This is a genomic window from Balneola vulgaris DSM 17893, from assembly GCF_000375465.1.
Classification (GTDB): Bacteria; Bacteroidota; Rhodothermia; order Balneolales; family Balneolaceae; genus Balneola; species Balneola vulgaris.
The window spans coordinates 1,499,457-1,614,799 of the sequence record NZ_AQXH01000001.1 but is presented as its reverse complement, the minus strand read 5'-3'; the positions used below and the strand labels follow the sequence as shown (position 1 = coordinate 1,614,799).

The following is a 115,343-nucleotide window of genomic DNA, read 5'->3' as shown; positions in this document are numbered from 1 at the left end:
TAGTCATCACAAAACACCAACAAAAGGTGGTATTCGATATAGCCACAAAGTGGACGAAGATGAAACTATGGCATTGGCTGCATTGATGACTTATAAGTGCGCTATTGTAGATGTGCCATTTGGTGGTGCAAAAGGTGGTGTTAAAATCAGTACTCGTGATTATTCAGTAAGTGAGCTTGAGCGAATTACTCGTCGTTATACGTATGAGTTAATCAAAAAAGGATTTATTGGTGCAGGGGTAGATGTTCCTGCTCCAGATTACGGTACAGGAGCTCGTGAGATGGGCTGGATTTTAGATACCTACCGTCAGATGAATGAAGACTTAAATGCAGAAGGTTGTGTAACCGGAAAGCCAATTCAGCAAGGAGGTATCAGGGGTAGAACCGAGGCCACGGGTCGTGGTGTATTCTTTGGTATCCGCGAAGCTTGTAATGTGAAGAAAGACATGGACAAGCTTGGACTAAGCGTAGGCGTAGACGGGAAGACATTTGTAGTTCAGGGTTTAGGAAATGTAGGATACCACGCTTCATTATATATGACCCAAGCGGGCGCAAAGCTTGTAGGTGTTGCTGAAATGGAAGGCGCAATCTACGATCCAAACGGCCTAGATTTAGAGAAACTAGTTGAGTTCAGAAAAGAAACAGGAAGCATCATCGGTTTTGGTAACAGTAAAGAGTTATCAACGAACAAGGATGCTTTAGAACTGGAATGTGATATCATGATTCCAGCGGCGCTTGAAAGCCAAATTACTGGCGATAATGCCATGAAGGTAAAGGCTAAGATTATTGCCGAAGCGGCCAACGGACCAACTACAGCTGATGCACATGAAATGCTGAAAGAACGTGGTGCTTTGATTCTGCCTGATGCTTACTTAAATGCCGGTGGTGTAGTAGTATCTTACTTCGAGTGGTTGAAAAACATTCAGCACGTTCGTTATGGTAGAATGAATAAGCGTTTCGACGAAGAAAGCTTAACACGCATCGTTCGAGAAATTGAAAAAATTTCGGGTAAGAAATTTTCAGAGAATGAAATGGAAAACTTAGCTCATGGAGCGTCAGAATACGACTTAGTGGATTCTGGACTTGAAGAAACCATGATCACAGCCTACCATCAGCTATCAGAGATTCGAGAGGAGCATAACCTCACTGATCTCAGAACAGCATCGTTTATTAATGCCATCAATAAGATTGGTATTATGTACGAGCAAATGGGCATCTTCCCATAATTTCGCTGTTACATCTTTTGGAGCCTCCTTGTTGAGGCTCTTTTTTTATCTATACTTTTTGGGGAATACTATGGACGAATCACAAATCATTAGCCTTTCAGTTGATCAATACACCCTATACGCTTTTATAGGATATCTGCTATTGATGGTAGGAATTGGCTTATACTCGGCACGATTTTCATCTTCAGGCATCAGTGAGTTTTTTATTGGTGGTCGGAAAATGAATAAACTCGTGATTGCCCTATCGGCCGTGGTTTCGGGTAGAAGTGCTTGGTTGTTACTGGGAGTTACGGGTTTAGTATATGCGCAAGGGGCATCCGCTCTATGGGCTGTTGTTGGATATACAGCGGTAGAATTAGTACTGTTTTTGACTTACGCCAAACGATTACGAGAATTCACTGAAGTGCATGATTGTATAACGGTACCAGATTTTTTTGCAACTCGGTTTAACGATAAAAATGGAATGCTACGCATTATACTGGTTATCACCTTTTTAATATTTATGGTGAGTTATGTGTCGGCGCAGTTTGTGGCTGGTGGTAAAGCATTTTCATCAAGTTTTGGGATCACACAAAACAGTGGGGTATTACTTTCAGCGGGTATCATTCTATTGTATACCGTATTAGGTGGATTCTTGGCAGTTAGTTTAACTGATACCATACAAGCATTCTTTATGATATTAGCATTGGTGTTCTTGCCAACAATAGCCATCATTGATTTTGGTGGTTGGGCAGCCATGATGGAGGCTTTACAATTGCAAGATGCAGCGCTAATCGATCCAACAGCCCTTACATTTGGAGCCTTTGTCGGTTTTGTAGGAATAGGACTGGGCTCTCCTGGAAATCCACATATCTTAGCTAGGTACATGGCTATTGATGACCCTAAGCAACTGCGATTTGCGGCAGCAATTGGAACATTCTGGAATATAGTAATGGCAGCGGGGGCCGTACTCATTGGGTTAATTGGTAGAGCCTACTTCCCTGAGGTTGGAATGCTTCCTGGCGCAGATACTGAAAACCTATATCCATTTTTAGCTCAAAATCATTTACACCCAATTCTGTTTGGAGTAGTAATCGCCTCTATTTTTGCGGCTATCATGTCTACGGCCGATTCGCAACTACTGGTAGCGGCATCTAGTGTAGTTCGAGACTTGTATGATAGGATCATTAAAAAAGACGAAGAGATTCCGCAAAAAACCTTAGTGTTATATAGCCGTTTAGTGGTTTTAGGCTTGGTAGTATTTGCCCTCCTTTTTGGATTGATAGCCCAAGACCTTGTGTATTGGTTGGTGCTATTTGCATGGGCAGGTTTGGGAGCAGCCTTAGGTCCTACATCTATACTGGCACTTTATTGGAAAGGCACAACCAAAGAAGGCGTAATTGCTGGGGTAATTTCAGGAACTGTGATTACTATAGTTTGGTATTTGATTCCTGTTCTAAAAGACAATTTATACGAGTTGATTCCGGCGTTTTTTGGAAGCCTTTTCATAACCATACTTGTGAGTAAGTGGACGAAGAAATAAGAGCCACTTTATCAAATCGAAGTCAAAAATTGTGTAAAATTTACGCACAGTAAAATTTTCAAAAACGGTTTAGAAACACCCTTTAAATCACTTTTAATGGGTGTGCTCTATTTTAGCACTCTTCTATAAACCTCTGAAAAACTGTTAGTTATTTTAACAAGGTTAACACTTCCATAATAGTGTGTTAATTTTTTGGCTTTAATAACTATTTACAACATCAAAAATTTTTAAAGGCTTACTTGGGTTGATGCACATTTCAGGGGTTATATAAAACAGCATTTTTTAAATATCCATTTGTTTATTAAGGGACTACGATATTTGGCTGTTGGGATGTATAAGACCCGAAGTGTATTCTACTATCATTAACTAACTAAAGGAATGCTAAAATGAAGGATAAATTGTTATCTATATTGGGATTACGGCATGGAATTCCTAGTAAGTGCATAAAGGGGGGCTTGGTATTAGGGCTCACTTTTATTGTGACAATGCTTCCGGTTTCGGAATTGTTTGCACAGTTCACAGTTCGAGGTACTATTACCTCCGCAACTGATGGAAGTACACTTACAGGAGCGAATGTCCAAGAAAAAGGAACAACTACAGGAACTACTACGGGAATAGATGGTTCGTATGAATTAGAAATTTCAGGGCCAAATGCGGTTTTAATTTTTTCTTACCTAGGTTTTATTAGGCAAGAAATTCCAGTTTCGGGACGAAACACAATCAATGTACAACTAGAAGAAGACACCATGATGCTTGGTGACCTAGTAGTTATTGGTTATGGTAAGCAAAGTAAAAAGACGATTACAGGTTCTGTAACATCTGTAAGCGCTGAAGAAATTCAAAATGTGGCGGCAGCCGGTACCGATCAGCTTCTACAAGGTAGAGCAGCCGGTGTTCAAATTAGCTCCAACTCTGGTACTCCAGGTGGCGGTGTATTCGTAAAGATTCGTGGTACTACCTCTATTTCAGGTGGAAGTGACCCTCTTTATGTTGTTGATGGTGTGCCGATCGAAACAGGAAGTTTCGGTTTAGGAACTGGTGGTGGTACTACAAGTGCTATTGCTGATTTAGATCCTACCGATATTGAGTCTGTTGAGATACTTAAAGATGCCTCAGCTACAGCTATTTATGGTGCTCGTGCAGCAAATGGTGTTGTCCTTATCACAACAAAGCGTGGTAACAACTCAGAGCCAACAGTAAAATTCAGCACCTACTACGGTTTTGATGAACCTGTTAAAATGCCAGATCTAGTTTCAGGTCCTGAGTTTGAAATGTTAATGAATGAGGCAGCTCGTAATAACGGAAAGACTGAACCATATGCAAACCCAGCAAATGCTATTGATACAGATTGGGCGGATACGGTATTCAGAACGGGTACTATCAGAAACTACGATGTAGACTTCATTGGTGGTAACGAAAACGTTCGTTATGCGATTTCAGGTTCTAACTTCAGCCAAGAAGGTGTTGTGAAGCCAACGAAATTTGAGAGAAGTTCAGCTCGTGTAAACTTGGATTTAGATATCAACGAAAAGCTTTCGTTCGGTACTAGTATGATTTACTCATACTCATCAAGAAACCGTGCTCGTAACAATGATAACATTACTGGTATTCTTGGTGGTGTGTACTTCTTACCTCCAAACATTCCAGTGTACCAGAACGACGGTTCATACACGAAGTTCAGTATCTTTGAGAACCCAGTGGCAGCAGCTACTGAAATCGATTTTGATATGAATGTAAGCCGTTTCATCGGAAACGCTTTCGTACAGTACGACTTCCAACCAGGCTTAACTTTTAAAAGTAGCTGGAGTTTTGATAACAACATTATCAAAGAAGATCGTTACGACAACACCTTTACTAACAACGGTGCTGCTGTAAACGGTAACGCACTTTCTAGTGTGGCTGTAAACAGAACATTCACTGGTGAAAATACTCTTAACTACTCAACAAGCTTTGACCTACACAACTTCAGTACGGTAGTAGGTACATCGGTACAAGAGTCAGAATTTGAGCGCACTACAGCAACAGGTCAGCAGTTCCCAAGTAACGACTTCCGTCGTATTACTGATGCGGCTGTACAAACTTCATCTTCAACGGGTACAAGCTGGGGTATTCTTTCATTCTTCGGTCGTGTTCAGTACGATTACGATCAGAAGTACTTAGCTACGGTAACTGTTCGTCGTGATGGTTCATCTCGTTTCGGTAAGAACAACCGTTGGGGTACATTCCCATCGATGGCACTAGGTTGGGTTATCTCAGAAGAAGATTTCTTTGACTTTGAAAGCATCAACAGCTTAAAACTTCGTGTTAGTTACGGTGTAACCGGTAACCAAGGTGGTATCGGAAACTTCCAAGCACAAGGCCTATGGGGCGGTGCAAGTTATACCGACTCGCCAGGAACAACTCCTGTTCAGTTATCTAACCCTGATCTTAAGTGGGAAACAACCAACCAGCTTGATGTTGGATTCGATTTAACAATCTTAGATGAAAAAGTGACGGTTCACTTCGATTACTACGAGAAGTTAACGAAGGATCTACTACTTGCGGTACCAGTACCAATGAGTACAGGATTTAACGAATTAGTACAGAACTTCGGTGAGCTAGAAAACAAAGGTATGGAATTAGGTATTACAGCCGACATCATCCAAGACCAAGACTTTAGCTGGGATGTTAACTTCAACATTGCAGGTAACAGAAATAAGATTCTAAAGCTTGCTGCTCCGTTTAACGTATACAACCGTGATATCTACCGTTACCAGGAAGGTTTCCCAATGTATTCGTTCTATTTCCATGAGCAAATTGGTGTAGACCCTCAAACGGGTGCTCCTATCTTTACGGATGTGGATGGCGATGGTACTTTCAACCCGAATGTTGACCGTAAGATTGTTGGTGATGCAAACCCTGATTTCTTCGGTGGATTCACAAACAACTTCAACTATAAGAACTTCGATTTATCTGTGTTCTTCCAGTATAGCTACGGTAACAAGCAGCTTCACTGGAGTCGATTCTTCCAAGAGCATGGTGGGGCAAGAAACACAAGTTTCTTAAGAACACAGCTTGATAGATGGCAGCAACCAGGTGATGTAACGATGGTTCCAAAAATGGAAAGCGCTAACTACGCTGGTAACTTACGTCCATCGCGATTTGTGGAAGACGGTTCTTACCTACGTTTGAAGAATGTAACTCTTGGCTACAATGTGCCAGCTGAATTCTTAACCGATATGGGTGTTGGGATTTCAAGAGTTCGTTTATACGTAACGGGTCAGAACTTGCTAACCTTTACTAAGTACTCTGGGCTAGATCCAGAAGTAACAGCTACAGCTTCTACAGCGCTAACTAGAGGTATTGAATTCTATACAATTCCTCAGTCGCGTTCTGTTATGGGCGGTATTAACATCACATTTTAATTGAAAACCATTTAAGATTATGAAACTTTCAAAATTATATATAGTTCTTGTCGTATTGATAGCGACTGGGTGTGATGTTCTGGATCAATCTCCACAAACAGCTATCTCAGAAGACATCGCTATTCGAGACCAGAAAAGTGCAGAAGCCGCATTAAACGGCCTGTACGATCAACTTCAAAGTGGTAACTACTACGGCGATAACATTCAAATTATGAGTGATGTCACTTCCGACATTTCTCAGAGTGTTGGTACATGGGATTTCTATCGTGAGATGGATACTTTTGTAACCTCGGCGGGTAACTTGGAAAACAGAAACCTATGGTTTCAGTTATACCAAACGGTTAATCACGCAAATAACTTAATCGCAGATGTGCCTTCATTGAGTGATGCATCGGATGCAGTAAAAGATGAGATCCTAGGGCAAGCATACTTTATTCGTGCTTTAGCGTACTTTGATCTTACTCGTACCTTTGGTGGCGTTCCAGGCGTTGCAGGTACTTTAGGTGTGCCTTTAGTACTAGAGCCATCTCGTCAAATTGATGAGAATAGCTTCCCAAGTAGAGCTACGATTGCAGATTCCTATGCTCAAGTTGATGCTGATTTAACTCAAGCGGCTTCACTACTTTCTGGATTTTCAACTCCAGGTAGAGTATCAGAGCCAGCAGTTATAGCACTTCAAGCACGTTTAGCACTTTACTTAGAAGATTTCACTACAGCTGAAGATTTAGCTACCGATGTAATCGATAACTACAGTTTCGAACTAGTAGAAAACTTCGCTGATATTTTCACAAACGAAAATACCTCAGAAGCGATCTTTGAATTGCAGTACAACACTACAGATGGCAACGGTATTAGAGGATGGTACTTCCCATCTAGCCGTGGTGGTCGTGGTGATATCGCTCTTCATACTGATTATGCTAACATGGTATTAGCTCGTGGCGCTGATGAGCGCGGTGAGTTAATCGGTTTTGATTCAAATGTTGGTGTTTACTACCCAACTAAGTATTCAAAGTCAGGTGGAGATGATAACATCCAGATTATTCGTTTAGCTGAAATGTACCTAAACAGAGCGGAAGCGAGAGCTCGTAAAACTCCTATGGATTTAGTAGGGGCTTTAGACGATCTCAATGAAATCAGAAACCGTGCTGGTTTAGCTGATACAACTGGAACAGGTGTTGATACTCAGCAAGAAGTACTAAACGCAATTGAACTCGAAAGAGGCATTGAGTTTATGATGGAAGGCCACAGATGGTATGATCTAGTAAGAACAGGGCGTGCAATTACTGTACTTACTAATGTAGAGCGTGAGAACAGTAACCCTGTTTCGCTTGCTGATCCAGATCGCATGGTATTCCCAATTCCTTCTAGAGACATTGACGCTAACCCGAATCTAGAACAAAATGATGCCTGGAAGGCAAATTAAAGATTATCTCTAATTGATAGTTAGATAGATAGGATAACATAAAGCCGGGGAGTGATTTTTACTCTCCGGCTTTTTTTATGCCTTCATTTTTGGAAGGGCTAGTTTGTACCGAATGGCAGCAACTCTAATTCCAACTATACAAGCTGTAGTGATGATGTAGTTTACGTTTTCAGGGACTTCAAAATAGATGCCCAAGTAGAAGGTTAAAGCTCCCATCAAACATGCCGTGGCATAGATTTCTTCTCTGAATATTAGTGGTACTTCACGGCAGAGCACATCACGAATAACCCCACCAACCACCGCAGAGGTCATGCCCATAACTCCAGCCATAAAGGGGTTTAAGCCAAAACTCAAAGCTTTCTCCATACCACTGATAGTGAATAGCGCGATCCCTATAGTATCAAAAATAAAGAGTGGCTTGGTGATACTATTGAATCGGTTTCGAATCAAGAAAGTAAAAGGGATTGCTGAAAGTATTACAATGGGGTAGGTGATGTCGGCTATCCAAGTAATGGGGTGGCTGTCTAATAAAATATCACGCATTGTACCCCCACCAATTGCCGTGGCGAAGCCAACCACTGCAGCTCCGAAAATGTCCATGTCTTTACGAGCGGCCATGCGAATTCCAGAAATTGCAAACACGAAGGTACCGATTATATCGAGTGCAGAAATTAAAGTCATGGTTTTAGATTAGAGTAAATGGTGATTTAAGGATATAAAAAAAGTGCCACTATCAAATAGACAGTGGCACTTCTATTTGAACAAGGTTGAATTATGGACGGAATTTAATGTCCACCTTCTTCGTAGAATTAACTTCAGTAGCTCTACGTGTAAGTTCATTCTGCATGTTTTCAGTAGCTTTAATTAAAGCTTGAGCTGATGCTGCTTCTTCATCTGCAATAACAATAGGTGTACCATTATCGCCCGCTTCACGAATAGGCTGATCTAATGGGATTTCACCAAGTACAGGTACATTAAGCTCTTCAGCTAAGCGTTTAGCACCACCTTCTCCAAATATATGGTATTTCTTTTCAGGCATATCTGGTGGTACGAAGTACGACATGTTCTCAATAACGCCAAGTACAGGTACATTTACTTTCTTGAACATAGCCACTCCTTTGCGAACGTCATCAAGGGCCACCACTTGAGGGGTAGATACAATAACGGCCCCACTCAAAGGTACAGTTTGAACGATGGTTAACTGGATGTCTCCTGTTCCAGGAGGAAGATCCAATACCATATAATCGAGTTCGCCCCATTCCACTTCTGTCATAAACTGTTTAATAGCGCTGGTAGCCATTGGCCCTCTCCAAACTATAGCTTGGTTCACATCTACTAAAAAGCCCATTGAAACCATTTTAATGCCATGTTTTTCAACAGGGATTAATTTCTTTTGGGTAGTGATGTTAGGGCGTTCAAAAGTATTGAACATGGTAGGAATACTAGGTCCATAGATATCGGTATCCATGAGTCCTACTTTAGCTCCTGTTTTAGCAAGGGCTGAAGCGATATTAACCGCCATTGTAGACTTACCTACTCCGCCTTTACCAGAGGCTACAGCAATGATGTTTTTTACGCCAGGAAGTATCTGCTGAGGCTCAGCTTGTTGTTGAGGGGTATCTTCAACTTTCTTGCGTTTCGACACATTGATACCAACTTGTATATCTACAATAGCTTCTGCGTCAATAAATTTTTTGATGGCCCCTTCGCACTTAGCCTTTAGGTCGTTGGCGAGTACATCATTTTTCTCAGGCATCTCTAAAGTAAAGGTGATGTACTTGTCCTGAATGATGATATCTTGGATCATATCAAGGGAGATAAGATCCTGTTTTTCTGTGGGGTGTAAAACGTGAGCAAGAGCGGTCTTGATTTGCTCTTTGTTGATAGACATAAATTAAAAGTGTGTCGTCAATTTCATTGTTCAATTCGAGGCCAAAGATACAAATAAATAAACTTCAATATTGAATCATACAGATAGATTCGGTGGATTTATTGACCAAGGCTTTTGCATGATGTTTGCGAATAAATGTTTAACTTTGCGAACTAAATGAAATCAATACGTAAAAAGTAACATTGCTGATGACACTAAAGACTACTCCATTTCACGCCATTCACGAAAAAGTAGGCGGGAAGCTTGTTGATTTTGCCGGATTTGAAATGCCGGTTCAGTATAAAGGGATTAAAATTGAGCATGCAGCAGTACGTAATGATGTTGGTGTATTTGATGTGTCTCACATGGGGGAGTTCTTTGTAAAAGGAGAGCACGCTATGGATCTTATTCAAAAGGTAACAGTGAATGATGCATCTAAACTAGTTCCTGGAAAAGCGCAATATTCATGCATGTGCTATGAAGATGGTGGTATTGTTGATGACCTCATCGTATATATGTTAGCTGAAAACGAATACATGTTGGTGGTAAATGGCGCCAACGTAGACAAAGACTTTGATTGGATTTCGTCTCAAAACACAATGAATGCCGAGCTCATTAATGAGTCGGATGAGTATGCACTTCTGGCGGTTCAAGGCCCAAAAGCGGCACAAGCACTTCAGTCGCTTACAGATGTAGAAATGGATAAAGTAGGTTTTTATGCCTTCACTACAGGAAAGCTAGCCGGAGTAGATATGATTATCTCTGGAACGGGCTATACGGGTGAAAAAGGCTTTGAACTATACTTCAAAACTGAAGGGGTGGATGTTCAACAAGTATGGGATGATATCTTTGAAGCTGGAAAAGACTTTGGCATCGAGCCTTGTGGACTTGGAGCAAGAGATACCCTTCGCCTAGAAATGGGTTTTGCACTCTATGGAAATGATATCACAAAAGACACTCATCCATTGGAAGCTCGGTTAGGCTGGATTACCAAATTTGATAAAGGGGATTTTGTTGGAAAGGAAGCGCTTCAAAAGATTAAAGAAGAGGGTAACACACGCCAATTAGTTGGTTTTGTGATGAACGACGAGCGCAATATCCCACGTCATGGGTATGCTATTGTAAACGATAGCGGCGAAGAAATTGGAGTAGTAACAAGTGGAACAATGTCAATTACTTTAGGTAAGGGATTAGGTATGGCTTATGTTCCAAAAGAAATGGCAAAAGAAGGCAACACGATTAAAATAGCCATTCGTAAGAAAGTTGGAGAAGCTACGATTACAAGGCCTCCATTTATTAAGAAGTAGACGGTTTATAAAACAACAATGGCAAGACTAGAATACATGGACGTGTACTTTTCCGTGCAAGCCTTTCAAGAGGAAGATTTGCGAGGGAAGTCGGCGGTTATTATCGACGTACTGAGAGCAGCATCGTCTATGGTTACTGCACTGAATAATGGTGCGCGAAAGATTATCCCTGTGGGTGCAATGGAAGATGCAGTACGCATTGCCCAAACCATGGATGCTAAAGACTATCTACTTTGCGGGGAACAAAATGGGAACACCATCGAAGGATTTCACTTAGGAAATTCACCCTTAGAGTACACCAAAGAAGTGGTGGCTGATAAGACCTTAATTATCAATACCACCAATGGTACTAAAGCCATAAAAAAGGCTTCATTAGCCAACAAAATTTATGTAGGTTGTTTCTTAAACCAACAAAGTATCCTAGAAGGATTAAAAGAACACGACGATGATGTGGTTCTAATCTGCTCTGGGTGGCAGGGAAAAATGTCGTTAGAAGATACCTTATTTGCAGGTTCTGTAATCTACGAAATGTGTGAGGGTAAGCTTCCTGAGAATACAAAGGATGGCGTAAAGATTGCCTTTAGTTTATATGAAAAGTATAAAGAGAATTTAGAGCAATCGATTGGAACAAGTGATCACGCTATTCGTTTGAAGGAACTTGTACCTGATGGAGATATTCCTTTTGTTTGCCAAAAGAATAAATTTGATGTGCTGCCCACGATGAAAGATGGGATTCTAATAAATTTTAATGGCTAAGAAAAAGCTAAATACATCTACTACTTCAAATGCCGGTATTGATGACCACCGTAAAGTGGAAATCATCGGTATTATCATCATTTCTATAGCCATCCTACTTGGGCTTAGTATAGTATCTTACTCTCCTGAAGACTACCAATATGCTCGGTCTATTTCTTTTCTCGATTTATTCGATACCGATACCACTTCCCGATTGGTTAAAAACTGGTTAGGTCCCGTTGGAGCATATCTTTCGCACTTTATGGTGCATCAGCTGTTTGGGTATACCAGTATAATCTTATCGGTTCTTATGTTATTCCAAGGGTGGCACATCTTTCGTCGCCGCCCTTATAAAGAGTTAGGGTGGATTACCATTTTAGGTGTTTGGAGCACCATTCTACTATCTGCTATTTTGGCTTGGTTTAATATCAACTTGGTTATGCCTGCCGACTCGGTTTGGAGTGGTGCTGCTGGATTAGCTATCTCAACCATACTTCAAAATTTCACAAGTAGCATTGGGTCTATCATTATTCTATTCGTGATGGCCGTAATTACTATGCTTTTATTAATTGATCGCGACTTACAGAAGTCGATTGATAACCTGAAGCTTTGGATCGAAAACATTCAGCATAAGTTAGAAGACGCACGTATTGCTCGTGCCGAGAAGAAAGAGATTAAGGCTCAAGAACGTGAAGAACGGTTAGCCGCACGTAGGGCCGAGCGAGAAGCTAAAAAGGCCGATAAAGAAGAAGCTAAAGTTGAGAAGAAAGCCAAAAAGGCTACGCCCAAAAAGGAGGAGGAAGAAGTAACGCCTCCACCAACGATAGATGATATCGTAGCTCGTTCTCATGAAGAAGACTTGGAACGCATTGAAAATGAAAAGAAGCGTTCAGATGAAATTGATAACCGTCCAAGAGCTGCTTTAGATAAGAAGCTAGAAGAAAAAGAAGTGATTGATGAAGACGGCGATGATTTAGAAGTGGCCGTTTATAAAGGAGAAGGCGACGAAGAAGCTGGCGAAAGAGATCTAGATAAGATCAATAGAGATAAAGCTAAGGAAGTACCGGTAATTCGTTACAAGTTCCCAACTATAGATTTGTTAGATACGCCTCCTGGGAATAGAACAGAAGTTGATTTAGAAGAAATTCGAGAGAATAAGCGCATAATTTTAGACAAACTTAAGCGCCACAGAATTGAAATTGTAGGCATCAACGCCATTGTTGGTCCAACCGTTACTTTGTATGAATTAGAGCCAGCTCCAGATGTAAAGATTAGCAAGATCGAAAGCTATTCCAACGACCTTAAAATGGCGATGGCGTCTAAAGGTTTGCGTATGCTTACTCCAATTCCGGGGAAATCGGCTGTGGGTATTGAAGTGCCGAATAGCTCACGCGAGATGGTGTACATCAAGCAGGTTATCAATACCAAAAAATTCGTTGAAACGGATATGACCTTACCGGTGGCTTTTGGTAAGACGATCGAGAATGAAGTGTTTATGATTGACCTAGCCAAAATGCCTCACCTGTTGATGGCAGGGGCTACAGGTTCAGGTAAATCGGTTGGTGTGAATACCATCATCACCTGTTTGTTATATAAGTGCGATCCAGAGAATTTGAAGTTTGTGATGATTGATCCTAAAAAGATCGAGCTTGCTCTGTATCGTAATATTCAGAATCACTTTTTGGCAATGCTCCCCAATGCCGACGAACCTATTGTAACGGATACTTCTAAAGCGCTAGAAACCTTGAACAGCGTTTGTAAGGAAATGGATGATCGCTACGATTTACTAAAGATGGCTTTAGTTCGTGACATCAAAGCATACAACGCTAAGTTTAAATCAGGTGAATTGGACGAAGACCTCGGCCATCGTCATCTGCCATATATTGTAGTTATTATTGATGAGCTTGCTGATTTAATGATGACGGCGGGTAAACAAATTGAGGAGCCGATTGCGAGACTTGCACAGCTTGCAAGGGCCATTGGTATTCACTTGGTAGTTGCTACCCAGCGTCCATCAGTAAACGTTATTACGGGTACCATCAAAGCAAACTTCCCTGCTCGTATTGCTTATCAAGTGGCATCGAAAGTGGATTCTAGAACCATTTTAGATATGGGTGGAGCCGATCAACTTGTAGGCGCAGGAGACATGCTCTTTACCAATGGCGCAGGTATGACTCGTCTCCAGAATGCATTCGTATCCACCGAAGAGGTAGAGCGTATTAATGCATTTATTGGGCAACAAGCTGGGTATAAGGAACCTTTTCATCTGCCAATCATTCAAGAAGACAATGCAGGCATCCCTGATCCGTTAGATGACATAGACGAAATGTTTGAGTCGGCAGCGAAAGTGGTAATCTTGCATCAGCAAGGATCAGTATCGTTGCTTCAAAGAAAGTTGAAAATCGGTTATAACAGAGCCGGAAGAATCATAGATCAATTATTTAATGCAGGAATTGTTGGACCATATCAAGGCAGTACCGCTCGCGATGTACTCATCGACACCGAAGAAGAACTTCAAGAAATCTTGGATGGTCTTAAGGATTTGTAGCCTATGTAGCCTTTGGCTATTAGTAGGTGCTATAAGTGCTCACGCACAAGTATTCCCACAAGTGCGTGCCAATTTTGAACAAGGCCGCGTATTTGAAGCTAATTTTGAGCACGTCTACATCGATTCTTACACCAAAGAGTCATTAAGTAGTACAGGTAAAATTTGGGTATCTGCCGATAAGTACCGCTTAGAAAGTGAAGGACAGCTGCTTATAGTAGATGGTGAGACTTCAAAAGTATATGATCAGGCAAAAAATCGTGTAATCATTAGTGATTATTCGGAAGATGAGGATGATTTTGCACCATCTAGAATGTTAAAAGGCGTAGATTCAACTTATGTTATAGATGAAGAACGTCAGGAAAATGGGCATATGAAAATCATCATGGAAACAGAAGATGATTTTGCACTCTACGTGAAAGTTGAGATTTTAGTAGATGCTAATGCACATCCGATAAGCATAACGGCGTACGATTTTTCGGAGAACGTAATTGTAACGACGTTCAAAAACGGAAAATTTATAGATAAAAAAGAGGATCTCTTTGTACTAAGGTACCCAAAGGATGCTGAAATCGTAGATACGAGGTATTAATTGAAGACCACATTAAAAGTTTTAGCGGGTATAGCGGTAGCCGCTTTTTTCCTTTGGATTGCATTTAAAGAAGTAGAGTTTGAGCAAATTATTGAAGCCTCAAAATCTATGAGTTATGGTTGGATACTCCCATTTGTGGGCTGTATTCTTTTTGCACATCTCATGCGAGCCCTTCGCTGGAAACTACTATTCACAGATAAAGAGAAAACACCTCATTCCATCACATTGTTTACAGGGGTGATGGTAGGATATCTGTCAAATATCCCCTTTGCTCGATTAGGGGAAGTAACGCGTCCGGTATACGTAGCCCAACAAGTAGGCGAAAGCAACAGTAAGCTAATAGGAACCATTGTTCTGGAGCGCATCATCGATGTGGTGAGTATGTTGCTATTGATGACATTTGTAGTCGTATTCATGATATCGAGCCCGGATATTCTAAGCAACCTCTTTGGAATGGATATAACCGATTCAAGTGTGTTGATGTCTTTCGGGTGGTCGGCTTTGAAGTTTTTAGGAATAGTGGCCCTTGTGATTGCCGTATTGTACATGGCATTAAAAGCGTTAAGCAAGCAAGGTGGAGTCGTTGAAAAAGGATTTCAGAAGTTTAAAGAGATTGTTAAAACCTTTGTGGATGGGGTGCTTGCAGTTAGAGAACTGAAAAATTGGCCACTCTTTATACTGTATACCATTTTGATTTGGGTGGCTTACATTTGCATGACCTACATCCCTTTTTATATGTTCGATATGGTGGAAACCTTCGATCTTTCCTTCGCTGACGCTTTAGTAATTACGATGGTATCAGCAGTGGGTATCATAATACCAACACCAGGTGGGGTAGGTACTTATCACTTATTTGTGACAAAGAGTTTATTCTTACTATTTGCTGTACCAGAAACCATTGGTTTAGCCTACGGTACCATTACGCATGCATCTACTTTAGCAGTAGTGATTATTAGTACTCCTATTTTATTGGCCATTGATAAGTACGTGGTATTAAAAAAAGGCGCTACTAACGGGAACTGATGCAGATTTGAAAGGGTACACCTTTTAACCTGATTAGCTTAAACCTTGGTTTAAATTTTAGTACATTCCTAAAACTTTTTCTGATGATGAAACGACTCCTATTTGCAACCCTTATCATATTTTTTGTGGCTCCTGGAGCAGTAGCCCAAACAGGAGGCTCTCCTCAAAACTCACTATTACCAGAAATTGACCCTCAGGATATTGAGATTCGAAGTGAGTTTAAAGCTCGTTTCCCAGGTATCCGCCGCCAACCTATTTTAGGTTTTAACCCGAAGCCAAGAGTATTCCGAATTGACCCGAATAGGGTGCCTTTTATGGAATCGGATCGTGAAGCGGTAGCAAACATTGCACTTACAGAGCTAGACCGCCCCGTACCGCCTCAGCGTTCAATACTCACGAATCCTAAACGAGGTAGTATTTATTTAAAATCTGGGATTGGTAGTTTCTTAACTCCAGAGCTGGAAGCTTATGCCTTTAGAAGATTAAATGAGCAGAGTATCATTTCAGGAAATATGGACTTCACCAGTTCGAATGGGCATTTAAACAATCAAGATTCTGGATTTAGATTTTTCAACCTGAATGGCTTTTACGGTATAGACCTGAAAAATGGAGTAAAGGCATCGGTAAAAACGGGTGCTTTCAACGACTTCAATCACTTATTCGATTTATCACCAAATGTGCCGAATGATAATTCAGGCACCCCACAAAAGGATTATATAGGATTTAACGCAGGGGTGATTATCGAAGACAACCAGAATTCACTAGAAGGCTGGCAGGTGTATCTAAATGGAGCAGTCCTTGATGTGGACTTAATGGCTCCGAATGCTGCATTACGTGGTGGTCAAGGCGAGCAACATATTCAAGCAGGCTATGAGCGCACGTGGGCAGGTAAGAAATTATACGATGTGTTCACGGGCAACATTGATCTTAGAATGGGGAATTACTCATCGGAAGAAAATGGCAATACGCAGTGGATGAACACACAAGCTACTTTTGAGTACTCTACCTTATATAATTATTCCACAACTATAAGCTTAGAAGGTGGATTGGCTTACCTCTCGGATGGTAATCGCAACGGTGTAGCTTTTATTTCAAATGCTTCGATGCATCATACTATCAAGCAGGGTTTATCCCTTTCGGGAGCGCTGTTTACTCGTCCAGAAATGAAGACCCTTTGGGAGCATCATCAAACCAACCGCTTTATTGGTGCTAATGCCATGCTCGAATACCAATACGAGATGGGTGTGAATGGTGGACTTGAGTATGCCCCTATAGAAGCGACGAAATTATATAGCACAGTTACATACAAGTTTGTTGATAACTACGGCTATTATATGCGAAATGAAGAGTTATTCGGTGCAAATGAAGAGCAGTTATTTTACGAAGTCAATTATGCCGATATAAATAGCTTTAAATTGGAAGTTGGAATAGCACAACAAATTACGAGCGACCGGTTCTGGTTTGATGGGCGGGTGTATGCACAGCGCATGGAGCTAAAATCAGGAGGCGATGTACCTTTTGAAGAGCGATTAGGTGCAGAAGGCATGCTTTCCTTTAAACCATTGTCAGATGTATCGATAAGTACTTGGTTGCAGTATGTAGGAAAGCGTGAAGACCCAGCCAATGATGAGGATTTAAGTGCTTACAGCTTATTAAATGCGGAAGCAGAATATAGCTTAAATGAAAAATTTGGGGTTTATTTCAAAGTATTGAATATTCTAGGACAAAAATATGAGATCTGGCAAGGTTACGAAGAACGCCCATTCCAGATATTCGGAGGCATTAAAATTAATCTCTAAGCTATGACCAAAGCATTTTTAGAAGCATTTGTTATTACAGTGCGTGATCAGATCATAATGAAAAACACCGTGGAAGTGAAAGGCTTAGGTGTGTTTAAGGCTGAACATATGAGCCAACAACAAGAAAAAAGAGCGGACGGTACCACGGTTATGATGCCTCCAAAAGATTATATGGAATTCAAAGCCGATTTGGAGGACTAAGCCATGTTAATAGATAATGAGAAATTAGTTGGCTTATTGATGGAAAACTCTGGCTTGGAGCAAGAAAAAGTTGAAAAACAGCTTGCTGAGTTAGTATCTGATATCAAAAAAGCATTAGAAGAGAACGAAGCGTATGAAGTTGAAGGCTTTGGTATTTTTAGCAAGCTTGGAAATAACATTCATTTTATACCCTCTGAAGACCTAGAAACAGAAATTAATTATAAATATGTAGGCATGGAGCCTATTGAACTTCCTGGCAGTGGTGATTCAAGTTCTGAGGATAGCTCTGGCATTGAAGACAAAATCGAAGACGAGCCAACATCAGAGGAAGAGGAGGAGAATCCAATTGAAGGATTGCTCGATGAAAGTGCAAGTAAAGAGTATGAGGATCCTTTCGCAGAGATCTTTAGTGAATTAGATGAGGAAGAATCTGAGGAAGAAACGGAAGAAGATACTACTGAGCCTGAAGAGGAATTAGAAGAGGACGATATTGACTTTTCTGCACTAGAAGGAGATGGCACCGCAGAAGATGAGCTAGATGATGATCCGTTTGGTGGTTTAGAAGAAGATACAGACGAAAGTATCGAAGACATGGATACTACGGATGAATCATTAGAAGAAGAGCCTGAAACAGAAGAAATAGCGCCAAGTGGTGAATTCTTAGACGATTCAGTTTTTGACACAGAAGCTGAATCCGAAGAGGAAGAAGAAGCTCCAGGTCCAGATAAATGGGGAATTGATGCCCATAAAGAAGAAGATACTGAAAACGCTTTTGCTGGTTTACTAGGGGCAAATGCGGCTGAAGGAGACTCTGATGACAGTGATGAATCGGATGAAGAAGAAGATTTAGATTTCTCTGAATTAGACGGTACTTCTAGCGACGATTTTGATGATCCTTTTGATGAGTTTGATGAGGAAACGCAAGAAGAAGAACAAGATGACACTCTTGATGACTTCGTACCTGTTGTAACCAATGTATCATCAGGTAAAAAAGCTAAATCGAACAAAAAAGAAGCAGCTAAAGAAGAAGAGAAAGGAGAAGCGGATAAAGAGGCCGGAAAACTAGAAAGCAAAACTCCGAAATCACCAAGAGACCGTAAACAAGGATCTCCTGTATTCTTATATATGATATTGGCCTTAGTGGTACTTGGAGGTGCAGGTTATGGACTTGCGTACTTTGGAATTATAAACATACAAGGTATTACCCCTGCTTCGAATACCACTCAACAACCTGCTGTAGCACAAAATAATGTGCAACAAACTCCACCTCCACCAGTTGAAACCCCACCAGCTACACAGCAACCAACTGCTACGGAGCAAGAAGTTAGCCAGCCCGTTGAAGAACCAGCGGCTACAACAACAAGTGAGGAAGTAACAAATCAGCCTGAAGAAAATACTTTCACGCCTGAAAACAGGGTAGTGGATACCGAAAATGAAGCTCCAGTTGAAGCCCCTGCCACTAATGAGGCTGTAGAAGTAAATGCAGATACTTATGGGTTAATGGGTAGCGTTACAGATGCTGGGAACAACGGCTACACGATAGTGTTATACACCTTAAGTAGACAAGACGGTGCTGAAACACAATATCAGAGATTAACAGATCTAGGGTATAGAGCCATGATTATTGAACGCCCTTCAGATACTTATGGCGTTTTATATAGAGTGGCTATTGGACAATTCGCATCACTCGCTGATGCCGCTATTGCCGCTGAAAAACTAGACGCAGATTTTCTTGGAAACTATTTAATTGCTAAAATTTAAAATCACATCATCTACATGAAATACCTTCTTTTCCTACAGCAAGATTCATCTGCCGTAGCCGACTCATTAGCTATGGCCTTGGAAGGAGAAACCATAACGTTATTTGACTTATTTGTGGAAGGCGGAATCTTAATGATTCCAATATTTTTGCTCTTTATGCTTTCTATGTATGTAATTGTAGAACGATGGATGGCATTAAATCGATCTCACACCGACACCGATCGTTTTCTGCATTCTGTTGAAGGAATGTTGAAGTCGGGCCGCCAAACAGATGCACTTGCGTACTGCGATGATTTTGACAAGCCATTAGCACGTATCATTAAGGCAGGTATCAAGCGCTTAGGCCGACCAATTCGTGATATTGAAGACGCTATAGACAATGCGGGTAAAAAAGAGATTTTCTTCCTTGAAAAACGCATGAACTGGTTAGCAACTATTGCAGGAGTGGCTCCATTGTTAGGTTTCACAGGTACTGTAACGGGGATGATTGAAGCCTTTATGGATATTCAGTCGTTACAAGGAAATGTAAACCCAAGTGAGTTAGCGGGTGGTATCTGGGAAGCTTTGATTACCACAGCAGCAGGCTTAATGGTAGGTTTGATAGCATTCGGTTTTTATAACTTCCTGTTAGGCAAAATTAACCGTTCGATTTTTGAACTTGAAAATGCATCGGCCGACTTTATAGACTTATTGCAATCTCCAGCACCTAAAAAGCAGGCATAATTATGGCGCGCGATTTTAGAAGAGGCGATAAAAGACTTACACCACTTTCGTTATTCTCGCAATCCTCTTTGACGGATATCGTACTCCTTTTGCTGATTTTCTTTCTGCTTACATCCTCATTTGTAACCAATTTCGGTATCAAAGTGGATATCCCAAAGGCAGAATCAGGTTCTTCTGCAAATAACGATGTTGTATCGGTGGCGATTACTAAAGACGGTGAGTTCTATGTAGATGGAGACCTCACTGCCAAAGGATCATTAGCCGTGGAAATTAGAGCTGCACGCAATAATAAGACAAGTGAAACGCTTATACTACGTGCCGATAAAGACTCTAAACTCGATGATGTAGTGCGTGTAATTAACATCGGTAAGGCACTAAACATGAAATTCTTTATAGCTACGGAACAAGGCTCCATATAGCATGGGTAAAAGTAAATTCACAAAAGACGACAGCATAGCACTTACGGTAACGTTAAGTGTAAGCATCGTTATGCTTTTATTTTCGCTTTGGTATACTCTTGATATGAACCAGACCTTCCGCCCTTCGTTTGTGGAAGTAGAATTTGGTGAATTTCAAACAGGTACATTAGCCGAGTATTCAGAAGTAAAAGAAGAAGAAGTTGCTACCCGCCCAAACCCTTCAGAAGTAAAGACGGAAGAGCCCGTTGAAGAAGTGCCCAAGCCCGAAGAGCAACCCGTTAATCCAACCGAAGAAGTAACCAAGCCGGTTGATTTGCCAGATGAAGTGGAAGAGGTAATTGAAGAGCCCGTTAAAACTCCTGAAACAGAAGTGGTAGACCCTACCAAGAAAACTGCGGAAGAAGTACAGGAAAAAGTGGAAGTGCCTCCCGTTGCCAAAGAAGATTTGAGTACGAATGAAGGAGCCGAAGAGAGTGGAGATATAAAAGGCAATAGAGGAGAGACCAACGCTGATGCAGGTACAGGTAGCGATGATGAGAAGTCTGCGCCTTACGAGCTGAAGTGGGAAGGAAATCTTGAACGAGAGCCCATGGTTCAACCCCTTCCAAATAATACCGCAAATGCTGAAGGGGTAATATCTGTTCGCTTCCAAGTAAAGCCCGATGGCTCGGTGGGTTTAATTATCCCATTAAAGAAAATGAATCCTGAACTCGAAAAAGAAGTTCAAAGAACACTGAAAAGTTGGAAATTCTCACGCCTACCAAGCGGTGTTCCACAAAAAGCACAGTGGGGTACCATTACCTTCCGCTTTGTGTTTGGCTAATCACTTAATTCAATACGTATGAAAAAGTTACTACACCTACCTATAGGATTACTAGCTCTTTTATTTTTAGTAATCGGTTGTTCGTCTTCTACTGGAAATGATGGTAAGAATGATGAATTCATAGATGAAAATACATGGATCAGAGAAACCATGAGCTTGTATTACTTCTGGAATGACCTCGTTCCAGACCAAACAGATGGAAGTATTAATCCCGTGCCTTACTTCCAAAGCATGCTTGATTCTACAGATACTTTTTCATACATCGTTGAAGACGCTGAAGAACTGAATAGTAGTTTAGAAGGCTCAGCCTTTACAACTGGTATTTCACCCGGATTTGGGATTTTTGCGGGCACCAATGAAGTGTTTTTTGTAATCGAGTTTGTATATCCAAATACCCCCGCTGCTGAAGCTGGTTTGAATAGGGGTGATATTGTGCTTGAAGTAGATGGTCAAACGATGACTACTAGTAACTATCTAGAACTCTACTATAGCGGAAATTCAACTATAGATTATACTCTAGGGGAGTATTTACCCGATCAAAATGCTATAGCAAATACAGATTCTGTAGTAACGGTGAATCAGTTGGAATTGGATCTAGATCCTATCGCATATACCAATGTATATGAATACGGCGACAGAAAAATTGGATACTTATTCTATGCTCGTTTCTTAAATGGAAAAGATGACGTTTTCATCGAAAGCATGGATAACGCCCTTCAAGAGTTTAGCAATCAAGGGATAAACGAATTAGTAGTAGATCTTAGATATAACCCTGGTGGTAGAATTAGTGCTGCAGAAAATATAGCTAACTCTATAGTCCCTCTTTCGGTGGCTCAAAGTGAAGAAGTGTTTGTGAGTTTTCAGTACAACGAAGGACTGCAAAATTTCTATGAAGAACAGCAAGGTCCTAATTCACCTAACTTATTCGTTCGTTTCGATGAAGATCCTATAAACCTAGGCTTGGAAAGAGTGTTTTTCTTAACCACTTCAGGGTCGGCTTCGGCAAGTGAGCTTATCATCAATGGTTTAGACCCGCATATGGAAGTGATTCACATTGGTGAGAATACCTTCGGAAAATTTTATGGCTCCTTCGTATTTACAGGTGATGAGGCCACTCCGCCCAATAACTATGGTATTGTTCCAGTTACATTGAAGTACGCAAACTCATTAGGAGTAACAGATTTCAGAGACGGACTTACCCCAGATTATGTTGTTCCAGATAGTTTAGTAACCAACCCGTATGATATTGGTGATGTAAACGATGCAATGTTTAAAACAGCTATTGATATCATAACTGGGAATAATACTGGGCCTGCTAAGATTGGTCCTCGTAGATATGAAATGCTACCCGATTGGTATAAGCTTAAGCGAGGTAACATCTTAGGAGAGAAGTCGATAATTAAGTAGAAATTCTCTCAACGATTTTAGCGGGTCTCATTAATTTGAGTGCCCGCTTTTTTTATGTGAATGATTTGCCGTATATACCTTTGTCTAACTGTTTGTTATTTATTTGGGGAGTCAAAATTTGGGATTAAAGAAGAAGGACAAAGCGTGATTTTTCGCTTCACAAATTTTTACCTATTGCTTGCTTCTCTTACTATACATTCAGTGGATAAGAATCCACAGTAACTAACTAAAGTATTTATGGGTGTTATGATAAAGGAATGGAAAAAACTAACTACTGCGATGTTCGCACTACTATTGGTAGTATTTACAGCGAATGTTGCACAAGCACAGATCTTTGGACATGGGGAGGAAAACCCAAATCCAAAATTTGAGCAAAAAATGTTTAAGGATCTTCAATACAGAAGTATTGGGCCTTACAGGGGAGGACGTTCAGTAGCCGTATCTGGACACGACTCACAGCCTTACACATTTTATACCGGATTTACCGGTGGCGGCGTTTTCAAAACCACAAACGGTGGTAACAGCTGGTTCAACGTATCAGACGATTACTTTAAAACAGGTTCGGTAGGCGCAATTACTGTTGCCCCATCTGACCCAAATGTAATCTATGTTGGTATGGGTGAGACCGATATTCGTGGTAACATGAGTGCGGGTGACGGTATGTATAAATCTACGGATGCTGGTAAAACTTGGACCTATTTAGGTTTAGGTGATACGCAGTTTATTGGTGATATCGAAGTGCATCCAACTAATGATGATATCGCTTGGGTAGCTGCAATGGGACCGTTATTCGGTGACGTTGATAGCGAATCTAGAGGTGTTTATAAAACAACCGATGGTGGTAAAACTTGGAATAAGGTATTGTACAGAGATACCAAGACGGGTGCCGTAGATATCTCGGTTGACCCTAACAACCCTAGAATTTTATTCGCAGCCCTTTGGGAAGCTTACCGTAATCCTTGGGAAATGAGTAGTGGTGGCGATGGCGGCGGACTATTCAAGAGTACCGATGGTGGTGAAACTTGGGTTGAAATTTCTCAATACCCAGGATTACCAAAAGGTATGCTCGGTAAAATTGGTGTTGCGATTTCACCGGCGAACTCAAACCGAGTTTGGGCGATCATCGAAAATGACAATGGTGGTTTATTCCGCTCTGAAGATGGTGGAGACACTTGGAGACGTATCAGCAAAGATAGAAACCTACGCCAGCGTGCATGGTACTATACCAAAGTTGTAGCCGATCCGAAGAATGAAGATGGTGTTTATGTATTGAATGTAAGTTTCTTGAAGTCTACGGATGGCGGAAGCACATTTAGCAGAATTAGTACTCCACACGGTGACCACCATGATTTATGGATTTCACCAAGCGACCCGCAGCGTTTTATTATTGCAGATGATGGTGGTGGACAGGTTACTTATAACGGAGGTGAAGGATTCTCTTCATACATGACTTCGGCAACGGCTCAGTTCTATCAAGTAACTACAGACAACCAATTCCCATACATGATTTATGGAGCTCAGCAGGATAACAGTACAGTTGGTATTCGTAGCCGAACAAGTGGCTCAGGAATTACTGAAAGAGATTGGTGGCCAGTAGCAGGTGGAGAAAGTGGTTATATTGCTCCAGATCCAGAGAATCCAAATATCACTTATGGTGGTAGCTATGGTGGTTACTTAAACAAGTATGACGCTGAAATCGGCTTAAGCGATCGCGTTGATGTATGGCCAGATAACCCAATGGGTGCTGGAGCCGCTGAGCTGAAGTACCGCTTCCAGTGGACTTTCCCAATCATCATTTCTCCACACGACCCAGATGTACTTTATACTACATCACAAATGGTTCACCGTTCTACCGACGAAGGTATGAGCTGGGAAGTAATTAGTGGCGACTTAACAAGAAATGACAAGTCGAAGCAGCAAGAGTCTGGTGGTCCAATCACAAAAGATGATACTTCAGTAGAGTACTACAACACAATTTTCACTTTTGTTGAGTCTCCTATCGAAAAAGGTGTATTCTGGGCTGGATCAGATGATGGTTTGATTCATATCAGCCGCGATAACGGAAAAACTTGGGATAATGTAACTCCTAAAGGTTTACCAGAAACGATGATTAGCATTATTGATGCTTCACATCATGATGCAGGTACTGCTTATTTTGCAGCTACTCGTTATAAATTTGGTGATTTCCAGCCACAACTTTATAAGACTACGAACTATGGTAAGTCTTGGAAGAAAATTACCAATGGTATTCCAGAGATGGACTTTACTAGAGCGATTCGTGAGGATCCAAACAAGAAGGGCCTACTTTACGCAGGTACCGAAACAGGTATGTATGTAAGTTTTGATGCTGGTGAGAACTGGCAAGACCTACAATTGAATTTACCGCCTACTCCGGTTACAGATATAGCTGTTCATAAGCGCGACAAAGATTTAATTGTGGCTACTCAAGGTCGTTCTTTCTGGGTACTTGATGATCTTCCTGTACTTCATCAAGTGAGCGATCAAATCGCTAAGAAAGAGAATCATTTATTTGCTCCTGAAAAGACTTACCTATTTGGTGGTCGTAGTTGGGGTAGTGATGAAATGGCTATCGGTCAAAATCCAGAGCGTGGCGTAGTTGTTTACTATACACTAAAGGATGAAGTTGATGAAGAAATCAAAATGGAATTCATCGATCCTAAGGGTCAAACTATCCGCACATACTCAAGTATGAAAGATGGTAGCGGAAGACCTGTGAGAAGCTCTTCTGAGTTCTATGACGACGGTGGTGTACCTTCATCAGTTGTTAAGAACGAAAGCGGATTGAACAAATTCGTATGGGATCTTCAGTATCCAGAAGTTACAGGCCTAAATGGTGTGCAAATTCTTTGGGCAGGTAACACAGCTGGACCTACGGCTATTCCTGGCGACTATAAAGTTAAAATGTACATTGGTGATAAGATGGTAGGCGAAAGAGATTTCACTATCGTGAAAGATCCACGTTTAACAAATGTTAGTCAGAAAGATTTCGAAGACCAGTTCCAGTTAGTTAAAACAATTAAGGCGAAGTTGGATACTACTCATAAAACGATTAACCGTATTCGCGAAATACGAGCTGAAATCAATGAGTTAACAGCAGAAGCTAAAGACAACAAGCAGATTCAAGAAAGAGCAAAGAAAATGCTCGCTGCTATGTCTGAAATTGAAAATGAATTGGTTCAAACTAAAGCTGAATCTGGTCAGGATGTGCTAAACTTCCAGATTAAACTGAACAACAAACTAGCGTCGCTAGCAAGTACTGTGGCAACAGGGTACGGACGTCCTACCAAGCAACAGTATGAGGTGTACGATGACCTAGCAGCTAAAGTAGATGTACAGTTCAAGCGATTGGAGCAAGTACTTGAAGGCGAATATGATTCTATCATCATGGAATTAGAAAGCAAGAGTATTCCAATTAAGAACTAATTAGTTCTATCAAATTAAAAAGCCCTGGTCGATTTCGATCAGGGCTTTTTTTATGCTTAATAAATAATGTAAAGTAAAACGTTAGCCTTCAGACTTTTCTTGAGTGCCCTCAGTAGTAGAACTTGGCATGGCATTGCGAAAGTTAAGATCTCTTTGAGGGAAAGGAATCTCGATATCATACTCTCTAAACTTTCTTACAATGGCTTGGTTTAATTCATTAAGAATGGAGTAGTGGTCTTTTACATTAGCTACCCATACCAAAAGCTTCATATCCCAAGCTGAATCGCCAAAAGAACGTAAATGGACGTCATGCTTTGGTGTTTTTAAAATCCTATCACATTCTTCCGCTACTTCATTTAGGGCTTTAATAACCAAATCAAGATCGGAGCTGTATGAAACTCCCACATCGAGCACCAATCGATAAGTAGGGTCGCCATAGGAGTAGTTCACTACATCTTTTGAGATAAACTCTGAATTCGGCACAATGATGGAAATATTATTCAATGATCGAACCGTGGTAGATCGAATATTGATTTCTTGTACATCACCTTCAATACCATTCACCAACACTCGATCGCCAATACTAATAGGGCGTTCAAACAAGACAATAAGACCTGAGATAAAATTGGACGTCACATTCTGTAAGCCAAAACCAATACCCACAGAAAGGAAACCAAAGATGACCGCCAACCCAGTTAAGTCAACCCCAATGAATTGAAAAGAAACTAACACACCGGCAATTAGGACGATGTATTGGGTAATCCGTGAAAGGGTGAAACGTAATCCGGGATCGCTAATAAAGCGTGGAAGTACTTTTTTGTTGAGAAGCTTTTTCAGCGAGGAAGCCAAAAAAGAAAATCCTACAATGAATAGGATAAAGATGAAGATAGAGAAAAGGGTTACAGGAGTGTCTTTTACTTCAAATAACGTAGTTTCAAAAATCTGTGCTAAATAATCATATACATCTGATAATGAATATGATTCTGTTGAAGAAGTGGCAGTTGAGTCAGCTTGCATAAAATAGTTACACTAGGGTTTAACGAGTGACTCTAAAGTACGCCAAATTCACAAAAAACGAATACTATCAGATGGGCTTAAAGTAGAATTACTTTCGCCCTTTTTGTGGAGTGCTAGGTGAAGACCGACTTTTCATCATGCGGCGCATCAGTTGATCTAGCTTATCAAGTTGTTCTGGACTACATAAAGCACGAACATTCATGAAATAATCGAAATTGATTTGTTCTATTTGCCCAGCCAAAAACCCAATTTCACCCGTAAGTTCCTCAATGGATACTGAGTCATCTTGAGGTTCGCGTAACTTTGCATACAGCTCAGAACGTTTTGCGTTCATTTCCTTTTTTACGGCATTTAATTCTGTTCTATGCCCACTCATAACCTCACGCAATTCAGCCGTTTGTGCCTCAGTGAATTCTAGCTTCTTGGCTAAATAAGCGGCGTGATCGTAAGTGCGGTATCGATCTTTAGAGCGGTTATTTTTTAGCTCTGGGATGGTCAAGAATGAAATCAGTACAAGGTTGAGAACAACAAGTATGCTGATGGTCGCGATCGTAAATTTTTTCTTTTCAAAAAAGCTCATAGTTACTCCAAAGACGTAAGAGTGATACTGTAATCAGGGAAATACTCATCAGCAAATTCAACGATTTCATCTGAAGTATCTACTGAAGATTGTGAATTAACAAACCAAAGTACGGCTACATTTAGCATCAAAATGATGAATACAGCAGCGTATTTTTTAAACTCAGTAAGTGTAAAAATGCGAGCTGTTTGTGGAGCACTTTGAGAATCTATAGCATCTAAACGAGTGTTTAAATGATCCAGAAATTGATCGGATACATGAACTTTTTGAGGGTTCGAAGCCTCGTTCATCATCTCATCAAGGTGTGCAGATATGTTGTTCTTTGATTTCATAATAGAGCAATTATACCATTAGGCGAAGTTCCTTGTAAAAACTTGTGCATGATTAGAAATATTTTTCATAGTTGGCTTCCATGATGTTTCGAAGGTTTTTCTTACTTCGGTGTACTAAACTTTCAATACTCGACAAACTACGATCCATGATTTCAGCAATTTCTTTGTAGCTCACTCCATCACTTTGGCTAAGAGTAAATGCAATCCGTTGCGTTTCAGGCAGTTCTTCTAAACAATCATGGATAAACTGTTGTTGCTGTTTTTGGAGAAGAGCTTCTTCAGGGGAAGCATCTGGACTTTCTTTCATGCTCATTTCAAGATCAGCTGCTTCCGAGCGAACGCGCTTTTCGAAGAAAGCGGCACGTTTTAGACTTCTTCTTTTTTTGAGTTCGTCTAATGATTTGCTAACGGCAATACGATACATCCACGTATATAATGTAGACTCTTCTTTGAACTTTGAAATCGTACGATATACTTCTACAAATACTTCTTGAGTGAGGTCTTCTGCGTCATTTTCATCTTTTAAGAACCCATAGCATACACTCATAATCTGATCTTTGTACTCTTCAACCAATTGATTGAATGCACTTCGATCACGACTTCTAAGTTTATGTATGAATGACGATTCCTCCACTGCAAATAATTTAGCGTATTAGGCGCTAACAGGTCCGAAAACTTGTAACACGATTCTATTTAATAGGTGTCGATCTGTTTTTTATAAATACCTAGATCAGGGGAGAACTTAGGTCGTGTTAAGTTTGCTTCAAAACCTAACTTTCTAAAAGAATCATAAGCATGAATAGCTACGAAGTCCTGCTCGTAAATACCAAAAACACTAGAGCCACTTCCACTCATGGACGCATAGCTAGCCCCAAATTCGTAAAACTGATCTTTTATGTTACCCACTAATTCAATGCGCGGGAAGACGGCGGCCTCTAGATCATTAATCACAAGATATTGCCATTCTTCCACGTCTTCTTCAAGCAGAACCGTTTTTAAAGAGAATTCAGGCTCTGCATTTGGTTCACAATACTGATACGCCTCGGGGGTACTGCTAGGTATCCCTGGAAACACGGTAACTACCCAAGCGTCGGTTTGCAAATCGAGCGGCTCAATTTCGGTGCCTAAGCCTGTTGCGAAACCTGCCTGTCCTTCGATAAAGAAAGGGACATCAGCACCTAGTTTTTTCCCGAATTCAATTAGCTGTGAGGTCTCTAAACCTAAGTTGGCAATCTTGTTAATCATGCGAAGCGTTGTAGCAGCATTGCTACTTCCACCCCCTAAGCCTGCGCCCGCGGGGATGTTCTTTTCTACTTTAATGTGAAACTGATCTTTAAGCCCAGCTTCGGCCTCCAGTAATTTGATTGCCTTTACTATGAGGTTGGTGTCATCAATAGGAATTTTTTCATCACTCATGGTTAGGCTATTTCGGCTTGAAGGTGTTACTTCAAATCGGTCGGCCCATTCGATGAAACAGAACCCTGTTTCAATAGTGTGATAGCCGTTTTCTAGACGTTCTAATACATTCAATCCTAAATTTATTTTAGCATATGAATTTGAAATCCAAAGGTCTTTCATAATTGCTATCCTACTTCTGCTTTTCTTTTTCTGATTCTAAAATTTTGCTTTTGTTCTCCATCATATACTCATAAGCCGCTTCTTTATTATTGGGTATCTCTCCATTCAGAATCGCTTCTTTAACGAGATCTTTAATGTCTCCAATAATTTTACCGGGCTTTATCTCTAAGGCTTCCATAATTTCTTCGCCAGATAGAGGATTCTTCCAATTTCGGATGCGGTCTTTTTTCTCTACTTCCTTAATCTTCTTTTCAACAATGTTGAAGTTTTCTTGAAAGCGCTCCACTTTATTCTCATTCTTGCTCGTAATATCTGCGCGGCATAAGGTCATGAGGTCATCGATGTCATCTCCAGCTTCATAAATCAAACGACGTACTGCACTATCACTTACAATTTCACTCACTAAGGCGATAGGGCGCAGGTGTAGTCGAACTAGCTTTCGAACATAGCGCATACGCTCATCTAGTGGTAACCCAAGCTGGCGAAATATGCCTTTGGTCCATTTTGCACCTAAGGCATCATGTCCATGGAAAGTCCAGCCAACTCCTTCTTGGTAGCGCTGGGTTGGAGGTTTGGCGATATCATGCAGTATGGCTGCCCAACGGAGCCATAAATCTCCTCCGTATTCTACAACATTATCCAGAACCTGAAGTGTGTGCCAGAAGTTGTCTTTATGTAAATGTCCGTTTACTTCCTTTACACCTTGTAGCTTATGCATCTGCGGGAAGAACTGCTTAAGCAACCCTGTATGGAATAAATGGGTAAAACCGATGGATGGCTTATCGGTCATGATGATTTTATTCAGCTCGGTGATGATTCGCTCTTTGGAGATGATATCGAGCCGAGGTGCCATCTCTTTAATGGCTTCATAGGTGACAGGGTCAATCTCAAACTTCAACTGATTCGCAAAGCGAATGGCACGTAGCATTCTCAACGGATCGTCACTAAAGGTCTGCTCAGGATCAACAGGCGTGCGAATTATCTTGTTTTTAAGATCCTGAATACCTCCAAATGGGTCGATGAGCGTGCCATAATCTTCAGCGTTTAACGACCATGATAGCGCGTTAATGGTTAGGTCTCTTCGGAGTTGGTCGTCTTCTAAAGTTCCATCTTCAACAATAGGCTTGCGAGAATCACGACGGTAGCTTTCCTTTCGTGCTCCAACAAATTCGAGTTCGAGATCGCCAGCCTTAACTAAAGCTGTACCAAACTGTTTAAATACGGATAAGTGCGAACCTTCGAGTGCTTGATGAACTTTTTCGGCTAAAGATATTCCCGACCCAATCGTAACAAAATCAAGGTCAGGGTCTGTTTCTTTAAGTCTGTCTAGATAGTAATCTCGTACATAACCCCCTACAACGTATACAGGCTGGTTAAGATCCTTGGCAGATTTACTAATAACCTCAAAAACTCTTTGGTGAGACTCAGGAATGTGATGCTCAAATTTCATGAGGAAAAGATAACATTATTAAGTGTTGCTTTCAGACCTTAGTTTTTGAAAATTATCCGAACTCTATTTCAGAGCTTTTAACAAAATAATTTGAATATGGAATTTCCTACAAATTGGCTTATTGCCACCAACGGTTCAAAATATGCAAGCGAAGCTGTAAAACATGCAGGGATGTTAAGCGCAATGCTTAAGGAACGCCCAAGGGTTACGATATTAGTTGTGGCCGACTCAAAAGAAAGTGAAGATACAGCTAAAGGCATCGTAGAAATGGCTAAGTTTCTATTTGAAGAGCATAGTGGACCTGAATTTGACCCAGATTTAACAGTAAAAGTGGGCGAGCCTGGCGCAACCATAGTTGAAACAGCCAAAGAATTGGAGTGTGATCATATTCTAATTGGTGGTGCAGATTTCAAATGGGATGTAAACTCGAAAGATCCTGGAGGCATTAGTAACTACATCATTGATAAATTTCATGGTGTGATTACTGTTGTAAAGTAACATTACGCAATATGTTGAAGCGTTCAACGTAAAGTTACTTTAACAACACATTGATCTATTTATGCATACTAAAATAGCTGCTATTCTATTAGGCACGCTACTCTTTGCGTGTTCCGTTTCAAATACAAACCTTAGTGATGTTGAAGGCGAACTCAGGGTGTCTGAATCTCCTCGTGAGGTAATATTTTCTGTAACTAATACAGGAAGTGAATCCGTTGAATTTAATTTTACCTCAGGGTGTCAAGTGAAGTTTGTTCTGCTAGATGATGAAGGAAATACAGCTTATGATTCAGAATCTAATACTGGGTGTACGGCCGCTCTAACTTCATTTACCCTACAACCCGAGGAAGTAAAAGTCTTTGAAATAAAAGAAGAATGGATTCCTGATTCTATTTCTGGTTCTTATATACTAAGGTCAGAATTGATTGGATACTCAGATGTTTCGGATACGACAGTTATTGTAGTTCAATAACCTTTAGATCCACCGCCTTACCGAGTTACAATAGTCTTTAAATTCGCTTCCAAATTTCTCTAAGAGTATTTCCTCTTCAGGCCTTATTTGGAAGCGAGTCATATATTCAATGAAGAAAGGGATGAGTATAAAAGAAAGCACATTAGATAGCGCAAAAGCCCAAGCAACTAATGCCAAAAGCATACCAACATACATAGGATTGCGTGTATAAGCATATATACCCGTTCGAACAAGAGTGCTTGCCTTATCAGGTTTGGAAGGGTCTACAGTAGTAGAATTACGCTGAAAGTTAATGCCAGCTATCGCTATGAAAATAAATCCAGTGGCTAAAATTAGATAAGCGATTGCCTTTGAGTATGGAATTTCGAGAGTTGCGGCGGGAACAAATCGATCTAAGCTATACATACAAGCGCCCCAAAATACCACAACAGTGACGGGTAGGAATTTGAGTTTTAGACTCGAAAGATTCATATCAACTCCCATGAAATTAAAAACTAGGCTCTCTTTTATAGGAGCCTAGTTAGTATAAAGCATTTACTTGATTTCAAGCGTGCTGTGGTCACCAATATCTACCTTACCATTTACATTTTGAAGCTTGGTGTGTGCTCCAATGGTAGAACCGCTTGTATGTACGTCCTCTAAGTGGGCGTTTTCACGAATAATAGTATTACTCACTTTAGAGTTTTTAATAACAGTACCCGCTTCGATGCTTACATGTGGGCCAACTTCACTGCCTTCAATGGTAACACCATCGGCGATGAATACAGGCGGGTGTATGGTTGAGTTCGGGAACTTAGAAGCATCGTAAGAGTGGTTTTCTTTAGCTACAATTTCACCGGTTGTTTCAAGCCAAGCGGGTAGAGTACCACAATCGAGCCACTCATCTACGGTAGCAATTTTAAAAACTTTGCCCTCATTGATCATGTTGTCGAGTGCTTCAGTAAGGAAATACTCACCACCAGGACCTTTGATGTCTTCTTCCATTACACGGTTAACTTGACGCTTCAATTCTTGACCATCTTTGAAATAATACACCCCAATGATGGCTAAGTCTGAGATAAACTCTTTAGGCTTTTCAACGAATCCAGTGATTTTTTCGCCTTCATGTACGGCAACCCCAAATCTTGATGGGTCTTCAACACGCTTTAACCAAATTACACTATCAGCCCCTTCAATATTGAACTTCTCTTTGCTATCAAAGAGGGTGTCGGCAAAAGCGACGATCACTTCGCCATCCAAATCTTCGTTCGCACAAGCAACAGCGTGGGCTGTTCCTAACGCAGGAAACTGAACTCTGAATGTTGCCTTAGCATTATGCCGGCTACTCATTTCAGTAAGTTGGTCTTTGATGTCTTGCCCAAAGTCTGGACCTAAGATGTAAACAATTTCTTCTATCTTACGATCTAAGGTGCGAATAAAAGTTTCCACTAACCTCTCAATGATCATCGTTCCTGCAACAGGAAGTAGTGGTTTGGGTACAGTGTGGGAATGTGGGCGAACGCGTGTCCCGCGACCCGCCATTGGGATAATTAATTTCATATATTCGACTCCAATTCGAAACTTTTGCTGTTAAATCGTGGTGAATATACGGGCGATAGCTGTTAAATTCGACAGCATGCCTATATCCATAGAATTATTCACAATTAAATAATAAGAGCTTGTTCTGGTATCATAGCGTACTCAATATCTGTTCCGTACTATTTTGTCTCATTCTACTAAGGTATCATTGGTACCGCACAAAGTTTTTCTTGCACACATTTCAGCAGGTAGGGTATAAACAGAATGAGTTTTGGGCGTGGTTAAAAGACCATTGGGATGAAAAAACTATTCCTCTTGAGCTAGGCATTATCAACCTTTTGTTATTCTTGGTAATTGCAATGGATGCATGGTTCGAACTTGAACTCACGAAGTCTTCTATCGCCGTTTCCTTTTTTATCTTTGGGTTGTTCTGGTTGGGTTCTGTAAAACGCTATCGTCAAGAAAAAGTGAAAAAGCCTTTAGTGCTCACTTCACGGGTAAAAAGATTGCTTATACCCATTGCCATCTTAACCCTAATCTTTCCTCTATTTTTTACCTATAGTGCATTCACTGGAAGGGTGTTGTTCACAAATCTTGCGGTGCAAAATTTTGATACCGCCTTACTCAACTTTGATGTAGTTCTATTAGCATTTGGGTGGGTTTTTGGAGCCATTTTAATTCCATTCATAGTTTGGATATCAGGACAAATTACACGTCCCGTAGAGGCAAGAATACAAGAAGGATTCAAAGAGCAGGCTCGTAAAAAATTAGCTTCTATGCCTCACCTAAAGGTGATTGCAATTACGGGGAGTTATGGTAAAACGAGTACTAAATTTATGGTACGTGATCTTCTGAAAGAACGATTTAGTGTATGCTCCACTCCCGGTAGCTTTAATACGCCAATGGGTATTTGCAAGGTGATTAATAATGATTTGCAATCGCACCACCAGATTCTAATCCTAGAAATGGGAGCTCGTTATGCAGGGAATATTCAGGAGCTATGCGATATTGCCACGCCGGATATTGGCATTGTTACTAATGTAGGGGTGGCTCACCTCGAAACCTTCGGAGGTCAGGAAGTAATAGCCAAAGAGAAAGGCACCTTGATTGATAATGTGAAATCAGGAGGTGTTGCCGTATTAAATGCAGATGATCGTTATGTAAGTAGAATGGGGGAGTCAAGATCAGATTTAAACCGCATAATGGTTGGCTTAGATACCGGTGTCATCCAAGCACGAGATATTTCATATGATACAGAAGGAACTCGGTTCGTAATTCAATTTGAGGAAAAAGTAGAGGAGTTTAGAACTAAGCTACTTGGGGCACATAATGTGCAAAACATGCTCTTGGCAATAGGGGTGGCTCATCATTTAGGCATTAGACCTAAAACGATGACTTTAGGCGCTGCAAATATAGAACCGGTTGAACACAGGTTGGAATTAAAAAAAGCAGGTCAGTTCTTTGTAATAGATGACGCCTTCAATTCGAACCCTGTTGGAGCAAAAAATGCAGTTGAAATCTTATCACAATTCAATTCAGGTAGGCGAATTATCATCACCCCTGGAATGGTAGAGTTGGGTGAGTTAGAATATGAAGAGAATAAAAACTTTGGTAAAGCAATAGGGCAGGCTAATCTAGATTTAGTGGTGTTGGTAGGTGAAGATCGTTCAGTTCCAATACAGGAAGGTATTTCAGAAATTGATGGGCAGTCAGATAAAGTGAGAGTTGTTACTTCCCTATTTGAAGCCAATGAATTGGTGCATCAGTACGTGCAAGCAGGCGATGTGGTGCTTTACGAGAATGACTTACCAGACGTTTATAACGAAGGCTAATTATTCGTAACGAATAGCGTTGGCGGGTTCTACTTCAGAGGCACGATTAGCAGGATACCAACTTGCTGCTACACATAAGAATAAACTACCTGCTAAAATGATGATCACATCAGTAGGTTGTACAAGTACAGGATACGCATCAATGAGAAAGGCTGAGGATAGCTTTACTAAGCTAAATTCGGCTTGTAGCCAACAAAGTAAGAGCCCTAAACTGCCCCCAATGGTGCAACCAATAAGCCCAATATAAAATCCCTGCTTTCTGAATATGGAGCGTATGGCTTCTTTAGAATATCCCATGGTAATCAGAATGCCAATATCCCTTTTTTTCTGAATTACAATCATTGTGAGTGAGCCTACTATGTTTAGCACGGCCACTATTATGATTATCATAAGGATGATATAAGCTCCCCACTTTTCAAGATACATCACATCATATAGTGGCTTTTGCAAATCATACCAAGATGACACTTTAAAGCCGGGGCCAATAGCTTGAGTGATCTCAGGTTTTAGAGACTCTGCATTTTTAAAATTATCCAGTTTAACATCAAAGCCAGATATGTTATTTCGAGCACGAAAGAGCCTTTGAGCTGCGGTTAAATCAATAAATACCTCGGCGCCCCCACCAATTTGCTCTAAACTGTAACTGCCGCGAACTTCAAATCTATATACACGTGGAGCAGTAACTTGAGTAAGTGTTTTTCTCATACCTGAAGCGCTTAGAAGTGCAACTTCATCCCCTAATGATAAGCCAAGTTCGTTACGCAAACTTTCATGGATAACTAGCCCTGGTTTGCGATTTCGCACGCTCACATCAAACACACCAGACACAATGCTATTGTCGATATCAATTAGTTTGAGAAAGCTATCTTTCTCTACACCTTTTAATTCTATTACTTTGTTTTGGTCTTCATTATTGGCCAGTAACGCTTTCCCATTTACATAAGGAGATATGAGTTCAATCTCTGGGATAGTGGAAAGGGATGCTCGCTTATCTTCGAAGTTAGAAAACACTGTGCCTTCCATCGATTCAATGCGGATATCTGGATCATAGGAAAGTAAATAGCCTTGAACAACATCAAAGAAACCATTAAAAACCGACAGTATGAGTATCAATAAGGCGGTTCCAATAGTAACACCAATGATGCTAATAAAGGTAAGAGTTGAAATGAGGGAGATATGTTTTCTTGAGAATAAATACCTCCGAGCTATGAGTCCCGTGTTTTCCATTGCTTAAAAATAGAGAATGCTTAGTTCTGAAACAGCATTTATTCAGATAGATTGTATGAGTTCTTAATGGGAGGAAAAAAGATAGATATGGGCATGATATTAAGGTGAGATTATGATTGTAAAAAATCATTTCACTTAATAAAAGCTGTTCTTTAATACGATATTCAGATTCTGTATATTGAGGGCTTTGATTTTTAGGATAAAATGCCACATAGTATTAATCATTTACCGAATCGTACACAAAAGCCTCGCTCAAACGGGATGACTTTTGTATTAGATAAAGGGTTGAGCATAAGGGAAAGTGAAGACTTCTGTCAAGTTTGCTCCAACTCTGTTGATGTAGTTAAATTAGGGTGGGGAACTGCTCTAGTAACTCAAAATCTAGAAGCCAAATTAGAAGTTTATGCCAATGCGGGTATCTCTGTGTATTTAGGAGGTACCTTATTTGAAGCGTATTTGGTGCGTGGGCAGCTCGATGCATACGTTCAGCTACTTAAAAAATATAACATCGATACGCTTGAGGTTTCCAATGGAACCATTTGGTTAAGCGATGAGAAGAAGCAGGCGATTATTCGAGACCTAAGTCAAGAATTTAAAGTATATTCTGAGGTTGGGAGTAAAAACCCTAACGAAGTTATTCCTCCGTATAAATGGGTTAAAGTAGTAGTTGAGGAGTTAGAAGCCGGTGCTGAAAAAGTGATACTAGAAGCTAGAGAAAGTGGAACTGTAGGGATGTTTCGTCCTAGTGGGGAAATTCGCTCTGGCTTAATTGAAGAAATCACTGATCAGATTCCAGTGGATAAGCTCATCTTTGAAGCTCCTAAGAAGGAACAACAAGTTTGGTTCGTTAAAAAATATGGATCAAATGTAAACCTTGGAAATATACCACCAAACGAAGTGATCTCGTTAGAGACTATTCGCTTGGGTTTAAGAAGTGATACTTTAATGGACTTTTGTTCCATTGAAGATCCTGATTTTCAGCAAATGACGAGAGATCGTTCAATTTCAAACGACGAGTAATAAAGTATACATGAAAATATTATACGCAGCAGCAGAGATATCACCATTCGCTAGAATGACATACACCGCAGATTTGCTCCGCTTTTTGCCAGCATCTTTGCAAGACAAGGGATTTGAAATAAGAATATTACTGCCTAAATACGGTTCAATTAACGATCGTAGAAATAGGCTCCACGAAGTGATTCGATTGTCGGGAATTGAAGTTGAAGTTGGCGACAATATCGAAAGCATGAAAATTAAAGTAGCGAGTATCCCAAATGCGAAGCTGCAGGTATACTTCTTAGATAACGATACCTATTTCAAGAGAAAAGGATTGTTTAAAAAACCGAATACCGACGAGTTTTTCCCAGACAATGACGAAAGACTAGCCTTCTACAATAAAGGCGTGCTAGAAACAGTTATGAAACTCGGCTGGGAACCCGATATCATTCACTGTCATGACTGGCCTGCTGGACTTATTCCATTACTGGTTAAAACGAAGTATAAAAATGAAGAAATCTTCAAGAACACGAAGATCATTTACAATCTTCATCACCCAGAGAATGAAGGCCAAGCAGATACAGCAAAGATCTTGGAGCTGTTAGGTTTACCAGACGATATAAATATCAACGAGCTTACTGATAACGGCAAAGTAGACTTACTACGTTTAGGTCTTAAATACAGCGATCATGTTGTAACCGGAAATTATCTCAGAGATGAATTCGATGATGCATTCAAAGAATTTGGTATCACACCAGATCAGATTCAAGGATCGCCAGAAGACGTTTCAGAAAAGTTTGCTGAATATTATAACAAGATTGTTAAATAATTTAATCGAGTAGAATACATTGAAGGAACGCATTTCTAGAGCTGCACTCACGGGGCGGCTCATTTTATCTGTAATGGTTTTGGCTGGAATTATAGCTTGTGAAAACCCAAGTTCGGTGGGGAGTACTATTGTACCAGGAACCGATATCAGATTCGATACACTTTTAGTTAATAGCATAACCCCACAAACCTCAGAGATATATTCAGGACAGTTAGCCAGCATTCAAATGGGCTATTTCGAAGATCCTGTATATGGTAATTTTGAATCTACATTTTATGTGCGTCCAAGCCTCATCAATTTATCTGATGATGATTCCTTGGATGTGAACAGTAGAGTTCAGCTTCAAATTACTTTCGATAGTACAGATGTTTACGGTGATCCTGAATCACAAACTAACTTCACCATTTATGAAGTAACTGAGTCTTGGAGAAGTTCATCATTGAAAGCTACGGACGTAATTGCTTACGATAGCGCTACACCATTAACTACTTTTTCAGTGACTTCTGAAGATTCGGTAATTGTAGAGTTGCCAAGTTCATGGGTGCAAGCATATGCGGCCTACGCCAATAGTGATGATGAAAACATCGACTCGGTGTACGTTCGTGAATTTCATGGCCTTGCAATTGTGCCTGAACAAGTGAGTTCAAAAATCATTCATGCTATACCTTCTGGTAGTTTCTTTACTCATATCGATACTGTAGCAAGTGATACCTCTAATTTCACCTACAGAGATGTAGGTTTCACATTAGATACTAGCAATGCGGCTGCAACACCGAATCGCATCAAGTTTACTTCCTTTTTAGATAATTACGCATCTGTAGACCTAAATGGACTTGTAGATGGATACAGCAATGAGAATGTAATTAAAGCAGAGTTGGTTGTTTACGAGGACAATGAGTTTTTAGAAAACAATGGAACTCCCGGAGCCGAGCGTATTAATCCTGTATCAATGAACTTAAGTGGTGAACTTAACATCGACTTGGTTTATGGTTTACAATTTGGAGGGTCAACTTCTGGAGTTATAAGAGACTTTTCTGTTCAAGACACTCTCTCTGATGCGCAAAGGTTTAATGTAAGTCGGTTTATAAATGAATTGATTTATGGAGACAAAGATGTAAACACGAAGTATATATACCTCACACCAGGAGGCGTGTTGTCTACAAAGCTTATACATGATCATACCAGTAGTGCGGATAAGCGACCAAAACTAATTCTAACTATAGCGGAGTAAAGATCATGAAGATTAGAAATTTAGTTATCGCCGTTTCGATTTTTTCTTTCCTTTCAGTAGATGCATTTGCTCAAGCTGATGAAGCAAATAGTGGAAGCCCTTACTCTTATTACGGTATTGGTTCTCCTACACAAACAAACACTGCCCAAGAAAAAGGAATGGGAATTATCGGTGTTTCTTTCAACGACCTTCAATCTCCAGGATTAGGGAATCCTGCTTTTTGGGGAATAGGTGCCTTTACTAGAGGTTCGGCTAATTTTGGACTCACGAATTACTCCATTACTGATGGACAAGATTCAGGTGCAAATAGCTTATTAAATGTTGGAAGCTTCCAAGCTGTATTTCCGGTTATATCGAATAAATTAGGTTTATCGGTAGCCTTATTTCCAGAAACTCGATCAAATTATAGTGCGAATGCAGAATCGTCGCGCACATTAGAAGATGGATCATTATTAGATTTTGGCTATACAAAAGAAGGTACAGGTGGACTTACCAAGTTTGAAGTTGGTTTAGGCTACAGAATTAATAAAAACCTATCTATAGGTTATGCACCTTCGTATTCTTTTCTAACGCAGAATAACAAGGAGTCGGTAACCACTTTAAATAATAAATCACTTACTGACTTAACAACGAGTTCAGTAAATGCCAAAATCAATGGAACTAATTTGTCTCATCGATTTGGTGTGCTAGCCACTGCTAGAAAAGTATTTGGCGCACGTGATATCATCCAAGTTGGTGCCGCATACACACTAAAAAATGAGTTTGAAGCGGAGAAAAAGCGTGAGACTGTTAAGACTTTAGGTGATACTTTTGGTTCTGAGATTCAGATTGGAGCCACCGAGCAAGAAACTATTTCATTACCATCGAGATTAAGTGGTGGAATTTCCTATTTTGCAGGTCCAAGTTTTAGTTTATCTGTGGAAGGGATGTTTGAAGATTGGAGTAATGCGGAATATGGGTTTGACGCAACTCAAGAAGCTAGTTTCAGTGATAGGTTTATGATTGGGGTAGGGACTCAATTTAACGCCTATAACAGTAACAGCAGAGGGTTTTTATCAAACTTTGAATACACTGCAGGTGTATCTTACGATTCTGGTTACTTAAACATTGAAGGCCAAGACATTGAAACACTATGGTTCTCGGCTGGTTTAGGTATGATTTCACCAATTGTTCGTTCACAGTCATCATTCGACTTTAGCGTTCAATATGGTATTCGTGGAACCACTGATAATAATCTTGTAAAAGAAAACATTTGGGCTTTCAATTTATCTGTGAATTTAGCAGAATTGATGTTTTTCAAACGAAAGCTTAATTAATTTTAAAGTAATAATATAGACAACTACCGTGTTAACATGATAACACGCTAACAACAATAGAAGAAAGATGAAAAATCTAGTATTAGTTTTAGGGTTCTTGTTTACAAGTTCGGCAATGGTAACTGCTCAGGCCGAATGTAATCCTACCCCTCCAGATGAGATGGCACCACTAGCTGCGTACTCAATTTTTAACTCAAACTACAAAGGGAAAGACTATCAGTTTGCTCTTAAGTTTGGCCGTTGGATGCTATGTTCTAAACCTGCTGATATTGAAGGACATCCAAGCTTCAACTTATCTATACAGCTTTCGAAGTTTGTAACTATTTATAAAGAATTAGCTAAGAGCGAAACAGATCCTGGTATTAAAGCGGCTTATTTAGATTCAGCGGTTATGGTATTAGATGATCGTATTGAACTCGCTGAAGGCACTCCTGCTGATAAGTACAGAGCGTTACAGGATAAAGGACGTTTTTATTTAGAGAATTATTCGTACATCACGGATGGACTTAACAAGGCTTATACTCAGTTCCAAATGATGTTTGATTTAGACCCTAAGCGTGCTACAACTTCTGCTCAAGGTTATTATGTAGATGCTCTATTGAGAAACTATATCAATAAAAGAGAGCGTGAAAAAGCGCAAGCGGTTATAGATGAAGCAATGAAACATGCTTCACCTGAATTCCAAGAAAAGCTTAAGGACTTCCAGAAAGATCTATTCGGTAGCCCAGAAGATGTTATTAGTTACTACGCTCCTATTCTTGAAGCAGAGCCAAATAATACAGAAGCGCTAAAAGCGTTGGCTGATGCTTATGAAGATGTAGACAATCGCGAAGAGCTAGTTAAAGTTAGAAGAAAGCTTCACGAAGTAGAGCCTACGTTTGAAAGTGCTATGGCACTTGCTGAAACGGAAAGAAGTAATGCTCGTTATGCTGAAGCAATTGCTCTTTATAAAGAAGCATTAAACATGGCTTCTAACGATGATGACAAAAAGAGAATCAACGTGAGCATCTCTGATGCATATATCAACATGAATCAGATTAAAACAGCTGATCGATATGTTGAAGAAGCACTAAAAATTGATTCAAACTATGGTCAGGCTTACATCAATAAAGCTCGTATTTATGCTCAAGCAATTTCGACTTGTATTGAGGAAGAAGGCCGAAAAATGGAAGCTCAAGACCGTGTAGTATATTGGTTAGTAATCGATTACTTAAACATGGCAAAGGCTAAAGATCCTTCGGTAGCAAGTAATGTAAATTCACAGTTGCCAAATTATGAAGCCGTTACTCCAACTGCGGAAGACAAATTCCTAAAATTGGATAACCTTCAGAATGGACAAAAGGTAAAAATTGATGGCTCATTAATGCCATGCTATAGCTGGATTAACAAGACTACTACAGTTCGTTAATTTGCTATAAAGCAAAACATTTGTATCTTTTCCTATCTTCAATTTTGACGGTGTAGCACTCGGCTACACCGTCCTTTTTTTCTCGCTCTCCTTCGTATTTCCTACATATTTAATGATTTACGCTTCTATCACTGGAGAAGAGATAACAAAACTATTTTATAATGCCACGGAACAGAAAAAACTATAAGAACCGGAACAAAGGTCGCAACAATAACAACAACAACAAGAACCGCAGTAAAAAGAGCGGAAATGTTTTCATTCCAAAGTTCTTTTGGAAAGAGAATCTTGGGGTATCCGGTAGATATGCAGGCGTATTAGAAATTAATGCAAAGGGTTGGGGCTTAATTAGAAAGCTGGACTATGAGTTCAGTTATAGTCCTCAAGACCCATTCCTGAAGCCAGAAGAAGTTAAAGCTTTAGATTTACGTCCTGGTCTTATTTTAGAAGGCGAATTTGAAGAAGATAAGCGTGGCAACAAGCATGTATGTTCTGTAGATAAAATCAACAGAAAGCCAATTGAGGCTTGGACTAAGTCGAGTAGATTTGAGCGCCAGATTCCTATTATGCCTGTAGATTGGATTAAGCTAGGGATGCAGTCTGACAATGTGGAAATGCGAGTGATAGATCTGGTAGCTCCCATTGGAAAAGGGCAGCGTGCATTAATTGTTGCGCCGCCAAGAACAGGTAAAACAGTAATGCTTAAGCAAATCGCTAAGAGCATCTCTGAGAACCACCCTGATATTCATTTAAGTGTATTGCTTGTAGATGAGCGCCCTGAAGAGGTTACCGATTTTATTCGTTCAACCAATGCAGAAGTGTTTGCATCCTCAAACGATAATAAAACCCATAGCCATATTCGCATCACTGAAATGGCTTTAGGTTATGCAAAACGTAAGGCAGAGATGGGTGAAGATGCCGTACTCCTTATCGATTCATTAACTCGATTAGGCCGTGCTTACAATGCTGTGCAAAGTAATAGTGGTAGAACACTTTCAGGTGGTTTAGATATTCGCGCTCTTGAGATACCAAAGAAGATATTTGGCTCAGCTCGTAAAATCGAAGGTGGTGGTTCATTAACTATTATCGCTACCTGTTTAATCGAAACGAATTCAAGAATGGATGACCTGATCTTTGAAGAGTTCAAAGGAACAGGTAACATGGAATTAGTGCTCGACCGTGAGTTAGCCAATGATAGAATTTATCCTTCTATCAATATCACTGCTTCAGGCACGAGAAATGAGGATAAGTTTATAACCGATTCGTTAGAGGAAAGAAATATGGTTCGCCGTTACCTCCTTAAGAAGTCACCAAAAGAATCGATGATGGGATTATTAAAAGTATTACGTAATACGGAAAGCAATCAAGAGCTTCTAAACCAGATTGCAGCTACGGCATAGTTTCAACGTATTATTAATTCATTGAAAGAAAAAAGGCTTTCCAGATGTATATCTAGAAAGCCTTTTTAGTAATGGGTAGGTAATATATAATTAAGCCACGGGCATTGAAGGATCTATCTCCTTGCTCCAAGCTGTGATTCCACCTTTTAGGTTATGGATATTCGAAAACCCTTGAGATTCTAAATATTCAACCGCCTTACCACTTCGTCCACCAGAACGGCACATAATAACTACTTCTTCATCTTTGTGCTTTTCAATTTCATCAGTTCGGCTAGGAAGGTCTCCTAATGGGATATGCTTTCCGTCGAGGTTAGATACGAGGTACTCATGATCTTCACGTACATCAATAAGTACAAAATCGTCTCCTGCTTCTTTTTTTTCTTTTAAGTCTTGAACCGTTATTTCTTTCATGGCTATAGTGTTTCGTTTTTGTATCGATCTAATTTAAACTGTTCTCCTAAATAGAGCTTACGGGCATTTTCATCGTCTGCTAGCACATCAGCGGTTCCTTCCATAAGGATATTTCCCTCAAACATAAGGTACGCTCTATCTGTGATGGCTAGTGTTTCATGAACATTATGATCTGTAATAAGAATTCCAATATTCTGTTTAGTTAGCTGAGCTACTATATTTTGAATGTCTTCAACGGCAATAGGGTCTACACCTGCAAAGGGTTCATCTAAAAGAATAAATTTAGGCTCTGTAACCAAAGCACGGGCTATCTCCGTTCTTCGGCGCTCGCCACCCGACAAAGAGTATCCTTTTGAGTTTACAACGCGTTGTAAGTTAAATTCTTCAATCAGTCGGTCTACTCGTTCTTTAATCTGCTTAGTTGGGTAGGAAAGGAACTGTAGAATAGATTCTAAATTCTGCCGAACGGTGAGGTTTCTAAATACCGAAGCTTCTTGAGCTAAATAGCCAACACCCATTCGTGCTCGTTGGTACATGGGCTTTTGTGTGATGTTGGTGTCATTCAAATATATATCACCAGAATTGGGCTTTACCAAGCCCACCATCATATAAAAGGTGGTTGTTTTACCCGCACCATTTGGGCCCAATAGTCCAACTATTTCGCCCTGTTTAACATTGATGGAAACTTCGTTAACCACCGTACGTTTGCGATATCTCTTAACCAGCTTTTGGCTATGAAGTGTAAGTAAATTCCCTGATGTACTGCTCATGATGCAGTAAAGGTACTAAATCTTAAGCTACCGACAAGGAATGAAGTATAGATTCGAAAATCTCTTTACCATCATCAGAGCCTAGAAGTTTTTCCATAGCACGTTCTGGGTGAGGCATCATTCCTAATACATTTCTGCCAGTATTAGTGATTCCTGCAATATGATCAACAGAGCCATTAAAATTCGCACTTTCGGTTAACTCCCCATTGGCATCAGAATATCGGAATAGTACTTGGTCGTTATCTTGTAAAGACTTTAAGCCGTCTTCATTGATGTGGTAGTTGCCTTCACCATGTGATACAGGAATATCAAAAACCTGACCTTTTTTAAGAGAAGATGTGAACAGAGAATCAGTCGTTTCGCAACGGATGAAGACGTTCTTACATACAAAGCGAAGGTCTTGGTTGTGCATCATGGCGCCAGGTATTAAGCCTGCTTCAAGCAAAATTTGGAAACCGTTACAAATGCCCATCACAGGTCCACCGTTATTGGCAAACTTCACTACTTCTTGCATGATTGGAGAAAAGCGAGCAATGGCTCCAGAGCGTAGGTAATCGCCGTAAGAGAAACCACCTGGCACAATCAAAAAGTCGATACCACTTAAGTCGGTATCTTTGTGCCATAAAAATTTTACTTCACTGTTCATTATATGCTTCATCGCATGATAAGCATCATGGTCACAGTTTGAACCCGGGAATACTATTACGCCAAATGTTGCCACACTAACCTCTTATTTCGGTAACTAATTGAATTTCTTTTAAGACACTTTCGATGCGCATACATTCAAAAAACTCACCTTCATAAACTACAGTTTTACCATTGTTGTGAACCTGAAAGGTTAACTCTTGGGCTTTGTTGTAGCTATATCCAGTAGCCTTGATGATTTGTTCGATTACTTCATCAAAGGTATGAATGTCGTCATCAAATAAGAACAAGCGCCAAGGAGTGTCAATGCTTTCCTCAACCTGTTCTTCGGTTTTAGTCTGCTCATCAACATCGGCATGTATCATACTGAAGGTGATATGTTGAGCAGAGTTGTTCATTATTGCTCGAGAATAATCTCGTAATCTTCCATCACTTCGTTAGCGAGCAGTTTTGTACAAGCTGCTTCAACGATTTCAGTTGCTTTCTCTTTACTATCCGCATCCACGTCAAGTTCAATAAATTTTCCGATTCTAACCTGCTGAACATCATTGAGTCCTAGGTTATGAAGCGCATGATGTGCTGCTTTTCCTTTTGGGTCCAAAATTGAAGGACGAAGTGTAACGTGTACTTTTGCTTTATACATAGTTGAGCGAATTTTAAAATGGGCTTAAATTTACGGCTTATGTTGCATAGCTGCTAAATCTGAAAGCACGATTTCTTTGAGTTCGGGAGTTTTTTTTTCGTTGGCCGGCAACCACTTGATAAAATCCCATCTACGGTACCATGTAAGCTGCCTTTTTGCATAGCGACGAGTTTGAGTTTTCATTTTTTCCACCGCTTCAGCTTTAGTCATTGTACCCTCAAGCACAGCAATCATTTCTCTATATCCAACTGCATTGAGCGGCTGCAAATCTTTTGAATATCCCATCGAGAGCACCTTCTCAGTTTCCTCCAATAAACCTTCATCCATCATATTATCAACTCGGGCATTAATTCGATCATATAAAACTTCCCGTGGTTGATGCATTCCAAACACTAAAGTATTGGAAGGAAGTTTGAATTCGTCGTTGGAATGAAATGAACTAAAAGGTTTGCCTGTCTGCATCCACACATCAAGGGCCCTGATTATGCGCTGTTTATTCATCCCATCCATTGTTTGGACATACGATGGGTCTACGGCTTTTAACTCATTATAAAGAGCTTCAATACCCTCTTCGTCTATGCGTTGATGTAGCTCAGAAATATTTTGTGGGTTTGCTGAAGGGAGGTCTTCAATAGGGCGAATTAAACTTTGTAGATGTAAGGTGCTTCCGCCAACAAAAAGAGAGTGCGCATGATCTGTTAAAATTTCTTTTTCCCACGCCTCTGCTCGTTCTAAAAAGTCTTGAACGGAGTCGCGTTCATCTAATTCAATATTCGAGATGTTATAATGCTGAACACGGTCTAGTTCTTCTTGTTTGGGCTTAGCGGTGCCTATGTCCAAATGCTTGAAACATTGTCTTGAATCCACAGAAATGATGGGAATCTCTAACTCTTCAGCTAATTGCAGAGATAATTCAGTTTTACCAGAAGCGGTGGGGCCAAGTAGTATTAAACGCACGTTAGATTTCTGAAGAGTTAAAATGAGACAATAGTGAATATACGGTCAATTAGATTGCTCCTTCAAATAATCTTATTTGAATAATCGTAAGCATTTATAGCGAATAGCGTAAGGAAAGGCGATGAGTATATCCCAAATTACTTGATGTGCCAGCGAAACTACCAAACCCATAATCCAAACTAAACATAGATAAATTTAAACCCAGCCCAAGAGTTGGAGATACGGTGAAACCGCCTTCAGGATCGGTAATGAAATCCGTTAAGCCTGTGCGAAAGCTGATAATCTGTTTGTAATTCAGCTCTGAACCGATGTGAGGCTCTATACTCATGCGTCCAACATTCATGTAATAAGCCCGGCGGTTTTCAAAGTAGAGATCCGTATCTATGGCCGCGGTCCATTCAAAATCATGAAAGGAAAAAACTCTTGAAACGCCCATTTTGATCGAAGGGAGAACGTATTCATTTTGCCCGGATGGAATCGAGTCATTAAAGACTTCTTGAAAGCCCTCAAATTCATCCTCATTAACTTCCCACATCTTCTGCATGGTTGTAATATCACGCACATTTATACCAACATCAACGATGTCGGTTTTCAGCTGAGCTCCCACATTTAAGCTGTATCCCCATGCATTAGCGAACGGCCCGAGACGTTGATTGATCACTTTTGCAGTGATACCAAGAGCAAGTCGATCCGTGCTTTTTTTGGCCAATGAAATAAAAACGGCTAAGTCGGCTGCACTAAATCGAGTGATATGATCATTGGGGTTTTCCTTCGGGGCATTTCGGTCTTGGTCCCAAGCATTCAATGTATTTGCGATGTTGTCTACACCTTGGCGAAAAAAACTAATCGCAATAACGGCATCTTTGGCAGCCAAAGGGTAAGCGAAACCGCCATAATCGTAGCCCACAATGCCATCAAACCGTTCTGAGTGCATATATATTAACTGTGGCCTTTCTACAAACGACAACCCAGCTACATTCCAATATGCAGCCGTTACATCACGGGTTACCGAAGTGAAGGCTGAACCCATCCCAAGAGCCTGTGCACCAGCACCTGTATTAAGAAAATCATTCCCATACTTAGCCAAAGTTGGCTGAGCCTGACTATCGTTGAATGCAACGAAGAGAATGAGGAGCGCTGGGATGATATACTTCATTTAGAAAGCTAAAAAATGAGTTGGGAAAAAGTAGCGCTTAAACGATAGAAATTTAGACTTATTTGGGGTTATTTTCGGGCGTCCCTGTGTTGCAGAGAGAACAAGGATTTCTTAGTATAAGCACACGTTTTCGAAAGGGCAAGAATGGGGAAAAATTGCCTTAATTAACTCAAATAGCGATTTCATGAAATTTTCAGTATCAAGTAACGAACTCAACAAAGGCCTATCTGCAGTAATAGGTGCTGTGCCATCAAAAGCTACGCTTCCAATTTTGGAAACCATTTTATTTGAAAGTGAAGATGGTAAACTGAAACTTTCAGCTACCGATCTTGAGATTGCTATCGTAGAATATATTGATGCCGACATTGAAGAAGATGGGGCTGTAGCAATTCCTGCTCGTCGCTTACTTGAAACACTGCGTCAGCTTCCAAACATACCTGTGTTTTTTAGTGTTGATGATCGCAAAAATGTAAACTTTCGCACCGATAAGGGTACTTACAAATTGGTTGGCGACGATGCTGATGAATTCCCAGAAATCCCAAGTCTTCAAGAAGGTGTTGAAATCGCCACTTCTAGAGAAGCCATCAACAACGCTATAGATAAAACATTGTTTGCGGTTTCAAGTGATGACTTACGACCTGCCATGATGGGGGTTTACTTTAAAATTGGAACAAGCGAAAGTAAGTTTGTTGCTACCGATGGATACCGTTTAGTGGAATACACCAATCGCAAAATCACAGGCAGCAGTGATACAGAGTTTATTGTACCGGATAAAGCACTTGGCTTAGTTCAGAAAACAGCGAATGGCGAAGAATGTGAAATTACTGTGACGAACGATCACGCTCGTTTCAAAAGTGGAAGCACTATCGTGATTACACGTTTAATTAACGAGCAATATCCAAACTACGATTCTGTAATTCCTCGTGATAACAACAAGTTTCTAACGATTTCAAAAGAGCAGATGCTTTCAACCGTTCGTCGTGTTGCAATCTTCTCTAGCTCAACTACTCGCCAAATTCGACTACAGCTCGAAGCAGACAAGCTTACCATCAGAGCCGAAGATCTTGATATGAGTAGTGAAGCAAAAGAAACCATCGATTGCGATTACAATAATGATGGACTAGAAATTGGCTTCAATGCGAAGTACTTGGGCGATGTGCTAAGTAACATCGATGATGAGCAAGTAAGTTTTGAATTCTCTTCACCAAATAGAGCCGGTATTGTGCGCCCTTCAGAAGAGAGCGAGCACGAAGAAATTCTTATGGTTGTAATGCCTGTGATGTTGAATAACTACTCTTAATGAGTCAAATAATTACCCTCACTACTGATTTTGGTTTACAAGACCAATATGTGAGTGCAATGAAGGCTGTGATATTAGGTATATCGCCTAATACTCGCCTTATTGATATCTCACACGATATTCCAGCACAGGATATCATGGCAGGGGCATGGGTAACTCGAAATGCAGCCTTTCTATTTCCAGCAAATACCGTTCACTTAGTTGTAGTTGATCCTGGTGTAGGTACCGATCGCCATCCTATAGCAATGAAAATAAATGATCAATATTTCGTTGGACCAGACAACGGTATTTTTTCATTGTTCTACAGTGAATTTGAATATGAAGCAGTTAAGCTGAATAAAGAAAAGTTCTGGAGAGATACACGATCTAGAACATTTCATGGGCGTGATATTTTTGCGCCAGTTGCTGCTCACTTAGCAAATGGTGTAGATCTAAAAGAAGTGGGCGACCCCATCAAAGAATTAGTGACTTATCACTGGGCTGTTCCTATTGGTGATAAAGACGGGTTGCAGGGGTGGGTTGTACATATCGATCGTTTTGGGAACTTAATTACGAACATATCTGAACAACTGATTGAAGATATGATTGGCCGGCGAAAAGTGAAGATTTACGTGGGGAACACGATGATTGATCACTTAGTAAATACTTTTGGTGATGTGGAAGAAGGTGATCCTGCTGCATTCATAGGAAGTTCTGGGATGCTAGAAATAGGCATCAATAAAGGAAATGCCGCAAAGCTTTTAAGTGTTGATAAAGGAGCGCAGGTATCGTTGGTACTCCAGGTTAGACCGTAACACTAACCGCTTATCACCGTACGGCTTGCAAGAATTCCAAAAATCATCTTATGAAGTTCGAACTTAAATCCCCTGAAAACGAAAGGGCATCCATTCAGGTGCCTAGCGAAATTGCACATCTCAGCAAACCCTTTAACGGCGTTTTATGCTCTCAAGAAGGGGACGAGTACGAAGTCACCAACAACATCATAGACATACTCGGTAAAGACCCTTCCTTTTCAAGTGTAGCTTCATACACCAATCACTGGAAACTTACGGCGCACATCTATGAAGACATTTGGAGAAAACGATCGCTATCTCTATTAACGGGTGAAGACTTTCCTATAGAAAAAGAGCATGAGTTATTGATAGAATGGACTGCTCCCAAAGAAGGTGGGTTGTATCTAGATTTAGGTTGTTCAACGGCATTGTATGGCAGAGCCTTGAAAGCCGCTCAAAAGAAAGCCGATATCGTAGCACTTGATTTCTCAATGCAGATGTTGGAGGAAGCTCGACTGAAAGCCGAAGCTGATGAAACGGATTTATTCTTTGTTCGAGCCGATGGCAAAGAGATGCCATTTTTCAGTAAAACATTTGATGGCATTGTGATGGGAGGTACGCTAAATGAACTTACTGATGAGATGAAAGTGCTTTATGATGCTCGCAGAGTATTAAAAGAAGATGGTAAGTTATTTATGATGCACCTTATTAAGTCGGATGCATGGTATGGTCGTTTACTTCAAGAGTCGATGGGTCTCGGCGGACTCAAGTTTTGGACCAAAAAAGAGTCGAATAAATTATTTGAACAGGCAGGCTTTGGTATAGAAGAGCAAATCACACGAGGTATCGTATGCTTTACTCTTCTTAAGGTTCAATAAGCCACTCTTACATTTTATCGGGTGCCGTAATCCCCAAAATAGTTAATCCATTTCTTAGCACTTGAGCGGTAGCCTTAGCAAGCTCGATACGTGCTTGTCCCAAGTCAGGATCTACACCAATAATTCTGCAATCGTGATAGAAAGTTGTGAAGGCTGAAGCAACGTCGTTCAAGTAGTTTATTAAGCGATGTGGTTCTCTAGCATTTGCGGCAGAAGCGATTTGCTCTGGAAACTTCAAGAGTGTTTTGATCAAAGCCTCCTCAGCCGATTCCTTAAGTAAAGTTAAGTCTGCTTGTCCCTCAAAGTCGTACTCTTCGGTAGCTTTACGCAAGATACTAGCAATGCGTGCATGTGCGTATTGAAGATAGAATACAGGGTTCTTATCACCGGCTTCTTTAGCCTGTGCAATATCAAATTCTAAATGCGTATTAGGCGATCGCATTAAAAAGAAGAAGCGAGTTACGTCAGAGCCCACTTCATCCATGAGTTCATCGAGAGTCACGAAATTGGCTTTTCGTGTACTCATTTTGAATGGTTGGCCATCTTTTACAATGGTCACAAACTGATAGATGATTACGTCTACTTTATCTGCATCATAACCAAGTGCCGAAATTCCAGACATCACATCTGGGTAAGTTGCAATATGGTCGGCTCCGAATACATCCAAGCACAGGTCGTATCCACGATCGAGCTTGTTCATGTGGTATGCGATATCAGGGAGTCTATAGGTTGGCTCACCCGTGCTTTTGATAAGCACCGTATCTTTTTCTTTGCCAAACTCGGTAGTTTTAAACCAGGTAGCGCCATCGGCATCATAAGCGAGTCCCTTTTCACGAAGTTTTGCTACAGCATCATCAATAGAACCGTCTTCATACAAACTGTGCTCATTGAAATACGAATCCATATGGATATTCATACGCTGTAAAGTACCGCTGATATCGGCAAATATAGACTCTTCCGCTTTTTCTTTAAAAGGCTTCCATTCGTCTTGATTAGCTAAACTATCCCCTTTTTCATCTTTTATGGTAGCGGCGATATCACGGATGTACTCACCTTCGTAACCTCCTTCGGGAAATTCAGCTTCTAAGCCCAACAATTCATGATAACGTGCTTGAACCGATTGGCCAAGAACACGCATTTGGCGTCCTGCATCGTTGAAATAATATTCGCGGTCAACTTCAGCACCCGTCCACTCTAACAATCGAGCTACAGTATCTCCAAGCACAGCATTACGGCCATGACCTACTGTAAGCGGACCTGTTGGGTTCGCACTTACAAACTCAACAAGCACTTTCTTTCCACCATGCTCGCTTGTTTTACCATACTCAGTGCCAGCATCTAAAATGCTTGAGAGCTCATCATATAAATAGTCTTCAGCATATCGAAAATTGATGAACCCCGGGCCTGCTATTTCAACAGCCGCAATTTTTTTGTCATCATACTTAAGATTATCTACTAGCTGTTGTGCAATTGCTCTTGGGTTATTCTTTAGCGGCCGAGCAAGCATCATAGCAACATTGGTGGAAGCATCTCCATGAGTGGGATCTTTTGGAGCTTCCAGCTGAATATCTGGTTGTTCTTCTAGCTCAAATGGTTTTAATGCGTCAGCTATAATCTGCTGTAGATAATCGTTCATATATAAGTAGTCTTAATTCAGAGCAAAGATAAGGCTGATTCACTTAAGAATTAAGAATTATTCCAGATTCTATAACCGTTAGAGTTGGGAGCTTTAATTGAATACTCCATCACTTCGAAGAGAAACAAAATTGTAGCCTGCAATGATAATATGATCATCTAAAGGCACTCCCAGTAGTTTGCCAGATTCAATCAATCGTTTGGTGAGTTGAATGTCGGCCGTGGAAGCTCGTTCATTTCCAGAAGGGTGGTTGTGGAGTACGATTATGGAATTGGCTTGATTGAGTATAGCTTGCCTCATCACTTCCGCAGGTTCAACAATTGTGGCATTGCTCCCGCCTGAACTAATCTGCTGAAAGCCTGTGAGCACTTTTTTGTTATTTAGAAAGGCTACAATAAATACCTCTTTAGTAAGGTGCCGTAACTTCGGTCCAAAATAAGCGGATGCTGCTTCGGGAGAGGTGATTTGTACTTCTTCACCCAATTCAGCTACTTGAAGTCGACGTGCTAATTCAAAGGCGGCTTCTAAGGTAATAGCTTTTACTTTTGCGATACCCGGTATTACCCCTAATTCTTTCCATTGCCTTTTGATAAGAGAATGGAGTCCACCAAAATGATCCAATAAAGCACGTGAGGCTTCAATGACGTTAAGTTTTTTGGTGCCCGTGCGTAATAAGATAGCTAGAAGTTCAGCATCCGAAAGGGATCCTGCTCCATACCGCATTAGTTTTTCTCTGGGTTGTTCATCGGGGCGCATGTCCTTTACCGACCGGTTTAGAAAGTCATCGGCGGAAAAGGATTCGTGTTTTTCGTTAATCATGGTAATCATACTCTTTTTGCTAAGTATGACCATAGAAACCAAGATTCCTTACAAATAAGAACGAAGGCAGTTACTCGCCACCACCCATTAATGGTTCGTTCATAGCGCGAATGCTTGAGTTCGGAAGCCCTTCTGGGAAGTTTTGTTTTACCATCTCGATGGTTTCAATCACTAACTCGAGGTGCATTTCTTTCGAGTTTTGATAAAAAGCTTGGGCAGCTCCCGATAACTTTGGTTTCCCATGTAAAGGCTTATCGCTTACACATAATAAGGTGGCATGAGGTACGCGGTACCGGAATCCATTCGTTGCTACCGTTGCCGACTCCATGTCTACCGCCATACTTCTACTTTGATGAATCTGTTCAACGGTTGCTTTCTTTGAAAACTCCCAGTTTCTATTTGCCGTTGTGTAAACGGTGCCAACACGATGGTTTAACCCATGATGATCCAATACTTGTTTGAGGTATAGGTTCAATAAGTAATTCGGTACAACAGGGATACCTATTGGGAATAAATCGTCTAGTACCTTGTCTTCTCGCATGTAACCGCTAGCAAGAACGAAGTCGCCAATTTCTTGGTGGTTTCGAAGTCCACCACAGTGACCAACCATAATCATGGCATCGGGACGAAGTACCGCTACATGATCAGTGATAGTTTTAGCATTTGAAGGTCCAACGCCAATGTTGATGAGAGTGATACCTTTATTGTCATCTAGTTTATGATGATAAGCCGGCATTTGTACCCCCTCACGGGCAGGCTTCACACAGTCAGGGAATTTTTCTAAAAACACCTCAACGTGCATAGCGTAATTGGTAAAGAGAATATACCGTTGGAAATCACAAGGGTCGGTGCCTGTATAATGCGAAAGGCGGTCTAATGAAATTTCAGTTCTTTCAGGGCTAAAAAGGAATAGCTTTTTGTTCGTGATATCCCACTCGCTTTCATCTGTATGATCTAATAACAGTGGATTGTTAAGGTGAATAGTTTCACGAGAAGGTTCAATGGTGATGTCAGCATTTTTTTGAAGCAACCGAGTTAGCTCACGCTTCAGATACCATCGAAGTGCTTTTGGATGCGCCAACTCTCCATTAATAGTTGGGTTGTGCTCCGACCACGCTCGCTCTACAATCATTTTTGGGTATTTACCTTGCTCATAGATATTCTCCATCAGGTCGCAAGCATTTTCCGTAGCTTTGCGCAGGTCATCATTATTTGAAAAATCTGAATGAGATAAGTGAAGCGAGTTTGTCATGAGTAATAGCCTTTTTAATTATACAATTGAGCCATGGGTTACCACCAACGAGCAATTGGAATATACGACGAATATTTTCAAGGTTTTTAGTAGGCGGATGAAATTGGAGTCAGAAAATTATGAGGCTACCTTTTCAGTTGTTAAGGCCCCAGACTGGATCAATGTAATAGCACTTACTCCTGAAAATAATATCGTTTTGGTGGAACAGTATAGATACGGTATTGAAGAGCCAACCTTAGAATTACCAGGAGGGATGGTTGATCCCGGCGAGCACCCAGAAGCAACTTCGATTCGTGAGCTCAAGGAGGAAACAGGGTATGCGGGTTCAGAAGTTATCAATCTTGGGAAAGTTAGTTCAAACCCCGCTATGCTTTCGAATTACACACATACCTACCTAATTAAGAACTGTGAAAAAGTAGGCGATCAAGAATTGGATGGGAATGAACGCATCAAAGTTCAAGTAATGCCTTGGGCTGATTTTTTGGATTTAGTTAGACATGGGGCTGTACATCATGCGTTGGTTGTGGCAGCCGTTACAAAGTATTTGATAAGTTCACATTATAAGGAGTAATAGAATATGGGAAGCAAGGTTCATAACTATGAGACAAAATTGGAATGGACGGGAAACTTAGGAAAAGGCACTCAATCTTATGCCTCATACAAAAGGAGCTACGACATTAAGATAGATGGCAAACCTGTTTTAGAAGGAAGTTCAGATCCAGCTTTTCGGGGAGACCCAACTAAGTATAATCCTGAAGAATTATTTCTAGCTTCATTGTCATCGTGCCACATGCTGTGGTATCTCCATTTATGTTCAGAAGCAGGGATCACCATTGTGAGCTACACTGATAACGCGATTGGGGAAATGACCGAAAAGGCCAATGGAAGTGGTGCTTTCAGTAAAGTGGTGCTACGCCCTGAGGTTCAAATTCTTGAAGTTGAAATGTTAAAAAAAGCAGAAGCTCTTCATAAAACCGCAAATGAAATGTGTTTTATTGCAAACTCCTGTAACTTTGATGTTTTGCATGAACCAACTACTGTTCTTAATGAATAAGAGTATGAATTGTGGAACCTTCGAACGAAAGAAGGGCTATTAATAGTTAGTTCAAAACTAATTTAATCATCAAAGCAAAATATTTTAATGATAGAGACAGGTTCTAAAATAGATACAGAATTTGAAGTAAAAATTGTTGAAGACGGCGAAGAGCGCGAAGTAAAGTTTACGGATCTCTTGGATAAAAAGTCTATTGTGTCGGTGTACATGAAGAATAACACCTCTGGGTGCGACCGACAAACACTAAGCTTAGCTGAAAACTCGCAATGGTTTACCGATAATGGGTTCAACATAATTGCAATTAGTAAAGACACCTGTGGTTCACATAAAAAGTATGCCGACAAACAGGGAATAAATTACACCTTAGTGTCTGATCCAGAATTTAAGTTTGCATCAGCAACTGATTCCATCGTTGAGAAAAAGATGTACGGTAAAGTATTTACAGGGCCTTCTCGATCGGCTTTTGTTATTGATACGGATGGTACTATCTTGGCAACCATAAAAAAAATTGATACAAAAGCTCACGCTGAAGAGTTGAAAGCTCTGGTTGAAAGCCTGTAAGAAACTGACAGAACATGAAAAGTCTCGTAATCGTAGAGTCCCCTACAAAAACTAAAACAATCAGTAAATATCTGCCCAAAGGGTACGATGTAGACTCTTCGATGGGCCATATCCGTGATTTGCCATCGTCAGCTAAACTGATTCCGGCGAAGTATAAGAAAGAGAGTTGGGCAACCTTGGGCATCAATCCAGATGACCGATATTTTGCTATTTATGTAACTCCGCCAGACAAAAAGAAAATTGTAAAGCGATTAAAAGATAAGCTTAAAGATGTAGATGAATTGATTCTCGCAACGGATGAGGATCGTGAAGGGGAAGCTATATCATGGCACTTATTAGAAGTGTTAAAGCCTAAAGTGCCCGTTAAGCGAATGGTATTCCGTGAGATTACCAAAGAAGCCATTCAGAATGCTCTTGAGAACACACGTGAAATTGACATGCGCTTAGTGCATGCCCAAGAAACACGACGAATCTTAGATCGTTTAGCTGGTTATACCGTTTCTCCTTTATTATGGAAGAAGATATCTCCAGGCCTCTCGGCAGGTAGGGTACAATCAGTAGCGGTGGAGCTATTGGTTGAGCGCGAACGTGAGCGGATGAAATTCCGTAGTGGAACTTACTACGATTTATCAGCGGCTTTACAAAAAGCAGGCGAGAATGATGAATTTAATGCAGACCTAACGCATCTTGATGGCAAGCGGTTAGCAAGTGGTAAAGATTTTGATGAGAGTACCGGAAAGCTAAAGAAACCAGATTCGGTAGTACTTCTTGATGAAGCCAAAGCCAAAGATTTGGTAGACCAGCTTAAGAAAGCAGACTGGGCGGTTACAGATGTAGATGTTAAAATTCAAAAGCGTAACCCAGCGCCTCCATTTATTACGTCAACTCTTCAGCAGGAAGCCAACCGTAAGTTTAATTTCTCAGCTCGTGATACCATGAGTGTAGCTCAGAAGCTATACGAAAAAGGTTTTATCACTTATATGAGAACGGATTCAACGCGCCTTTCATCACAAGCTATTGATGCCGCAAGAGATGGTATTGTAGACCAATACGGAGAAGAATATTTATTTGAGCGTGTACGAAATTATACCAAGAAGGGTAAAACAGCACAGGAAGCTCACGAAGCTATTCGTCCTTCAGGATCTAAATTCATACTACCAGAAAAATCTGGATTAAAAGATCGTGAGTTTAAGCTATACGACTTAATCTGGAAGAGAACTATTGCCACTCAGATGGCAGAGGCAGAGCTGGAATTCACAAATGTGACCATCAATGCATCAAACGATGGTACTTCAGCCGACTTTAGAGCAGGTGGAAAGAAAATTTTATTCCCTGGTTTCTTCCGTGCTTATGTTGAAGGCAGTGATGATCCTGATGCGGCGCTTGAAAACCAAGAGAAATTCTTGCCGGCAATGAAAAAAGGGGATGCTACCGATCTTCAAGATCTGAAGTTCAATGCACACCAAACTAAGCCTCCTGCTCGATTTACTGAAGCAACCTTGGTTAAGGAATTAGAGAAGAGAGGAATTGGTCGCCCAAGTACTTATGCAACGGTAATAAGTACAATTCAAGATCGTGGATACGCTAAAAACGAAGGCAAAATGTTGATTCCATCGTTCACGGCCTTTGCGGTTACTTCATTACTCGAAGAACACTTTCCTGATTTAGTGGATAGTGAGTTTACTTCTTCCTTAGAAGATAAATTGGATGAGGTGGCGCAAGGCAAGCAAGACCCTGTGAAGTACTTAGACGATTACTATAAAGGTGAGAATGGCTTACGTGCAAAAGTAGATCGCCAAGAAGATAAGATTGATGCGCAAAAAGCGAAATTGCTAGACTTACCGCTAGAAGGACTTGAAGGCATTCAAGTTGCCGTTGGTAGATTTGGACCTTATGCGAAAATGATGAAAGATGGAGAAGAGGTTTCTACTTCACTTCCACAAGATATGGATCCAAGCGATATCTCAGCCGAGAAGCTTGAACAGCTTATCAAAATTTCTGAAGAACAGGATAAACCTATTGGAGTTCATCCAGAAGAAGGGTTGCCTGTATTTTTACTGTCGGGTAGATTTGGCCCATATGTTCAGTTAGGTGAGGTTACCGAAGAAAACAAGAAGCCGAAACGAGTTTCTCTTCTGAAGGGGATGACACCTGAAGATGTAGATCTTGATCTAGCTATCAAATTGCTGGAGTTGCCAAGACACTTAGGAGAGCATCCTGAAGATGGTAAGGTAGTGAAGGCGGGTGTAGGTCGTTATGGCCCATATGTGGTTCACGATGGTAAATTTAAATCATTACCGAAGGATGACAATGTATTAACCATTGAACTAGACCGTGCAGTTGAGTTGCTTAAAATGAAAGCAGCACCTCGAAAGAGCGCTGAACTTAAAGACCTTGGCAAGCACCCTGAAACGGAACAACCTATTAAGGTTATGAATGGTCGATATGGTCCATACATCAAGCATGGAAAGAAGAATATCGGTTTACCTAAAGGCACAGAGCCTGAGAAATTCACACTAGAAGAAGCCGTGGAGTTGATAGCTTCCAAAAGCTAGGTTCTGAATTCAACATTTTAAAAAGGATGGTTTATGAAATTAGATCATCCTTTTTTTATTGAGCTATTACAAAAACAATGCGGTTGTGAATTTTAAAATTGGTCAAGCTTATTTAATTTCAGCATATTAGATTGTTTCCAATAACAAGCAGGCAGTTAACCCGCAATGCAAAAGCGAAGTAACCTCTACTTTAAATATCCGCCGAATATTCATGAGCTAGATCTTGCTACCATGGTGAATATGTTTCGGTCTAGGGGAGAGCCTCAGAAAGCAGCTCCCGGCGAGTATCTTGCCTGTGCAGTAACGCAACATCTACTGAAAGAAGGGAAGTGGTGGTTTGGCGTTCATTACTCTCAAAAAACATGGGACAATTTACTTACCAAAGGAAGTGAGGGCTATCCGTTAACAGAGGCAGAGCTGAATGTACTAGGTCGCATTTATATAAGTACAGAGGATGCTCCTCATCGTGAAGTAATTGAAAAAAGTGCAGGTGTTACCGAAAAATTAGCCTATTTGATCGTGAATGACTTACGGGCTTTTGGCTTTATTGCTGAAGATGACACTGGTTTTCTTCGCATCACACCTCGCGGAGAGAAGGCATTAAATGGAATCGCTCGTCGGATTTATGAAAAACGATTTATGCCTGAAATGCTGAATAACTACGAAGTGGTAGAAGACCCTACCATCGAACGAGCTCAGAAAAAAGACTTAGACCAAAAAAGCCTTTTTTAATTCTCTTTGTAGAATCCGTTTATAGATACAGAAAAAGCGGATTTTAAAAGCCTTCCATATTCATTACAGCGATGGTGGTTAGGGTAAACAAGCTTAAAAAGAGTAGAAAATAAGCGAACACTCCCATCATGATTACCAGGAACAGGCTTTGAATACGTCCTTTTTTCAAAGTTCTTCTAAACACGATGTATTCGTGATAGGTCCAAAACACTAGGTAGATGGAACCAAATAGAAAATATAGAACCCACAGGGTATCACTATTAGTGAGATCCATATAGGTGTCCATTTTAAAGGCAACTATTTCAAACATTTTTAACTGCCCAAGACCGGTAAACAATTGGGTAGGCCCAAAAATGTACACTTGTATATAAAAGGTATCGCGAATAGAAGTATAAGAGATGGGTTGCCCCAACATCTTTTCCAGAAAAATTGAAAAGGTAAGCGGTCCTGTAATAAGGAACATCGCGATGCCTGCCATCACGGTTTCTGCTCGTAAGTTTTCGAAATTCTCAGCTTCCATTAATTCAAATTCAGAAAGCAGACCTTTAAAGAAGTCGAAGCCAAGGTAATAGGTGGGAACCACGGATATTAATACCCAGAATAATATAGGAGAGAGGTATTCTTGGAATCGGTGCTCGTGTTCTTTTTTTAGTTCTTCTTCTACATATGGTTGCATCCATTTTGGATGCCGAATGATCTTTATAATAGTTTTAGGAAGTAGAAGTAACCAAATGGCGAATTGGTAAACCAACTCTTCTATAGAGTGCACTAACCGGTAAAAATTCATAAACCCTCACTTATATATAAAAAAATAACCCCACCACAAGATGAGGTTATTTAAGAAATGTTGCTATAAAATTATAGACTTAAGCGAAGTTAAATAGGGCTTACATATTCTTAACGGCTTCCGCTACACGCCCAGGTACTTTTGGATCAAAAGGACTAGGAATGATTTTTTCTTCCGATAGATCTTCAACACTATCGGCAATAGCACGAGCTACCTCAATAAACATTGCTGAAGTAAGGTTGCTAGTACGTGCATCTAATGCTCCGCGGAATAAGCCTGGGAATGCTAGTACGTTATTAATCTGATTAGCAAAATCAGAACGACCAGTAGCCACAATGCGAGCACCTGCTGCTTTAGCTTCGTCAGGCATAATTTCTGGGATAGGATTTGCCATCGCGAAAATGATAGGATCCTTTGCCATCGTTTTTACCATTTCTTGAGTAAGTACGCCTGGTGCTGAAACTCCAATAAATACATCAGAGTCTTTAACAGCGTCTTCTAATTTACCCGTGATGCCAGATTTATTAGTAAGCTCAGCCATTTCCTTCTTAGTGTCATTCAGGTCTGTTCTTCCTTTATGAATAACACCACGGCTATCGCACATAATTACATCTTTAACACCCGCTTCAAATAGTAGCTGAACTATAGCTACGCCTGCTGCACCGGCGCCATTTATTACTACAAAGAGGTCTTTAAGTTCACGGCCTGTAAGTTTACAAGCATTGAACATGCCAGCTAAAGTTACAATGGCAGTACCATGCTGGTCGTCGTGAAATACAGGAATATCTAATTCCTCTTTAAGACGTCGTTCAATTTCAAAACAACGAGGTGCAGAAATATCTTCTAAGTTGATACCGCCAAAAGTTGGTGCAATCGCTTTTACGGCAGTGATAATTTCTTCAGTATTCTGAGTGCTTAGTACAATAGGTACTGCGTCTACATTGGCGAATTTTTTAAATAGTACTGCTTTTCCTTCCATCACCGGAAGTGAAGCTTCTGGGCCTATATTCCCTAAGCCTAATACAGCAGATCCATCACTTACAACAGCTACAAGGTTGCCCTTAGCGGTGTAGTCGTATGCTTTTTCAGTGTCAGCGGCGATTTCGCGGCAAGGTTCAGCAACTCCAGGTGTATAAGCGATACTTAAGTCATCTTTAGTATCTAGTGGGAGTTTCGATTCAATGGAGATTTTGCCTTTGGCCTTCTTATGGGCTTCTATGGAGAGGGAGTTATAATCTTTTTGTGACATATCAATTTTTCGTCTTCTGTATATAAAAAAGGCACCAAACTAAAGCTTGGTGCCTACAACCATAAAATACGGTTTATTTCTTAATCATTCCTTCTACATCGAAAGTATTATTAGACGGTTCAATATCAGCTAAACGACGTGTTGGGTCGATAGTGATGGTCTTGATATTACTAGCTGAAGTCGGGATTTCAACGGTATAAGTTGGGTTTGTCCACGGCCAGTCTTCTAATACTGTACGCTTCGTATCATTTTCAGCTGGCTTTTCACCGCGCATGATACGTAATGGCATATAGAAAATTTCCTTGCTTCCGTCCATGTACTCAACTTCTAAATCTATAGGCATTGGCATTAACCCGATGCGTTCTAGCTCAACTTTAGTTGAAGAACCTGCACCTAATACTGAACGAATACCATAGTCGATAGTCTTAGTGGTACTCACGAAGTATTCGTTATACCAATCTAGGATCATGCCTGATTCTTGCTCCATGATGCGAAGTAAATCGTTTGGAGTAGGATGCTTAAATTTCCATTCGTTGAAATAACGTAAGAATGCACGTCGGAAGGTTTCGTCGCCCATGATATAACTTAACTGACCTAAGTATACAGCGCCCTTAGAGTAAGAAGCAGAGCCGTACGCACGGTTAGTGTTGTAATGGTCGGCATGAGTCGTCATCGGCTCTTCTAACCCCGATTTGGCTAAACTGATGTACCCACCGTAAGAACCAGCATGTACATTACCACCTTCACGGTTAAAGGTATAAGCCATGGTTTCAGAACTAGCGAAGCTTGTAAAACCTTCATCCATCCATGGGTAAAGTGCTTCGTTAGTTGCAAGCACGCCTTGGTACCAGCTATGGAAAAACTCATGAACGGTTACGCCTACTAAACTACCTAGCGAACGGCCACCCGTAATTAATGTACCCATAGGGTATTCCATGCCACCGTCACCACCTTGAACAACAGAGAATTGAGGATATGGGTAACGTCCAAACTTCTCCATTGCATAAGTAAATGCTTTCACCGTTAGCTCTGGTAAACGCTCCCAGTTCTCTTTGAACTGTGCATTTCGTTGTGGGTCGGCACCGGTAACTACATCTTTTTGGTAGAAGAAGTGTAGTTTTGGACCATTTGGTACTTGAGCTGTAGTGTGAACAAAGTCAGGATCTGCTCCCCAGAAAAAATCGATTACATTTTCCGCTACAAAGTGATAAGTAATTTTATCTCCTTTTGGGCGGTTTACTTTAGAACCAGGCTTTTCGTAGCCATGACCAACTTCATTTGGGTTCTGAAGAATTCCAGTAGCACCAATTACATAGTCTTTATCGATAGAGATTTTCACATCGAAATCGCCCCATATACCATGAAACTCACGGCCAATATATGGATTCGGGTGCCAGCCCATGTAGTCATATTCAGCCATTTTAGGATACCATTGACTCATTGAAAGTTCGATACCCTCAGCGTTATTCCAACCAGAACGGCGAATTTGTAATGGCACTTGCGCATCCCATTCCATCTCGAAGGTTGATTTCTTGCCAGGCTTAATAGCTTTGTTTAATTCTACAACTAAGATGGTTCCTTCGGTAGTAAACTTAACAGGTTTACCATCTTGTTTTAAAGTGCGGATTCGCTGATATCCAATTTCATCTTCACTTAATTTGCTAATTCTATCTCCAACACGACGATCTGGGTCGGCGATATTTCTAGAACGAACGTCCATCATGCTTCCTGGCTGGAATGCATTGAAGTATAGGTGATAGTACACCTTATTTAATTCGTCGGGAGAGTTATTAGTGTAAACTAGTTTTTGCTTTCCACTGTATTGATGGTTTTTGGCATCTACATCAATTTCCATGGTATAGTCAGCACTTTGCTGCCAGTAGCCTGTAGACTGCTGCGCAACACCGCTGATGCTCATAGAGAGAAACAATAGTAGTGTTAATAGATATTTCATTCGTAATTGTTTTACCGTCTTTAAGCCGTTAATGGCCGACGATGTTAATAGTTTATTAAGTAGTATTGCCCAAAAGGCGAATCCCTTTATTGAAGGTGAAAGCCATCACACATAGCAAGGAATCTTAAATGTAACGCATCTAAGATTTACAGTTGTATATGCTTGTGCAAAACTACGTTAAAGACGTGTTGAGAAGCTTTCAGCCCAACCAAAGTAATGAAAAGCGGGCTAAAGATTAAATGTGTTGTAAGGCAGATTTAAAAAGCGTTGCGACTTGCAAAAGCTCGGCTCAAAGTAGCTTCATCAATAAACTCCAATTCGGTGCCCATCGGGATACCATAAGCAATACGAGTTACCTTCACATCATAAGGTAACAGTAGTTTGTTGATGTAATATGAAGTGGCTTCACCTTCCGCATCAGGATTTAAGGCAAGGATTACTTCTTCGATGCCTTCATTTCCGCCCACGCGTTGTAATAGTTCTTTGATGCGTAGGTTGTCTGGGCCGATATTATCCATTGGGGAAATCACGCCACCAAGCACGTGATATCGTCCTCTAAACTCGTTGGTTTTTTCGATGATGTATACATCATTAAACTCTTCCACTACACAAATTGTAGAGGATTCGCGTTTTTGGTTACTGCAAATGGAACAAGGGTCTGTATCGCTTACAGTGCCACATACACCGCAACGTATTACTTTATTCTTGAGGTCAACGATAGCGTTAGCAAGTTTAAGGGCGTATTCATCGTTTTGCTTCAAAAGATGAATGGCGATGCGTTGGGCTGACTTTCTACCGGTTCCGGGAAGTTTAGCAAGCTGTTCAATGGCTCGCTCTAAATATTCAGAGGTTATCTGCAAGGTATTGAGGAATTAAAACCTGCTGAATGTTCAACAGGTTTTTCAGTTATAATTTTACAGTCCAAACTTTGAAAGATCCATGCCAGGGATGCCACCACCAGGAATCATGCCTTTGTACGCTTCTTGCATCTTTGCTTGCGAAGCTTCATCAGCTTTTTCTAAGGCTTTATTTACTCCAGCCACCACTAAGTCCTCAAGCATTTCCACATCGTTTGGGTCTACCACATCTTTGTCGAATTTGATAGATAACACTTGGCGCAAACCATTGGCTTTAACTTTTACCATGCCGCCGCCAGCTTCAGCTTCCACTTCTACTTCACTAAGCTGAGCCTGTGTTTGCTGCATTTTAGATTGCATTTCCTGAATCTTACCGAACATGTCGGCCATGTTAAAGTCACTCATGATAGTCCTTTTTAATATTCTAATTCTGCTCCGAACCGTTCAACTAATTCCTTCAAAATAGGATCCTTTTGCTGAATTTCTTTAAATCGTTCGTAAGGATTTCGGGCAGATTGTTCTTGTTGCTGTTTAGCTGAAACTGTAACGTTAAAACGAAACAGTGTTCCTGTGCATTCCTGCAATTTCCTTGCCAAGTCCTGAGCCTGTTCATCAAGCATCTTTTTTGACAGAGCGTTGTCACATTCTAGAGTTAATTCTGAACCTTTTAAGGAAATAGGCTGTGTTCGTTCAACTTGAAGCTGTAGTACAATTGGGAAGTCTGCCTTTATGGCTTCTAAGAAGGAAGGCCAGGCCGCTTTTACTTCATCAATATTATTGATTCGCGCTTTAGGGGCTTCCTCATTACTGCTTTGATATCCTTCAACAGGCGTGGAAGTAGTAACCGCTTTAGCTTCCGCTGGTTCAACTTTTTTGAGTTTAGTATGGCGAGTTTGAAGTACAGGAGTTCCCATATCAAATTCGTCATCTTCTTCCTCTTCTTCAGCCAACATTACATCGGTCGGTGTTTCAACTTTTGATTCAGCTTGAGGGGTTGGAGGTACATCAACAGGTTGGGAAGTGCCATTTGTGCTTCCATTATACTCCGCATTTGATGTAGACTGAACAGCAGGTGATTCTACATTTTTTGGTTCCGAATCAGGCTTAGTGGCAGTTATTTGCTGATTACTAGAGTTTTTTTTTACCTCTTCTAGGGCAGCTAGAAGTTCGTTAAGATTCTCACTCCGCTCCATATGAATCAATTTGAGAAGAGTGATCTCAAACTGAATACGAGGTTGATGAGCATCTTTAATTTTAATCTGTGCTTCGCTTACAATGTGAAGCATTCTCATTAAGTCATCGCGCGAAAAGTCAGGAGCCGTTTCACGATATTTCTGCTTAGTGTCTTCAGATGCTTCTACTAAATAGAGTTGCTCGTTGTGATGAGCGATGTATAAATTTCTTAAATGCTCAGTGAGGCCAATTAAAAACTCTTGTATATCATACCCCTCTTGAAGAAGAGTGTTGATGAGCTCCAATCCTTGATCAGCATCATGAGCTTTAACGCATTGCATGAACTGAAATAAACGATCCGTACCTACAACATTTAGGGCCTGTAGTAACTCTTGATGTGTAATGGTGTCGCCACAAAAAGCTATGGCTTGATCCATTAAACCCAGTGCATCACGGAGGGCACCATCGGCCTTCTTTGCGATTACATGCAGCGATTCTTCATCGATAGCTATGCCTTCATCAACGGATATTTTTCGTAATCGATGTACGATTTCATCTACGCCAATACGCTTAAAGTCAAAGCGCTGTACTCTCGATAAAATGGTAGGTAGAACCTTATGGGGTTCAGTAGTCGCGAAAATAAAAATGGCATGCTCTGGTGGCTCTTCAAGTGTTTTCAAGAGCGCATTGAAGGCCGCTTTAGAGAGCATGTGCACCTCATCCACTATAAAAACTTTATAGCGTCCATTTTGAGGAGGAATGCGAACACTTTCACGGAGGTGATGTACGTCATCCACTTTGTTGTTAGAAGCCGCATCCATCTCAACGATGTTGAGTGTCTGATTTAATGATTCCCCATCAACACTGTTGTCAATGTGGTTTATAGTTCGAGCTAGAACTCGAGCCATAGTAGTTTTACCAACCCCTCGAGGGCCACAGAACATGTAGGCGTGCGATAAACGATTTTGCTTAATCGCATTCATCAAGGTATTGCTCACATGATCTTGTGATACAATATCCTCAAAGTTTTGAGGCCTATATTTTCGAGTAAGTGCGCGGTAGTTTTCTGACATTCTTTAAACAGCTTTAGCTAACTCAAGGAATGTACAAAATGCTGAACTCCAATAGTAATGACTAGCAGAGGTTTTTGCGATTTAAAAGGAAATTGACCAAATACAAAAAGGGCATCGATATAAATCGAAGCCCTTTTCAAAATTTGATGGAAAAGCTCTGCGGTTTATCGCAGGTGTTTTTCAAAGAATTCGTAAATACGACGGTATTCATCATACCAAGCATCTGGATCACGGAAACTGTGACGCTCGGTTGGGTACATCATCATATCAAAGTTCTCGTTTCCTGACTGAACTAACTTCTCGATGTACTGCACGGCATCTTGGAAGCCTACGTTATTATCGATAAGACCATGAAGAATGATCACAGGTTTGTCGAGGTCCTCTGCAAAAGTAAGGGGTGAACTGCGAGCATAATTAGCTGAATCTGCTTCTGGAGTTCCCAGTCTCGGTAGAGTGTACCATGGGTTAGTGTAGTAGTAATTTTCCCAATTGGTAACTGCACGCAGTGCTGCCGCAGCATCAAACGATTCGGGAGCTTGGCTTACCGCGTAAAGGGCCATGAAGCCACCATAACTTCCGCCATAAATACCAACTCTTGAGGTGTCAGCTGCAGGGTGTCTTTCAGCTAGAAGTGCCAGACCATCTTGGATATCTTCAGTTTCATATTTACCCATCCAATTGGTGACATCTTCACGGAATTTTCGCCCATAACCGGTACTGTGACGGTAATCTACTTCAATTACATAGTAGCCCTTCTTAGTGAGTAATTGGTGAAACATATACTCTCTCCAATAGCTGAAGCTCCATCCTTTAAATACATTTTGCAGCGAGCCAGCACCATGAACAAATACAACCACTGGGTTCCCATTAGCACGATCAATTTGATCGGGCTTTAGGATTGATGCAGAAATTTCAGTTTCCCCATCTCGGCCGGTAAAGCGGATGTATTCTTCTTTTTGCCATCCCATATCTGCAAAGCCTTCAGGCACCGTATCGGTGATGCGAGTTTCTTTCCCAGCTTTCTTTAGGTCAACAACGTAGAGGTCAGCTGGTTCATTAAAATAGGTTCTTGAATAGGCAACATAACGCTTGTCAGAACTTAGCCTAAAGTCTCTGCGATGTGCTTCAGCTTTAGTAATCTGCTTTTTATTGTTACTCTTAAGGTCTAAGGTGTAGATATGTGTTTCGCCGTAATCTACTTCATTGGTTGCGATTACCATTTGGTTGTCATCAATCCAGCGAACAAATGGAATATCATAAGCTCCGGTAGTGTGCTGCTTGAAGTTTGAACCATCCGCATGGATGGTATAAATGTGGTTCCACCCATCTTTTTCATTTTGAAGCATAATTTTGTCTTCGGTTGGGGCAAAACTTGAATTTGTGCCATATAACCAACCCTGAGTGGAGTCTTCAAATACAACGTAAGAGCTATCTTGCTCTAAGTCATAAATGGTAATGGTGCGCTTTTTCATAGCTGGATCCATAGCGTCGGTCATCGCATATTTTCCAGAATGACTTACATCAGAACGTACATATCCTTTTGCTTCAAATAGCTCTTTTACTTTTCCTGAGGCTATATCAACTACAGAAACGCTATTTGTTGAAACTCCACGTCTTGAAGCTCCCGTTTTCACATATTTGCCGGCGTACTCTGGGAAGTAATATTCTTTTGAATCTGAGTTATCACTTTGGCGAACAACAATTTTATCGTCGCCACCCCAGCCTACAATACTATAACTAGGCTCCTCATCTTTTTTTGCAGTTACCTGCTTAATCATCGATTCCGTAACGCCAGTAATCCAAACATCGCCATTCACTGCATAGGCAATTTTAGTTCCTTCAGTATTCCAGGTGGCGCTATAATCGAAACCTTTGGAAGCAATGAGGGTGCGTTCATTTTCGAAATTTTTATCCGCAATAACGATATCACCACGCTTTTGATAAATTAGCTGATCACCATTTGGGGATAAAGTGAACGAGCGAACAAAGTCACTAGATGCTTCCTCTACATCTTTGCCATTCAGTTTTACTTTATAGGTTTTGCTTCGTTTTTCATCAACCTTTCTCCAGCTATAGAAGGCATACTTTCCGTCTACTGAAAAGCGTATAAAGCTAGGTCTATTGCCAGGGATGTAAGGTTCATGCATCAGCCTTTTTAGGCTTAAAGTGTCGAGGGGAGTTTGAGCTTGTGCGTCATTGCTACTTACAAATAGTAGAGGCAGTAGAAACAACAGAGATAAGTATTTCATAAATCCAATGTAGTTAGTGAGTGCGAAAGCCTAAGAATAGGAAGAATGAGCATTAAATAATGCAAAATGATATTAGGCATAAAAAACTCCAATAAGCCGAAGCCTATTGGAGCTGAATATCTAAATGTGATATCGAAAAAACTATTTCATCAGTTTTTCAATGTCGTCCACTTCTTTCGGTACGTCGGTAAAGTTTTCGTAACCCGTATCGGTGATAGCAATATCATCTTCAATACGAACACCGCCGAAATTGAGTAGGGAGCGAACTTTCTCGGTATTCAAGAAGGACTTTTTGGCCTCATCTTGCATAGCTGGTTCAAGTACAGCGGGCACAAAGTAGATGCCTGGCTCAACGGTTATAACCATGCCCGGTTGTAATTCACGACGTGCACGTAAGAATTTAATACCTGGACGGTCAATGCGGTCAACTCCTTTAGGGTAGCCACCTACATCATGGGTGTCGAGCCCAAGGAAATGACCTAAGCCATGAGGGAAGAAGAGTGCGAAGATATCTTCGTTCATCATATCGTCTACGCTACCGCGAACGATATCGAGCTCTTTTAGCCCTTCCATCATTGTGCGTGCAGCAAGTAGGTGTAAGTCTTCCATTTTTACACCAGGTTTCACAGCATCTAATACTGCATTCATCCCAGATAGTACAGAGTTATAAATACCTTTTTGAATGTCGGTATATGTACCATTTGCTGGAAAAGTACGCGTGAAATCGGAGGCATATCCATTGCATTCAAAACCTGCATCTAAAAGGAATAAATCACCATCTTCAATTTTACTCTTACTTTCTACATAATGAAGGATAGATGCGTTTTTACCGGCTGCAAAAATTCCGTTATATGCATCCATCAACAATCCATTCTCAAGCTGAACTTTGTTGAAAATCGCTTTGATTTCATATTCGTACATGCCGGGCTTAATGGCTTGCATCGCTGCTCTGTATGCTAAGTTGTTCACTCGGCTTGCTTCACGAAGCTGGTCGAGTTCCCAGTCGGTTTTAAGTACACGGCAGTAGGTAAGGGCATCGGTTAGTGAATCAGAATCTACTTTGAAATCACGACTGAGATCTTCAACAAACTGTGCCTGTTCCTCATTTAAACAATAAACCGTTTCAGGATTTAACTCATTAAGTACGGTTAGAATCTCGTTATGAAAATGAAGGTGGTCAGGTTTGTACTCTTCTAAATATTGCTCTCTCGTTTTTACATAGCCATGCCAAACCGCATATTGAGCATCTCGTTCAGGTACAAATAAGTGATATTCTTCCGTGTTTAAATCTAATATAAGAGCACATTCTGGCTCGTTTACACCTGTTAAATACCAGAAATTAGACTCTTGGCGAAATGGAAATTCGTAGTCCGTATCATAGCGGTACATGATGTCTTTGCCTTGAATAAAGACTGCGCCATTTTGGTCGTCATCGAATAAAGAGAATAGTTTTTCGCGGTGCTTACTGTGCATTATCTTGAATTTAGTCCATATTTATAGATTGGAGGATAGGGAAAAAACCACCTAATATCGATACATCAGCTATAGAGCTTCAGCATATCCTGTATAGAGGAAATGAATGATTGAAGAGAGAGATTTTGAAGATCATGAATGTAATTTTGGCCATCAATTTCAGTGGTGCCTTTTTCATTCAGCATATAAACCACGGTATTCTCTCCACTCATAAACTGAGTTCGATTCAAAGTTAAGAATGCCTTGTTCACTCCTGCCGAATTCACAACAATATGGATAAGCGTTTCTTGTTGAGGAGTGGAGCTAAACGCAATGGCTAATTTGAGATCTTCAGCTGTTGGGATTATTCCATAATAGGTGTCAGCATAAAAGCCATCTTCGAGGCCCAGTGAAAGAAATCGTACATCTGTGTTGGCGCTTGCATACAACTCATTTAGAAAAGCTTGGGTTTGGTTATTGGCAAGCTCCATGTCTTTGTTGCCTAGGAAGCCACGAGATTTCCAGTACTCAAGATCTCTTTCAATCGTAGCATTAGTTGAAGAATAGGTTTCAGGAAGTTCAGAGATGTGATCCATAGTGGTATCATTGTCTTTGAACCAAATATCCTCGATACCATTGGTGATCATTAGATAGGGTGCGCCTAAAGCTTGGTTGTAGCGCCCGATTTGTTGGGCTACTTTTTCATTAATGGGAATGGAGGTGGCTTTGCATTCTACCAATAGGTCAACATCGAATGACTTGTTGTAGCAGATTATATCCGTTCGGGAAGAGCCTTTGTCGCCAGGTAGTTTTAGGGGAGATTCGAATGAGATTCGAGATGAGGAAAACTTGGCTTCGTGAATTAGATACTCAACAAATGAGAGTCGTACTCTTTCCTCAGGGCGGTTTACAAAAGATTGTTTAAGAATGGGATTCCATAACATTTTGGTCCCATTCTTAAATACAATCTGTGGATAATGATGAAGTGCTTTACTTTTCAAAAAACTCAAGTGTTAACTAAATCTTCGACTTAATGTAACACTTGATCAACATTATTTGGTGCTTACTTCAGTTTCTTTGCCGGTTCCCAACGTTTTGTTGATGTACAGCTGTTGTAGAATAGAAAGCACGTTGAAAATGAGGTAGTATAAACTCAATCCAGAAGCGAAGTTGTTGAAGATAAACAGCAACATCACTGGGAAGATGTATTGAAGTACCTTCATTTGCTGAGCCATTGGGTTATTAGCACCACTTCCACTCATGCCACCAGTAAGTTTACTCTGTACCACCATCGCTGCCGACATTAACAATACAAAACCACCAATCGCATCTCCTAAGAATGGGATTGAGAAAGGAAGGTTGATAATGTAATCTGGAGCCGAAAGGTCACTTGCCCAAAGAAACTCTTCTTGTCTAAGAAGGATAGAGTTTTGGAAGAATCTCCAAAGTGTAATAAGAATAGGGAACTGAAGAAGGTTTGGTAAACAACCACCAAGTGGGTTCACTTTGTTCTTCTTGTACAGCTTCATGGTTTCTTGCTGCTGCTTCTGTGGATTGTCTTTGTACTTATCCTGAAGCTCTTTGAGTTGAGGCTGAAGCTCTCTCATGGCCGCCATACTCTTATAACTCTTGAAAGTAAGCGGTGATAGAATAAGTTTAACAGTTGCCGCAAAAATGATAATCAGTACACCATAATTGCTGATAAACTGGCTAAAGAAAGTGAAGAATGGAATAACGATGAATCGAACAAAAGGGTCTGAGAAGAATCGTAGCCAGTTATAGCCTACTTCAACCATGTCGTATGCATGCTCATCAACTTCCTTAATGTCATAGTACTTCAAAGGCCCTAGATAAAGCTTGTACGAAAGCACGCCATCAGCTGGGATGTTTGAAGTAACTGCAGAAGTGTAACGGTGTTTTGTAAGTGGCTCGTCCAGTTCGCCGGTCATTTCTCCCGTTAAAATAGCCCCTTCAGTTTGGTGCATCGGTTTGATGAACTGTGTGAAGAACTTAGTACGAGTTGCGGTCCATTGAACATTACCATTAAAAGTGTCTTCGATTCGGCCAGGTTCATCCGCTTTAAATTTCTCTAGTTCATCGCCTAAGTACACATACGCGGCCGTTTCCATGCCCTCTTGCTTCTTGTCTTTCTCAGTAGAGTTAAGAGGTGAATTCCAGCCAAAGTCTACAGCACGGCCTACGATGTAATCACTTACACCAACAAATTTAGCTTTAAAATCAATCTCGTAATTCTCGGCATTGAAGGTGTAGGTGTACACAATCTGGCGACCATCGCCTAACTCAAGCGCATAAGAAAGTTCTTTTGAGTCGCCATTGTTAAGGGTCATTGAAGAACCGCTAGCCAAAGGGGTAAATAGTAGATTTTGAGTATCTACGTTTAAATTTTCTGTAGATAAAAAACCGATGTTATAAGCAGAACGGGTAGTGTCTCTTATCATTTGTACGGGCTGGCCGTCCCATGCATTGTATTCTTTTAGGTATAAAGAAGTTGGGCCGGCACCACGGTTGCTAAATACAATAGAATAAAGTGGAGTCTCTACAATAAACTCAGATTGCTCGGTAGTGGCTGAGTTAGCAAAAATACCTGAAGTAGGTACGTTTACTCTAGCATTGTCTTCTGATTCGCGTAGCGTAGGTTGGTTAGATTCGGGAGAGTCCGCAATGGTGTCCTGAGCTTGTTGTGTAGCCTCAATTTGGGCTAGGCTATCTTGAGCGGCGCGTTCGCGAAGTTGTGCAGCTCGTTCTTCTTCTGAAGGCATAGTTACAAAGAACCATCCGATCATGAGTAAAAAAATTAGGCCAAGTCCAGTTGCTGTATTTTTATCCAAAAGTCTGAGATTTATATCATTTGTTAATTGAAAGCAGTCGAGTACGTAGTTCTTCCAATAGTGTTGCCACTTGTTGGTGTACTTCTTGCGATGAGAGATCAGCTTTGCGAGCGATGAGAGCGGCATGAACACCGAGGTTCATGTCGTTAACCGTATCGATAAGTGAATGCTTGTTTAAGCGGAAGGCTTCCCTAAGCACCCGTTTAGTCCGATTGCGTTGCACCGCAGTGCCAATCTTTTTAGGTGCTATAAAGCCAATCTTAAAACCCATATTTGGGGAAGAATACGTGGTAAAGCGAAGATTCACCAAGGGTGAGTGGATGAGCGATGCTTCAGAAAATAATTTCTGGAAGTTTCGCCTACCGCGTAAAATTTGAGATTTAGGTAAACTATACCTACGAGGCGAAGCAACGGTTATGTTACTTTGCTCCTTTTTGCTCATCACTTACAGTAAGCTTGTGGCGGCCTTTTGCACGGCGGCCTGCAATCACTTTACGTCCGTTCTTTGTAGACATACGCTCACGGAATCCGTGCTTGTTCTTGCGCTTTCTATTACTAGGTTGAAATGTACGTTTCATTAGATCAGGATGTTTTTTGCGTTCAATTCGTATCCGAAAAAGGCCTCAAATATAAGGATTAAATCATAAAAGTCTGAACATTATTTACTATTTATTTCTCTAAGTACGGATCTGTACAAGAATGAGCACCCATACATTCCAATACCATCACTTTGTTCCATTGGTAATATCAATTAGATGCATAAGTAATGACGAAGCCAAATATCGAACCTTTAGGGGTTAAGACTCATTTATATAAGTGAATTTGATAACAAAGAAAGAAAAGAAAGGACTCCCATGAGTAACGAGAAGCTGACAACTTACATGAATGAACTACTAGCTTATAACAAGCACTTTTTAACTGTAGTGCGATCGCAAAAGACTGACAGCAAAGTTCAGAACACGAAAGCAATCGAGTTAATGCATCATATTGATATGGCAATTACTACTCAGATTGCAGCCATGGAGAAGTTTGATGACCTCATCGGTGAATCCAATATGGATGCTATCAAGAACACAGCTGCGAAAGTAGCGGGTAAGGTTGCAGGTGGTATTGATTCGATGCGTGAGGATCCCGTATCTAAAATGCTTCGCGATGATTACGCCGCATTAAGTATGCAAGCCAGTGGTTATACCATGTTGTATACTGTAGCAACGGCATTGGATAGAGATGACTTGGCTGAATTCAGTAAGAGTAGTCTAGAGAAAACGGCACAACTCATTACCGAAACAAGTCAAACCTTACCATATGTAGTGGCTTCTGAATTTATGGAAGACGAAAGCGATGCCTTGAAGGTAGCTGAAAAAGCACTAGAGGAAACTCAAGAAGCATGGAAGCCAGAGAATATGTTTGAAGAAGCCTAAACTATATAGGCACTAGCAGAAAGCTCAACCTTTACGGGTTGGGCTTTTTTATTTTAAGAGCATTAAATCTTCAGTAGGAATGAGAATTGTTAGCGATCAGGAACAATTCCACAATATTGGTATAATTATTGCGATATTTAAGGCTCAGTACCTACCTTAGGTGCGATGATTTTTTATTACAAAATAATGGCATAAGAAAAGAATATGATTGATAAGATCGGAAAGGTTATCACGAAAATTTTCGGTTCTAAGAGCGAAAAAGACATTAAGGCTATTCAGCCGATTGTGGATAAAATCAATGCTCTTGGCCCTGAAATGGAGAAGTTGAGTGACGACCAGCTCAAGGCAAAGACTCAAGAATTTAGAAAGAAAATAGAAGACGCAACGGCCAATACTTCAAAAGAGATTGAAGAAGTAAAAGCCAAGATGGAAGATCTTGATAACCTATCTCAAGGGGAAAGTAGAGCACTTGCTGAAGAGCTAGATCGACTAGAGCAGCAGTGGTTGGATGAACTTGAAGAAACCCTCGATGACATATTGCCTGAAGCCTATGCAGTATTAAAAGATACCTGCCGTCGTTTTGTCGGTAAGAGTTGGAAGGTTGCTGGTGATGAGATCGAATGGAACATGATTCCATATGATGTTCAGCTAGTTGGTGCTATTACTCTTCACAAAGGGATGATTGGTGAAATGAAAACGGGTGAGGGTAAAACACTCACCTCTATATTCCCAGCATACCTAAATGCACTTGCAGGTCGTGGTGTTCACGTGATTACCGTAAACAACTATCTTGCAAAACGTGATGCCGAATGGAATGAGCCGATCTTTAATTTTCATGGCTTAGAAGTAGCTTGTATCGACAACTACGATCCAAACTCTGAAGGCCGCCGCAAAGCCTATCGTGCCGATATCACTTACGGAACCAACAACGAATTCGGCTTCGATTACCTTCGCGACAACATGGTAATTGAGAAGAACCAATTGGTACAAAGAGGGCACCACTATACCATTATTGATGAGGTGGATTCTATCTTAATTGATGAGGCTCGTACCCCATTAATTATATCAGGCCCAGTTCCTAACGATAATAAATCGGGTAAATACCAAGAGATGAAGCCTAGAATGGCTGCTCTTGTTGAAGCCCAAAAAAAGTTAGTAGCGCAGTTAGTGCAAGAAGCACAACAACACTTAGATGAAGGCAATGAGGAAGCGGCAGGACTAGCATTATTTAGAGCTCAGCGTGGTTTCCCGAAAAATACGCGTTTCCGCAAAATGCTTCAGGATGCTCACATCCAAAAGCTAATTCAAAAAACGGAAGCATTTTACTTGCAAGACAATGCCAAGAAAATGCCTGAGGCGGATGAGTACTTATTCTATGCCGTAGACATGAAAATGAATTCAATTGAAATGACTGAAAAAGGTCGTGAGTTCATTACACAAAAAGGGGAAGATCCGGACTTTTTCGTAATTCCTGATTTAGGTACCGAAACCTCCATTATTGAGCAGGAAATAGAAGCGCTTGAAAAGGAAAAGATTGAAGAGGTTAAGCAACAAGATCTTAGTGAAGAATATCAAGAGCGTAAGATTGAAGAAGTTAAAAAAGAAGTTCACCTAGAGCGTGAACAACGATTTAATGAATTACACCGCTTATTTGCAGAGCGTGGAGACCGTATTCATACGGTTAACCAGTTACTAAAAGCATATACCTTATTCCAAAAAGAAGAAGAGTATATCGTTCAAGACGGTAAAGTACAGATCGTAGATGAGCATACGGGGCGTGTGCTTTCTGGTCGTCGTTATTCTGATGGTTTACATCAAGCCATTGAAGCGAAAGAAGAGGTGAAGATTGAAGCTTCTACACAGACTTACGCGACTATTACTCTGCAGAACTATTTCAGAATGTACCATAAGCTTTCGGGTATGACGGGTACAGCTGAGACGGAAGAAGGGGAATTCAATGAGATTTACGATTTAGATGTAGTAGTGATCCCTACTAACCGTCCAATTCAACGCGACGATAAGGAAGATCTCATCTTTAAGACGAAGCGTGAGAAATTCAACGCAGCCATTGATAAAATCCGTGAATACCATGAAAAAGGTCAGCCTGTATTGGTGGGTACTACAAGTGTAGATGTTTCAGAAACCATGAGCCGTATGCTGAAACGTGCAGGTATCCCTCATAATGTATTAAACGCAAAGCAGCATGCTCGTGAGAGTGAGATTGTAAAGCAAGCCGGTCAACCTGGTGCCGTAACAGTAGCAACGAATATGGCGGGTCGTGGTACCGATATTAAACTTGCTCCTGGTGTGAAAGAAAAAGGTGGATTGGCGATTTTAGGTACCGAGCGCCATGAATCACGCCGTATCGACCTTCAGTTGAGAGGTCGTTCTGGTCGTCAAGGGGATCCAGGTGAGTCACAGTTTTATGTGTCTCTTGAGGATAATTTAATGGCCATGTTCGGATCTGACCGAGTAGCTAGTGTGATGGATCGCCTCAAGTTTGAAGAAGGTGAAGTGATTACACACCCATGGATGACAAAATCATTAGAAAGAGCTCAATCAAAAGTAGAGCAGAATAATTTTGGTATTAGAAAGCGTCAGCTTGAATATGATGACGTTCTGAATAACCAAAGAAATGTAATTTATGCACGTAGACTTCATGCACTCTCAGGCGATCAACTATTGTCTGATATCATGGATATGCTTGAAGACTTTGTGGAAGGTTTAGTAAATGAGCATGTAGCAGCAGGAGACTATATTGGTCTTCACCAAGAAATCTTGCGCAATCTTGCAGTTGATGTATCCTTCGATGAAGACGAATGGAAATCTAAAAATGAGTATGAACTCATTGATATGATTATTGAGCGTGCACTTGAAGTGTACCGCCGTAAAGAAGAACGTATGGCGAAGCCTCTGTATGAGGTAATGAAACGCATTGCGGAATCTGAAACAGACAAGAAACCAGAGCGTGTTCAAGTAATCTTTACGGATGGCATCAAGCGAATGCGCGTGGTTGTGGATGTGGATGCAGCCTTAGAAAATGAAGGCCGCGAAGTAGCCCGAGCCCTTGAACGTACAGCGGTTCTTGCAACTATCGATGATAAGTGGATGCAACATTTACGTGAATTGGATTCAGTGAAAGAAGGTATTGGCTTAAGAGCGTTTGGACAGAAAGATCCACTGCTTGAATATAAGCGTGAAGCTTTTGATATGTTTAAGCAGTTACTGGATATGATTAACAGAGAAGTTGTTTCAACCATCTGGAAATCTATTCCTGAAGCCCAAGCAAATAGTGATGGCATTGAGCAAGCGCAGAAGCAAAAGTCGAAATTCGATACGAGCCGTATGCAAGCTAGCCAAGCAGATGCTACAAATATGGGACTTCAAGGTGGAGCAGGCCAACCGCAACAGGAAGGTCAACAACGCCCAATGGGCCCAAATACAAAGCGTAAGCCCGTTGTTGTAGCTGATGAGCCCGGACGAAATGATAAAGTGACTATTCAGAATATGAATACTGGAGAAGTCAAAGAAATCAAATGGAAGTACGGTAAGGATATGGTCGAAAATAAAGGTTGGGTTATTGTAGAGAAGTAAGCCCATGTATTTTTGATGAAATGAACTTAAAATGCCGATTACGAACAGTTTTCGGCATTTTTTGTAGGGTGTGGTAATTTCACAACCAAGAAATTCAAAATTGAATTATGGCAAGCGATGCGTATGTTTTACGCGGAATAAACAAATGAGGTAAGCGTGGAAGTATTAGGAATAGACATTGGAAGCTTTGGTATAAAGGGCGCCATCGTTAATACGGTGATGGGTGAGATTATATCTAAAAAGAAGAGCACCGAAAAAATTGAAGACACCCGCCCGCACAAGCTCATTTCCCAAATGCATCAAATAGTTAAAATGTTTGATTGGAAAGGCCCTATTGGATGTGCCTTCCCCGCACCAACAAATAGAGGGGTAATTATATCAGCCACAAGAATAGACGAGTCGTGGGTGGATGCAGATGCCGATCATTTGTTTTCCGAAATCACAGGCTGCAAAGTAAATGTGATTAACGATACCGACGCAACAGGCTTAGCCGAAATGACTTTTGGAGCAGGTAAAAACCAAAGAGGGACTACCATTGTACTTACAGTTGGTACAGGGATTGGATCGTCAATTTTCTCAAATGGTATACTACTTCCGAATACCGAGTTAGGCCATATGGAGTTTAAAGGCGCTTTAATTGAAGATCATGCTTCAAATCGCGTTCGGAAAGAAGAAGGTATTCGACGAAAGAAGTGGGCAAAACGACTAGAATCGACCTTAGAATACTACGAGCGTGTATTCCACCCCAGTATGATTATCATGGGCGGACAAGTGAGTAAAAAGCCTGAAAAGACTTTTCCATTCATAAAGATTCACACCAAGCTAAAGCCAGCAGCATTGAAAAATGACGCTAGTATTGTTGGGGCAGCTTATTACGCCGCTATGCAACAAAAACTACAAGCGAAAGAAATCTAATTGCTTGAATAAAGAGCTATTCGGTTTCCTTCAGAATCGATAAAGACGCCCATATAACCATGTTCAGGAGATATCTGTCTTTTTGGGATGGTTACTTTACCCCCGGCCGATTCAATGCGGTCTTCAACAACTTGTAAATTTGGCTCGGCATTTAAATAGATTAATGGACCGTGAGTATGACTGGGTTGATACCACTCTTCATTATAGACCAAAGAGCCCGAAACGGCATCTTGATCACCAGGGAACAATTCCATTTTGAAATTCTCGTCTATATCCATCGAGTTCAGCTGTATTTCAAAAATGGTTTCGTAAAAACGCTTGGCTCTGTCCATATTCTTTACAGGAATTTCGAACCAACTCATCGCATGCTTTGAATTTTTCATAATGTACCTTCTATATGATTGGATACACCATGGTAATTCACGGGGGCTGATAAGTCAAGCATGTGTTTTAACCTGCCTTTTAACAAAAATTCATTTTGGAGAGAAACCAATCTATTGCATCAAATGGATGCGGTATTGGATGAAACCAAATTACAGATAAGGTATCACTCGGTTTAGCACTGGGTTTCGGTGATTGTCCTTCCAAACTGCAGAAAGAGTAGTGCGTTGCTTAATGTGCTTTAAATCAATGAATTTGATATTCAGGTTAAACCCATGTTTTAGAGAACTAGGGATGATGGCTAAGCCCAAACCATTTTCAACTAAGCGGAAGATAGTATTAGCATGAACCGACTCGTGGGTTACTTTTGGAGTAAATCCCTCGTCTTCGAAAATGCTCATGATCTTATCATAGTACCCATGACTATACTTGCTAGAAAAGAGAATGAAATGATCCTCTTTGAATTGCTGAACCGATTTGAAAGTGGCTTCATCGATGGGGTGATTTTTGGGCAAAACGATACAGAATGTCTCAGTGAGTACATCGTGTTTCTTTAAGCCATCTGGAACGCGCATACTTCGGATGAACCCTAAGTCTAGTTGATCATCTCTAAGTTTGTCTATCTGCTCTTGATTAGGTAACTCTGTTAATACTGTATGAATACCCGGCGCTTCTTTATTAATGGAAGTCAGTAGATCAGGAATTACATTCTGCATGGCGGATCCGACAAATCCAATTCGTAACTCCCCAATATCGCCCCTATTTAAATGCTGAACATTCTTAGTTACAAAGTCGATGTGATTGAGAATGAACTTTGCTTCCTCATAAAAATACTCGCCTGCTTTTGTAAGACTTACATTTCGTTTATCTCGAATCAATAGTTCGGTATTCAGATACTTCTCTAATTGAAGGATCTGACGACTAAGTGCAGGTTGAGTGATAAAGAGTTTTTCAGCTGCTTTATGAAAATGTAATTCTTCGGCAACAGTGAGAAAATATCTTAGATGGCGATGTTCTATTTGATTACTCATAGTTATTAATATATACATATAAAGTATTACAGAACATCATTAAATGAGCCTATTTTAAATCTAAAAGTAGGACAAAGTATGTTTAAACTGGGATTAGATAACCTTTCTATACAAAATCTGATAGATATTGTAGAAGGGGATTTAAAAATTGGGTTGGATGCATCAACTCGAAAACGAGTTAAAGAAAGTGCAGCTCATGTTGCCGAGATAGTAGGCAGTGGAGAGGTAGTGTATGGTGTAAATACAGGCTTTGGGCCGCTGTGCAATACCATCATTTCTAAAGAGAATACAGCCAAACTACAAGACAACTTACTTAGAAGTCATAGTGTGGGGGTAGGCAAAGCCATAGACGTAAAGATTGCCAAAACGATGCTGGTTCTAAAAGCTCATAACTTGAGTATTGGATATTCGGGAATACGAGAAGAGACTTTAGATAGGATATTATTTTTCATTGAAAACGACATCATTCCTGAAGTACCTGAACAAGGATCGGTAGGAGCATCCGGAGATTTAGCACCACTAGCGCATCTATTTTTGCCATTAATTGGGTTAGGAAAGGTTCACTACGAAGGCGAATGGCATCCGACATCAAAAGTGTTAAAGAAATTTGGGAAGGCTCCTATAGTATTAGGTGCAAAGGAAGGCTTGGCTCTTATAAATGGGACGCAGTTTATAGCAGCCCATGCCGCATGGGGGGTGTATAATTTGCATCACTGTTTACATACAGCTGATATAATTGGGGCAATGAGCCTTGAAGGAGTGCTAGGTAGTGTGAGTCCTTTCGATGCTCGTTTGCATGAAATAAGACCTTTTGAAGGATCACAGTATGTGGCCTACAGATTAAGACAGCTTTTAAAAGAATCGGAGATGGTTGCCTCTCATTCCGATTGCGGGCGAGTTCAAGACCCCTATTCTATTCGATGTATGCCACAGGTGCACGGTAGCAGTAGAAATGCGTGGCTTCATGTGAAGAGAATGGTTGATATTGAAATCAATTCTGTAACAGACAATCCCATCATTTTATCAAAAGATGAAGCCATAAGTGGGGGGAATTTTCATGGACAACCATTGGCTTTACCCTGCGATTATTTAACGCTAGCGGCGCATGAATTGGGAAATATATCGGACCGCAGGTCTTATTTATTACTGGAGGGCAAACATCCTGGATTACCCAAACTGTTGATGAGTGATATCGGGTTGAATTCAGGGTTTATGATTCCCCAGTATACCTCAGCAGCTTTAGTGAGCGAGAACAAGGCTCTTTGCTTCCCAGCATCTGCAGATAGCATCCCTACTTCATTAGGTCAAGAAGATCATGTGAGTATGGGCTCCATTAGTGCAAGAAAATTGAATCAGGTAATTGATAATGTGGAGAAAATACTAGCGGTAGAATTAGTAAGTGCAGCCCAGGCATTTGACTTCCGTCGACCTATGAAATCAGGTCCGCTTTTAGAAGAATGTCATCATCTAATTAGAACACATATCGATCATGCAGATGAAGATCGAGTATTTGCAGATGATATTGAGAAAGCATACCAGCTAATCAAAAATCACTGTATAAGCCTGAAGGCGGAAGAAGTAGCAAAAAGTAAAAATATTGACCTAAATGGAGAATTTGATGAACACTTCAGACTTTCTTAAAACATATGTAAAGCATCCCGAATATAAATCGCCGACTGGGGCAGATTTGAATGCTAAAAGCTGGCAGACGGAAGCTCCAATTAGAATGCTACTTAATAACCTAGATGCTGAAGTTGCCGAGGCTCCTGAAGATTTAATTGTTTATGGAGGGAATGGGCAAGCAGCGAGATCTAAAAAGGATTTAGAAAAGATCATCGAGGTTCTATTAACACTGGATGAAGATCATAGTTTATTGGTGCAATCAGGTAAACCCGTTGGTGTGGTAAGGTCACATCCAGAGGCACCCCGGGTACTAATAGCGAATTCAAATCTTGTTCCTGAATGGGCTACTTGGGAGCACTTCAATGAGCTAAAAGAACGAGGGTTGATGATGTACGGTCAAATGACCGCCGGCTCTTGGATTTATATTGGAACACAAGGAATTTTACAAGGAACGTATGAGACTTTTGTAGCATGTGGGCAACAGCACTACAATGCAGATTTGAGAGGTCGATTATTAGTTACGGGTGGTCTTGGGGGCATGGGTGGAGCTCAACCACTAGCCGCAACCATGGCAGGGGCTACTTTCCTTGGCGTTGATGTAGATGAAGATAGAATCAAAAAAAGGATTCAGACTCGCTATATCGATAAGATGACTCATTCATATGAAGAAGCCATTAAGTGGGTAACCGAAGCCAAAGCAAACAAAGAGAATATATCGGTTGGCTTAGTTGGTGATATCGGAGATGTGTTAGAGCGACTGATTGAAGACGGGATTACACCGGATATTTTAACAGATCAAACATCTGCACACGATCCGATCAATGGATATGTACCTCATGGCATGAGTTTAGAAGATGCCAAGAAGCTTCGAAAGAGTAATCCACAGGATTATGAAAAAAAGTCGATTGCAAGTATGGCTCGCCATGTAAAGCATATGCTCACCCTTAAAGATCGTGGTGCCATTACCTTTGATTACGGAAATAACTTAAGAGCTTATGCCAAGAAAGGTGGAGTTGAAAATGCGTTTGACTTCCCTGGTTTCGTTCCTGCGTATATCAGGCCTCTTTTTTGTGAAGGTAAAGGGCCCTTTAGATGGGCGGCATTGTCAGGTGACCCCGAAGACATTTATGTAACCGATCAAGCCCTAAAAGAAGCATTTCCTGACAATAAACCGTTGATTAATTGGCTCGACCAAGCGAGAGAAAAGGTGGCATTCCAAGGGTTACCATGTAGAATTTGCTGGTTGGGAATGGGTGAACGTGAAAAAGCGGGAAAAATCTTCAACGACCTTGTAAGAACGGGTAAAGTTAAGGCTCCAATAGTAATAGGTCGAGATCATCTAGATTGTGGATCAGTGGCATCACCCAATAGAGAAACAGAAGCGATGAAAGATGGAAGTGATGCAGTAAGCGACTGGCCCTTACTCAATTTGATGTCGAATGCCTCGGGTGGGGCCACTTGGGTTAGCTTCCACCACGGTGGTGGTGTAGGCATGGGATATAGCCAACATGCAGGAATGGTAGTATTAGCAGATGGAACGGATAGAGCTGAGCGCTGTATCAAACGAGTACTATACAATGATCCGGCTATGGGCATCTTCAGGCATCATGATGCTGGCTATGAAGATGCAACCAAAGTTGGGAAATCAAATAACATGATATTATGAGTACCAAAACCACCCTATACGGCCCATTTAATGAATTGCTCACCTTAGAGGGCATTGATTTGCACGGCTCAATCTCAGACGAAGATTTAGTTGTTGAAAAAGGATGGGGGGTATTAGTTAAAGAAGGCTTGGTGCATAAAACGGGTTCATATGAGCAGTTATTTAAAGAACACCCTGATGCACATCTAGAACTAAATGGGGAGAATAAACTGGTTGCTATGCCTGCCTTTATCGACAGCCATACACACATCTGTTATGGGGGGAATAGAGCTAAAGACTACGCCCAACGGGTGAGTGGTAAGAGTTATCTAGAGATTGCAGCGGCAGGTGGAGGAATAATGGACACCGTTCGTGAAACACGTAAAGCCACAGAAGAAGAACTGGTTCAAAGCATACTTGCTAAGGTAGAAGAGCATAAAAATAGAGGCATTGCTACTATTGAGGTAAAATCTGGCTATGGCCTCAACGTAGACGATGAGCTAAAAATGCTAAGGGCCATCAAGAAAGCAAATGCGCTAACATGCATTGATTTAATCCCCACTTTCTTAGGCGCTCATTTGAAACCATCGGATTATGAAGGAGACAATGCTTCTTACCTAAAATATTTAATGGAAGAAGTGGTACCGGTTATTCAAGAGGAAGACTTAGCCCAAAGGGCAGATATTTTTGTTGAAGAAGGCGCCTTCACTATTGAAGAAGCAAGGCATTATGCAAAACAACTGAAGGTGAAAGGCTTTGATATGACCATGCATGTGGATCAATTTCACAATGGAGGAGCTGAGTTAGCAGTAGACGAAGGATGTGTATCTGCTGATCACCTTGAATGTACTACTTCTCAGAGTGCTTCTATATTTGATGGTTCCGAAACAGTTGCTGTAGCATTGCCTGGAGCTTCATTAGGCTTAGGGATGCAATATACACCAGCTCGGTCTATTCTGGACCAAAATGGATGCTTAGCCATTGCTTCCGATTGGAATCCGGGTTCAGCACCAATGGGAGATTTAGTTACACAAGCAGCTATTATGGGTGCGGCTGAAAAACTAAGCATTGCAGAAACGCTGGCCGCTATTACATTTCGTGCAGCACGTGCACTACGAATTCCAGAAGGGAGGCTAACTGTTGATCACCCAGCAAAATTAGTGGTGTTTGATACCGACGATTATAGGAACATATTGTACAAGCAAGGTCAATTAAGGCCGAGCTACTTAATTGTAAGAGAGGAATGTTATGAGTTACCTGCAGCAATTGTATAAAGAACCTAAATCAGAGTTATGGACCGGTAGAATTGATTCACTGGAAGATGAGGCTCAATTCAGAGTGCATCAGGTGGTGAAAACGGCCTCATTAAATTCTTTCAGCCAACAGAATAAGAAAGTGGTTTTGGGCTTTGTGTGTGATATCGGTGTGAAGAGAAATGGCGGCAGGGCTGGAGCGGCATTAGGAGCTAATTATCTACGATCTTCTATAGGCTCCATGTGTTGGCATGGCAGTGAAGAAGGTTTCTACGATGTTGGAAATATCAAGCCGGAACAGACAAAGTTGGAAGAAGGACAGGAAGCTTTAGGAGAGGCTATCTACTCGCTGTTGCAGACATCAAACACTCCTATTGTTATAGGGGGTGGGCATGAAACAGCATTCGGACATTATCTAGGAATCTCGAAGCATCTACAAAATCATCATAAAGGAGCAAAGCTAGGTATTCTAAATATCGATGCGCACTTCGATTTGCGTCCTTATGGTGTGCGAACTCATTCAGGATCTCCTTTTCTACAAGCATTGGATCATGCTAAAGCACAGGATATGCCTCTAGAATATTTCGTTTATGGTATTAACCGAGATAATAATACAGATGCCCTTTTTAAAACGGCACAAGATTATAAAGTGGGGCATGTAACCAATCGTGAAATAAAGCATTCGCTAAAAGACAGTCTTGAACCCATTAAGCAGTTTATTCAAGAGCAAGATTTTATATATCTCACAATATGCCTAGATGTGTTTGATGCATCCATCGCTCCAGGTGTTAGTGCTCCTGCGTGGGATGGTATCTCATTACTTCCTGCCCTAGAAGTCATTGACTTGGTGAAGAACTCGGGTAAGCTTCTAAGTGCCGATATTTGTGAATTGAATCCTTTATTCGACGAACAGCTACGAACCGTAAGAACGGCTGGTACATTATTTGGTGAGTTGATCCGGTAGGTTTTCCTCTAGGGTCTCAACGGGTACTTTAAGCTCTGGAACACGAGGAAATACTTCTTCTTTTTTCTTTTTCGAAGAACGAAGTGCTACTATGTTGCCCACCAATATGAGTATAGCCCCACTCATGCTAATCAACGACCATTGATAGTTTTCTAGGAAGGTTGAAATAGTTAATGCAATCACGGGTGCTATAAGAGATACATAAGCAGCTTTAGATGCGCCAATGTTTCCGATCAAGGTCATATACGCCCCAAAGGCAACGATCGAGCCAAGTATAGCTAAATACAAAAGAGAGAGCGTGTAACTTAATGAGGGGTTGTAGCTAATTTCCTTTCCCATAAGTAGTGCCAGTACAAACATAGCTATAGCACCATAAACCATTCCATAGGCATTAGACGGTATTACTGGTATGCCCGCTTTTTGATTACGAGCAGATGTGATGTTTCCGAGTGATGCAATGTAGGTTCCGCCAACCGCTAAAGCTAACCCAAGTACTTTGCCGTCGCTAAAGGCGAATTGCATCAGGTCTTCCCAGAACACGAAACCCGTGCCTATTAACCCTAAAAAACCACCTAATATCACCTTTAACTCAAACGGTGTTTTTAGAAAAATGCGCCCATTGATAATGTTTAGGAACACTAATAAAGAGAATATAAGCCCAACTAATCCACTAGTTAAATACAGTTCAGATTGATAAATCAACCAGTAGTTAAAGCCAAAAATGAGCACACCTTGTAAGAGAATAAACAGGTGTTCAGATTTTGAGAAACGAAGTTTAACTCCCCAAGCCTTACAAATAATTAACATGAGTACACCCGCAATCCCAAAGCGGTATGCCACAGACAGCATAGGGTCTACATCGCCTACTTGAAATTTGATTACATACCAAGTAGAACCCCAGATTAAAACAGGTGTAATGAAGAGGAGTAAATTTTTCATCGTGCAATGATACGCCTACCAAAGTTGAGATGGAATAGAGAAGAAAATTTTATCCCACACATGCTACACAACGAGTGGTATAGGGCATATACTCAAGTCGCCCAAAGGGGATGTTGTTGCCACAACGCGTACAAACACCAAAATCTTTTTTAGGTAGGTTCTCAAGAGCTCTTTCTAACTTTTTGAGCTGATTCTTTTTGTCACGTAATGAGGCTTCATTAATGGTTTTATTGTTGATAGCGTCCATTCTAGATATTCGACCAATGGAGGCATCAAGTGGGATAGGCTTCGTAAGCTCCTCAAGTTCAGCAATAAGCTGCTTTGTTTGGCTCATTTTTTCATGAACCAGTTCTTCCAATTGCTGTTTTTGTTTTGAAGTCATAATTCAGTTTTATGCATTAAACTCTACGTTTGGCAACAGTAAGGTTAGTGTTCATATGGCAATAATCTAAATCAATTTCAGTGAGTTTACTATGCCTCAAAATTTTTCGGGTAAACAATTAATAATATTCTCAGGTCTATTTGTTTTAATGGGGCTGCTAATGCTTTTAGTTGGAATGTCCATTATTGAAGCACCTGAAGAAAGCATTAATGCACCTTTATGGGTTATTCGCCTATGTGGATTTATTTTTATAAGCGCTGGAATCATGATTTATTTGGGTGAAAAAAATCCATACAACCACATCTTTGCAGCCATAATTGTTTTTGGAATGGCAGCCATTGGGCTTTGGGTTTCAATCTTTGGTGATGCGAAAGACTTTTCTGGAGGACTTCCTTTACTAGGTGATGAAACGAATGTGCTGCTAGCAAGGTTAATTTTCGGAAGTATGGCAATTATGTGCATAGCCATCGGAATTTATGCACTAAAGAAGCTATTTAAGAAGTCATATAAAAATGACAGAGATTGAGCTTAAAAAATAAAAAGCTCGATTCATTTGAAATTGTAACAACATTGTCGATAACATAGCAATACACGCACTTCATTAAGTGGAAAGTAATAGGTAGGAGAAGGCAAGGTCAGCTAAAAATACAGATAGAAAAAATTTGGGTAGCTAGTTGAGCAACTAATAATAATGAACTTATTAAATACATTTCGGACTCTGTCGGCTGCCAAAATAGCTCTAATTTATTTGGTGATAGCTGTTTTATGGATACTCTTCACGGATAGAATCCTCGCTCATTTTGTAATAGATACTGCGCTATTAACCACTATTCAGACATTAAAAGGTTGGTTGTATGTAGGCATTACTAGTGTAGGCTTGTACGCCCTTATTCAAATATGGTACCAATCATTCAAGCATGATAAAGTTCGATACTTGGAAATGCAGCGACTTGCAATAATTGGTGATTGGGAATACAATCTTGCTACCGACAGTGTAAAGTGGTCTCCAACAATGTTTGAGATCTTTGAGCGAGATGCAAAAGATGGTCCTCCGCCCTACCAAATTTTGATGAAACGCTATTTCCAGCAAAGCGATGAAAGCCTAGAAGAAATTGTTAAGTCGGTAATTGCTACAAATATTTCTTACAAGGAAGATCTGCAGTTAACTACAGAGCAGGGCAATGTTAAATATGTGCGTGCACTTATTAGCACTATAAAGGATAAATCAGATCAAGTGAAAGGTGTATATGGCATCATTCACGACATTACTGATTCAACAGAGCATGAGCTAGAACTGCAAAAGCGTAATAACTTTATTGAACAAACTTTGAATAACTTGCCAATAGGTGTTGCTGTAAATACAATTGATGACGGGCAAGTGTATTTAATGAATGAGCAGTTTTCGGAAATTTATGGATGGCCTAAAGAAACTCTAAAAGATGTAGATAGTTTTTTTGATGTTGTATATCCTAGCGAGGAATATAGAAGGGAAATAAAACGAAAAGTGCTCACTGATATGGCTTCTGGTGAAGTTGAAAGAATGAACTGGCAGCGCATACCGATTGTAACACAAGATGGCGAGCAAAAATATGTAGATAATAAAGCCATTCCCGTACGCGACCAGAACTTGATGATTTCAACAGTGATGGACGTTACCAAAAATGTTGAGGATGAAAGTAGATGGGAAAACCTAGTTCAAAATGACCCCGATCTCATTCTGATCATACAAGATCTCGAAATTAAGTTTCTAAACAATGCAGGCGCTCGGATGTATGGAGCTCCGCCAGAATACTTTATTGGGAAGTCATTGTTTGAAATCATTAAGGTAGAGAAAGAAACAATCGCCCGTGAGCGAATCGCAAAAGTTATCAAGGGCGAACAGGTAGACCCAATTATTCATAAAATTTTAGGCCCTGACGGTAAATACCGATTTCTTCAAATAAAATCGGTGCCTGTTAAGTATCAAGGAAAGAACGCGGTTCAGATCGTAGGTACTGATTTAACCAAGCAAATTAATGCACAGTCTAAATTGGAGGAATCCCTTCAAGAGAAAGAGGTGCTTCTTCAAGAAATACATCACCGTGTTAAAAATAACCTAGCGGTAGTTTCAGGCTTTTTGCAGTTACAACAGTTTAGTTCTTCCAACTCGGAATTGGATCAAGTGTTAACGGAGAGTATAACTAGGATCAAATCTATCGCTCTGATTCATGAGAAATTATATATGGCAGAGTCTTTAAGTGATATTGACTTTAAAGAGTATATCGAGGATTTGATTAGCGGATTAGAAGATGGGCAAATAATAGCGAAGAATGTGAGTGTACATTTAAATATCGAGCCATTAACAATTAATGTTAATCAGGCGGTGCCTTGTGCACTAATTTTAAATGAATTGATTGTGAACTCCGTTAAGCATGCCTTTGATGAGAATGGGGGTAAAATTCAACTGAATACATTCCAAAAAGAAAACAAAGTGTTTGTTGAGGTAAGTGATAACGGCAAAGGCTTACCCGCTAATTTCTTAACTACAAACGACGGTTCAATGGGGAGTGTAATTATCCAAACATTGATATCTCAACTAGACGCTACCATTGAAGTAAGCAACGATGATGGAGCCATGATTCAATTCAGTTTTGAGAAAAGTAATATCAAAGGGATTAGCAGCACCCTAGGCTCGAAGTAGATTATAGAATGGCTTTGAAGTAATAAAAGCCCATTAAACACGCGGCCCCAACTTTAAGCCCTGTTGCCATAGCAAACCCCAAGAACGAGCCAATGGCAGCCTTCATGGCTTTATCGGTTTTACTTCCCCCAATAATTTCTCCGGCAAAAGCACCGACTAATGGCCCCACTACAAAGCCAACTGGTGGGAAGAAAAATCCTACAATTAACCCGATGATACTTCCCCACACTCCATAAGCGGTACCGCCAAACTTCTTAGTACCCCAAGTTGGTAATACATTATCTAGAATCATGAGAACGGCTACAATCACCAACCATAATACCATAAAGCGAGTGGTGAATGGAGAGGATACCAGCTGCAGTATAACAAGGGCAAGATAGCTGAAGGGTAAGCCCGGCATAACCGGTAAAAAAGCACCGATGATACCAACAATGATTAAAATAACGCCGAGGCCAATAAATAGAAGTTCCATAGGTTAGAAGAGTTTGTTGATGCGTACTAACGTATAAAATGCATTAGGGTTACATACACGCTTGAAAAGGGTGAATCCTTCCTTGCACCAATGTACGGGTTTAGGTATCATCATCAACTTTAGAATATTTTACCAAAAACTATAATAAGGCAATATATGGCAAACGGGACCAATGGCGAAAAAGCCACATTTTTTGGGCACCCAAGAGGCTTAGCTACTCTGTTCTTCACAGAGATGTTTGAGCGTTTTAGTTATTACGGAATGCGTGCTCTACTCATCCTCTTTATGACAAAGTCGGTAATGGAAGGCGGCTTAGCATTTGATGATCAAACATCAGGTGCGATTTATGGATTATATACCATGGGGGTGTATATACTAGCACTTCCAGGCGGTTATCTAGCCGATCGATTATTCGGTTTAAAAAAATCGGTGTGGTATGGCGGTATCATAATCGCACTAGGTCATTTTACGATGGCAATACCTGGGATTTTAGATGTTGCTGGAATTACAGATGCAACGATGGTAACAAATATCGACACCTTCCCATTCTTTATAGGTTTGATACTGATTGCAGTTGGTACAGGTTTATTGAAGCCAAACATCAGTTCTATTGTAGGTTCATTATACCCAGAATCTGAAAGTGCAAAGCGTGACGCTGGATTCTCAATTTTCTACTCAGGTATTAATATTGGTGCATTTTTAGCTCCACTTATCACTAGTTATTTAGGCGAGCAAGTTAACTGGCACTTAGGCTTCGGAGCCGCTGGTTTATTTATGGTATTTGGTTTAATCCAATACAAGATGACAGAGCAATACCTAGTGGGTGTTGGTGATGAGCCCGCTGCCGATACTCAAGAAGAATTGTCCTCTAGAGAAAAACTGAAAAAAGGCCTTTATGGCGTTGTATTCGTAGCTGTTGGTTTATTAGCATTGGCATTTATGAAGGTAATACCTGTTGATGCGGTGTATATCGCTGATATTTCAGGGTACTTAATTGTAGCTGCAGCATTGGCCTTCTTAGGATATGTAATTGTGCTTGGTGGCCTAGATGAAGCCGAGAAAAAGAAAGTGTATGTGATTGGAATTGTATTCCTATTCTCAGCCATCTTCTGGTCTGGTTTTGAGCAAGCGGGTTCAACTTTAAACCTTTTCGCTGATCGTTTTACAGATCGTGAAGTGTTCGGATTTTTAATACCAGCCGGTGCACTACAAGCAGTAAACCCACTCTTTATCATCATTTTCGCTCCATTATTCGGTGCAATGTGGGTATGGTTAGCTAAAAGAAATTTAGATCCTTCATCTCCAGTGAAATTCTCACTTGGTCTAATCCTACTGGGTATTGGCTTCTTAGTGATGTATTTCGCAGCTAAAGTAGCAGCCTCTGGAGAACTAGCAGCGCCAACCTGGTTACTGCTCACTTATATGTTCCACACCTTCGGTGAATTGAGTTTAAGTCCAGTAGGATTGAGCTTAACAACCAAGCTGGCTCCAAAGAAATTCTACAGCCAGATGATGGGTGTATGGTTTATGTCGGTATCTCTTGGAAACTTAATCGCTGGGCGTTTAGGTGGTGAGATTTCTGGTGACGGTGCTGAAGCATTATCTCAGATGCCAGACCAATACATGATGATTGTATACACAACGGTAGGTGCTGGTGTACTCTTGTTACTATTGGCTAAGCCAATTAAAAAGATGATGGGCAACGTTCACTAATCCAACTTCTAAGAAATTAAAAAGCCCCTTCATGTTGGTGAAGGGGCTTTTTTTATGCGCCTATGATGTAACTATAAATTAGATCTAAAATCGCTTAGCAATACCGAAGGTCAAGAATAGGTCGTTATTATCATTTAAGATTAAGCCCGCATCTAACTGCAAAGATTCATCCACTAAATGCGTAAGGCCACCTTCTAAGAACGAGTTATTGAAGTCGCTATCAAATGTAACGGCATAGCCGAAATAAGCCGATGTGCTTTCATTCAAAGATACTCCCGGAGTGAAATTGAAATTAAAATTCCCGTCTCCGAACTCATTGAGGAAGTCGCCATAACCAAAGTTCGTATTTACACCCCAATTATCATTTAAACTAATATCAGCAATGGCCAGAAAGCGAGTGTAATAATACTCGTAGTTTTCGTTTAGAAAGGGGAGGTTCATTCGGGCTAACACAGAAAAATTAATATTCTGATCTTCACCAAACGTGCCAAAACCATACTTCAGGGCAATAGATTGTGAAGTTACAAGGGCTTTATCTCTGCCTTCAACAAATTCTAAAGAGCCAAGATTGAATTGAAGTTCTAGATCTTGAGCTAAGCCAGTTCTGATAAAAAGCTGTCCAAAATCAGTATAGTCGGTATCGGTGAAAACCCCACCTTCAAGATACAACGACCCCGATTCCACAATGGAGCTACTATAGCCAGCACCCGGGCGATCTGGAGCTATGGCATTTTGGGCATTAGTGATTGCCGGAAAAAGTAAAAATAGAAATACAGTGAGGGTAAGAAGACGATTATTCATAGTTGTAGATTAGGCTTATATTTGAAAAAAAGAATGATACCTATAATATGACTTCAATTATACAAAAAGTTCCCATTGCTGCAATAGCTACTCCCATCGGTGAAGGTGGAATAGCTGTGATTCGTGTTTCGGGGAAAGATGCCATTTCTATAGTAGACCAAGCCTTCGAAGGAAAACCTTTGGTAGAACAGCCTACTCATACTGTGCATTTTGGCAAAATTGTAGACAAAAAAGGTTTACCCGTTGATGAAGTTTTGATATCGATTTTTAGGTCGCCGAAGTCATACACGGGAGAAGAGACCGTAGAGATTTCTTGCCATGGTGGTGTACTTGTGACTCAAAAGGTTTTAGAAACGATCTTGGCCTTAGGGGTGAAGTCGGCCGAGGCTGGCGAATTCACTCAGCGTGCATTCTTGAATGGGAAACTAGACTTAGATCAAGCAGAAGCGGTGGCAGATATCATTCATGCCAAAAGTATAAAAGCGGTAGACGCGGCACATCAACAGCTTGAAGGGCGATTAGGCGATCATGTAAAGAAATTCCGCCAACAAATCATTGATGCTACCGCCATGATTGAGCTGGAACTCGATTTTATTGAAGAGGATGTAGAATTCGCAAATAAGGAGCAGCTTCGTCAATTACTTCAGGATGTAGACTCAGAAATCTCGGCGTTATTAGAGACCTACGAAACAGGGCGTATTGTAAAAGACGGAGTGAAAACGGTGTTGATTGGTCGGCCAAATGCAGGTAAATCGACATTGTTGAATACCTTGGTAGGTAGCGACCGGGCCATTGTAACCGATATTGCAGGCACCACAAGAGATACCATTGATGCTGATTGGAATTACGACGGTTTGTTATTCAAATTAATTGATACAGCTGGTTTAAGAGAAACATTAGATGTAGTTGAAGCCGAAGGAGTGAAGCGTTCTCAAAAAGCATTTGAGCAAGCTGACCTTGTAGTGTACTTAAAAGATTTATCCCATCCCTTCACCGACGATGAACGCAAAGAGATTGCTGATTTCCAGAAACGAGCAGGCGAAACTCCTTTTATCTTAGTAGGCACGAAGAAAGATCAAGAAATTGATGAGGAGTGGAGAACGGAATTTGATTTAAAAATTTCAGCAATAGATGGTGAAAAGATCAAAGAGTTGAAGCAATTACTCAAAGACCGAGCCTTAGAAAACAAGCACTATGATGCTTCAAGTTTGTTAGTGACCTCTACTCGTCATCGCGATGCACTACAGAAAACCCAAAGCCATATTCAAGCGGCCTTAAATGGCTTAGATTTAGGTATGACGGGCGATTTCCTTTCTATCGACCTCAGAGCGGCGCTTAATGAATTAGGTACGGTTACAGGTGAAATCACAAACGAACACATTCTAGATTCCATTTTTTCCCGCTTCTGTATTGGAAAATAATTCCTAAAGTTTAGATTACACCTCGGGTGAGTTAGTAATCAAGAAAGAAGGAGTGATGGTATGAAGTGGATTCAAAGAGTAGGTCTTGGAATACTTATAGCGGCAAGTTGTGCAATGGGTGCGGTTGCTCAAGAAAATTTCTCAGCTCTTCAATCGCGTTGGTTGGAAGATGCTAAACAAGGAAATGATGTTTCCGCCTATCAATGGGAGAGAGGGTATCTCCTCTACCCAGAAGGGGCTGCAGCGTTGCTCGCTCATCTATCTGATTATCAGTTAAGGATACATCTAAGTCACGATCCAGTTCGATTCATAACCATTGGCACAGTAGAGAATACACTCCAACAAAAGGAGATGCTAATGATTACCGCCTATCGGAATACTAAAGAGGGAATGAAAAAAGAAATGGATGTAGTTCTACCTACCGATGAGCCTTATGAGTTTGGGAAAGAAGTAGCTGCTGAACAAGAAATCGGACTTCGAAGAGAGGAGTGGGTTGAGCTTGCAAATCAACATAACCCAGCTCGCCATATTAAAGCATTGTATACACAAGATGCGACCTACCTTTCGGCAGGTCGACTTTCACTAGGATGGGAAGAAATCATAGAGAGATATGCTTACATGGAGTCGGAAAGCTATTCTGTAGACCTAGTCAAAAAATATCTATATCAACTGAGTGCCAATAAAGTAATTGAAGTTGGCCGTTATTACACGGGGAATAATACCTCAGGTCCAGGCGGTATCTATTTCATTCTATGGACGAAAACAGCGCCTGGAAAATGGGATATTGAACTCGATTTCAATTACTGAATCAGTACAAGTTCTTCCTGTGGTGGAATTAGAAATTCTGCACCGTTTTCGGTGATTACGGCCATTTCCTCAACTGAGATAGTTTTTAAGGTGCCGTCTTCTCTTGTCCATGCATGGAAGCCATCAAAAGCGAACACCATGCCCGCTTTCAACACCCGTTGAGAGGATGGACGTACACTTGGCGATTGAGAGCCTCCTAAGTTTGGCCCGGTATCGTGAGCTACATATCCTACTGGGTGACCAGTACTCCACATTACATATTCTGAACCGTCTTCTTTCATGAGTGCACGTTGAGCGGCGTCCACTTCCACGCCTTTTGCGCCAGGCTTCATGGCCTTAAATGCGGCACGATTTCCACGTTTGGCAGAATCCCAATAATGTTGAATATCAGCTGGTGCTGTCGTTTCACCATCTTTAAGTACATAGGCAAAGCGTTGAATATCACTTACCCATCGGTTGTAGAGTTTGATTCCAAAGTCAATTTGGATGACATCTCCGGGCATAATCACCTTGTCGGTAGCATGCGAGTGACCGCGATCTGGTCCGGAATTTACATTCGGGTTTTGGTCCGGCGACCATGCATCGGTAACTTTATACTCTTCCATTTTCTTTTTCAGGAATTTGGCGATGTCAGCATCCGTAGATACGCCGGGTTCTACTTGCTCGTAGGCTTCAAGCTCCCATTTAGCGGTTAATTCGGCCGCCTTTCTCATAATCTCTACTTCATCAGGTGTCTTAATCGAAAGCCACTCATATACCAATTCTTCAGAAGATATTAGTTTTGAAGCACTGCTTTTGCCAAGTGCATCAACTAACTTGTTGTACTGAGTATGGGTTAGCCCATCAGCTTGCGCATTGCTAGAGCTGCTATTGATTGCGATGGTATTAAATGATTGAGCATTGATGAACTCAGCCGCTTGAGTAAGAGCAGAATGCCCGCGTTCTATGGGTATCACCTCGTCGTGGAGTTTCATGTCGGCTAATGCCGTTGCTTCACCTACCGGGGAATACACTTTAGAATGGAATCCAGACCCATCTCTGTAGAATAAAAACAGTGCGGTTCCGCCAGCGTTTTCGCCACCCACATGATCTGCAAGTGGATCGTTATTATTTTCACGACAAATGATAATCCACGCATCTACATTCGCAGCTTCCATAGCTTGAGGAAGCAAAGTATTTACACGCTCTTTTCGTATTTCTGTCCAAGGAGATGCTCCCCATTCAACAGTAACAGTAGGAGTTGTGCTTCCTAAGCAGCCGTTTAGCAACACAAAAATGAACACAATGAAATTGGTACGGATCATGATTACCCTAATATTATTACACCATAAAATTTTACGACGGTAAATATGAAGGTAAAATTTTGGGAAGCCTAATTCATTTTGTAAAAAATAGTGGGCATAAAAAAAGCCCAGTTCAAAAGAACTAGGCTTTATAAAATCGAATAAAACTAAAAAATTAGTTTTCGCCTTCAGTCGAGTTGTCAGTACCCGTTGCGTCGTTGTTCTGAACTGGAACAGCAGACTGAGTTTCAGAAGGGGCGTTTAAGTCTTGAGCAGGAATTCCAGCTCCACCTTCTTGAAGGATACTACGTGTAGGTTGTGTACCTGCATTATCAATAGCGAAGTTTGCAAGGATGCAAAGTACTAGAAAAGCTCCACCAAATATTCCGGTAGCTTTAGAAAGTAAATCTGCGGTACGACGTGCGCCTAGGCCAGAATTGCCAGCAAGGCCGCCACCTGCGCCTCCACTAATACCAGATAAACCAGAACCTTGTCCGTTTTGAAGAAGAACTACGAGAATTAAAAGTGCGCAAATAATGGTAATAACTGCGACTAGAATATTGTAAAGCATGATGATTACTTAGATTTTTTTCAAGACCATAAAGATATTCAAAATTCAATACTATCCCAAGTGTGTAAGTGTCAATTCATAAGGTTATTATCACCGCATGGAAAATTTCTTAAATAACATCGCTGAATTTTTTCAAAACTCACCGTTTTTCACCCTTCAAGTGGTGAAAACAGTAGTTGTAATATTAGTTTTATGGCTCATTCGCATTTTAACGCTGCGTGTGGTTAGTAAAAATGTAGAGAGTAAGCGCACCGTATATAAATGGCGCAAAAACCTTACTTACTTCTCAGCTTTTATTGGGATTATCATCATCAGCCAGATTTGGTTTACGGCCTGGGGCGATCTTTCCACCTATTTTGGGTTACTCTCTGCGGGTTTAGCTATTGCTTTGAAAGATCCTGTTACAGATTTAGCCGCTTGGCTTTTCATAATTTGGAGAAAGCCATTTGATGTAGGCGATAGAATCGAAATTGGAGAATCAAAAGGCGATGTAATTGATGTGCGTCCTTTTAAGTTCACCATTCTAGAGATTGGAAATTGGGTAGATGCCGATCAGAGTACAGGTCGTGTGATTCATATTCCTAATCACAAAGTGTTTAGCGAGCACATGGCAAATTACACCAGCGATTTCCAGTTTATATGGAATGAGATTGGCATTATGGTCACATTCGAAAGCGATTGGAAGAAAGCGAAGAAGATTTTAGAAGAAATCTCGAATGATGAATCCAAAGATTTTATTGAAAGTGCCAAAAAGCAGATTGCTCGTGCTGCTAAGTCTTACTTGATTGAGTATCGCTACCTCACTCCGATTGTATACACAGGAGTGAAAGACAGCGGTATTATGCTCTCTATACGTTACCTAACAGACCCAAGACGTCGACGCGGTTCTTCGCAAGCAATTTGGGAGCGAGCACTCGATGAATTCAATAAACATGATGACATTGATTTAGCTTACCCAACGTTGAGAGTGTTTAATAACAGCGTTGAAGGGAAGCCGGGCACTAAACCCACTAGTTGATACTAGTCGTCATCTCTGCGTTTTGGAATGGCCTGAATCAAAGCCCTTGAATTTTCTGATGGGTCATTCACTAAATCGGGCACTCTATACACGGCTAAATCGGGAATCAAGTCAGTATCTTTATAGAACTTGGTCAACAATGGTTGGTGTTGCCCTTCTAACCAATCGCTATAGTGATCAGGTTCTAAAATAAGTGGCATAGTAGGCCCTAAAGGCTGAAGTAATACATTTGATGCTTTAGTGATTACAGCAAATTGAATATTCGTTTTACCCTCGCTCGATTCAGTCACTTTATACATGCCTGCAAAACCTAAGACCTCTTGACTCAGCATCCGCACATAAAAGGGGAGTCGGTCGTTCACAGATTGTTTCCACATATAAAAACCACTGGCAGGAATGATACATGGTTTAAGCTCAGAGTGGTCAGATTGTAATTTAGATTTAGCTATTTCTGTAATTGCTTCATCACTAGCTGAATCGTTGATTCCCCATATACCTGTAGAGATAGATCGACCTTGCTCTTCATTATAGATGATAGGCATTGGAGAGCCTGGGTAAATATTGAATGAATGTTTGAAAAGGACTTCTGATGGGGATGAAACTTCAAAAGTATCTTCAATTAGTGTTTTAGCAGCATGTAATACATAGCGTTCCATAAATATGGTGGACTTAGTTTAAGAGTTTCTATTTTTAGCAGGTCGATACTATTAAGCATAAACCTGTATGCCCCAATGAATATTATATACAATAATGAAGAACATCGGTTCCGAGCTGGCGTTCGTTTGCTTCTATTTTTAGCCTTAGCGTTTTTCTTAGCTATCCCATCAGGGTTCTTCGCCTCAACTGTATGGTCATATATAGCCCTTTCAATTGGTTTATTCATTGCAAGCCTATTGATGATCAAGCAAGTTGACCGCCGTTCCATCAAAGAAATAGGGTTAAAGCTAGAGGCACTTTGGTGGAAAGAGTGTGGGCTAGGTATACTAATTGCGGTGCTTGCACTCACTGTTGTGTTCCTTTTAGAGTGGGGAATGGGTTGGATTGAAATTTCAGGCTACGGTTGGCAGCGTGCAGGTTCAGATTATTGGCTAATCACATTAGCTGTGTACATGGTTCAAATGATGGGCGTTGGATTTTATGAAGAGCTTATATTTAGAGGCTATTTCATTCCAAACTTGAAAGAGGGTGCAATCATCGGCCCAATTACGCCGTGGCAAGCTACTTTATGGGCTGTTTTTATAACCTCAGCTATTTTTGGAATAGCACACATCTGGAATCCGAATGCCACACTGATATCTACTTCATATATACTTATTGCAGGTATTATGCTGGCCATTCCTTATCTGATTACAGGGCGCTTGGCTTTATCGATAGGAATACACTTTGCATGGAATTTTGCAATGGGAGGCATTTTTGGGCTGCCTGTAAGTGGACTTGAAATGAGAAGATCATTGATACAAGTTGAAGAAGTAGGGCCCGATTTATGGACTGGCGGCAGTTTTGGCCCTGAAGCAGGCATTATAGGCTTAGTGGGCATGCTTATAATCATACTTTTAGTATTTGGCTACGGCCGGGTGATCAAAAAAGAGCAGCCATTAGTCGAACCTATCTTCAAAAGAGACTATATGCCCTTAGAAATGCCTGAGGAGGGCAAATAAGGCCTTGAAAATGAAATATGAGCTTAGAGATTAACTTTCGTATATTAGGCGGGTCTGCAACGATGCGGACATTGATCTTTGAAAATTGAACTATTAAGCCAAAAAAGAGGTGTACCATTGTCATTTGAACAATATGACCTGAGTCCGGATTTATTAAGCGGACTGGTCGATACACGGTTAGAACAGCCTACACCTCTCCAGCATGAAGTTATTCCTCAGGTATTGCAAGGCAAGCATATGCTTGTTAAGAACGAAGAAGAGGATAAAGCAGCATTTTTGATACCTGCTTTACAGAAGTTGATCGCGAATGGAGAGGCCACAGGCACACGAATATTAATTTTAACACCATCTATAGAGCGAGCTAAAGCCATTGATGAAATGATCTGGGCGATGGGCTATCATGCACAAGTAAGTAGCGCATCCCTGTCAATGAAAGGCGACAGAGCTACCCAAGAGCAAGCAATTTTAGATGGAGCACCCGTGATTGTAGCCAATCCGGGCCGATTAGTTGACATACTGGAGAAAACAAACAGAAAGTTTGAAAACTTGGAATGTGTGATTATTGATGAAGCACATGCCATGGAGAACTTTAACCTAGTAGGACGGGTGAAGTCTGTTTTCGAGCGAATCGAAAGCACCCCGCAGGTTCTTATTTTCTCGGGTACTTTAAACAGTGCAACTAAGCAACTAGCTGAGCAAGCCTTGCAAAATCCAGAGCTCATAGGCTTCCAAGACTTAGAGGAAGAACAAAAAGCACCTGTTGAAGCAGCTGATATTGATCCTGAAGTGGTTCAACAAAAATTAGCTAAAGCATCAGTGAAAGTAGTGCTTAACCCTGAGCCAAAGGAAACCGAATCTACTACCAACGGAAGTGAGTCGAATCAAGAAGAAACGATTGCCGAAGATACTTCAGAAGAAAAAACAGCAGAAGTTGTATCTGACGAAGAAGTGGTAGAATCTGTAGCTAAAACAGTGGAAGAAAAGCTTGAAGCAGCAGAAGTAGAAGTGGTTCTAGAGCCTGATACAGAAGACACCCAAGAAACATCGGATGCTAGTAATGAAACTTCAGAACAAGAAGAAAAGCAGGCAACCGAATCAACGGAAGAAGCTGACTCAGAAAGTGAGCCAAAGGCTGTTGAACCAGCAAAACTAGATCAAGCTAAGGTAGAAGAAAAGCTTACCAAAGCATCTGTGAAAGTGGTTCTAAACCCTGAGCCTAAAAAAGAGGAGCAGGAAGAGGAGGCGGAAGAGTCGCCCAAAGAAAAATTGAAAGAAGCTTCAGTAGAGGTAGTGCTGCCTGAAGATCAAGAAGACGAGCCGACCCCGGTGTCTAAAGATCTTGAGCAGGTATACATCAATGTGCCTCCTCGTATGAAGATTTCAACGTTGATGTCGCACCTAGAGAATAGCCCTAAAGAGCGCATCGTTATCTTTACGGCTTCTAAGAGAACAACCGACCGACTTTTCAGAATTATTCTTAAGAAGAGCTGGGGAGTAGTGAGTGTGCACGAAGGAATTGACCAACAAGTGTACAACGAGCGTTTTCAGAAGTTTGTAACTGGTGAAATGAAGGTGTTATTGGTTGGTGGTATTTCAGCAACTGATATAGAACTGGATAAAGTAACTCAGGTTATCAACTACGACGTCCCTAGCGAAGTGGAAGAGTATAAGTACCGTGCTGAGTTAGTTGGCAATAAGAAGGCCGCTCAAATGGTATCCTTAGTGTCTAAAATGGACCGTGAAGATATCGATCGAATTACGAAGGAAGTTGGGTACGCACCCGTTGAAATTAAACTTCCGGAAGAAGTTCTTGAGAAGAAAAAGAAGAAGTCATCTAAGCCGACTGAAAAGAAGGATAATTCTAAGAACGACAAGCATTCGAAAAACCGAAATAGAAGAGGAGGAAAGTCATCTCGAAATAACAAACATCGAGATAATTCTTCATCTAAAAAGTCGAATAAGCATCATAAGCAAAAGCGCAGTAAGCGTGATGAACTTGCGCTACCACGTCCAAGTTATGATGGGCTTTCAGGCGGACGTGAAGGTCGCGAAGAGCCGAAAGGCGTATTTGGTTGGGTTAAAAAACTCTTCAAATAATAGCCAGTATTCGGTTTCAAAAAACTTAAAGCACCTTTTTCTGAAAGGTGCTTTTTTTATGCTCTTATTTTATTCATAAGCACAAAAAAAGCCCTCCCGAATGGGAAGGCTTTAGAAAATATAGTCAGCTACTTGAATTAACCAGCAGTTACTTCAGCCGCTGCTGCAAATACGAAGTCTTTAATGGCATCAAAAGCCTCTAAAGTTTTTTCGATATGCTCATCGTTGTGAACCGCAGTTGGAATCAAGCGAATAAGTACGATACCACGAGGTACAACTGGGTAAGCAACACCGCTCACAAACACGCCATGCTCTTCACGAAGCTTGCGCATAATGTCTTGGCATAAAGCAGTACTTCCTTGAGTTAGTACCGGTGTTACAGGACTTTCAGATGGAAGTACATTGTATCCGATCTTCTGAAGACCTTCTCTTAGCTTTAGTGTGTTCTTCCAAAGCTGCTCTCTCCACTCAGGATGCTTACGAATCATTTTGAGGCGCTCGCGTGCAGATACCACGATTGGCATTGGTAGCGACTTCGCAAAAATCTGGCTTCTCACATTCGCTTTTAAGAACTCGATTACACGAGGTTCAGAAGCAACAAAAGCGCCAATACTAGCAAAAGCTTTAGCAAAAGTACCAAAGTAGATGTCAATACCTTCTTGGCAACCTAAATGCGTTCCAGTACCTGAGCCATCATCACCAAGAGTACCAATACCATGAGCATCATCCACCAATAAGCGGAATGGCACTTCTTTTTTAAGCTCAATAATCTCACGAAGAATACCGAGGTCGCCGGTCATGCCGAATACACCTTCAGTAACTACAAGAATAGAAGAATTATCCTTCTTCTTAGCCGCAGCTCTGTATAATTGCTTTTTAAAGCTCTCAATATCATTATGCTTGAATACAGACTTGTCAGCCATAGCTAATTGCTTACCATCAACAATACATGCATGGCTAAGCTCATCATAAATCAAGAAATCGTTTCGGTCTACTAAAGAGTGAATCACACTCATGATACCTTGGTATCCAAAGTTTAGTAGCTGAGCTGCAGGTTTGTGTACAAAAGCAGCTAATTCTTGCTCAAGCAATTCGTGCTGTGTAGAGTTACCTGTCATTAAACGAGCACCCATAGGAGCACTTAAAGAATATTCAGCAGTTGCTTCAGCATCTACTTTCTTAATCTCAGGATTACTACCAACACCAAGGTAATCGTTTATACTCCAAACGATCATGTCCTTGTTATCAAATTTCATAATTGGACCTAATGGTCCTTCTAGTTTTGGAAAAGTATAGTAGCCGTATCCTTCAGAAGTAAATGGTCCTAGTGGACTAGGTCTGCCCTCAAGCTTATCAAATAGATCCATAAAAAAATAAAAAGGGTATTAGTCGTCCGAAATTCAGACGTTTTATTAGTGTAAAAACGGCAAAAAGGTACGGAAATTCGACTCTAACTCAAAGGTAAACGGCGGATATGTGGGTTTATTAATGTTGAGTAGATGTAACTCCTTAATTTAGATTTGGCTTCAAGATAAACAGGCCGTCAGCGATATCACTCACAATAACAGTGCCGCTATCGAAGTATGGGTAAACACTCCATGCGCCACTGAAGTTGTTTTGGTCGGATGCAGGCTGGGTATCGAAGAAAGCCGCCAAGGATAAGTCGGCCTCGGCAATGTTATCCATCTTTAAAATGCGTAATCCCGAATTGTAATTTGAGGCATACACGTAATCACCTTTCACATACATATTATGATCGATAGAAAAAGTATTGTGGGTGTAGTAATCAATGAATACCGGGTTGTCTAAATCTCTTACATCAAATACATACGATTTAGTATTCCTACCTAAGTTGATTTCATCTAACTCATCGTTCATGATAAAATATTGCTGGTCTTCCGTTAACCAACCCTGGTGCGCATAGTACATATAAGGCTGCGTAGCAAAGCCCAACGTTTGTAAGTTTTGCTTATCAGTAACATCAGCAATAGCTAAAGATCTTTCAGCAGCGTTAAAGCATACTTCTTTCCCTGCGTGCTCGGTATCAGGACCATTATAAATCACACACTGCGCATCATGAATATACGCGGAACCTTCACTTCGTCGGGGAGGGGTGGCGTCTTCATAACAACCAGCAAAAACGGGGTCGGATGGAGTGGATAAATCTAAAATATGAAGCCCAGCTGTATTACAGGTGTCAGCGTTCGTGGCACCGGTAGCATATAAAAAGCCCGTTTCTTCATTGATAACAATATTATGCGAATTGGCTAAACCAGCATATAGATTATCGTCGTTGAATTCGATAAAACTACCATTGTACCCTCGTAATTTAGTTAGGTCGAATACTTGAACACCATGAGGTTGGCTATCGCTACCAATATATAAGTGGTTGTTATATACTTTGTGATCTCGCCAGGCAGAACCTTTTTGTAGATTTTTTGAATACTCAGTTTCACCGATTCCAATTTGGCAAGCTTCGTAATTTGGGTCTGTTAGCACTTTATATTTAGCAGAGATGTTACTTTCAGGAAGTTTCCCAACAACAATAGGCTCATCGGGATTGGTCACATCCACAAATGTAACCCCATCCGTTAACCCAACAAGGGCATACTCTTTTTCTGTTTGAGGGTCTTTCCATCCCCAAATATCATTTAAATTACTTCCTCTGAGTTCAGAAGCACTTACACGCGCCACTAAGTCGATGTTGTTACAAGGATAGGTGCCAGCGGACAATCCGTCAACACATTCAAAACCGGGTGGAATTGGAGGAGTATAAACTTCCTCTTCACCTGAATTAGAGGAAGAATCGGTGCAGTTTAACATTGCTAGCAGAGCAATTGCACAAAAAGTTAAATGACGCATATTTATTTACAGATAGTGAGAAAAATAGGATGATATCAAATAATGTAATGACGTAAATGATGCCAATGAAATTATTTATATTGGAACGAATTATCTGAGAATCGATTACAGTAATATGTTCCTGATATTAAAATACATTGCAAAATTACTTAAGGCTTTAGCTTCTGAAGCATCCCCAAACCAATTGGCAGGAGGGTTCATTCTCGGTATGATCATCGGCTTAACCCCAGTTATGTCTTTTCATAACTTAATTATCTTGGTTTTAGTGCTGATACTGAAGGTAAATGTGGGGATGGTGATCTTAGCATTTTTAGTATTTAGTGGTATCGCTTACTTAGCCGACCCACTTTTTCATGATTTCGGGACGTACTTATTAGAGCTAGAGGGGATGCAAAGTACATATATTTCCATGTACGACAATGAGTTTTGGGCCATCACCAAGTTCTATAACACCGTAGTTATTGGGAGTCTAACAACTGCCATTATTCTATGTGTGCCTATGTTTCCACTTACAAAGGTAGGGGTGGTTCAGTATCGCAAGCACATCCATGAGAAAGTGATGAAAACGAAACTGATGAAAACACTGAAGGGTACAAAAGTGTACTCTATCTATCAGACAGCAGCAAGGTTGAGAGGTTAAGTATGAGGATATTTAGAATACAAGGAATCATTGCGGTAGTTGTAATCACAATCTTAAGCTTTTTAATAAGCTGGATAAGCATTGATCCTATCGTTGAAGAGCGCCTTGAGTATAGTGCAAGTGTTGCCAATGGGGCACTGGTTGAAATCGATGACTTTGAAATTAGCTTAGTAGATCTAAAAATTAGATGGAGTAGACTGCAAGTGGCGAACCCTGAAAACACTATGGAGAATAGTTTTGAAACAGGGGAGGCGGAATTAGACTTTCTGTTTTGGCCAACACTTTGGGAACGTGTAATTATAGAAGACGTGATTTTCAAAGAGTTTAGAATGGACACCGAACGTGAAACGGATGGCTACTTCGAAATTCCTGAAGAAGAAAAGAATAAGGAGCCAGGTTTTTTAACGAAAGTTATTTCAGATGTGACTTCAGAGGTGTCTCGAAATGCGAATATGGAGTTCAACAACATCAAGTCTGATATAAATGTAGACAGTGTTTTAGCCAAGTTAGATCTTCAAGCTCCGGAAAAGATTGATACCCTTAGAAACGGTTTAGAGCAAAATTACCAAAAGTGGGATAGCACTCTTACCAATACGGATATCAATAAAGAGATTGCCTCTGTTCAGAGTAGCATTCAAAAGATCAATGTGAAGGAAATTAAAGATCCTAAGAAAGCAATTGAAGCCATACAGAATGTACAAAAGCTAGCTAAACAAGTTGATTCACTAAGAAATAGAGCCAATCAGATTAAGTCGGAGTTCCAGGAAGACTTTGGAGACACTAAGTTTAGTATTGGTCGCATTGATAATTGGATTGAAGGTGATTACCAACGAGCAATGAATATGGCCAAATTACCTCGCTTGGATGCACAGAATATAGCGCAGTCGTTATTTGGTGAAAACCTGCTAGCCGATTACGCTGGTTATATGGAATATCTCGCCATTGCACGTGAATATAGCAGTAGATTGGCAGGCGATGACAAAGAGAAAATCGAGCGTTACGAAGGGATCGACTACGAATTTACCGACAAGTACGACTGGCCAAAACTGTGGATTCAAAACATTGATGTATCCGGTGAAACAAAAACAGCGATTAAGTTAGCGGGTCAAATTGCTCACATAAGTAGCGACCAGAAAAAAACAAAAGAGCCCATTACCTTTAATCTATCTGGAAGTGATGATGCTAGCCGAAAAATGAGTTTAACGGGTGAGATTAATTATCTGGGTGAAGAACCTGTGGAGTCATTTAATTTTACCTATGATGGTTTCTCTTTAGCGGGGACCAAATTATCCCCCTCTGAGTTACTGCCTTACCCAATGGAACAAGGGGTTGGGGAAGTCTCAGCAAGTTTGCAAATCGTTGATAAGAGAATTGATAGCGAAATTAACTATTCAGCCAAGAATTTGGCGTTTAATTTCGATGCTGTTCCTTCAAATGATAGGATTCAGCAATTAATTAAAGATGCGGTTAGCAGTACCGATCGCATTGATGTTACGGCCTTAGTTGATAACGTGGATGGTCCACTCAAAGTAAGAATCAGGTCGAATATCGATGATTTATTTGTGAATGCTTTGAAGAACACGGTAAGTAAAGAAGTGGATAGAGCCCGTCAAAGAATTGAAGCGGAAGTACGTAAAGAGGTGGAAGGTCGCAAAGAAGATATCATTGCGTTCAAAGAGCAAAAAGAGGCTGAGATTCGAAAAGAGTACGAACAGTTAGAGGCCAGAATTCAGCAAGAACTTCAAAAAGTGGAAGAGAAAAAGGCTGAGCTCGAGAAAAAGAAAAAAGAGCTAGAAGATTCCCTCAAAAATAAGATTAAAGATAAAATCGGTATCGATTGGGAATAGCCGTTTAGCTCAGCTCGTTGAGCTAAACTGAAGGCTGGATATTCGTAAACTGCACGTCTAGTGACATTGACCCATGTATATCATCCGTAATGCTTAACTCAGCTAGCTTTTGCCCAGCTTGGGTTAGTGGTAAGCACACAGCATTCGCACCGGCTTCTTTTAACGCTTGATGCTCCTCATCTCGCATGGTAAGGGCATAGATGTCTTCCACGTATCCATTCTCGCGCAATAACTGTGTTGCTTGAATTTTGGTATCAGGATTTGGGATTGCTAACATGATAGATTTAACACCTGTTAAGTCGATAGTTTCCCAAAGCTCGGAATCTTGGGCATCGCCATAAACCACTCTACGTCTCGCTTTTAAGTTTACTTCGAGGCGAGCAGGATCCACATCCATACCTGTTACTCTATATTCTCGTTGCTTCAGATAGTCGTAGGCAGCTACACCGGCTTGGCCCATTCCAATTATTAAATACTGTGCACCTCCCAAGTTAGCCACTTGTTGCCCTGGATGTTTTACATCGCGTTCGAAGGGTATAAGCTTGTCTTCAAATTTTTTCCAAAGCTGGTTGGCCTGTGCAGCAAATGGAGCATTAATGGTATAAGAAACTGCGGTTAAGAGTGCGAAGACTATTATAATAGAGTCTGGGATGAAGCCTGCAGAAGCAGCAACCATACCCGCAATTAAAGTAAACTCACTGAATGAACTTAAGGTAATGGTAACCATGAATGAGTTACGAGAACGCAGTTTAAATGCGATGAGTAAAAAGAAGAATAAAGCCGCTTTTAATGGAAGAACTAGTAAGAGTGTTCCTGCAAAAATCAGATCGTTTAATTGAGGAAGCCCAGCCAAACCAACTTCGAGGAAGAAGCCTACTAAAAAAGCTTCTTTTAAGCTCCATAGTTTATGGCTGAGTTCATCCGATTGGTCCGTCCCTGAAAGCAATGCTCCTGCAACTAATGCTCCTAATTCAGACGAAAGTCCTAAAACATCAAATAATGAAGCCGTTCCCATGGCTAAGATTAAACCGAATAGTAGTTGGAGATCCTCATGACCACTGGCAGATAATAGTCGGATTAAGACAGGACGCAGGAGTGGTAAGGCGAGTAAAGCAAAGCTCCATACATTCGGCGCGCCACCACCAGTAAGGGCTAGAACAGTGATAGCAACAAGGTCTTGTAGTATCAAAATACCGATAGAAACACGTGCATGGAAAGCCCCGAGTTCGCCTCTAGCCTCTAAGGTTTTTGCCGCTAATACAGTACTGGAAAAACCAAGAAGTACACCAATGATTAGGGCTTCGATTACGGTAAACCCAAAGGCTACCGATATACCCCAAAAAATGGCTGCTGATATGATGAGGTGAATGCTTCCGGCCCCAAAAACTTCGGAGCGCACAATGTTCTTGATTCGAAGATGAAGTCCCACTGTAAAAAGGAGGAAAATAACCCCATAATGACCAATTTGGTGCAATAACCCTTGATCATCTTCAACACCAAAAAAGGAGAGAACCATACCCGCTATCAAATAACCGATAAGCGATGGCAGCTTTAATTGCTTAACCAACATCCCTAAACCATAAGCAAGGCTTAACCAAAGAATCTCCATCAGCGAATTATTTAATAGTTAATAAGTGCCTTATAAAGTAGCACTCAATATCCGATTTATCTCATTAATTTCATCTTCGTTTACTAAATGCCCCATGCCGCTATAAATCTTTTTAGTTACATCGCCATTTAGAGATTGTAACACGACTTCCGTTTCATCAACACGTGCTTTAGGAATATGCGGATCTACATCACTACAGCCTAAAAATATAGGGGTGTTTTGAAGGTCCCCTTCATAACGGTCTATGTTTATGGAGTCGCCTATTAGTCCACCTGAAAGGGCGAATAATCCTCCAAATTTATCAGGGTGGCGAGCAACATACTCTGAGGCTAAACAAGCCCCTTGTGAAAACCCAAGTATGTATATGTGTGTATTAGAAATCCCCTCTTCATTCAGCTCGTTCACAAGATTATGAATGGCTTGTAACCCAGAATTTATACCGGGCTGATTTTGAGCAGGTGGTGCTAAAAAAGAAAATGGATACCATGTGTGTCCCGATGCTTGAGGGGCAACAAAAGCCATATCCTCAGTATGCTTGAAATGCTCGGATAAAGTGACGATGCTCTCAGCCGAAGCCCCTCGGCCATGAATCATAATCATGGCTCGATTTGCTTCTTCTATGTTTGTGCCAGCACGGGCAATGGCTTGTTCTTGATGAGGGCCATCAAAAGGCTCGGAGATGTTTGCTCTAAAGAAACTCATGATTAATCAATATCAAGTTTGGGTAATGTATTCTCGATTAACGCTCTGCGCGGTTCTAACCATGGTGGTAGAATTAGGTGCTCCCCTAAATGTTCTGGGTCTTCATCCACAGCATAGCCAGGACCATCCGTAGCAAGTTCAAATAATGAACCATTAGGCTCTCTGAAATACACAGATTTAAACCAATGTCGGTCGATCACTTCTGTTGGTTGTAGCCCTGCAGTGAGTACTTGCTCTCTCATTTTGGCTAACTCTTCTTCGTCTTTGGCACGAAATGCTACATGATGTACAATTCCTCGTCCACCACGGCCGGGTGCCTCATCAGATTGCTCAATAATAAGTTGACTGCCAATATTGGCATCCGTTTCGAACAAAGTTAAATCGTTATGTGACTGCACTTCTTTGAAGCCTAATACATCTCGGATGATGCCCACGGTTTCGTCTGGGTTGGTATAGTTCAATCGCGTTGAATAAAACCCTTGAATTGCATGTTCGTGAGGAACCGAACTCTCATACGTACTTTCTTTGGCTTTAGCATCCCCGTCAAATATTAGGTCGAGTTCTAGCCCATCTGGGTCTTCAAAACGAATGCCGTCCTTACCGAAAATGGTAACTTCTTTAAACTCATCTACACCAATTGTTGGTAAATACTTTTCCCAATATTCGGCAGATTTTAACGGAACTTGAAAGGCCACATTCACAGCTTCACCCGAACCCGTGCTTCCTTTATGAGCTCTTGGCCAAGGGAAAAACGTTAAGCTTGAACCAGGTTGTGCAGCTTCATTTCCATAAAACAAATGATAGGTAGTTGGATCATCTTGATTCACCGATCTTTTTACCATTCTCATGCCCAATTTATTTACATAAAAGTCGGCATTGGCTTTAGGGTCGCCTGCTAATACGCTAATGTGGTGGAGTCCTTTTTTGTGTGTCATTTTAACCTCATGATTTAATGAAGCGAAAATATACAAAATAGTTTAACATTAAACTAATTATCATCTGAATGTGATTTAAACAAAGATTATTGAACGATAAGTTTGTTAACTTGAATGATGCTTCACATTGCACTTCATTTTATTTGCCCGATTCTTATAGCTTTGGTTTTCTATCGATCTGTATGGAAGAAAGCCAGTTCGTGGATGATTGCTACTATGCTGATAGATCTAGATCATTTGCTAGCATCACCTATTTATGATCCGAATCGATGTTCCATAAATTTCCATCCCCTGCATCAATATGAAATGATTGCGGTGTATGCAGTACTATTTTTGGCTTCAAGCTTTCTGCTGTGGAAGAAGACTAAAGAGAATGGCATCAAGAAAAATAGCCGTTACCTTCAATGGATTAGTTTAGGCTTGCTTATACATATGGCATTAGACGCCAGCGATTGTTGGTTTTAACCATGCGAAAAGGCATCGCTTTATAAAATAATGAATGGTACCTATACACTATATTTATATGTATTTTCGACTCTAAATTTGGGCAAAATCTAAGCATGAATATTTACGCAGTTATTATCCTCTTGGCCATTGCGGTCGATTTTTTTCTAGATCTGATTTCAAACTTCTTAAACTTAAAGTCTTTATCGAAAACCCTTCCCGATGAGTTCGATGGAGTGTATGACGAGGAGACTTATGCAAAGTCGCAAGAATACACAAAGGTTAACACTCGCTTTGGTTTTATAACCGGAGCCTTCGATTTAGCAATCCTGTTGGGATTCTGGTTTAGTGGGGGCTTTAATGTGTTAGACCAATGGGTTAGGGGATTTGGTTTCGGTGAGCTAATTACGGGTTTGTGCTTCATGGGAGTGCTTATGGTGGCTAAAATGATTATTGGATTGCCATTTAGTATTTACTCCACTTTTGTAATTGAAGAGCGATTTGGCTTCAATAAAACTACACCAAAAACTTTCGTTGTTGACCTGCTTAAAGGATTGTTACTAGGAGTATTAATTGGTGGGCCTGTGCTCGCGGCAATTTTAGCCTTTTTTATGTATGCAGGGGACTTAGCATGGCTGTATGCATGGGTCGCTTTAACCTTATTTACGCTTGTAATGCAGTATGTGGCACCAACATGGATTATGCCATTGTTTAATAAGTTCACTCCACTTGAAGAAGGTGAGTTACGCACTGCGATAGAAGAATACACTCAAAAAGTAGACTTCCCACTTCAAGGTCTCTTTGTGATTGATGGCTCTAAACGATCAAGTAAGTCGAACGCATTTTTTACAGGTTTCGGAAAGAATAAAAGAGTGGCGTTGTATGATACCTTGATCGAGAATCACACCACTGAAGAGTTAGTGGCTGTATTGGCCCATGAAATAGGGCATTACAAAAAGAAGCATATCATAAAAGGGATGATTTCTGGAGTACTTCAGTCGGGAGTAATGCTGTTTGTGCTGTCCATCTTTTTGCAAGAACCCGATTTGTTTGAAGCTTTTTATATGGAAGAGATGTCGGTGTATGCAGGTCTCATCTTTTTTGGAATGCTCTATGCGCCTATCAATATGATACTTTCCATTTTTATGCAGATGTCATCTCGTAAGCACGAATATGAGGCCGATGAGTATGCTGCAAAAACAACGGGAAAACCAGAGGATATGATTTCGACCCTAAAGAAATTATCGAAGGATAATTTATCGAATCTGACTCCGCATCCTTTTTATGTATTTTTAAATTATTCGCACCCTCCAGCATTGGAGAGAATCAACGCATTAAGAAAACAGACCTATGCCTAGTTCAAAAAAAAGAATAGAGACAATCGCCATTCATGGATCAATGAACCATGATTCAGCTTCAAAATCTGTGGTTCCAGCAATAGAAGTATCTACCAATTTTGTGCACTCGAAAGAGGGGCATCAAGAAGGTGAATTGCTGTATGCACGCCATGGTAATCCAAATAGAATACAGCTCGAAAAGGTATTAGCTGAATTAGAAGGAGGGGTAGCCGCGGCAGCATTTTCATCTGGTATGGCGGCAATTGGAGTTGTTTTCTTGGCATTAGAATCGGGTTCTCATGTAATTCTACCGGAGGATGTATATCACGGAACGCGAAAGACCATGGTTGAATTTGGCGAGCGTTGGGGATTAGAATACGACTTCGTAGATATGCGCGACCTACAGTTGGTGCAAGATCATATCCGCCCGAACACAAAGCTAATTTATGTTGAAACACCTTCTAACCCACTCATGCATATCACAGATGTGGAGAAAGTGTGCTATGTGGCAAAAGAAATAGGCGCTAAAGTATGTGTAGATAACACTTGGCCAACTCCTTTGAATTTGAACCCGATTGAGTATGGGGCAGATATCGTAATGCATTCAACCACTAAATATCTAGGTGGGCATAGCGACATTTTAGGAGGTGCGTTGATTGTAGCAGAAGAAGACCAGTTTTTTGAGAATGTTCGAAAGATACAATATGGCCAAGGAGCCGTGCCTTCACCTCAAGATTCGTGGCTACTTACAAGAAGCATCCGAAGTTTCCCATACAGAATGAGAGCTCATAATGAGAATGGGGCTAAAGTAGCTGATTATTTAAGCACTCATCCAAAAGTGAAAGAGCTTTACTACCCTGGATTAAAAAATCACCCAGGGCATGATATCGCGCGAGCACAAATGAGAGGCTTTGGAGGGATGATTTCATTTTTATTGGATGGCAATGAAAAAGAAACGCTAAAAGTAGTGGCTTCTTCTAAACTGATTCAGCGAGCTACAAGCCTTGGTGGAGTGGAAAGTTTATGGGAGCACCGGCGCTCAAGTGAAGGAACACTTTCAAATTCACCAGAGAATCTAATTCGTATTAGTGTAGGTCTAGAGCATCCAGATGATATCATTTCAGACATCGATCAAGCGCTCGCCGCTATTAAATGATGAAGGAAAGTGAAATCATTTTAGTGTAAATAGCAGCTGCTGAACTTTTTTTAAAGGGATGGGTTTACTACCGATAAGGTTTAAATCTGTGAAAGCGCTTTTTTAACGACAATTGATCTATCTAAATTTTGAACTAATTGGAATAATTAGGAACTTTGCAGTCCTTTGCGAAAACAGCTAAAACCGCCGTTCAGGCACCAAAACAAAACATTTTATGGCTAAGGTAGAAGTGGTAATGCCCCAAATGGGCGAATCGGTAATGGAAGGAACAGTGATCGAATGGAGTAAATCTGTTGGTGACACTGTAGAAGTAGATGAAACTCTGCTCGAAATTGCTACCGATAAAGTAGACAGTGAAGTACCTTCACCTGAATCAGGCGTACTGGTTGAGATCCTTGTTGAAGAAGGAGACACCATTGAAGTAGGCAAGCCAATTGCTATCATCGAAACAGATGCTGACGCTGCTGGTGATGCAAGCTCTGCTCCTGCACCTGATGCCAAAGAAGAGCCAAAAGAAGAAGCTCCTGCACAAGAGGCTCCAACTCAAGAAGCACCTGCTGCTAGTAATAATGGTGGTGGCGATGAAGGCGAGCGTATCGAAGTGATGATGCCTCAAATGGGTGAGTCGGTTGTTGAAGCCACAGTAATTGGTTGGAATAAATCAGTTGGCGATACCGTAGAGGAAGACGAGACTTTATTGGAAATTTCTACCGACAAAGTAGATAGCGAAGTTCCTTCTCCAGCAGCAGGTACACTCGTTGAGATTTTAGCCGAAGAAAACGACACGATTGAAGTTGGGCAACCGATCGCGATTATCGCAACTGGAAACGCGGCGGCATCTGGAAGTTCATCATCTGCACCAGCACCAAAGAAAGAAGAAAGTGCTGACAATGCTGGAATGACAAAAGAGCAAGTAGCTGCTTCAACTCCAGATCAGTTGATGCAACAAAGTAATGGTGCGGCTTCAGGTGGATCTGAACCACAAAGAGTAGGAAGCGACGGACGTTTCTTCTCTCCTCTAGTTCGTTCTATTGCCAAAGAAGAAGGCATTAGCCAAGAAGAACTTGAGTCTATTAATGGTTCTGGCCAAGGCGGACGTGTTTCAAAGAAAGATATTTTAGGATACGTTGAGGATAAGAAAGCTGGCAAAGTATCTGCACCAGCTTCAAGCGGTTTAAGCAAACCAAGCAGTTCTGCTCCAAAAAAGAGCGATGGTTCTATCTCTGCTGGTCAACTAGATATCCAGGCTCCATCTCAAGATGTAGAAATCATCAAGATGGATCGAATGAGAAAGATGATTGCAGAGCACATGGTTCGCTCAAAGCAAACATCGGCTCATGTTACTACTTTTGCTGAAGTGGATGTAACAAACTTAGTGAAGTGGAGAAACGCGAATAAAAACGAATTCCAGAAAAAGACTGGCAACAAACTGACTTTCACTCCACTATTC

General features: G+C 40.8%; 102 protein-coding genes (2 of these 102 cut by a window edge). 55 read left to right on the top strand and 47 right to left on the bottom strand.

Going from position 1 to position 115,343, the window contains the following annotated elements:
• The 4 genes from B155_RS0106940 to B155_RS0106925 all read left to right on the top strand — a co-directional run.
• A protein-coding gene (locus B155_RS0106940) for a Glu/Leu/Phe/Val family dehydrogenase (RefSeq protein WP_018127532.1) crosses the window boundary here: on the top strand, positions 1-1,225 show its 3' portion. Its footprint begins 182 nt before the window's first position; 1,225 of the gene's 1,407 nt are visible here — the last part of the coding sequence; its start codon lies off the left edge, out of view; it ends in the stop codon at positions 1,223-1,225.
• 70 nt (positions 1,226-1,295) lie between these two features.
• On the top strand, positions 1,296-2,747 hold the full coding sequence (locus B155_RS13105) for a sodium/proline symporter (RefSeq protein ID WP_018127531.1): 1,452 nt from the start codon (positions 1,296-1,298) through the stop codon (positions 2,745-2,747).
• A gap of 386 nt (positions 2,748-3,133) precedes the next feature.
• On the top strand, positions 3,134-6,151 hold the full coding sequence (locus tag B155_RS0106930; RefSeq protein WP_205617757.1) for a SusC/RagA family TonB-linked outer membrane protein: 3,018 nt from the start codon (positions 3,134-3,136) through the stop codon (positions 6,149-6,151).
• 19 nt (positions 6,152-6,170) lie between these two features.
• Entirely contained in the window at positions 6,171-7,574 is a 1,404-nt protein-coding gene (locus B155_RS0106925) for a RagB/SusD family nutrient uptake outer membrane protein (RefSeq protein WP_018127529.1), read from the top strand.
• Between the two features lie 75 nt (positions 7,575-7,649).
• On the opposite strand, the gene B155_RS0106920 is transcribed toward B155_RS0106925, so the two are convergent.
• Together B155_RS0106920 and B155_RS0106915 are read right to left on the bottom strand one after the other, a co-directional pair.
• Positions 7,650-8,255 (bottom strand): trimeric intracellular cation channel family protein, encoded by a 606-nt coding sequence (locus tag B155_RS0106920; RefSeq protein ID WP_018127528.1) that lies wholly within the window; start codon positions 8,253-8,255, stop codon positions 7,650-7,652.
• A 91-nt stretch (positions 8,256-8,346) separates the two neighbouring features.
• The gene (locus B155_RS0106915) at positions 8,347-9,465 is read right to left on the bottom strand and encodes an Mrp/NBP35 family ATP-binding protein (RefSeq protein WP_018127527.1); all 1,119 of its coding nucleotides are present in this window, start codon (positions 9,463-9,465) and stop codon (positions 8,347-8,349) included.
• A 188-nt stretch (positions 9,466-9,653) separates the two neighbouring features.
• Between B155_RS0106915 and gcvT the strand changes: the two genes are divergently transcribed.
• The 13 genes from gcvT to B155_RS0106850 all read left to right on the top strand — a co-directional run bounded on the left by gcvT (position 9,654) and on the right by B155_RS0106850 (position 26,223).
• Positions 9,654-10,751: a glycine cleavage system aminomethyltransferase GcvT gene (gene gcvT / locus B155_RS0106910; RefSeq protein ID WP_018127526.1), complete on the top strand. Its 1,098-nt coding sequence runs from the start codon at positions 9,654-9,656 to the stop codon at positions 10,749-10,751.
• An 18-nt stretch (positions 10,752-10,769) separates the two neighbouring features.
• The gene (locus B155_RS0106905) at positions 10,770-11,507 is read left to right on the top strand and encodes a 2-phosphosulfolactate phosphatase (RefSeq protein ID WP_018127525.1); all 738 of its coding nucleotides are present in this window, start codon (positions 10,770-10,772) and stop codon (positions 11,505-11,507) included.
• Positions 11,500-14,034, top strand: coding sequence for an FtsK/SpoIIIE family DNA translocase (locus B155_RS0106900; RefSeq protein WP_018127524.1), 2,535 nt, complete (start codon positions 11,500-11,502; stop codon positions 14,032-14,034). Before B155_RS0106905 ends, B155_RS0106900 begins: the two co-directional genes overlap by 8 nt.
• Positions 14,015-14,623: a LolA family protein gene (locus B155_RS0106895; RefSeq protein ID WP_018127523.1), complete on the top strand. Its 609-nt coding sequence runs from the start codon at positions 14,015-14,017 to the stop codon at positions 14,621-14,623. The genes B155_RS0106900 and B155_RS0106895 overlap by 20 nt, the downstream gene beginning before the upstream one ends.
• Positions 14,624-15,646 carry a lysylphosphatidylglycerol synthase transmembrane domain-containing protein gene (locus B155_RS0106890; protein WP_018127522.1) on the top strand — a complete coding sequence of 341 codons (1,023 nt, stop codon included), beginning with the start codon at positions 14,624-14,626 and terminating at the stop codon, positions 15,644-15,646. It begins immediately after the preceding gene.
• An 83-nt stretch (positions 15,647-15,729) separates the two neighbouring features.
• On the top strand, positions 15,730-17,445 hold the full coding sequence (locus tag B155_RS0106885; RefSeq protein WP_018127521.1) for a TonB-dependent receptor: 1,716 nt from the start codon (positions 15,730-15,732) through the stop codon (positions 17,443-17,445).
• A 3-nt stretch (positions 17,446-17,448) separates the two neighbouring features.
• Positions 17,449-17,646: an HU family DNA-binding protein gene (locus tag B155_RS0106880; protein ID WP_018127520.1), complete on the top strand. Its 198-nt coding sequence runs from the start codon at positions 17,449-17,451 to the stop codon at positions 17,644-17,646.
• Positions 17,647-17,649: 3 nt separating this feature from the next.
• Entirely contained in the window at positions 17,650-19,407 is a 1,758-nt protein-coding gene (locus B155_RS0106875) for an SPOR domain-containing protein (protein ID WP_018127519.1), read from the top strand.
• Positions 19,408-19,422: 15 nt separating this feature from the next.
• The gene (locus B155_RS0106870; RefSeq protein ID WP_018127518.1) at positions 19,423-20,130 is read left to right on the top strand and encodes a MotA/TolQ/ExbB proton channel family protein; all 708 of its coding nucleotides are present in this window, start codon (positions 19,423-19,425) and stop codon (positions 20,128-20,130) included.
• Positions 20,131-20,132: 2 nt separating this feature from the next.
• Positions 20,133-20,549 carry an ExbD/TolR family protein gene (locus B155_RS0106865; protein ID WP_018127517.1) on the top strand — a complete coding sequence of 139 codons (417 nt, stop codon included), beginning with the start codon at positions 20,133-20,135 and terminating at the stop codon, positions 20,547-20,549.
• A 1-nt stretch (position 20,550) separates the two neighbouring features.
• Entirely contained in the window at positions 20,551-21,372 is an 822-nt protein-coding gene (locus tag B155_RS0106860) for an energy transducer TonB (RefSeq protein ID WP_018127516.1), read from the top strand.
• Between the two features lie 18 nt (positions 21,373-21,390).
• Positions 21,391-22,779 carry a S41 family peptidase gene (locus B155_RS0106855; RefSeq protein WP_018127515.1) on the top strand — a complete coding sequence of 463 codons (1,389 nt, stop codon included), beginning with the start codon at positions 21,391-21,393 and terminating at the stop codon, positions 22,777-22,779.
• 237 nt (positions 22,780-23,016) lie between these two features.
• On the top strand, positions 23,017-26,223 hold the full coding sequence (locus tag B155_RS0106850) for a VPS10 domain-containing protein (RefSeq protein WP_018127514.1): 3,207 nt from the start codon (positions 23,017-23,019) through the stop codon (positions 26,221-26,223).
• 81 nt (positions 26,224-26,304) lie between these two features.
• Here the strand turns inward: B155_RS0106850 and B155_RS0106845 are convergent, their stop codons facing one another.
• From B155_RS0106845 to B155_RS0106820, 6 genes are all read right to left on the bottom strand, one after another.
• A complete protein-coding gene (locus tag B155_RS0106845) occupies positions 26,305-27,240 on the bottom strand; it encodes a mechanosensitive ion channel family protein (RefSeq protein ID WP_018127513.1) in 936 nt (311 codons plus the stop codon).
• An 88-nt stretch (positions 27,241-27,328) separates the two neighbouring features.
• A complete protein-coding gene (locus B155_RS0106840; RefSeq protein ID WP_018127512.1) occupies positions 27,329-27,820 on the bottom strand; it encodes a Spy/CpxP family protein refolding chaperone in 492 nt (163 codons plus the stop codon).
• A gap of 2 nt (positions 27,821-27,822) precedes the next feature.
• On the bottom strand, positions 27,823-28,152 hold the full coding sequence (locus B155_RS0106835) for a hypothetical protein (RefSeq protein ID WP_018127511.1): 330 nt from the start codon (positions 28,150-28,152) through the stop codon (positions 27,823-27,825).
• 52 nt (positions 28,153-28,204) lie between these two features.
• On the bottom strand, positions 28,205-28,786 hold the full coding sequence (locus tag B155_RS0106830; protein WP_026167244.1) for an RNA polymerase sigma factor: 582 nt from the start codon (positions 28,784-28,786) through the stop codon (positions 28,205-28,207).
• Positions 28,787-28,845: 59 nt separating this feature from the next.
• Positions 28,846-29,730: a 4-(cytidine 5'-diphospho)-2-C-methyl-D-erythritol kinase gene (gene ispE, locus B155_RS0106825; RefSeq protein ID WP_018127509.1), complete on the bottom strand. Its 885-nt coding sequence runs from the start codon at positions 29,728-29,730 to the stop codon at positions 28,846-28,848.
• Positions 29,731-29,740: 10 nt separating this feature from the next.
• Positions 29,741-31,180 carry a CCA tRNA nucleotidyltransferase gene (locus tag B155_RS0106820; RefSeq protein WP_018127508.1) on the bottom strand — a complete coding sequence of 480 codons (1,440 nt, stop codon included), beginning with the start codon at positions 31,178-31,180 and terminating at the stop codon, positions 29,741-29,743.
• A gap of 96 nt (positions 31,181-31,276) precedes the next feature.
• Here B155_RS0106820 and B155_RS0106815 point away from each other — a divergent pair, with 96 nt between their 5' ends.
• Both B155_RS0106815 and B155_RS13100 read left to right on the top strand, forming a co-directional pair.
• Entirely contained in the window at positions 31,277-31,678 is a 402-nt protein-coding gene (locus B155_RS0106815; protein WP_018127507.1) for a universal stress protein, read from the top strand.
• Positions 31,679-31,739: 61 nt separating this feature from the next.
• Positions 31,740-32,150: a BsuPI-related putative proteinase inhibitor gene (locus tag B155_RS13100; protein WP_018127506.1), complete on the top strand. Its 411-nt coding sequence runs from the start codon at positions 31,740-31,742 to the stop codon at positions 32,148-32,150.
• 3 nt (positions 32,151-32,153) lie between these two features.
• Here B155_RS13100 and B155_RS0106805 read toward each other — a convergent pair whose 3' ends face one another.
• Entirely contained in the window at positions 32,154-32,621 is a 468-nt protein-coding gene (locus B155_RS0106805) for a methyltransferase family protein (RefSeq protein WP_040368284.1), read from the bottom strand.
• A 63-nt stretch (positions 32,622-32,684) separates the two neighbouring features.
• A complete protein-coding gene (locus B155_RS0106800; RefSeq protein ID WP_018127504.1) occupies positions 32,685-33,689 on the bottom strand; it encodes a sugar nucleotidyltransferase in 1,005 nt (334 codons plus the stop codon).
• Between the two features lie 209 nt (positions 33,690-33,898).
• Between B155_RS0106800 and B155_RS0106795 the strand changes: the two genes are divergently transcribed.
• Entirely contained in the window at positions 33,899-35,500 is a 1,602-nt protein-coding gene (locus B155_RS0106795) for a UDP-N-acetylmuramoyl-tripeptide--D-alanyl-D-alanine ligase (RefSeq protein WP_018127503.1), read from the top strand.
• Here the strand turns inward: B155_RS0106795 and B155_RS0106790 are convergent, their stop codons facing one another.
• On the bottom strand, positions 35,501-36,727 hold the full coding sequence (locus B155_RS0106790) for an FtsX-like permease family protein (protein ID WP_018127502.1): 1,227 nt from the start codon (positions 36,725-36,727) through the stop codon (positions 35,501-35,503). It abuts the gene before it with no gap.
• Positions 36,728-36,931: 204 nt separating this feature from the next.
• On the opposite strand from B155_RS0106790, the gene B155_RS0106785 reads away from it, so the two are divergent.
• From B155_RS0106785 to rho, 6 genes are all read left to right on the top strand, one after another.
• Positions 36,932-37,747, top strand: coding sequence for a phosphosulfolactate synthase (locus B155_RS0106785; protein WP_018127501.1), 816 nt, complete (start codon positions 36,932-36,934; stop codon positions 37,745-37,747).
• A gap of 10 nt (positions 37,748-37,757) precedes the next feature.
• Positions 37,758-38,555 carry a glycogen/starch synthase gene (locus B155_RS0106780; protein ID WP_018127500.1) on the top strand — a complete coding sequence of 266 codons (798 nt, stop codon included), beginning with the start codon at positions 37,758-37,760 and terminating at the stop codon, positions 38,553-38,555.
• A gap of 19 nt (positions 38,556-38,574) precedes the next feature.
• Positions 38,575-39,786, top strand: a complete 1,212-nt coding sequence (locus tag B155_RS0106775) for a DUF4270 family protein (protein ID WP_026167243.1) — start codon at positions 38,575-38,577, stop codon at positions 39,784-39,786.
• A 5-nt stretch (positions 39,787-39,791) separates the two neighbouring features.
• Entirely contained in the window at positions 39,792-41,102 is a 1,311-nt protein-coding gene (locus tag B155_RS0106770) for a hypothetical protein (protein WP_018127498.1), read from the top strand.
• A gap of 67 nt (positions 41,103-41,169) precedes the next feature.
• Positions 41,170-42,510, top strand: coding sequence for a tetratricopeptide repeat protein (locus B155_RS0106765; RefSeq protein ID WP_157464749.1), 1,341 nt, complete (start codon positions 41,170-41,172; stop codon positions 42,508-42,510).
• A gap of 161 nt (positions 42,511-42,671) precedes the next feature.
• A complete protein-coding gene (gene rho / locus B155_RS0106760; protein ID WP_018127496.1) occupies positions 42,672-43,907 on the top strand; it encodes a transcription termination factor Rho in 1,236 nt (411 codons plus the stop codon).
• 90 nt (positions 43,908-43,997) lie between these two features.
• Here rho and B155_RS0106755 read toward each other — a convergent pair whose 3' ends face one another.
• From B155_RS0106755 to B155_RS0106725, 7 genes are all read right to left on the bottom strand, one after another.
• On the bottom strand, positions 43,998-44,318 hold the full coding sequence (locus B155_RS0106755; protein ID WP_018127495.1) for a rhodanese-like domain-containing protein: 321 nt from the start codon (positions 44,316-44,318) through the stop codon (positions 43,998-44,000).
• Positions 44,319-44,320: 2 nt separating this feature from the next.
• On the bottom strand, positions 44,321-45,088 hold the full coding sequence (gene lptB / locus B155_RS0106750; protein WP_018127494.1) for an LPS export ABC transporter ATP-binding protein: 768 nt from the start codon (positions 45,086-45,088) through the stop codon (positions 44,321-44,323).
• Between the two features lie 22 nt (positions 45,089-45,110).
• The gene (purQ, locus tag B155_RS0106745; RefSeq protein ID WP_018127493.1) at positions 45,111-45,809 is read right to left on the bottom strand and encodes a phosphoribosylformylglycinamidine synthase subunit PurQ; all 699 of its coding nucleotides are present in this window, start codon (positions 45,807-45,809) and stop codon (positions 45,111-45,113) included.
• A gap of 1 nt (position 45,810) precedes the next feature.
• Positions 45,811-46,131, bottom strand: a complete 321-nt coding sequence (locus B155_RS0106740; protein ID WP_018127492.1) for an ATP-dependent Clp protease adaptor ClpS — start codon at positions 46,129-46,131, stop codon at positions 45,811-45,813.
• The gene (gene purS / locus B155_RS0106735) at positions 46,131-46,376 is read right to left on the bottom strand and encodes a phosphoribosylformylglycinamidine synthase subunit PurS (RefSeq protein WP_018127491.1); all 246 of its coding nucleotides are present in this window, start codon (positions 46,374-46,376) and stop codon (positions 46,131-46,133) included. Before purS ends, B155_RS0106740 begins: the two co-directional genes overlap by 1 nt.
• Before the next feature lie 30 nt (positions 46,377-46,406).
• Positions 46,407-47,333, bottom strand: a complete 927-nt coding sequence (miaA, locus tag B155_RS13095) for a tRNA (adenosine(37)-N6)-dimethylallyltransferase MiaA (RefSeq protein ID WP_018127490.1) — start codon at positions 47,331-47,333, stop codon at positions 46,407-46,409.
• A 94-nt stretch (positions 47,334-47,427) separates the two neighbouring features.
• On the bottom strand, positions 47,428-48,489 hold the full coding sequence (locus tag B155_RS0106725) for a PorV/PorQ family protein (RefSeq protein ID WP_018127489.1): 1,062 nt from the start codon (positions 48,487-48,489) through the stop codon (positions 47,428-47,430).
• Between the two features lie 184 nt (positions 48,490-48,673).
• Between B155_RS0106725 and dnaN the strand changes: the two genes are divergently transcribed.
• Genes dnaN through B155_RS0106710 form a run of 3 tightly spaced genes read left to right on the top strand, consistent with a single transcriptional unit; the run spans position 48,674 to position 51,440 of the window.
• Positions 48,674-49,789 (top strand): DNA polymerase III subunit beta, encoded by a 1,116-nt coding sequence (gene dnaN / locus B155_RS0106720; protein WP_018127488.1) that lies wholly within the window; start codon positions 48,674-48,676, stop codon positions 49,787-49,789.
• A complete protein-coding gene (locus B155_RS0106715; RefSeq protein WP_018127487.1) occupies positions 49,789-50,583 on the top strand; it encodes an SAM hydrolase/SAM-dependent halogenase family protein in 795 nt (264 codons plus the stop codon). Before dnaN ends, B155_RS0106715 begins: the two co-directional genes overlap by 1 nt.
• Before the next feature lie 50 nt (positions 50,584-50,633).
• A complete protein-coding gene (locus tag B155_RS0106710; RefSeq protein ID WP_018127486.1) occupies positions 50,634-51,440 on the top strand; it encodes a class I SAM-dependent methyltransferase in 807 nt (268 codons plus the stop codon).
• 7 nt (positions 51,441-51,447) lie between these two features.
• On the opposite strand, the gene argS is transcribed toward B155_RS0106710, so the two are convergent.
• The 3 genes from argS to B155_RS0106695 form a co-directional block, all read right to left on the bottom strand.
• Complete coding sequence (gene argS / locus B155_RS0106705) at positions 51,448-53,076, bottom strand: arginine--tRNA ligase (RefSeq protein ID WP_018127485.1); 1,629 nt, start codon at positions 53,074-53,076, stop codon at positions 51,448-51,450.
• Between the two features lie 93 nt (positions 53,077-53,169).
• Positions 53,170-53,895 (bottom strand): RadC family protein, encoded by a 726-nt coding sequence (radC, locus tag B155_RS0106700; RefSeq protein ID WP_157464795.1) that lies wholly within the window; start codon positions 53,893-53,895, stop codon positions 53,170-53,172.
• A 70-nt stretch (positions 53,896-53,965) separates the two neighbouring features.
• Positions 53,966-55,147, bottom strand: a complete 1,182-nt coding sequence (locus B155_RS0106695) for an AMP nucleosidase (RefSeq protein WP_018127483.1) — start codon at positions 55,145-55,147, stop codon at positions 53,966-53,968.
• Here B155_RS0106695 and B155_RS13090 point away from each other — a divergent pair.
• The 5 genes from B155_RS13090 to B155_RS0106670 all read left to right on the top strand — a co-directional run bounded on the left by B155_RS13090 (position 55,146) and on the right by B155_RS0106670 (position 60,049).
• A complete protein-coding gene (locus B155_RS13090) occupies positions 55,146-55,718 on the top strand; it encodes an NUDIX hydrolase (RefSeq protein WP_018127482.1) in 573 nt (190 codons plus the stop codon). The genes B155_RS0106695 and B155_RS13090 overlap by 2 nt on opposite strands.
• A gap of 6 nt (positions 55,719-55,724) precedes the next feature.
• On the top strand, positions 55,725-56,201 hold the full coding sequence (locus B155_RS0106685; protein WP_018127481.1) for an OsmC family protein: 477 nt from the start codon (positions 55,725-55,727) through the stop codon (positions 56,199-56,201).
• Between the two features lie 87 nt (positions 56,202-56,288).
• On the top strand, positions 56,289-56,762 hold the full coding sequence (locus B155_RS0106680) for a peroxiredoxin (RefSeq protein ID WP_018127480.1): 474 nt from the start codon (positions 56,289-56,291) through the stop codon (positions 56,760-56,762).
• 14 nt (positions 56,763-56,776) lie between these two features.
• Positions 56,777-59,317, top strand: a complete 2,541-nt coding sequence (gene topA, locus B155_RS0106675) for a type I DNA topoisomerase (protein WP_018127479.1) — start codon at positions 56,777-56,779, stop codon at positions 59,315-59,317.
• Positions 59,318-59,482: 165 nt separating this feature from the next.
• Complete coding sequence (locus B155_RS0106670; protein WP_018127478.1) at positions 59,483-60,049, top strand: hypothetical protein; 567 nt, start codon at positions 59,483-59,485, stop codon at positions 60,047-60,049.
• Positions 60,050-60,092: 43 nt separating this feature from the next.
• On the opposite strand, the gene B155_RS0106665 is transcribed toward B155_RS0106670, so the two are convergent.
• The 12 genes from B155_RS0106665 to rpmH form a co-directional block, all read right to left on the bottom strand.
• The gene (locus B155_RS0106665) at positions 60,093-60,836 is read right to left on the bottom strand and encodes a hypothetical protein (protein ID WP_018127477.1); all 744 of its coding nucleotides are present in this window, start codon (positions 60,834-60,836) and stop codon (positions 60,093-60,095) included.
• Positions 60,837-60,936: 100 nt separating this feature from the next.
• Positions 60,937-62,085: an NAD(P)-dependent malic enzyme gene (locus B155_RS0106660; RefSeq protein ID WP_018127476.1), complete on the bottom strand. Its 1,149-nt coding sequence runs from the start codon at positions 62,083-62,085 to the stop codon at positions 60,937-60,939.
• Between the two features lie 73 nt (positions 62,086-62,158).
• On the bottom strand, positions 62,159-64,039 hold the full coding sequence (locus tag B155_RS0106655; protein WP_040368069.1) for a M1 family metallopeptidase: 1,881 nt from the start codon (positions 64,037-64,039) through the stop codon (positions 62,159-62,161).
• A 257-nt stretch (positions 64,040-64,296) separates the two neighbouring features.
• Positions 64,297-64,899 carry a recombination mediator RecR gene (gene recR / locus B155_RS0106650; protein ID WP_018127474.1) on the bottom strand — a complete coding sequence of 201 codons (603 nt, stop codon included), beginning with the start codon at positions 64,897-64,899 and terminating at the stop codon, positions 64,297-64,299.
• 54 nt (positions 64,900-64,953) lie between these two features.
• Complete coding sequence (locus B155_RS0106645; protein WP_018127473.1) at positions 64,954-65,301, bottom strand: YbaB/EbfC family nucleoid-associated protein; 348 nt, start codon at positions 65,299-65,301, stop codon at positions 64,954-64,956.
• A gap of 11 nt (positions 65,302-65,312) precedes the next feature.
• Positions 65,313-67,142, bottom strand: a complete 1,830-nt coding sequence (dnaX, locus tag B155_RS0106640) for a DNA polymerase III subunit gamma/tau (RefSeq protein WP_018127472.1) — start codon at positions 67,140-67,142, stop codon at positions 65,313-65,315.
• Between the two features lie 164 nt (positions 67,143-67,306).
• Positions 67,307-69,391 (bottom strand): S9 family peptidase, encoded by a 2,085-nt coding sequence (locus tag B155_RS0106635; RefSeq protein WP_040368068.1) that lies wholly within the window; start codon positions 69,389-69,391, stop codon positions 67,307-67,309.
• 141 nt (positions 69,392-69,532) lie between these two features.
• The gene (locus B155_RS0106630; protein WP_018127470.1) at positions 69,533-70,864 is read right to left on the bottom strand and encodes an aminopeptidase P family protein; all 1,332 of its coding nucleotides are present in this window, start codon (positions 70,862-70,864) and stop codon (positions 69,533-69,535) included.
• Positions 70,865-70,929: 65 nt separating this feature from the next.
• Complete coding sequence (locus tag B155_RS13575) at positions 70,930-71,853, bottom strand: type I restriction enzyme HsdR N-terminal domain-containing protein (RefSeq protein WP_157464748.1); 924 nt, start codon at positions 71,851-71,853, stop codon at positions 70,930-70,932.
• Between the two features lie 42 nt (positions 71,854-71,895).
• The gene (gene yidC, locus B155_RS0106620; protein WP_018127468.1) at positions 71,896-73,692 is read right to left on the bottom strand and encodes a membrane protein insertase YidC; all 1,797 of its coding nucleotides are present in this window, start codon (positions 73,690-73,692) and stop codon (positions 71,896-71,898) included.
• Positions 73,693-73,708: 16 nt separating this feature from the next.
• Positions 73,709-74,134, bottom strand: coding sequence for a ribonuclease P protein component (locus B155_RS13735; protein ID WP_071594797.1), 426 nt, complete (start codon positions 74,132-74,134; stop codon positions 73,709-73,711).
• Positions 74,112-74,270 (bottom strand): 50S ribosomal protein L34, encoded by a 159-nt coding sequence (gene rpmH / locus B155_RS0106610; RefSeq protein ID WP_018127466.1) that lies wholly within the window; start codon positions 74,268-74,270, stop codon positions 74,112-74,114. The genes B155_RS13735 and rpmH overlap by 23 nt, the downstream gene beginning before the upstream one ends.
• Before the next feature lie 276 nt (positions 74,271-74,546).
• On the opposite strand from rpmH, the gene B155_RS0106605 reads away from it, so the two are divergent.
• The 3 genes from B155_RS0106605 (at position 74,547) to ppgK (ending at position 79,622) form a co-directional block, all read left to right on the top strand.
• On the top strand, positions 74,547-75,113 hold the full coding sequence (locus B155_RS0106605; RefSeq protein WP_018127465.1) for a hypothetical protein: 567 nt from the start codon (positions 74,547-74,549) through the stop codon (positions 75,111-75,113).
• Between the two features lie 216 nt (positions 75,114-75,329).
• On the top strand, positions 75,330-78,707 hold the full coding sequence (secA, locus tag B155_RS0106600) for a preprotein translocase subunit SecA (protein WP_026167240.1): 3,378 nt from the start codon (positions 75,330-75,332) through the stop codon (positions 78,705-78,707).
• A 156-nt stretch (positions 78,708-78,863) separates the two neighbouring features.
• Complete coding sequence (gene ppgK / locus B155_RS0106595) at positions 78,864-79,622, top strand: polyphosphate--glucose phosphotransferase (RefSeq protein ID WP_018127463.1); 759 nt, start codon at positions 78,864-78,866, stop codon at positions 79,620-79,622.
• Here the strand turns inward: ppgK and B155_RS0106590 are convergent.
• Positions 79,619-80,005 (bottom strand): VOC family protein, encoded by a 387-nt coding sequence (locus B155_RS0106590; RefSeq protein ID WP_018127462.1) that lies wholly within the window; start codon positions 80,003-80,005, stop codon positions 79,619-79,621. The genes ppgK and B155_RS0106590 overlap by 4 nt on opposite strands.
• Positions 80,006-80,155: 150 nt before the next feature.
• Positions 80,156-81,034, bottom strand: a complete 879-nt coding sequence (locus tag B155_RS0106585; protein ID WP_018127461.1) for a LysR family transcriptional regulator — start codon at positions 81,032-81,034, stop codon at positions 80,156-80,158.
• Positions 81,035-81,112: 78 nt separating this feature from the next.
• Here B155_RS0106585 and hutH point away from each other — a divergent pair, with 78 nt between their 5' ends.
• Genes hutH through hutG form a run of 4 tightly spaced genes read left to right on the top strand, consistent with a single transcriptional unit; the run spans position 81,113 to position 86,519 of the window.
• On the top strand, positions 81,113-82,675 hold the full coding sequence (gene hutH, locus B155_RS0106580) for a histidine ammonia-lyase (protein ID WP_018127460.1): 1,563 nt from the start codon (positions 81,113-81,115) through the stop codon (positions 82,673-82,675).
• Positions 82,653-84,323, top strand: coding sequence for a urocanate hydratase (hutU, locus tag B155_RS0106575; protein ID WP_040368269.1), 1,671 nt, complete (start codon positions 82,653-82,655; stop codon positions 84,321-84,323). Before hutH ends, hutU begins: the two co-directional genes overlap by 23 nt.
• Positions 84,320-85,576 carry an imidazolonepropionase gene (gene hutI, locus B155_RS0106570; RefSeq protein ID WP_018127458.1) on the top strand — a complete coding sequence of 419 codons (1,257 nt, stop codon included), beginning with the start codon at positions 84,320-84,322 and terminating at the stop codon, positions 85,574-85,576. Before hutU ends, hutI begins: the two co-directional genes overlap by 4 nt.
• On the top strand, positions 85,551-86,519 hold the full coding sequence (gene hutG, locus B155_RS13075; RefSeq protein WP_018127457.1) for a formimidoylglutamase: 969 nt from the start codon (positions 85,551-85,553) through the stop codon (positions 86,517-86,519). The genes hutI and hutG overlap by 26 nt, the downstream gene beginning before the upstream one ends.
• Here the strand turns inward: hutG and B155_RS13070 are convergent.
• Entirely contained in the window at positions 86,496-87,458 is a 963-nt protein-coding gene (locus B155_RS13070; protein ID WP_018127456.1) for a DMT family transporter, read from the bottom strand. The two genes, hutG and B155_RS13070, sit on opposite strands and share 24 nt — an antisense overlap.
• A gap of 49 nt (positions 87,459-87,507) precedes the next feature.
• Complete coding sequence (locus B155_RS0106555) at positions 87,508-87,840, bottom strand: TraR/DksA family transcriptional regulator (protein WP_018127455.1); 333 nt, start codon at positions 87,838-87,840, stop codon at positions 87,508-87,510.
• Between the two features lie 91 nt (positions 87,841-87,931).
• Between B155_RS0106555 and B155_RS0106550 the strand changes: the two genes are divergently transcribed.
• On the top strand, positions 87,932-88,366 hold the full coding sequence (locus B155_RS0106550; RefSeq protein WP_026167239.1) for a hypothetical protein: 435 nt from the start codon (positions 87,932-87,934) through the stop codon (positions 88,364-88,366).
• Positions 88,367-88,531: 165 nt separating this feature from the next.
• Complete coding sequence (locus B155_RS0106545) at positions 88,532-90,520, top strand: PAS domain-containing sensor histidine kinase (RefSeq protein ID WP_018127453.1); 1,989 nt, start codon at positions 88,532-88,534, stop codon at positions 90,518-90,520.
• Between the two features lies 1 nt (position 90,521).
• On the opposite strand, the gene B155_RS0106540 is transcribed toward B155_RS0106545, so the two are convergent.
• A complete protein-coding gene (locus B155_RS0106540; RefSeq protein WP_018127452.1) occupies positions 90,522-90,992 on the bottom strand; it encodes a DUF456 domain-containing protein in 471 nt (156 codons plus the stop codon).
• A 156-nt stretch (positions 90,993-91,148) separates the two neighbouring features.
• On the opposite strand from B155_RS0106540, the gene B155_RS0106535 reads away from it, so the two are divergent.
• Positions 91,149-92,705 (top strand): peptide MFS transporter, encoded by a 1,557-nt coding sequence (locus B155_RS0106535; RefSeq protein ID WP_018127451.1) that lies wholly within the window; start codon positions 91,149-91,151, stop codon positions 92,703-92,705.
• 84 nt (positions 92,706-92,789) lie between these two features.
• Here the strand turns inward: B155_RS0106535 and B155_RS0106530 are convergent, their stop codons facing one another.
• Entirely contained in the window at positions 92,790-93,506 is a 717-nt protein-coding gene (locus B155_RS0106530) for a hypothetical protein (protein ID WP_018127450.1), read from the bottom strand.
• A gap of 47 nt (positions 93,507-93,553) precedes the next feature.
• Between B155_RS0106530 and mnmE the strand changes: the two genes are divergently transcribed.
• Together mnmE and B155_RS0106520 are read left to right on the top strand one after the other, a co-directional pair.
• Entirely contained in the window at positions 93,554-94,927 is a 1,374-nt protein-coding gene (mnmE, locus tag B155_RS0106525; RefSeq protein WP_018127449.1) for a tRNA uridine-5-carboxymethylaminomethyl(34) synthesis GTPase MnmE, read from the top strand.
• Between the two features lie 60 nt (positions 94,928-94,987).
• A complete protein-coding gene (locus B155_RS0106520) occupies positions 94,988-95,734 on the top strand; it encodes a Cif family virulence factor (protein ID WP_018127448.1) in 747 nt (248 codons plus the stop codon).
• On the opposite strand, the gene B155_RS0106515 is transcribed toward B155_RS0106520, so the two are convergent.
• Together B155_RS0106515 and secG are read right to left on the bottom strand one after the other, a co-directional pair.
• Entirely contained in the window at positions 95,728-97,038 is a 1,311-nt protein-coding gene (locus B155_RS0106515; protein WP_018127447.1) for a M24 family metallopeptidase, read from the bottom strand. The genes B155_RS0106520 and B155_RS0106515 overlap by 7 nt on opposite strands.
• A gap of 154 nt (positions 97,039-97,192) precedes the next feature.
• On the bottom strand, positions 97,193-97,588 hold the full coding sequence (secG, locus tag B155_RS0106510) for a preprotein translocase subunit SecG (RefSeq protein WP_018127446.1): 396 nt from the start codon (positions 97,586-97,588) through the stop codon (positions 97,193-97,195).
• 97 nt (positions 97,589-97,685) lie between these two features.
• Between secG and B155_RS0106505 the strand changes: the two genes are divergently transcribed.
• Positions 97,686-98,606: a mechanosensitive ion channel family protein gene (locus tag B155_RS0106505; protein WP_018127445.1), complete on the top strand. Its 921-nt coding sequence runs from the start codon at positions 97,686-97,688 to the stop codon at positions 98,604-98,606.
• A gap of 2 nt (positions 98,607-98,608) precedes the next feature.
• Here B155_RS0106505 and B155_RS13570 read toward each other — a convergent pair whose 3' ends face one another.
• The gene (locus tag B155_RS13570) at positions 98,609-99,262 is read right to left on the bottom strand and encodes an SOS response-associated peptidase (RefSeq protein WP_018127444.1); all 654 of its coding nucleotides are present in this window, start codon (positions 99,260-99,262) and stop codon (positions 98,609-98,611) included.
• Between the two features lie 75 nt (positions 99,263-99,337).
• On the opposite strand from B155_RS13570, the gene B155_RS0106495 reads away from it, so the two are divergent.
• Entirely contained in the window at positions 99,338-100,264 is a 927-nt protein-coding gene (locus tag B155_RS0106495) for a CPBP family intramembrane glutamic endopeptidase (RefSeq protein ID WP_018127443.1), read from the top strand.
• Between the two features lie 78 nt (positions 100,265-100,342).
• Positions 100,343-102,361: a DEAD/DEAH box helicase gene (locus tag B155_RS0106490; protein WP_018127442.1), complete on the top strand. Its 2,019-nt coding sequence runs from the start codon at positions 100,343-100,345 to the stop codon at positions 102,359-102,361.
• A gap of 137 nt (positions 102,362-102,498) precedes the next feature.
• Here the strand turns inward: B155_RS0106490 and B155_RS0106485 are convergent, their stop codons facing one another.
• Entirely contained in the window at positions 102,499-103,728 is a 1,230-nt protein-coding gene (locus B155_RS0106485) for an aminotransferase class I/II-fold pyridoxal phosphate-dependent enzyme (protein ID WP_018127441.1), read from the bottom strand.
• Between the two features lie 142 nt (positions 103,729-103,870).
• The gene (locus B155_RS0106480; protein WP_157464747.1) at positions 103,871-105,223 is read right to left on the bottom strand and encodes a choice-of-anchor B family protein; all 1,353 of its coding nucleotides are present in this window, start codon (positions 105,221-105,223) and stop codon (positions 103,871-103,873) included.
• Between the two features lie 115 nt (positions 105,224-105,338).
• On the opposite strand from B155_RS0106480, the gene B155_RS0106475 reads away from it, so the two are divergent.
• A complete protein-coding gene (locus B155_RS0106475) occupies positions 105,339-105,863 on the top strand; it encodes a TIGR03546 family protein (RefSeq protein WP_018127439.1) in 525 nt (174 codons plus the stop codon).
• Positions 105,864-105,865: 2 nt separating this feature from the next.
• Positions 105,866-107,710 (top strand): TIGR03545 family protein, encoded by a 1,845-nt coding sequence (locus B155_RS0106470; RefSeq protein ID WP_018127438.1) that lies wholly within the window; start codon positions 105,866-105,868, stop codon positions 107,708-107,710.
• A gap of 22 nt (positions 107,711-107,732) precedes the next feature.
• Here the strand turns inward: B155_RS0106470 and B155_RS13060 are convergent, their stop codons facing one another.
• From B155_RS13060 to B155_RS0106455, 3 genes are read right to left on the bottom strand one after another with little or no spacing between them, the layout of a single operon-like run.
• On the bottom strand, positions 107,733-109,319 hold the full coding sequence (locus B155_RS13060; protein ID WP_018127437.1) for a cation:proton antiporter family protein: 1,587 nt from the start codon (positions 109,317-109,319) through the stop codon (positions 107,733-107,735).
• 30 nt (positions 109,320-109,349) lie between these two features.
• Positions 109,350-110,021, bottom strand: a complete 672-nt coding sequence (locus B155_RS0106460) for an alpha/beta hydrolase (protein WP_018127436.1) — start codon at positions 110,019-110,021, stop codon at positions 109,350-109,352.
• A gap of 2 nt (positions 110,022-110,023) precedes the next feature.
• Positions 110,024-110,956 (bottom strand): ring-cleaving dioxygenase, encoded by a 933-nt coding sequence (locus B155_RS0106455; RefSeq protein WP_018127435.1) that lies wholly within the window; start codon positions 110,954-110,956, stop codon positions 110,024-110,026.
• Between the two features lie 114 nt (positions 110,957-111,070).
• Here B155_RS0106455 and B155_RS0106450 point away from each other — a divergent pair, with 114 nt between their 5' ends.
• From B155_RS0106450 to sucB, 4 genes are all read left to right on the top strand, one after another.
• On the top strand, positions 111,071-111,421 hold the full coding sequence (locus tag B155_RS0106450; RefSeq protein ID WP_018127434.1) for a DUF6122 family protein: 351 nt from the start codon (positions 111,071-111,073) through the stop codon (positions 111,419-111,421).
• A 95-nt stretch (positions 111,422-111,516) separates the two neighbouring features.
• A complete protein-coding gene (locus tag B155_RS0106445) occupies positions 111,517-112,758 on the top strand; it encodes a M48 family metallopeptidase (RefSeq protein WP_018127433.1) in 1,242 nt (413 codons plus the stop codon).
• Entirely contained in the window at positions 112,751-113,893 is a 1,143-nt protein-coding gene (locus B155_RS0106440) for a trans-sulfuration enzyme family protein (protein WP_018127432.1), read from the top strand. The genes B155_RS0106445 and B155_RS0106440 overlap by 8 nt, the downstream gene beginning before the upstream one ends.
• A 214-nt stretch (positions 113,894-114,107) precedes the next feature.
• Positions 114,108-115,343, top strand: the 5' portion of a protein-coding gene (gene sucB / locus B155_RS0106435; RefSeq protein ID WP_018127431.1) for a 2-oxoglutarate dehydrogenase, E2 component, dihydrolipoamide succinyltransferase. 525 nt of this gene lie beyond the right edge of the window; 1,236 of the gene's 1,761 nt are visible here — the first part of the coding sequence; its start codon is at positions 114,108-114,110; the stop codon falls past the right edge of the window.

What these genes read in the sequence shown, in the direction of transcription:
- B155_RS13105 (WP_018127531.1), top strand. Translation starts at nt 1,296, where the DNA reads ATGGACGAATCACAAATCATTAGCCTTTCAGTTGATCAATACACCCTA.
- B155_RS0106930 (WP_205617757.1), top strand. Translation starts at nt 3,134, where the DNA reads ATGAAGGATAAATTGTTATCTATATTGGGATTACGGCATGGAATTCCT.
- B155_RS0106925 (WP_018127529.1), top strand. Translation starts at nt 6,171, where the DNA reads ATGAAACTTTCAAAATTATATATAGTTCTTGTCGTATTGATAGCGACT.
- B155_RS0106920 (WP_018127528.1), bottom strand. Translation starts at nt 8,255, where the DNA reads ATGACTTTAATTTCTGCACTCGATATAATCGGTACCTTCGTGTTTGCA.
- B155_RS0106915 (WP_018127527.1), bottom strand. Translation starts at nt 9,465, where the DNA reads ATGTCTATCAACAAAGAGCAAATCAAGACCGCTCTTGCTCACGTTTTA.
- gcvT (WP_018127526.1), top strand. Translation starts at nt 9,654, where the DNA reads ATGACACTAAAGACTACTCCATTTCACGCCATTCACGAAAAAGTAGGC.
- B155_RS0106905 (WP_018127525.1), top strand. Translation starts at nt 10,770, where the DNA reads ATGGCAAGACTAGAATACATGGACGTGTACTTTTCCGTGCAAGCCTTT.
- B155_RS0106900 (WP_018127524.1), top strand. Translation starts at nt 11,500, where the DNA reads ATGGCTAAGAAAAAGCTAAATACATCTACTACTTCAAATGCCGGTATT.
- B155_RS0106895 (WP_018127523.1), top strand. Translation starts at nt 14,015, where the DNA reads ATGGTCTTAAGGATTTGTAGCCTATGTAGCCTTTGGCTATTAGTAGGT.
- B155_RS0106885 (WP_018127521.1), top strand. Translation starts at nt 15,730, where the DNA reads ATGATGAAACGACTCCTATTTGCAACCCTTATCATATTTTTTGTGGCT.
- B155_RS0106880 (WP_018127520.1), top strand. Translation starts at nt 17,449, where the DNA reads ATGACCAAAGCATTTTTAGAAGCATTTGTTATTACAGTGCGTGATCAG.
- B155_RS0106875 (WP_018127519.1), top strand. Translation starts at nt 17,650, where the DNA reads ATGTTAATAGATAATGAGAAATTAGTTGGCTTATTGATGGAAAACTCT.
- B155_RS0106870 (WP_018127518.1), top strand. Translation starts at nt 19,423, where the DNA reads ATGAAATACCTTCTTTTCCTACAGCAAGATTCATCTGCCGTAGCCGAC.
- B155_RS0106865 (WP_018127517.1), top strand. Translation starts at nt 20,133, where the DNA reads ATGGCGCGCGATTTTAGAAGAGGCGATAAAAGACTTACACCACTTTCG.
- B155_RS0106860 (WP_018127516.1), top strand. Translation starts at nt 20,551, where the DNA reads ATGGGTAAAAGTAAATTCACAAAAGACGACAGCATAGCACTTACGGTA.
- B155_RS0106855 (WP_018127515.1), top strand. Translation starts at nt 21,391, where the DNA reads ATGAAAAAGTTACTACACCTACCTATAGGATTACTAGCTCTTTTATTT.
- B155_RS0106850 (WP_018127514.1), top strand. Translation starts at nt 23,017, where the DNA reads ATGGGTGTTATGATAAAGGAATGGAAAAAACTAACTACTGCGATGTTC.
- B155_RS0106845 (WP_018127513.1), bottom strand. Translation starts at nt 27,240, where the DNA reads ATGCAAGCTGACTCAACTGCCACTTCTTCAACAGAATCATATTCATTA.
- B155_RS0106840 (WP_018127512.1), bottom strand. Translation starts at nt 27,820, where the DNA reads ATGAGCTTTTTTGAAAAGAAAAAATTTACGATCGCGACCATCAGCATA.
- B155_RS0106835 (WP_018127511.1), bottom strand. Translation starts at nt 28,152, where the DNA reads ATGAAATCAAAGAACAACATATCTGCACACCTTGATGAGATGATGAAC.
- ispE (WP_018127509.1), bottom strand. Translation starts at nt 29,730, where the DNA reads ATGAAAGACCTTTGGATTTCAAATTCATATGCTAAAATAAATTTAGGA.
- B155_RS0106820 (WP_018127508.1), bottom strand. Translation starts at nt 31,180, where the DNA reads ATGAAATTTGAGCATCACATTCCTGAGTCTCACCAAAGAGTTTTTGAG.
- B155_RS0106815 (WP_018127507.1), top strand. Translation starts at nt 31,277, where the DNA reads ATGGAATTTCCTACAAATTGGCTTATTGCCACCAACGGTTCAAAATAT.
- B155_RS13100 (WP_018127506.1), top strand. Translation starts at nt 31,740, where the DNA reads ATGCATACTAAAATAGCTGCTATTCTATTAGGCACGCTACTCTTTGCG.
- B155_RS0106805 (WP_040368284.1), bottom strand. Translation starts at nt 32,621, where the DNA reads ATGAATCTTTCGAGTCTAAAACTCAAATTCCTACCCGTCACTGTTGTG.
- B155_RS0106800 (WP_018127504.1), bottom strand. Translation starts at nt 33,689, where the DNA reads ATGAAATTAATTATCCCAATGGCGGGTCGCGGGACACGCGTTCGCCCA.
- B155_RS0106790 (WP_018127502.1), bottom strand. Translation starts at nt 36,727, where the DNA reads ATGGAAAACACGGGACTCATAGCTCGGAGGTATTTATTCTCAAGAAAA.
- B155_RS0106785 (WP_018127501.1), top strand. Translation starts at nt 36,932, where the DNA reads ATGCCACATAGTATTAATCATTTACCGAATCGTACACAAAAGCCTCGC.
- B155_RS0106780 (WP_018127500.1), top strand. Translation starts at nt 37,758, where the DNA reads ATGAAAATATTATACGCAGCAGCAGAGATATCACCATTCGCTAGAATG.
- B155_RS0106770 (WP_018127498.1), top strand. Translation starts at nt 39,792, where the DNA reads ATGAAGATTAGAAATTTAGTTATCGCCGTTTCGATTTTTTCTTTCCTT.
- B155_RS0106765 (WP_157464749.1), top strand. Translation starts at nt 41,170, where the DNA reads ATGAAAAATCTAGTATTAGTTTTAGGGTTCTTGTTTACAAGTTCGGCA.
- rho (WP_018127496.1), top strand. Translation starts at nt 42,672, where the DNA reads ATGCCACGGAACAGAAAAAACTATAAGAACCGGAACAAAGGTCGCAAC.
- B155_RS0106755 (WP_018127495.1), bottom strand. Translation starts at nt 44,318, where the DNA reads ATGAAAGAAATAACGGTTCAAGACTTAAAAGAAAAAAAAGAAGCAGGA.
- lptB (WP_018127494.1), bottom strand. Translation starts at nt 45,088, where the DNA reads ATGAGCAGTACATCAGGGAATTTACTTACACTTCATAGCCAAAAGCTG.
- B155_RS0106740 (WP_018127492.1), bottom strand. Translation starts at nt 46,131, where the DNA reads ATGAACAACTCTGCTCAACATATCACCTTCAGTATGATACATGCCGAT.
- purS (WP_018127491.1), bottom strand. Translation starts at nt 46,376, where the DNA reads ATGTATAAAGCAAAAGTACACGTTACACTTCGTCCTTCAATTTTGGAC.
- B155_RS0106725 (WP_018127489.1), bottom strand. Translation starts at nt 48,489, where the DNA reads ATGAAGTATATCATCCCAGCGCTCCTCATTCTCTTCGTTGCATTCAAC.
- dnaN (WP_018127488.1), top strand. Translation starts at nt 48,674, where the DNA reads ATGAAATTTTCAGTATCAAGTAACGAACTCAACAAAGGCCTATCTGCA.
- B155_RS0106715 (WP_018127487.1), top strand. Translation starts at nt 49,789, where the DNA reads ATGAGTCAAATAATTACCCTCACTACTGATTTTGGTTTACAAGACCAA.
- B155_RS0106710 (WP_018127486.1), top strand. Translation starts at nt 50,634, where the DNA reads ATGAAGTTCGAACTTAAATCCCCTGAAAACGAAAGGGCATCCATTCAG.
- argS (WP_018127485.1), bottom strand. Translation starts at nt 53,076, where the DNA reads ATGAACGATTATCTACAGCAGATTATAGCTGACGCATTAAAACCATTT.
- radC (WP_157464795.1), bottom strand. Translation starts at nt 53,895, where the DNA reads ATGATTAACGAAAAACACGAATCCTTTTCCGCCGATGACTTTCTAAAC.
- B155_RS13090 (WP_018127482.1), top strand. Translation starts at nt 55,146, where the DNA reads ATGAGTAATAGCCTTTTTAATTATACAATTGAGCCATGGGTTACCACC.
- B155_RS0106695 (WP_018127483.1), bottom strand. Translation starts at nt 55,147, where the DNA reads ATGACAAACTCGCTTCACTTATCTCATTCAGATTTTTCAAATAATGAT.
- B155_RS0106685 (WP_018127481.1), top strand. Translation starts at nt 55,725, where the DNA reads ATGGGAAGCAAGGTTCATAACTATGAGACAAAATTGGAATGGACGGGA.
- B155_RS0106680 (WP_018127480.1), top strand. Translation starts at nt 56,289, where the DNA reads ATGATAGAGACAGGTTCTAAAATAGATACAGAATTTGAAGTAAAAATT.
- topA (WP_018127479.1), top strand. Translation starts at nt 56,777, where the DNA reads ATGAAAAGTCTCGTAATCGTAGAGTCCCCTACAAAAACTAAAACAATC.
- B155_RS0106670 (WP_018127478.1), top strand. Translation starts at nt 59,483, where the DNA reads ATGCAAAAGCGAAGTAACCTCTACTTTAAATATCCGCCGAATATTCAT.
- B155_RS0106665 (WP_018127477.1), bottom strand. Translation starts at nt 60,836, where the DNA reads ATGAATTTTTACCGGTTAGTGCACTCTATAGAAGAGTTGGTTTACCAA.
- B155_RS0106660 (WP_018127476.1), bottom strand. Translation starts at nt 62,085, where the DNA reads ATGTCACAAAAAGATTATAACTCCCTCTCCATAGAAGCCCATAAGAAG.
- B155_RS0106655 (WP_040368069.1), bottom strand. Translation starts at nt 64,039, where the DNA reads ATGAAATATCTATTAACACTACTATTGTTTCTCTCTATGAGCATCAGC.
- B155_RS0106645 (WP_018127473.1), bottom strand. Translation starts at nt 65,301, where the DNA reads ATGAGTGACTTTAACATGGCCGACATGTTCGGTAAGATTCAGGAAATG.
- dnaX (WP_018127472.1), bottom strand. Translation starts at nt 67,142, where the DNA reads ATGTCAGAAAACTACCGCGCACTTACTCGAAAATATAGGCCTCAAAAC.
- B155_RS0106635 (WP_040368068.1), bottom strand. Translation starts at nt 69,391, where the DNA reads ATGAAATACTTATCTCTGTTGTTTCTACTGCCTCTACTATTTGTAAGT.
- B155_RS0106630 (WP_018127470.1), bottom strand. Translation starts at nt 70,864, where the DNA reads ATGCACAGTAAGCACCGCGAAAAACTATTCTCTTTATTCGATGACGAC.
- B155_RS13735 (WP_071594797.1), bottom strand. Translation starts at nt 74,134, where the DNA reads ATGAGCAAAAAGGAGCAAAGTAACATAACCGTTGCTTCGCCTCGTAGG.
- rpmH (WP_018127466.1), bottom strand. Translation starts at nt 74,270, where the DNA reads ATGAAACGTACATTTCAACCTAGTAATAGAAAGCGCAAGAACAAGCAC.
- B155_RS0106605 (WP_018127465.1), top strand. Translation starts at nt 74,547, where the DNA reads ATGAGTAACGAGAAGCTGACAACTTACATGAATGAACTACTAGCTTAT.
- B155_RS0106590 (WP_018127462.1), bottom strand. Translation starts at nt 80,005, where the DNA reads ATGAAAAATTCAAAGCATGCGATGAGTTGGTTCGAAATTCCTGTAAAG.
- B155_RS0106585 (WP_018127461.1), bottom strand. Translation starts at nt 81,034, where the DNA reads ATGAGTAATCAAATAGAACATCGCCATCTAAGATATTTTCTCACTGTT.
- hutH (WP_018127460.1), top strand. Translation starts at nt 81,113, where the DNA reads ATGTTTAAACTGGGATTAGATAACCTTTCTATACAAAATCTGATAGAT.
- hutU (WP_040368269.1), top strand. Translation starts at nt 82,653, where the DNA reads ATGAACACTTCAGACTTTCTTAAAACATATGTAAAGCATCCCGAATAT.
- hutI (WP_018127458.1), top strand. Translation starts at nt 84,320, where the DNA reads ATGAGTACCAAAACCACCCTATACGGCCCATTTAATGAATTGCTCACC.
- hutG (WP_018127457.1), top strand. Translation starts at nt 85,551, where the DNA reads ATGAGTTACCTGCAGCAATTGTATAAAGAACCTAAATCAGAGTTATGG.
- B155_RS13070 (WP_018127456.1), bottom strand. Translation starts at nt 87,458, where the DNA reads ATGAAAAATTTACTCCTCTTCATTACACCTGTTTTAATCTGGGGTTCT.
- B155_RS0106555 (WP_018127455.1), bottom strand. Translation starts at nt 87,840, where the DNA reads ATGACTTCAAAACAAAAACAGCAATTGGAAGAACTGGTTCATGAAAAA.
- B155_RS0106550 (WP_026167239.1), top strand. Translation starts at nt 87,932, where the DNA reads ATGCCTCAAAATTTTTCGGGTAAACAATTAATAATATTCTCAGGTCTA.
- B155_RS0106545 (WP_018127453.1), top strand. Translation starts at nt 88,532, where the DNA reads ATGAACTTATTAAATACATTTCGGACTCTGTCGGCTGCCAAAATAGCT.
- B155_RS0106540 (WP_018127452.1), bottom strand. Translation starts at nt 90,992, where the DNA reads ATGGAACTTCTATTTATTGGCCTCGGCGTTATTTTAATCATTGTTGGT.
- B155_RS0106535 (WP_018127451.1), top strand. Translation starts at nt 91,149, where the DNA reads ATGGCAAACGGGACCAATGGCGAAAAAGCCACATTTTTTGGGCACCCA.
- B155_RS0106530 (WP_018127450.1), bottom strand. Translation starts at nt 93,506, where the DNA reads ATGAATAATCGTCTTCTTACCCTCACTGTATTTCTATTTTTACTTTTT.
- mnmE (WP_018127449.1), top strand. Translation starts at nt 93,554, where the DNA reads ATGACTTCAATTATACAAAAAGTTCCCATTGCTGCAATAGCTACTCCC.
- B155_RS0106520 (WP_018127448.1), top strand. Translation starts at nt 94,988, where the DNA reads ATGAAGTGGATTCAAAGAGTAGGTCTTGGAATACTTATAGCGGCAAGT.
- B155_RS0106515 (WP_018127447.1), bottom strand. Translation starts at nt 97,038, where the DNA reads ATGATCCGTACCAATTTCATTGTGTTCATTTTTGTGTTGCTAAACGGC.
- secG (WP_018127446.1), bottom strand. Translation starts at nt 97,588, where the DNA reads ATGCTTTACAATATTCTAGTCGCAGTTATTACCATTATTTGCGCACTT.
- B155_RS0106505 (WP_018127445.1), top strand. Translation starts at nt 97,686, where the DNA reads ATGGAAAATTTCTTAAATAACATCGCTGAATTTTTTCAAAACTCACCG.
- B155_RS13570 (WP_018127444.1), bottom strand. Translation starts at nt 99,262, where the DNA reads ATGGAACGCTATGTATTACATGCTGCTAAAACACTAATTGAAGATACT.
- B155_RS0106495 (WP_018127443.1), top strand. Translation starts at nt 99,338, where the DNA reads ATGAATATTATATACAATAATGAAGAACATCGGTTCCGAGCTGGCGTT.
- B155_RS0106485 (WP_018127441.1), bottom strand. Translation starts at nt 103,728, where the DNA reads ATGGATCTATTTGATAAGCTTGAGGGCAGACCTAGTCCACTAGGACCA.
- B155_RS0106480 (WP_157464747.1), bottom strand. Translation starts at nt 105,223, where the DNA reads ATGCGTCATTTAACTTTTTGTGCAATTGCTCTGCTAGCAATGTTAAAC.
- B155_RS0106475 (WP_018127439.1), top strand. Translation starts at nt 105,339, where the DNA reads ATGTTCCTGATATTAAAATACATTGCAAAATTACTTAAGGCTTTAGCT.
- B155_RS0106470 (WP_018127438.1), top strand. Translation starts at nt 105,866, where the DNA reads ATGAGGATATTTAGAATACAAGGAATCATTGCGGTAGTTGTAATCACA.
- B155_RS13060 (WP_018127437.1), bottom strand. Translation starts at nt 109,319, where the DNA reads ATGGAGATTCTTTGGTTAAGCCTTGCTTATGGTTTAGGGATGTTGGTT.
- B155_RS0106460 (WP_018127436.1), bottom strand. Translation starts at nt 110,021, where the DNA reads ATGAGTTTCTTTAGAGCAAACATCTCCGAGCCTTTTGATGGCCCTCAT.
- B155_RS0106455 (WP_018127435.1), bottom strand. Translation starts at nt 110,956, where the DNA reads ATGACACACAAAAAAGGACTCCACCACATTAGCGTATTAGCAGGCGAC.
- B155_RS0106450 (WP_018127434.1), top strand. Translation starts at nt 111,071, where the DNA reads ATGATGCTTCACATTGCACTTCATTTTATTTGCCCGATTCTTATAGCT.
- B155_RS0106445 (WP_018127433.1), top strand. Translation starts at nt 111,517, where the DNA reads ATGAATATTTACGCAGTTATTATCCTCTTGGCCATTGCGGTCGATTTT.
- B155_RS0106440 (WP_018127432.1), top strand. Translation starts at nt 112,751, where the DNA reads ATGCCTAGTTCAAAAAAAAGAATAGAGACAATCGCCATTCATGGATCA.